At 52.1% G+C, this 113,612-nt stretch carries 120 protein-coding genes and 3 pseudogenes (2 of these 123 cut by a window edge); 61 read left to right on the plus strand and 62 right to left on the minus strand.

All coding sequences use genetic code 11. The annotated features are described in order from the left end of the window. Positions 1–293, plus strand: partial view of a zinc ABC transporter permease subunit ZnuB gene (znuB, locus tag ACMHLI_RS11425; protein WP_413529581.1) — the 3' portion only. It extends 493 nt beyond the left edge of the window; only the last 293 of its 786 coding nucleotides appear in the window; its start codon lies beyond the left edge, outside the window; its stop codon occupies positions 291–293. A gap of 64 nt (positions 294–357) precedes the next feature. Here znuB and ACMHLI_RS11430 read toward each other — a convergent pair whose 3' ends face one another. After that, a complete protein-coding gene (locus ACMHLI_RS11430) occupies positions 358–1,713 on the minus strand; it encodes a cation:proton antiporter (protein WP_112168056.1) in 1,356 nt (451 codons plus the stop codon). A 138-nt stretch (positions 1,714–1,851) separates the two neighbouring features. Here ACMHLI_RS11430 and ACMHLI_RS11435 point away from each other — a divergent pair, with 138 nt between their 5' ends. Continuing rightward, entirely contained in the window at positions 1,852–2,157 is a 306-nt protein-coding gene (locus ACMHLI_RS11435; protein WP_413529582.1) for an EthD family reductase, read from the plus strand. A 115-nt stretch (positions 2,158–2,272) separates the two neighbouring features. Here the strand turns inward: ACMHLI_RS11435 and ACMHLI_RS11440 are convergent, their stop codons facing one another. Continuing rightward, positions 2,273–2,605, minus strand: coding sequence for a hypothetical protein (locus tag ACMHLI_RS11440; RefSeq protein WP_112168058.1), 333 nt, complete (start codon positions 2,603–2,605; stop codon positions 2,273–2,275). A 330-nt stretch (positions 2,606–2,935) separates the two neighbouring features. On the opposite strand from ACMHLI_RS11440, the gene ACMHLI_RS11445 reads away from it, so the two are divergent. The 7 genes and pseudogenes from ACMHLI_RS11445 to wrbA all read left to right on the plus strand — a co-directional run bounded on the left by ACMHLI_RS11445 (position 2,936) and on the right by wrbA (position 6,891). Then, a complete protein-coding gene (locus ACMHLI_RS11445) occupies positions 2,936–4,267 on the plus strand; it encodes a YadA-like family protein (RefSeq protein ID WP_413529583.1) in 1,332 nt (443 codons plus the stop codon). A 55-nt stretch (positions 4,268–4,322) separates the two neighbouring features. After that, a pseudogene (locus tag ACMHLI_RS11450) lies at positions 4,323–4,514 on the plus strand (hypothetical protein); the annotation flags it as partial. 45 nt (positions 4,515–4,559) lie between these two features. Further along, the gene (locus ACMHLI_RS11455; RefSeq protein ID WP_413529584.1) at positions 4,560–4,739 is read left to right on the plus strand and encodes a hypothetical protein; all 180 of its coding nucleotides are present in this window, start codon (positions 4,560–4,562) and stop codon (positions 4,737–4,739) included. Next, positions 4,736–4,981, plus strand: coding sequence for a hypothetical protein (locus tag ACMHLI_RS11460; RefSeq protein ID WP_413529585.1), 246 nt, complete (start codon positions 4,736–4,738; stop codon positions 4,979–4,981). Before ACMHLI_RS11455 ends, ACMHLI_RS11460 begins: the two co-directional genes overlap by 4 nt. Before the next feature lie 27 nt (positions 4,982–5,008). After that, positions 5,009–5,317: a hypothetical protein gene (locus tag ACMHLI_RS11465; RefSeq protein ID WP_413529586.1), complete on the plus strand. Its 309-nt coding sequence runs from the start codon at positions 5,009–5,011 to the stop codon at positions 5,315–5,317. Between the two features lie 215 nt (positions 5,318–5,532). Next, positions 5,533–6,081 (plus strand): hypothetical protein, encoded by a 549-nt coding sequence (locus ACMHLI_RS11470; protein ID WP_413529587.1) that lies wholly within the window; start codon positions 5,533–5,535, stop codon positions 6,079–6,081. 210 nt (positions 6,082–6,291) lie between these two features. Further along, positions 6,292–6,891 (plus strand): NAD(P)H:quinone oxidoreductase, encoded by a 600-nt coding sequence (gene wrbA, locus ACMHLI_RS11475; protein WP_413529588.1) that lies wholly within the window; start codon positions 6,292–6,294, stop codon positions 6,889–6,891. A gap of 207 nt (positions 6,892–7,098) precedes the next feature. On the opposite strand, the gene fusA is transcribed toward wrbA, so the two are convergent. Beyond that, positions 7,099–9,201, minus strand: coding sequence for an elongation factor G (fusA, locus tag ACMHLI_RS11480; RefSeq protein ID WP_413529589.1), 2,103 nt, complete (start codon positions 9,199–9,201; stop codon positions 7,099–7,101). A 250-nt stretch (positions 9,202–9,451) separates the two neighbouring features. On the opposite strand from fusA, the gene ACMHLI_RS11485 reads away from it, so the two are divergent. Then, positions 9,452–9,805: an ArsR/SmtB family transcription factor gene (locus ACMHLI_RS11485; RefSeq protein WP_413529590.1), complete on the plus strand. Its 354-nt coding sequence runs from the start codon at positions 9,452–9,454 to the stop codon at positions 9,803–9,805. Here ACMHLI_RS11485 and ACMHLI_RS11490 read toward each other — a convergent pair. Beyond that, positions 9,802–10,719, minus strand: a complete 918-nt coding sequence (locus ACMHLI_RS11490; RefSeq protein ID WP_413529591.1) for a LysR family transcriptional regulator — start codon at positions 10,717–10,719, stop codon at positions 9,802–9,804. The genes ACMHLI_RS11485 and ACMHLI_RS11490 overlap by 4 nt on opposite strands. Before the next feature lie 149 nt (positions 10,720–10,868). Here ACMHLI_RS11490 and ACMHLI_RS11495 point away from each other — a divergent pair, with 149 nt between their 5' ends. Next, positions 10,869–11,426 (plus strand): chromate transporter, encoded by a 558-nt coding sequence (locus tag ACMHLI_RS11495; protein WP_413529738.1) that lies wholly within the window; start codon positions 10,869–10,871, stop codon positions 11,424–11,426. Further along, entirely contained in the window at positions 11,426–11,944 is a 519-nt protein-coding gene (locus tag ACMHLI_RS11500) for a chromate transporter (protein WP_413529592.1), read from the plus strand. The genes ACMHLI_RS11495 and ACMHLI_RS11500 overlap by 1 nt, the downstream gene beginning before the upstream one ends. Positions 11,945–12,003: 59 nt before the next feature. Here the strand turns inward: ACMHLI_RS11500 and ACMHLI_RS11505 are convergent, their stop codons facing one another. Next, positions 12,004–12,291, minus strand: a complete 288-nt coding sequence (locus ACMHLI_RS11505; protein WP_112168066.1) for a Bor family protein — start codon at positions 12,289–12,291, stop codon at positions 12,004–12,006. 257 nt (positions 12,292–12,548) lie between these two features. Between ACMHLI_RS11505 and ACMHLI_RS11510 the strand changes: the two genes are divergently transcribed. From ACMHLI_RS11510 to ACMHLI_RS11520, 3 genes are all read left to right on the plus strand, one after another. Beyond that, complete coding sequence (locus ACMHLI_RS11510) at positions 12,549–14,507, plus strand: glycoside hydrolase family 3 protein (protein ID WP_413529593.1); 1,959 nt, start codon at positions 12,549–12,551, stop codon at positions 14,505–14,507. Between the two features lie 382 nt (positions 14,508–14,889). After that, a complete protein-coding gene (locus tag ACMHLI_RS11515) occupies positions 14,890–17,007 on the plus strand; it encodes a TonB-dependent siderophore receptor (RefSeq protein ID WP_413529594.1) in 2,118 nt (705 codons plus the stop codon). Between the two features lie 411 nt (positions 17,008–17,418). Then, positions 17,419–18,072 carry a hypothetical protein gene (locus ACMHLI_RS11520; RefSeq protein ID WP_413529595.1) on the plus strand — a complete coding sequence of 218 codons (654 nt, stop codon included), beginning with the start codon at positions 17,419–17,421 and terminating at the stop codon, positions 18,070–18,072. 57 nt (positions 18,073–18,129) lie between these two features. Here ACMHLI_RS11520 and ACMHLI_RS11525 read toward each other — a convergent pair whose 3' ends face one another. Beyond that, entirely contained in the window at positions 18,130–18,624 is a 495-nt protein-coding gene (locus ACMHLI_RS11525; RefSeq protein WP_413529596.1) for a DUF523 domain-containing protein, read from the minus strand. A gap of 176 nt (positions 18,625–18,800) precedes the next feature. Here ACMHLI_RS11525 and ACMHLI_RS11530 point away from each other — a divergent pair, with 176 nt between their 5' ends. Continuing rightward, complete coding sequence (locus tag ACMHLI_RS11530) at positions 18,801–19,253, plus strand: GNAT family N-acetyltransferase (RefSeq protein WP_413529597.1); 453 nt, start codon at positions 18,801–18,803, stop codon at positions 19,251–19,253. A gap of 241 nt (positions 19,254–19,494) precedes the next feature. Here ACMHLI_RS11530 and ACMHLI_RS11535 read toward each other — a convergent pair whose 3' ends face one another. Next, the gene (locus tag ACMHLI_RS11535) at positions 19,495–20,031 is read right to left on the minus strand and encodes a GNAT family N-acetyltransferase (protein WP_413529598.1); all 537 of its coding nucleotides are present in this window, start codon (positions 20,029–20,031) and stop codon (positions 19,495–19,497) included. Between the two features lie 198 nt (positions 20,032–20,229). Beyond that, positions 20,230–20,718, minus strand: a complete 489-nt coding sequence (locus ACMHLI_RS11540; protein ID WP_413529599.1) for an OsmC family protein — start codon at positions 20,716–20,718, stop codon at positions 20,230–20,232. A 217-nt stretch (positions 20,719–20,935) separates the two neighbouring features. On the opposite strand from ACMHLI_RS11540, the gene ACMHLI_RS11545 reads away from it, so the two are divergent. Beyond that, on the plus strand, positions 20,936–21,577 hold the full coding sequence (locus tag ACMHLI_RS11545; protein ID WP_413529600.1) for a GntR family transcriptional regulator: 642 nt from the start codon (positions 20,936–20,938) through the stop codon (positions 21,575–21,577). 450 nt (positions 21,578–22,027) lie between these two features. Here ACMHLI_RS11545 and ACMHLI_RS11550 read toward each other — a convergent pair whose 3' ends face one another. Next, a complete protein-coding gene (locus ACMHLI_RS11550) occupies positions 22,028–22,504 on the minus strand; it encodes a DUF1348 family protein (protein ID WP_413529601.1) in 477 nt (158 codons plus the stop codon). A 55-nt stretch (positions 22,505–22,559) separates the two neighbouring features. Then, entirely contained in the window at positions 22,560–23,129 is a 570-nt protein-coding gene (locus tag ACMHLI_RS11555; RefSeq protein WP_413529602.1) for a TetR/AcrR family transcriptional regulator, read from the minus strand. A 162-nt stretch (positions 23,130–23,291) separates the two neighbouring features. Here ACMHLI_RS11555 and ACMHLI_RS11560 point away from each other — a divergent pair. From ACMHLI_RS11560 to ACMHLI_RS11570, 3 genes and pseudogenes are all read left to right on the plus strand, one after another. Continuing rightward, positions 23,292–23,441, plus strand: a pseudogene (locus ACMHLI_RS11560) (IS6 family transposase); the annotation flags it as partial. 259 nt (positions 23,442–23,700) lie between these two features. Further along, a complete protein-coding gene (locus ACMHLI_RS11565) occupies positions 23,701–24,807 on the plus strand; it encodes an ABC transporter substrate-binding protein (RefSeq protein ID WP_413529603.1) in 1,107 nt (368 codons plus the stop codon). A gap of 361 nt (positions 24,808–25,168) precedes the next feature. Then, positions 25,169–26,089 (plus strand): L,D-transpeptidase family protein, encoded by a 921-nt coding sequence (locus tag ACMHLI_RS11570; protein WP_413529739.1) that lies wholly within the window; start codon positions 25,169–25,171, stop codon positions 26,087–26,089. Between the two features lie 724 nt (positions 26,090–26,813). On the opposite strand, the gene tcyN is transcribed toward ACMHLI_RS11570, so the two are convergent. The 7 genes from tcyN to ACMHLI_RS11605 form a co-directional block, all read right to left on the minus strand. After that, positions 26,814–27,566 (minus strand): L-cystine ABC transporter ATP-binding protein TcyN, encoded by a 753-nt coding sequence (tcyN, locus tag ACMHLI_RS11575; RefSeq protein WP_413529604.1) that lies wholly within the window; start codon positions 27,564–27,566, stop codon positions 26,814–26,816. Continuing rightward, complete coding sequence (gene tcyL, locus ACMHLI_RS11580; RefSeq protein ID WP_112168074.1) at positions 27,563–28,231, minus strand: cystine ABC transporter permease; 669 nt, start codon at positions 28,229–28,231, stop codon at positions 27,563–27,565. Before tcyL ends, tcyN begins: the two co-directional genes overlap by 4 nt. A 71-nt stretch (positions 28,232–28,302) precedes the next feature. Beyond that, positions 28,303–29,103, minus strand: coding sequence for a cystine ABC transporter substrate-binding protein (gene tcyJ / locus ACMHLI_RS11585; RefSeq protein WP_413529605.1), 801 nt, complete (start codon positions 29,101–29,103; stop codon positions 28,303–28,305). Between the two features lie 176 nt (positions 29,104–29,279). Next, positions 29,280–30,290 (minus strand): D-cysteine desulfhydrase, encoded by a 1,011-nt coding sequence (locus ACMHLI_RS11590; protein WP_413529606.1) that lies wholly within the window; start codon positions 30,288–30,290, stop codon positions 29,280–29,282. A gap of 177 nt (positions 30,291–30,467) precedes the next feature. After that, complete coding sequence (gene fliZ / locus ACMHLI_RS11595) at positions 30,468–30,974, minus strand: flagella biosynthesis regulatory protein FliZ (RefSeq protein WP_112168077.1); 507 nt, start codon at positions 30,972–30,974, stop codon at positions 30,468–30,470. 54 nt (positions 30,975–31,028) lie between these two features. After that, positions 31,029–31,751: an RNA polymerase sigma factor FliA gene (locus ACMHLI_RS11600; RefSeq protein WP_056769937.1), complete on the minus strand. Its 723-nt coding sequence runs from the start codon at positions 31,749–31,751 to the stop codon at positions 31,029–31,031. Positions 31,752–32,039: 288 nt separating this feature from the next. Next, positions 32,040–33,437 carry a flagellin gene (locus tag ACMHLI_RS11605; protein WP_413529607.1) on the minus strand — a complete coding sequence of 466 codons (1,398 nt, stop codon included), beginning with the start codon at positions 33,435–33,437 and terminating at the stop codon, positions 32,040–32,042. 252 nt (positions 33,438–33,689) lie between these two features. Here ACMHLI_RS11605 and fliD point away from each other — a divergent pair, with 252 nt between their 5' ends. From fliD to ACMHLI_RS11630, 5 genes are all read left to right on the plus strand, one after another. Continuing rightward, positions 33,690–35,111 carry a flagellar filament capping protein FliD gene (gene fliD, locus ACMHLI_RS11610; protein ID WP_413529608.1) on the plus strand — a complete coding sequence of 474 codons (1,422 nt, stop codon included), beginning with the start codon at positions 33,690–33,692 and terminating at the stop codon, positions 35,109–35,111. A gap of 10 nt (positions 35,112–35,121) precedes the next feature. Then, positions 35,122–35,559 (plus strand): flagellar export chaperone FliS, encoded by a 438-nt coding sequence (fliS, locus tag ACMHLI_RS11615; RefSeq protein WP_112168080.1) that lies wholly within the window; start codon positions 35,122–35,124, stop codon positions 35,557–35,559. Then, positions 35,534–35,896, plus strand: coding sequence for a flagella biosynthesis regulatory protein FliT (fliT, locus tag ACMHLI_RS11620; RefSeq protein ID WP_413529609.1), 363 nt, complete (start codon positions 35,534–35,536; stop codon positions 35,894–35,896). Before fliS ends, fliT begins: the two co-directional genes overlap by 26 nt. A 227-nt stretch (positions 35,897–36,123) precedes the next feature. Next, positions 36,124–36,978, plus strand: coding sequence for a helix-turn-helix transcriptional regulator (locus ACMHLI_RS11625; RefSeq protein ID WP_413529610.1), 855 nt, complete (start codon positions 36,124–36,126; stop codon positions 36,976–36,978). A 117-nt stretch (positions 36,979–37,095) separates the two neighbouring features. Next, complete coding sequence (locus tag ACMHLI_RS11630) at positions 37,096–37,272, plus strand: GhoT/OrtT family toxin (protein WP_013575783.1); 177 nt, start codon at positions 37,096–37,098, stop codon at positions 37,270–37,272. Between the two features lie 84 nt (positions 37,273–37,356). On the opposite strand, the gene ACMHLI_RS11635 is transcribed toward ACMHLI_RS11630, so the two are convergent. Both ACMHLI_RS11635 and ACMHLI_RS11640 read right to left on the minus strand, forming a co-directional pair. Next, a complete protein-coding gene (locus tag ACMHLI_RS11635; protein ID WP_112168083.1) occupies positions 37,357–37,515 on the minus strand; it encodes a YqaE/Pmp3 family membrane protein in 159 nt (52 codons plus the stop codon). A gap of 71 nt (positions 37,516–37,586) precedes the next feature. After that, positions 37,587–37,841 carry a hypothetical protein gene (locus ACMHLI_RS11640; RefSeq protein WP_413529611.1) on the minus strand — a complete coding sequence of 85 codons (255 nt, stop codon included), beginning with the start codon at positions 37,839–37,841 and terminating at the stop codon, positions 37,587–37,589. 392 nt (positions 37,842–38,233) lie between these two features. Between ACMHLI_RS11640 and ACMHLI_RS11645 the strand changes: the two genes are divergently transcribed. After that, positions 38,234–38,509, plus strand: a complete 276-nt coding sequence (locus tag ACMHLI_RS11645; RefSeq protein WP_413529612.1) for a hypothetical protein — start codon at positions 38,234–38,236, stop codon at positions 38,507–38,509. 91 nt (positions 38,510–38,600) lie between these two features. Here ACMHLI_RS11645 and ACMHLI_RS11650 read toward each other — a convergent pair whose 3' ends face one another. Continuing rightward, complete coding sequence (locus ACMHLI_RS11650) at positions 38,601–38,870, minus strand: hypothetical protein (RefSeq protein ID WP_413529613.1); 270 nt, start codon at positions 38,868–38,870, stop codon at positions 38,601–38,603. Between the two features lie 161 nt (positions 38,871–39,031). Here ACMHLI_RS11650 and ACMHLI_RS11655 point away from each other — a divergent pair, with 161 nt between their 5' ends. Next, positions 39,032–39,232, plus strand: coding sequence for a hypothetical protein (locus tag ACMHLI_RS11655; RefSeq protein WP_413529614.1), 201 nt, complete (start codon positions 39,032–39,034; stop codon positions 39,230–39,232). Positions 39,233–39,298: 66 nt separating this feature from the next. On the opposite strand, the gene ACMHLI_RS11660 is transcribed toward ACMHLI_RS11655, so the two are convergent. Further along, complete coding sequence (locus ACMHLI_RS11660; RefSeq protein WP_413529615.1) at positions 39,299–39,472, minus strand: hypothetical protein; 174 nt, start codon at positions 39,470–39,472, stop codon at positions 39,299–39,301. A 328-nt stretch (positions 39,473–39,800) separates the two neighbouring features. Here ACMHLI_RS11660 and ACMHLI_RS11665 point away from each other — a divergent pair, with 328 nt between their 5' ends. Further along, positions 39,801–40,265, plus strand: coding sequence for a GNAT family N-acetyltransferase (locus ACMHLI_RS11665; protein ID WP_413529616.1), 465 nt, complete (start codon positions 39,801–39,803; stop codon positions 40,263–40,265). A 48-nt stretch (positions 40,266–40,313) separates the two neighbouring features. Here the strand turns inward: ACMHLI_RS11665 and ACMHLI_RS11670 are convergent, their stop codons facing one another. The 3 genes from ACMHLI_RS11670 to fliE all read right to left on the minus strand — a co-directional run bounded on the left by ACMHLI_RS11670 (position 40,314) and on the right by fliE (position 42,465). Then, the gene (locus ACMHLI_RS11670) at positions 40,314–40,553 is read right to left on the minus strand and encodes a hypothetical protein (protein ID WP_112168089.1); all 240 of its coding nucleotides are present in this window, start codon (positions 40,551–40,553) and stop codon (positions 40,314–40,316) included. A gap of 115 nt (positions 40,554–40,668) precedes the next feature. Beyond that, a complete protein-coding gene (locus ACMHLI_RS11675) occupies positions 40,669–41,574 on the minus strand; it encodes a bestrophin family protein (RefSeq protein ID WP_112168090.1) in 906 nt (301 codons plus the stop codon). Between the two features lie 576 nt (positions 41,575–42,150). Continuing rightward, positions 42,151–42,465: a flagellar hook-basal body complex protein FliE gene (fliE, locus tag ACMHLI_RS11680; RefSeq protein WP_112168091.1), complete on the minus strand. Its 315-nt coding sequence runs from the start codon at positions 42,463–42,465 to the stop codon at positions 42,151–42,153. A 282-nt stretch (positions 42,466–42,747) separates the two neighbouring features. Here fliE and fliF point away from each other — a divergent pair, with 282 nt between their 5' ends. From fliF to fliR, 13 genes are all read left to right on the plus strand, one after another. Next, entirely contained in the window at positions 42,748–44,463 is a 1,716-nt protein-coding gene (gene fliF / locus ACMHLI_RS11685) for a flagellar basal-body MS-ring/collar protein FliF (protein WP_413529617.1), read from the plus strand. Continuing rightward, positions 44,460–45,452 carry a flagellar motor switch protein FliG gene (fliG, locus tag ACMHLI_RS11690; protein WP_413529618.1) on the plus strand — a complete coding sequence of 331 codons (993 nt, stop codon included), beginning with the start codon at positions 44,460–44,462 and terminating at the stop codon, positions 45,450–45,452. Before fliF ends, fliG begins: the two co-directional genes overlap by 4 nt. Then, complete coding sequence (fliH, locus tag ACMHLI_RS11695) at positions 45,445–46,200, plus strand: flagellar assembly protein FliH (RefSeq protein WP_413529619.1); 756 nt, start codon at positions 45,445–45,447, stop codon at positions 46,198–46,200. Before fliG ends, fliH begins: the two co-directional genes overlap by 8 nt. After that, entirely contained in the window at positions 46,200–47,564 is a 1,365-nt protein-coding gene (fliI, locus tag ACMHLI_RS11700) for a flagellar protein export ATPase FliI (RefSeq protein WP_112168095.1), read from the plus strand. Before fliH ends, fliI begins: the two co-directional genes overlap by 1 nt. A 19-nt stretch (positions 47,565–47,583) precedes the next feature. Beyond that, positions 47,584–48,030, plus strand: coding sequence for a flagellar export protein FliJ (gene fliJ / locus ACMHLI_RS11705; protein ID WP_413529620.1), 447 nt, complete (start codon positions 47,584–47,586; stop codon positions 48,028–48,030). Then, a complete protein-coding gene (locus tag ACMHLI_RS11710; protein WP_413529621.1) occupies positions 48,027–49,388 on the plus strand; it encodes a flagellar hook-length control protein FliK in 1,362 nt (453 codons plus the stop codon). Before fliJ ends, ACMHLI_RS11710 begins: the two co-directional genes overlap by 4 nt. Before the next feature lie 196 nt (positions 49,389–49,584). Further along, complete coding sequence (fliL, locus tag ACMHLI_RS11715) at positions 49,585–50,085, plus strand: flagellar basal body-associated protein FliL (protein ID WP_413529622.1); 501 nt, start codon at positions 49,585–49,587, stop codon at positions 50,083–50,085. A 7-nt stretch (positions 50,086–50,092) separates the two neighbouring features. Continuing rightward, positions 50,093–51,109, plus strand: coding sequence for a flagellar motor switch protein FliM (gene fliM / locus ACMHLI_RS11720; RefSeq protein WP_413529623.1), 1,017 nt, complete (start codon positions 50,093–50,095; stop codon positions 51,107–51,109). Then, positions 51,102–51,518, plus strand: a complete 417-nt coding sequence (fliN, locus tag ACMHLI_RS11725) for a flagellar motor switch protein FliN (protein WP_112168100.1) — start codon at positions 51,102–51,104, stop codon at positions 51,516–51,518. The genes fliM and fliN overlap by 8 nt, the downstream gene beginning before the upstream one ends. After that, complete coding sequence (fliO, locus tag ACMHLI_RS11730) at positions 51,518–51,949, plus strand: flagellar biosynthetic protein FliO (RefSeq protein WP_413529624.1); 432 nt, start codon at positions 51,518–51,520, stop codon at positions 51,947–51,949. Before fliN ends, fliO begins: the two co-directional genes overlap by 1 nt. Next, on the plus strand, positions 51,946–52,698 hold the full coding sequence (gene fliP / locus ACMHLI_RS11735) for a flagellar type III secretion system pore protein FliP (RefSeq protein WP_413529625.1): 753 nt from the start codon (positions 51,946–51,948) through the stop codon (positions 52,696–52,698). The genes fliO and fliP overlap by 4 nt, the downstream gene beginning before the upstream one ends. 166 nt (positions 52,699–52,864) lie before the next feature. Continuing rightward, positions 52,865–53,134 carry a flagellar biosynthesis protein FliQ gene (gene fliQ / locus ACMHLI_RS11740; RefSeq protein WP_056769862.1) on the plus strand — a complete coding sequence of 90 codons (270 nt, stop codon included), beginning with the start codon at positions 52,865–52,867 and terminating at the stop codon, positions 53,132–53,134. A 3-nt stretch (positions 53,135–53,137) separates the two neighbouring features. Then, on the plus strand, positions 53,138–53,926 hold the full coding sequence (gene fliR, locus ACMHLI_RS11745) for a flagellar biosynthetic protein FliR (RefSeq protein WP_413529626.1): 789 nt from the start codon (positions 53,138–53,140) through the stop codon (positions 53,924–53,926). Positions 53,927–53,934: 8 nt separating this feature from the next. On the opposite strand, the gene ACMHLI_RS11750 is transcribed toward fliR, so the two are convergent. The 12 genes from ACMHLI_RS11750 to ACMHLI_RS11805 all read right to left on the minus strand — a co-directional run bounded on the left by ACMHLI_RS11750 (position 53,935) and on the right by ACMHLI_RS11805 (position 65,300). Then, on the minus strand, positions 53,935–54,744 hold the full coding sequence (locus ACMHLI_RS11750; protein WP_413529627.1) for a histidine phosphatase family protein: 810 nt from the start codon (positions 54,742–54,744) through the stop codon (positions 53,935–53,937). Positions 54,745–54,770: 26 nt separating this feature from the next. Next, positions 54,771–56,066 carry an OprD family outer membrane porin gene (locus ACMHLI_RS11755; protein WP_413529628.1) on the minus strand — a complete coding sequence of 432 codons (1,296 nt, stop codon included), beginning with the start codon at positions 56,064–56,066 and terminating at the stop codon, positions 54,771–54,773. Between the two features lie 347 nt (positions 56,067–56,413). Further along, on the minus strand, positions 56,414–57,556 hold the full coding sequence (gene rlmC / locus ACMHLI_RS11760) for a 23S rRNA (uracil(747)-C(5))-methyltransferase RlmC (RefSeq protein WP_413529629.1): 1,143 nt from the start codon (positions 57,554–57,556) through the stop codon (positions 56,414–56,416). 85 nt (positions 57,557–57,641) lie between these two features. Then, a complete protein-coding gene (locus ACMHLI_RS11765; RefSeq protein ID WP_413529630.1) occupies positions 57,642–58,088 on the minus strand; it encodes a YbjO family protein in 447 nt (148 codons plus the stop codon). A gap of 52 nt (positions 58,089–58,140) precedes the next feature. Next, positions 58,141–58,986 carry a putrescine ABC transporter permease PotI gene (gene potI, locus ACMHLI_RS11770; protein ID WP_413529631.1) on the minus strand — a complete coding sequence of 282 codons (846 nt, stop codon included), beginning with the start codon at positions 58,984–58,986 and terminating at the stop codon, positions 58,141–58,143. Continuing rightward, positions 58,983–59,936 (minus strand): putrescine ABC transporter permease PotH, encoded by a 954-nt coding sequence (gene potH / locus ACMHLI_RS11775; protein WP_413529632.1) that lies wholly within the window; start codon positions 59,934–59,936, stop codon positions 58,983–58,985. Before potH ends, potI begins: the two co-directional genes overlap by 4 nt. Positions 59,937–59,948: 12 nt before the next feature. Then, entirely contained in the window at positions 59,949–61,082 is a 1,134-nt protein-coding gene (gene potG / locus ACMHLI_RS11780) for a putrescine ABC transporter ATP-binding subunit PotG (RefSeq protein ID WP_413529633.1), read from the minus strand. A 168-nt stretch (positions 61,083–61,250) separates the two neighbouring features. Next, entirely contained in the window at positions 61,251–62,360 is a 1,110-nt protein-coding gene (potF, locus tag ACMHLI_RS11785) for a spermidine/putrescine ABC transporter substrate-binding protein PotF (protein ID WP_413529634.1), read from the minus strand. A gap of 427 nt (positions 62,361–62,787) precedes the next feature. Then, positions 62,788–63,273 (minus strand): YbjN domain-containing protein, encoded by a 486-nt coding sequence (locus ACMHLI_RS11790; RefSeq protein ID WP_413529635.1) that lies wholly within the window; start codon positions 63,271–63,273, stop codon positions 62,788–62,790. A 143-nt stretch (positions 63,274–63,416) separates the two neighbouring features. After that, on the minus strand, positions 63,417–64,319 hold the full coding sequence (rimK, locus tag ACMHLI_RS11795) for a 30S ribosomal protein S6--L-glutamate ligase (protein WP_413529636.1): 903 nt from the start codon (positions 64,317–64,319) through the stop codon (positions 63,417–63,419). 18 nt (positions 64,320–64,337) lie between these two features. Next, a complete protein-coding gene (gene nfsA / locus ACMHLI_RS11800; RefSeq protein WP_413529637.1) occupies positions 64,338–65,060 on the minus strand; it encodes an oxygen-insensitive NADPH nitroreductase in 723 nt (240 codons plus the stop codon). Positions 65,061–65,090: 30 nt separating this feature from the next. Further along, positions 65,091–65,300, minus strand: coding sequence for a hypothetical protein (locus ACMHLI_RS11805; protein WP_413529638.1), 210 nt, complete (start codon positions 65,298–65,300; stop codon positions 65,091–65,093). A gap of 41 nt (positions 65,301–65,341) precedes the next feature. Here ACMHLI_RS11805 and ACMHLI_RS11810 point away from each other — a divergent pair, with 41 nt between their 5' ends. Further along, positions 65,342–65,608: a GrxA family glutaredoxin gene (locus ACMHLI_RS11810; RefSeq protein ID WP_056769821.1), complete on the plus strand. Its 267-nt coding sequence runs from the start codon at positions 65,342–65,344 to the stop codon at positions 65,606–65,608. 120 nt (positions 65,609–65,728) lie between these two features. On the opposite strand, the gene ybjM is transcribed toward ACMHLI_RS11810, so the two are convergent. Next, positions 65,729–66,103, minus strand: a complete 375-nt coding sequence (gene ybjM, locus ACMHLI_RS11815) for an inner membrane protein YbjM (RefSeq protein ID WP_413529639.1) — start codon at positions 66,101–66,103, stop codon at positions 65,729–65,731. Between the two features lie 326 nt (positions 66,104–66,429). Between ybjM and ACMHLI_RS11820 the strand changes: the two genes are divergently transcribed. After that, complete coding sequence (locus tag ACMHLI_RS11820; protein ID WP_112168114.1) at positions 66,430–68,112, plus strand: aspartate:alanine antiporter; 1,683 nt, start codon at positions 66,430–66,432, stop codon at positions 68,110–68,112. A 222-nt stretch (positions 68,113–68,334) separates the two neighbouring features. Here ACMHLI_RS11820 and ACMHLI_RS11825 read toward each other — a convergent pair whose 3' ends face one another. The 4 genes from ACMHLI_RS11825 to ACMHLI_RS11840 all read right to left on the minus strand — a co-directional run bounded on the left by ACMHLI_RS11825 (position 68,335) and on the right by ACMHLI_RS11840 (position 71,368). Continuing rightward, positions 68,335–68,694 (minus strand): bleomycin resistance protein, encoded by a 360-nt coding sequence (locus ACMHLI_RS11825; RefSeq protein ID WP_413529640.1) that lies wholly within the window; start codon positions 68,692–68,694, stop codon positions 68,335–68,337. Between the two features lie 171 nt (positions 68,695–68,865). Further along, positions 68,866–69,975: a porin OmpC gene (ompC, locus tag ACMHLI_RS11830; protein ID WP_413529740.1), complete on the minus strand. Its 1,110-nt coding sequence runs from the start codon at positions 69,973–69,975 to the stop codon at positions 68,866–68,868. Between the two features lie 597 nt (positions 69,976–70,572). Beyond that, positions 70,573–70,860, minus strand: coding sequence for a hypothetical protein (locus ACMHLI_RS11835; protein WP_112168125.1), 288 nt, complete (start codon positions 70,858–70,860; stop codon positions 70,573–70,575). Next, positions 70,853–71,368, minus strand: a complete 516-nt coding sequence (locus tag ACMHLI_RS11840; protein WP_413529641.1) for a GNAT family N-acetyltransferase — start codon at positions 71,366–71,368, stop codon at positions 70,853–70,855. The genes ACMHLI_RS11835 and ACMHLI_RS11840 overlap by 8 nt, the downstream gene beginning before the upstream one ends. An 87-nt stretch (positions 71,369–71,455) precedes the next feature. Between ACMHLI_RS11840 and ACMHLI_RS11845 the strand changes: the two genes are divergently transcribed. Continuing rightward, positions 71,456–72,190 (plus strand): class I SAM-dependent methyltransferase, encoded by a 735-nt coding sequence (locus tag ACMHLI_RS11845; RefSeq protein ID WP_413529642.1) that lies wholly within the window; start codon positions 71,456–71,458, stop codon positions 72,188–72,190. A gap of 296 nt (positions 72,191–72,486) precedes the next feature. Continuing rightward, positions 72,487–73,092, plus strand: coding sequence for an undecaprenyl-diphosphate phosphatase (ybjG, locus tag ACMHLI_RS11850; RefSeq protein ID WP_413529643.1), 606 nt, complete (start codon positions 72,487–72,489; stop codon positions 73,090–73,092). A 73-nt stretch (positions 73,093–73,165) separates the two neighbouring features. On the opposite strand, the gene ACMHLI_RS11855 is transcribed toward ybjG, so the two are convergent. Further along, on the minus strand, positions 73,166–74,377 hold the full coding sequence (locus tag ACMHLI_RS11855) for a serine hydrolase (RefSeq protein WP_413529644.1): 1,212 nt from the start codon (positions 74,375–74,377) through the stop codon (positions 73,166–73,168). Between the two features lie 305 nt (positions 74,378–74,682). After that, positions 74,683–75,606 carry a LysR family transcriptional regulator gene (locus tag ACMHLI_RS11860; RefSeq protein WP_413529645.1) on the minus strand — a complete coding sequence of 308 codons (924 nt, stop codon included), beginning with the start codon at positions 75,604–75,606 and terminating at the stop codon, positions 74,683–74,685. 156 nt (positions 75,607–75,762) lie between these two features. Between ACMHLI_RS11860 and ACMHLI_RS11865 the strand changes: the two genes are divergently transcribed. The 3 genes from ACMHLI_RS11865 to ACMHLI_RS11875 all read left to right on the plus strand — a co-directional run bounded on the left by ACMHLI_RS11865 (position 75,763) and on the right by ACMHLI_RS11875 (position 79,245). Further along, positions 75,763–77,196, plus strand: a complete 1,434-nt coding sequence (locus ACMHLI_RS11865) for a M20 family metallopeptidase (protein WP_413529646.1) — start codon at positions 75,763–75,765, stop codon at positions 77,194–77,196. Next, positions 77,193–78,476 carry an MFS transporter gene (locus tag ACMHLI_RS11870; RefSeq protein ID WP_413529647.1) on the plus strand — a complete coding sequence of 428 codons (1,284 nt, stop codon included), beginning with the start codon at positions 77,193–77,195 and terminating at the stop codon, positions 78,474–78,476. Before ACMHLI_RS11865 ends, ACMHLI_RS11870 begins: the two co-directional genes overlap by 4 nt. A gap of 148 nt (positions 78,477–78,624) precedes the next feature. Then, a complete protein-coding gene (locus tag ACMHLI_RS11875; RefSeq protein WP_413529648.1) occupies positions 78,625–79,245 on the plus strand; it encodes a glutathione S-transferase family protein in 621 nt (206 codons plus the stop codon). A gap of 123 nt (positions 79,246–79,368) precedes the next feature. Here ACMHLI_RS11875 and ACMHLI_RS11880 read toward each other — a convergent pair whose 3' ends face one another. Beyond that, positions 79,369–80,745, minus strand: coding sequence for an LTA synthase family protein (locus ACMHLI_RS11880; RefSeq protein WP_413529649.1), 1,377 nt, complete (start codon positions 80,743–80,745; stop codon positions 79,369–79,371). Continuing rightward, positions 80,690–81,175 carry a hypothetical protein gene (locus ACMHLI_RS11885; RefSeq protein WP_413529650.1) on the minus strand — a complete coding sequence of 162 codons (486 nt, stop codon included), beginning with the start codon at positions 81,173–81,175 and terminating at the stop codon, positions 80,690–80,692. Before ACMHLI_RS11885 ends, ACMHLI_RS11880 begins: the two co-directional genes overlap by 56 nt. A gap of 542 nt (positions 81,176–81,717) precedes the next feature. Between ACMHLI_RS11885 and ACMHLI_RS11890 the strand changes: the two genes are divergently transcribed. From ACMHLI_RS11890 to ACMHLI_RS11905, 4 genes are all read left to right on the plus strand, one after another. Continuing rightward, positions 81,718–82,791: a sugar ABC transporter substrate-binding protein gene (locus ACMHLI_RS11890; RefSeq protein WP_413529651.1), complete on the plus strand. Its 1,074-nt coding sequence runs from the start codon at positions 81,718–81,720 to the stop codon at positions 82,789–82,791. A gap of 181 nt (positions 82,792–82,972) precedes the next feature. Next, positions 82,973–84,340: a glycoside-pentoside-hexuronide family transporter gene (locus ACMHLI_RS11895; RefSeq protein ID WP_413529652.1), complete on the plus strand. Its 1,368-nt coding sequence runs from the start codon at positions 82,973–82,975 to the stop codon at positions 84,338–84,340. 37 nt (positions 84,341–84,377) lie between these two features. Next, positions 84,378–86,702 carry an alpha-xylosidase gene (gene yicI, locus ACMHLI_RS11900; RefSeq protein ID WP_413529653.1) on the plus strand — a complete coding sequence of 775 codons (2,325 nt, stop codon included), beginning with the start codon at positions 84,378–84,380 and terminating at the stop codon, positions 86,700–86,702. A 359-nt stretch (positions 86,703–87,061) separates the two neighbouring features. After that, positions 87,062–88,486 carry a DUF1996 domain-containing protein gene (locus ACMHLI_RS11905; RefSeq protein ID WP_413529654.1) on the plus strand — a complete coding sequence of 475 codons (1,425 nt, stop codon included), beginning with the start codon at positions 87,062–87,064 and terminating at the stop codon, positions 88,484–88,486. 52 nt (positions 88,487–88,538) lie between these two features. On the opposite strand, the gene xylR is transcribed toward ACMHLI_RS11905, so the two are convergent. The 4 genes and pseudogenes from xylR to xylF all read right to left on the minus strand — a co-directional run bounded on the left by xylR (position 88,539) and on the right by xylF (position 93,700). Beyond that, entirely contained in the window at positions 88,539–89,726 is a 1,188-nt protein-coding gene (gene xylR / locus ACMHLI_RS11910; protein ID WP_413529655.1) for a D-xylose utilization transcriptional activator XylR, read from the minus strand. Between the two features lie 182 nt (positions 89,727–89,908). Next, entirely contained in the window at positions 89,909–91,108 is a 1,200-nt protein-coding gene (gene xylH / locus ACMHLI_RS11915; RefSeq protein WP_413529656.1) for a xylose ABC transporter permease XylH, read from the minus strand. Continuing rightward, positions 91,101–92,642 (minus strand): annotated as a pseudogene (locus ACMHLI_RS11920) (xylose ABC transporter ATP-binding protein). The gene xylH and the pseudogene ACMHLI_RS11920 overlap by 8 nt, the downstream one beginning before the upstream one ends. A 65-nt stretch (positions 92,643–92,707) precedes the next feature. Continuing rightward, positions 92,708–93,700, minus strand: a complete 993-nt coding sequence (gene xylF / locus ACMHLI_RS11925) for a D-xylose ABC transporter substrate-binding protein (RefSeq protein WP_413529657.1) — start codon at positions 93,698–93,700, stop codon at positions 92,708–92,710. Positions 93,701–94,080: 380 nt separating this feature from the next. Between xylF and xylA the strand changes: the two genes are divergently transcribed. The 4 genes from xylA to ACMHLI_RS11945 all read left to right on the plus strand — a co-directional run bounded on the left by xylA (position 94,081) and on the right by ACMHLI_RS11945 (position 98,429). Beyond that, positions 94,081–95,400 carry a xylose isomerase gene (gene xylA / locus ACMHLI_RS11930; RefSeq protein WP_413529658.1) on the plus strand — a complete coding sequence of 440 codons (1,320 nt, stop codon included), beginning with the start codon at positions 94,081–94,083 and terminating at the stop codon, positions 95,398–95,400. A gap of 103 nt (positions 95,401–95,503) precedes the next feature. Continuing rightward, the gene (gene xylB, locus ACMHLI_RS11935; protein ID WP_413529659.1) at positions 95,504–96,955 is read left to right on the plus strand and encodes a xylulokinase; all 1,452 of its coding nucleotides are present in this window, start codon (positions 95,504–95,506) and stop codon (positions 96,953–96,955) included. 381 nt (positions 96,956–97,336) lie between these two features. Then, positions 97,337–97,741 (plus strand): CidA/LrgA family protein, encoded by a 405-nt coding sequence (locus ACMHLI_RS11940; RefSeq protein WP_413529660.1) that lies wholly within the window; start codon positions 97,337–97,339, stop codon positions 97,739–97,741. Beyond that, the gene (locus ACMHLI_RS11945; RefSeq protein ID WP_413529661.1) at positions 97,734–98,429 is read left to right on the plus strand and encodes a CidB/LrgB family autolysis modulator; all 696 of its coding nucleotides are present in this window, start codon (positions 97,734–97,736) and stop codon (positions 98,427–98,429) included. The genes ACMHLI_RS11940 and ACMHLI_RS11945 overlap by 8 nt, the downstream gene beginning before the upstream one ends. A 300-nt stretch (positions 98,430–98,729) precedes the next feature. On the opposite strand, the gene flgL is transcribed toward ACMHLI_RS11945, so the two are convergent. From flgL to flgB, 11 genes are all read right to left on the minus strand, one after another. Continuing rightward, entirely contained in the window at positions 98,730–99,692 is a 963-nt protein-coding gene (flgL, locus tag ACMHLI_RS11950) for a flagellar hook-associated protein FlgL (protein ID WP_413529662.1), read from the minus strand. A gap of 63 nt (positions 99,693–99,755) precedes the next feature. Continuing rightward, on the minus strand, positions 99,756–101,408 hold the full coding sequence (gene flgK / locus ACMHLI_RS11955; RefSeq protein ID WP_413529663.1) for a flagellar hook-associated protein FlgK: 1,653 nt from the start codon (positions 101,406–101,408) through the stop codon (positions 99,756–99,758). A 186-nt stretch (positions 101,409–101,594) separates the two neighbouring features. Next, entirely contained in the window at positions 101,595–102,545 is a 951-nt protein-coding gene (flgJ, locus tag ACMHLI_RS11960; RefSeq protein ID WP_413529664.1) for a flagellar assembly peptidoglycan hydrolase FlgJ, read from the minus strand. Further along, complete coding sequence (locus ACMHLI_RS11965; protein WP_056769751.1) at positions 102,545–103,651, minus strand: flagellar basal body P-ring protein FlgI; 1,107 nt, start codon at positions 103,649–103,651, stop codon at positions 102,545–102,547. The genes flgJ and ACMHLI_RS11965 overlap by 1 nt, the downstream gene beginning before the upstream one ends. Positions 103,652–103,661: 10 nt before the next feature. Then, positions 103,662–104,378 (minus strand): flagellar basal body L-ring protein FlgH, encoded by a 717-nt coding sequence (locus ACMHLI_RS11970; RefSeq protein WP_112168163.1) that lies wholly within the window; start codon positions 104,376–104,378, stop codon positions 103,662–103,664. Positions 104,379–104,476: 98 nt separating this feature from the next. Continuing rightward, positions 104,477–105,259, minus strand: coding sequence for a flagellar basal-body rod protein FlgG (gene flgG / locus ACMHLI_RS11975; protein WP_056769747.1), 783 nt, complete (start codon positions 105,257–105,259; stop codon positions 104,477–104,479). A gap of 21 nt (positions 105,260–105,280) precedes the next feature. After that, complete coding sequence (locus ACMHLI_RS11980) at positions 105,281–106,036, minus strand: flagellar basal body rod protein FlgF (protein ID WP_413529665.1); 756 nt, start codon at positions 106,034–106,036, stop codon at positions 105,281–105,283. A gap of 29 nt (positions 106,037–106,065) precedes the next feature. After that, a complete protein-coding gene (flgE, locus tag ACMHLI_RS11985) occupies positions 106,066–107,313 on the minus strand; it encodes a flagellar hook protein FlgE (RefSeq protein ID WP_413529666.1) in 1,248 nt (415 codons plus the stop codon). A gap of 178 nt (positions 107,314–107,491) precedes the next feature. Beyond that, complete coding sequence (flgD, locus tag ACMHLI_RS11990) at positions 107,492–108,184, minus strand: flagellar hook assembly protein FlgD (RefSeq protein ID WP_413529667.1); 693 nt, start codon at positions 108,182–108,184, stop codon at positions 107,492–107,494. 11 nt (positions 108,185–108,195) lie between these two features. Then, entirely contained in the window at positions 108,196–108,600 is a 405-nt protein-coding gene (gene flgC / locus ACMHLI_RS11995; RefSeq protein WP_413529668.1) for a flagellar basal body rod protein FlgC, read from the minus strand. A gap of 6 nt (positions 108,601–108,606) precedes the next feature. After that, a complete protein-coding gene (gene flgB, locus ACMHLI_RS12000) occupies positions 108,607–109,017 on the minus strand; it encodes a flagellar basal body rod protein FlgB (protein WP_112168155.1) in 411 nt (136 codons plus the stop codon). A 176-nt stretch (positions 109,018–109,193) separates the two neighbouring features. Here flgB and flgA point away from each other — a divergent pair, with 176 nt between their 5' ends. The 3 genes from flgA to ACMHLI_RS12015 all read left to right on the plus strand — a co-directional run bounded on the left by flgA (position 109,194) and on the right by ACMHLI_RS12015 (position 110,875). Continuing rightward, entirely contained in the window at positions 109,194–109,919 is a 726-nt protein-coding gene (gene flgA / locus ACMHLI_RS12005; protein WP_413529669.1) for a flagellar basal body P-ring formation chaperone FlgA, read from the plus strand. Between the two features lie 194 nt (positions 109,920–110,113). After that, positions 110,114–110,416 (plus strand): flagellar biosynthesis anti-sigma factor FlgM, encoded by a 303-nt coding sequence (gene flgM / locus ACMHLI_RS12010; RefSeq protein ID WP_413529670.1) that lies wholly within the window; start codon positions 110,114–110,116, stop codon positions 110,414–110,416. A gap of 21 nt (positions 110,417–110,437) precedes the next feature. Next, positions 110,438–110,875 (plus strand): flagella synthesis protein FlgN, encoded by a 438-nt coding sequence (locus ACMHLI_RS12015; protein ID WP_413529671.1) that lies wholly within the window; start codon positions 110,438–110,440, stop codon positions 110,873–110,875. Positions 110,876–111,070: 195 nt separating this feature from the next. On the opposite strand, the gene ACMHLI_RS12020 is transcribed toward ACMHLI_RS12015, so the two are convergent. Beyond that, positions 111,071–111,373: a helix-turn-helix domain-containing protein gene (locus ACMHLI_RS12020; RefSeq protein ID WP_413529672.1), complete on the minus strand. Its 303-nt coding sequence runs from the start codon at positions 111,371–111,373 to the stop codon at positions 111,071–111,073. After that, positions 111,366–111,725, minus strand: coding sequence for a type II toxin-antitoxin system RelE/ParE family toxin (locus ACMHLI_RS12025; protein WP_413529673.1), 360 nt, complete (start codon positions 111,723–111,725; stop codon positions 111,366–111,368). The genes ACMHLI_RS12020 and ACMHLI_RS12025 overlap by 8 nt, the downstream gene beginning before the upstream one ends. Positions 111,726–111,959: 234 nt before the next feature. Between ACMHLI_RS12025 and dapF the strand changes: the two genes are divergently transcribed. Next, positions 111,960–112,799: a diaminopimelate epimerase gene (dapF, locus tag ACMHLI_RS12030; RefSeq protein ID WP_413529674.1), complete on the plus strand. Its 840-nt coding sequence runs from the start codon at positions 111,960–111,962 to the stop codon at positions 112,797–112,799. A gap of 326 nt (positions 112,800–113,125) precedes the next feature. Beyond that, positions 113,126–113,612, plus strand: partial view of an MFS transporter gene (locus tag ACMHLI_RS12035; RefSeq protein WP_413529675.1) — the start only. 893 nt of this gene lie beyond the right edge of the window; the window shows 487 of its 1,380 coding nt (coding positions 1–487); the start codon lies at positions 113,126–113,128; its stop codon lies off the right edge, out of view.

The raw sequence follows: 113,612 nt of genomic DNA on the forward strand, positions 1-113,612 counted from the left end.
TGCAACGTTCGCGGGTGATTCTGATGATGGTCACGGCGCTGACCATCGGGCTGGCGATGAAATTTGTCGGGGCGCTGATCATCACCTCCCTGCTGATTATTCCTGCGGCCACCGCCCGACGCTTTGCCAAAACGCCCGAACAGATGGCGTCGGTCGCAGTGGTTATTGGGGTTGTGGCCGTCACGGCGGGACTGACGTTTTCGGCGTTTTACGATACGCCAGCAGGCCCTTCTGTGGTGCTCTCGGCGGCGGTGCTTTTTATGTTGAGCCTCGGCAAAAAACAGATCGCCTGACACAAACGTCAGAAACAAAAACGGACGCCACTGAGCGTCCGTTTTTGTGGGTACTGTCAGGGTTCTACGTTTCCTGATCCTGTTCCTGCATAGCCTCACGCCTCGCCTGCCGCCAGTGCATTACCGGCGACACGGTCAGCCCGTGAACAACCACGCTGGCGACAATCACCGTAAACGCAATATTAGTCATGTAACCGGCTTCGGCGCCCTGCAATCCGTGGGTGTACGCGTAGGCGATGTAGTTCATGCTGCCGATCCCGCGGATCCCAAACCAACCAATCATCAGCCTTCGTCCGCGTGGTACGCGCATTCCAAAGGTGGTGATGTAGACAGAGAGTGGACGGATCACGATAAACAGTAACGCGGCAAAAACTAATCCCATCGGTTCCCAGTGCTCGGCCAGTGTGATACCCAGCACCATCACAATCCCGGCGGCGAACAGCCGTTCAATGGTGTCACCAAAGGAGAGCGCATCCCCGACCATCAGCCCGATAGAGTTGGTCGGTCTTTCCGCCGACATCGAATGACGCGTATGCGGATTCACCATCCCTTCCGCCGGCGGCGGTCGGGTGCCTTCAGTGAGATCGTCCGGCGGATTCAGTGTCACCACCCGCACCTCGGCACTGCGCAACCCGACGCCGGCAGCAAACGCCGCCAGGAAGCCGGAGGCGTCCAGACTTTGCGCAGCAGCGTAACTCAACGCGATGAGCGCCAGCGCCAGAAAGTCACTGGGGGCAACTGAACGCTGACGGCTGTGAAAACGCGTGGCACTCAGCCCGACCAGCCGCCCCATGGCATAACCGATCGCCAGACCGCCCAGCAAGGCCCAGACAACATCCCGCCAGGCCCAGTCCCAAATGGCCGCCGAGGACAGACCGTCGTGCGCGGTAAATAACATCAGCGCCAGCATCAAAATCGGCAGCGCCGAGCCGTCGTTCATCCCTGCTTCGCTGGACAACGCCACACGCAACCCGTCGTCATCATTCGCGTCATTCACCGCAATCATGCTGGCCAGTACAGGATCCGTAGGTGCAATGATCGCCCCCAACGCCAGTGCTAACGGCCAGGAGATACCCGCCAGATAATGCGCCAGCGCGGTAACGCTCAGCACCGTCAGCAACATCGCCGGGAACGCAAGTAAGGCACCCACACGCCAGCTCTGCGAGCGGAAAGGCAATCTGAGTTTAAGGCCGGTTATGAAGAGCGAGGCGGCCATCGCGATTTCTGTGAACCGCGCGGTCAGCGTCGAATACTCCACCAGATCTACATGCAGCAGATTCAGCACCCACGGCCCGCAGACAATCCCTGCAGCCAGATACAGTCCAAAGGTGGTCACCGGCGCACGCGAAATCCAGCCTGATGCCAATGACATAATTAACAGCAGTCCGCCGACTGCCGCCGTCCATCCTAAAAATCCCATGTAAGCTCCCTGAAAAATAACATCTTTTAAGCGTAGTACATCGGAGCCAACCGGCATGGCCGGGCACAAAAGGCGCGGCACAAGCAGTTAGCCTGCGCTAAGATTGATGCCTGACTTATGCAAAAAGGTTCTTCAAAAATGATTAAATACAGCGTGTTATACCCAAATATCGAAAACGGAACTTTTGATCACGATTACTATCGCAATGTGCATTTGCCGCTTATCAAAGAGAAGATGGGAGAATATTGCCACTCCTACGCCATCGATAAAATTCAGGACAATGCCCCGGCGGACACGCCTTTTATCGCGGCGTGCCACATCTACTGCAACTCAATGGAAGACTTCGAGAAAGGCATGAAAGACCACGCAGCAGAGTTTGTGGCTGACGTAGCAAACTTCACTAACATCGAACCTGTTAAGATGATTTTCGATGTAGTTGTGTGATTTTTCGTTAGTTCTGTGAAATAAAAAAAGCCATTCCCGTATTCAGATACGGATAATGGCCTTTTTCACTGAGACGCAGAGGATGTGTTGTGTCGTTTTATTTGCACTAAAAATATCAGTTTGATTTTGTTAATAATTTTTTGATCGACGTACTTGGCTCCCGCTTAATCGTGTGTAAAAACTCCTGAGCTTTATCATTAGCCGCATATTCCGCACTGACACCGAAATCCTGCACCATCGCCCACTTTTCGAACATTGCCTCATCACATTCACGCATGAACCACAGCATTCTTACCGCCGTCACCGCCACCTGTGGAATTTGCGTCACCGTTCCGTTAATCCACTTATTTAAGGTGCTCCGTGGCAGTCCCAGCAGAATGCATAACGCGGGCTGATCGATGCCGAGCCTTTGAACGTAGTCCAGGAACTCATTTGCGTTATCTGCCATTGCCTTACCTCCTGTTTTATAAAACCACACTCATTCTACAGGAATCTCATAGAGATTTCATCCTGTCGCTATTCGCTACTAAAATTATTGAATAGGATTCATTCAGACACGGAATTTAGTGCCCATCAGCTACAAATAAGCGCGCTAAGTGAAACAATTTCATGTAGCGGTATAAGCTTACGTTTCTTGACATAAGTCAAACATGCGGTGAATGCGTGAAGCAAGTCACATTCACAATATGTATGATTTAAGCAGAGAGACAATTAAAGCGTTCTGGAAGCGCATTAATTTGTCGCTAACAGAGACTTATTTCATTGTGGGAAAAAACTCATGAAAGCACAGCTTACAGAACGCAACACTCAAATCATTGCGGCTTACACTGCGGGAAACACAAACAAACAGGAATTAGCGCGTTACTTCAGGGTGTCGGCTTCGACTATTCGGCGTGTGCTGGCGGGTGCTGCAATGGCTGTGTCTTTGGTTCCACTGGCTCAGGCGAGTTTGCTTGATGATATTAACAATAACGTTAGCTATCAGGAATTCACGGAAAAATGGGAAAGCCTGACATTAAGCCAGCAGAAAACGGAGCGCGAAATTCTGCGTGCTGCGGGTGAAGAGAATCGTTTACAAGATCTTAGGGACAATGTGGCCATACATGCACCCGATGCCATTCCGCAAGCTACCCCACAGGTAACGCCGACCGCAACCCACGCTGATGCACCACGCGACGGGGTTGATGGTCGCGATGGTAAAGACGGTATTAATGGTGTGGATGGCAAAGACGGTACTAATGGCCTGGACGGCAAAGACGGCGCAAATGGTGCGAACGGTAAAGACGGTGAGAAAGGTGAGAAAGGTGAGAAAGGTGAGAAAGGTGAGAAAGGTGATACGGGGTCAGCCGGTCAGAATGGCAAAGATCTGACTGAGAATCATTACTCCCGGATGAATTCCGTCGCAAGCGCTGCCGCAATTCACGTTCAACAAGACGAGATCGACCAAAACAAAGCCAATCTGGACGCTGTAAAAGATACTGCAGTTCAGGCCGCTGACGAGTCAAAAGCTGCGAAAAATGAAGCACAGAATAGTGCCATACAACTTCAAATGGTTCAGAGCGATAAGTATCAGCGCATGGTGCAGGCCAAAACACAGTCGGAAATTGATGCTTCCACTCAGATGACTGAAAACAAAGTGACTCAAGCCCGCCAGGCATCAGAGAAAAAAGCGGTAGAAGTTGCAAACCAGCAGAGGATTGAAAGCGCCCATTACAGTGTGCAGATCCAGTCTCTCACACAGGTCCAGCAAGAACAGCAAGGTGAAATCTTGTCTGAATCCCACAGCCGCGCAGTGGGCGATGCGCAGACGCTCAGCCAGGCCAATGACTACACGAATAAGAGATTCTCTGACCTGAAATCTCAGGTTGATGACAACAAAGATCAGGCGAATGCAGGTACCGCCTCCGCGCTGGCGGCTACCGGTATTCCGCAGGTAGAAACAGGGTCTGATTTCATGGTCGGCGCAGGCGCCGGAACTTATGGTAACCAGTCCGCCATCGCCGTTGGTGTATCGGGACACCTGACGGCAAAGACGGTCACAAAACTGGCTGTTTCCGGCGATACGAACAACGGTTTTGGAGCATCTGCCGGCATTGGCTGGAACTTCTAATTGTTCATGCGGCGGGCTCGGTTCGGGCTGGCCGCCTTTTATGTGAGAAATAAATATGACTAAATTTTTGGTACTGACTGCCGTAGTTCTGCTCGCCGGTTGTTCATCCCAGGCCTCAAGAATGGCCGATTGTCAGGCTCAGGGGGTGTCTCGCGATGCCTGTTATATCGCTGAACAAAATCGCCAGGCCACTATCACCGCCGCTGCCGAAAAACAGGCGATGGAAAATGCCGCTAAACAGTATGCGTAGGCGACGTCAAAGGTCGTTAAAGTCCGCATCGCCGGTGTCGCGTTGAAAATCTATCCTGCCGATAAGCAGTGCTATGTCGATGGCGTAGCTGCAGCGATGATCGAAGATAACGATGATGCGACCACCTATCAGCAGGGTTTATACGATGTTATCCATTACAAACGCGCCCACAAAATTGTGTTGCTCAATAAAGGGCAGATTGTCGGGCGGGCCAAAGGATGAAGAGACACCATTCTGACCAGTTCCGTCACCTTCCCCCTGACCAGCAATACGCTTGCCTGCTGATGCTAAAACGCCTCGAAGAAACTGAGCTGCCTGCCGGTGTAAATTGCCTGGCGTTTTCGGTCGTCATGCAAAACGGTCATATGGCCACCCTAAGCAAATTTGATGCAAAACCGGATGAAGTCTCCGTGGTCGTGAGTTGGGATAAGGACCGTCAACTCACACAACCCCTTCCGCTCTGAACAGAAAATAAAAAACGCAATTAATGCATGACGAAGGATGAACCATCACTGATGGATGTTTTAGATTTAACACGGCACGCCCGAAGTTCTACCGGCGTACTGTTTTTGCACCAGTTAAAAGATAAAGGTTTCGTGTATCGCATCGACAGAGAAGATCTCGAGGAATTAACGATGCGTCTGATCCGCCTCACTCATCTGCGTTATTTCTCAGCGCTGACCGGGCTGCATACGTCAAAGGTTTTTACCGACAAGTCTGAAGCCGCCGAAGCCATGTTCAATTTCATCGAGCAGGCCACGGGGGTGAGGTGTAGGGCTGAAATCATGGAGAACGAATAAAACAACAGAGCATCATCAGGGCAATGACTTTGTAGCTTCACCGGCAGCATTGACGTTCAGAGCAAGACGGTCATACTACACGACAATTGCCCTGATGGACGGCGCTCAGATACATCCATAGTCTCTGTGATGCTTTATTACGTTCATCTTCAAACACGGTGGAAAGCTTTATGTTTTCACTTAAGAAACCTTTTCCTTATCTCAAGTGATAACTGATGAAAACCACAAAGACTTTAACTCAAGGTCAGCTGAAGAAAGTGCGCAGGCGTGGACGTCTGGCGGCGATGACACCTGCTGAACGCAAAGCCAATGACAAGCACAGAGCGGAGATCAAAGCGCAGGCAAAAGCGCAAAAGACCTCGCCTGTCGCCAACTCCCACTTCAATGCCCAGCAGAATGTGAATGAAGCAGGTCGGGAATCAAATCCGGTCGTTATCCCCGCAGACACTTCAGACAATTATCAGGGAAAACCGGCTGTTCATCTTACGGGCGAGGCCGACCGTCGGACTCTGGCTTATCGCCCCCTCAACGCGGTACAAAAAGTGCAGGGATCCTTCGCTCAGGATGAGGAAAAAATACCCGAACCCTATCACTATAAACCTCGCAAAGTACGTGCGGGTACAGAGGGGAATTTTGACCGTTATTGGAACGAAGCGGTAAAGCAGAAACTTAATCCTTACGTGTACGTTGAAGAAATCACTGCAAAGCGTAAGGCAGAGAAATTGAATGAACATCCCGCTAAACCAGCCACTCACCTTTCTTAAATCCATTGCCCTAATTAATTGAAGAGTCTGTTCAAAAATTTGCGTTTGTATCTATGCTGACATGCGGGGAGGATGGAATCTCTTGCTCAACAAGTCGCTGACCATCGCGCAGGAGTCAGTTTGGGATTTCTCAACGAATTTTTCACGCGCATTTTCGGGACGACGTCCGCTGAAAATACGCAACGAACGACACCTCATGAGGAGTTAAAAATGGCAAAAGTACTGGTTCTTTATCATTCCATGTATGGGCACATTGAAACGATGGCGCAGAGTGTCGCAGAAGGTGCACGCAGCGTCCCCGGGGTTGAAGTGACGGTAAAACGCGTACCGGAAACCATGCCTGAAGAAGCGTTTAAAGCCGCAGGCGGCAAGACCGGCCAGACCGCGGACATCGCCTCGCCGGGGGAACTTGCCGATTACGACGCTATTATTCTCGGCACGCCAACCCGCTTTGGTAACATGACCGGCCAGATGCGTAATTTTCTCGATCAGACCGGCGGACTGTGGGCGAAAGGCGCACTGGCGGGTAAAGTCGCCAGCGTGTTCACCTCGACCGGCACCGGTGGCGGACAGGAAATGACCATTACCTCCACCTGGACTACCCTCGCCCATCACGGCATGATCATCGCCCCTATCGGTTACACCACCCCTGAACTGTTTGATATCTCGCAGGTTCGCGGCGGCACGCCTTACGGTGCATCAACGATTGCCGGTGGCGACGGTTCGCGTCAGCCAAGCGCCGAAGAATTGCGCATTGCGGTGCATCAGGGTAAACATGTGGCAGCCATCACCAGCAAACTGGTGAGTTAATATTTCAGCACCCATAAGGCGCAGGTTCTGCGCCTTAAAATCCCGTTACCCGTAAATCAATCGCTGATGGAGATGACGAATCGGCTTTACATTATCGATGTGGGTCAGCGGGATCACAACACGTTCATTTAGCCTTTCCTTAATCTAAAAAAAACGGCCCATGCGGACCGTTTTGTCACTGACGGAAGATGACTTCCGTTTGAATCATTAACCACGCGATGCAATGATGTTTTCCGCGACGTTGCGAGGTGCCTCGGCGTAGTGGTTAAACTCCATGCTGTAGGTTGCACGCCCCTGCGACATGGAGCGCAAAACGGTGGAATAACCGAACATCTCAGAGAGTGGCACTTCGGCTTTGATGATTTTACCGCCGCCGCCCGCAATCTCGTCCATGCCCTGAACCGTGCCGCGACGGGAAGATAAATCGCCCATCACGCCACCGGCGTACTCTTCCGGAGTTTCCACCTCCACTTTCATCATCGGCTCGAGGATAACCGGATCCGCCTGCCTGGCCGCTTCTTTGAATCCAAAGATGGCCGCCATTTTGAATGCCATCTCCGAAGAATCGACCTCATGGTATGAGCCGAACGTCAGCGTGACTTTCACATCCACCACCGGATACCCGGCCAGAATGCCGTTGTTCAGCGCTTCCGTGACGCCTTTCTCGACGGCCGGAATAAACTCACGCGGCACCACGCCGCCCTTGGTGGCATCGGCAAACTGGAAACCCGTCCCTGCCGGTAACGGTTCAAGCGTAAAGACCACGTGGCCGTATTGCCCTTTACCGCCGGACTGACGCACAAACTTACCGTCCACATCTTTGACCGTTTTACGCACCGTCTCGCGATACGTCACCTGCGGTTTACCGATGTTGGCTTCAACGCCAAACTCACGTTTCATGCGGTCAACAATAATTTCCAGATGCAACTCACCCATCCCGGAAATGATCGTCTGACCGGACTCTTCGTCAGTCCGGATTCGGAACGACGGATCCTCTGACGCCAGCCGCGAGAGCGCAATGCCCATCCGTTCCTGATCGGCTTTGGTCTTCGGTTCGATGGCCTGCGAAATCACCGGTTCTGGAAATTCCATGCGCATCAAAGTAATGATGTCGGTCGGATCGCATAACGTTTCACCGGTGGTGACATCCTTCAGCCCGACACACGCCGCAATATCACCGGCGCGGATCTCGTCGATCTCAATCCTGTCGTTGGCATGCATCTGCACAATACGGCCGATGCGTTCTTTTTTGCCGCGAACCGGGTTATAAACACTGTCGCCTTTTTTCAGCACGCCGGAATACACGCGTACGAACGTCAGCTGACCGACGTACGGATCCGTCATCAGTTTGAACGCCAGCGCCGAGAACTTCTCGCTGTCGTCAGAATGGCGGAAAATTTCGTTACCGTCTTCGTCAGTGCCCGCAATCGGTGGAATATCCAGCGGCGAAGGCATCAGTTCGACCACGGCGTCGAGCATGCGCTGTACGCCTTTGTTCTTGAAGGCACTGCCGCACAGCATCGGCTGGATTTCACCGGCGAGGGTGCGAATACGCAGACCCTCGGTGATCTCGTCCTCGGTCAGCGCGCCCTCTTCAAGATATTTATCCATCAGCGCATCTGTGGCTTCGGCAGCGGCTGAGACCATTTTCTCGCGCCACTCTTCTGCCAGCGTCTGCAACTCAACGGGGATCGGCGCGTAGCTGAACGTCATACCCTGGGTTTCGTCATCCCACAAAATGGCGCGCATTTTGCGCAGGTCGACCACGCCGGTGAAGTGCTCTTCGCTGCCGATCGGGATAACAATCGGAACAGGATTGGCTTTCAGGCGATCGATCATCATCTGGCGTACACGAAAGAAATCTGCGCCCTGACGATCCATTTTGTTGACGAAGGCCAGACGCGGCACTTTGTATTTATTCGCCTGACGCCAGACGGTTTCAGACTGGGGCTGCACGCCGCCGACCGCGTCATACACCATCACCGCGCCGTCGAGTACCCGCATGGAACGCTCCACTTCAATGGTGAAATCCACATGCCCCGGCGTATCAATAATGTTGATACGATGTTCATCAAACGAATGATCCATTCCGCGCCAGAAACAGGTCACAGCCGCCGACGTTATGGTGATGCCGCGTTCCTGCTCCTGAGCCATCCAGTCCGTGGTCGCACCGCCGTCATGCACTTCGCCCAGCTTATGGTTCATGCCGGTATAAAAAAGAATACGCTCGGTGGTGGTGGTTTTACCTGCGTCGATGTGTGCTGAGATACCGATATTCCGGTAGCGCTCGATTGGCGTTTTGCGAGCCATATAACGTCCTTACTGGTTGATGGCTAAGTTGGCGGGAAGTGGTTTCACGGCCCGTCACAAAGTTCTGGGTTGTCGATCATAAGTAATAAAATTCTTAACACGGAGAGTATACTACAATTGTACGAGTATATTCGTACAATTAGTTTTTTCTATCGATGAAATTGGCCTGGAGCCTTCGCGTTGTACAGCGGCGAAGGGATAGGCTATATTGCGCGGCCGCCGATAAATGCACCTTAATGAGGATAAGCCAATGATAGCCAACCACCCTGAGCGCGAGCAGATCCGGCTCGAAAATGTGCTGACGGCGCTGGGAAATCCGCTGCGCCTGGCAGTTGTTCGCACGCTGGCCAAAGGCGGTGAACACCCCTGCGGCACCCTGTTGCAGGGTTTATCGAAATCGACGCTCACTCACCACTGGCGCGTGCTGCGTGAGAGCGGCGTGATCTGGCAACGTCCGGACGGACGCGCGAACTTACTCTCTTTGCGCCGCGAAGACCTCGACGCCCGCTTTCCCGGCCTGCTCGATTCCCTGCTAAACGCCATCGAATCCGACGGCATCACGCTGGAATCCACCCAGAAGCATATCTCCGGGCAGCACCTTTAAGTGCCGCTAAGCTGTGATTTCAACAGCTGACAGAACGTATTAATTATAGACGATGCGTGACTGTCCTCCCTGCGGGCGAGATACAGCGGCGCGCTGAGCTGTGTGCTCGCTGCCAGCGGCAGAAAAACTACGCCGTCGCCGCCCAGCCGGGTCATAAATTCCGGCACAATCGAAATCCCCAGCCCTGCCCCCACCAGACTGAGGCACGACGTCAGCCGTGGCGCTTCCTGCACAATGTGCGGGCTGAATCCGGCGCGGACATACGCGGCAAGGATCGCATCATACAGCCCTTGCCCCGCCCGCCGCCGGTATAAAACGAAAGGCTCGTTGCTAAGATCCTCCAGCTTAAGCGGCTGCTCAGCAGGTTGTGCCGCCAGCCGGTGTCCGGCAGGCACCGCCACCCACATCGGCTCTTCCAGCACTTTTTCCATCACCAGCTCCGGCATGTCTTTCACCCGCATACGCACGAAGGCGACATCCAGCTGCCCGGCGACCACCGCCGACAGCAGTTCCCCGCTGCCGTTCTCTTCCAGCTGCGTGCTGACCGAAGGATAAATCTCGCGATAGCGCCGCAAGAGCGCGGGGACAAAGGTATGCAGCGCGGCGGAGCTGGTGAAACCGATGCGGATCCGCCCCTGCTCGCCGAGCACAGCTCGCTGCATGGCCGCACTCAGTTGCTCGGCGCGTGCCAGCACTGCGCGGGCTTCGTGCAGCAACACTTCTCCGGCTTCGGTCGGGATCACCCCGCGTGGCAGGCGCTGCAACAGCGGCACGCCGAAATCCTGCTCAAGCGCCTGCAACAGGCGGGTCAGCGGCGGTTGCTGGATAAACAACAGTTCGGCGGCGCGGGTGATACTTCCGGCTTCCACCACGGTGACAAAGGCGTTCAGACGTTTCAGTTCAATCATTGCCATACTCTCCGGGTATCTTTCACCACTATTATAGGCATTAGACATCATGGCATGTCCGCGCGCATCATCCTTATGAAATTTATGCCTTTGGCGTGTTTGGATACTATTGTTGGGAGAGTGGGAAAATGGCCGATTTATCGCAGGAAAAAATAATGCTCGATGCCGGTAATGACACTGCGCCGCAGCCTGACTGCGGACAACTGTTTATGGGATTTTTTGTGCTCGGGCTGACCGGGTTTGGCGGCGTGCTGCCGATGGCGCGCCACATGCTGGTGGATAAACGCCGCTGGCTGACGGCGGATCAGTTCACTGAATTACTCGGGCTGTGCCAGTTTTTGCCGGGCGGCAACATCATCAATTTGTCAGTCGCCTTAGGAATGGAGTTTCGCGGGCTGCGCGGCGCGCTTTCCGCCATTCTCGGGCTGATCCTCGCCCCGACGATTTGCGTGGTGTTACTCGGCCTGGTGTATGCGCGCTATCAGAATGAGCCGATGGTGGAGCATTTGTTCGCCGGTATGGCGGCAGCGGCGGCCGGTTTACTGCTTTCGACCGGCATCAAAATGCTCAGCCCACTGCGTGGGAAATGGCTCCAACTGGCGCTGGTTGCCGCGGGCATCGTCGCCATCGCCCTGTTTCGTATTCCGATGTTGCCGGTCATGCTGGTGCTGGCGCCGGTCAGTATTTTCATCTGCGCAAAAGGGAAATTCTGATGACAGTTCTCTTCTCTCTTGCCCTGTTATTTACCGAGCTTTCCCTGCTGGCCTTCGGCGGCGGCAACACGATTTTGCCCGAGATGCAGCGTGCCGTAGTGGACGTGCATCACTGGATGAGCGCGCAGGAGTTCAGCGCCCTGTTTGCGCTGGCACAGGCGGCACCCGGCCCGAATATGATGATCGTACCGCTGATTGGCTGGCAGGTGGCCGGATGGTCAGGGTTGCTGGTGTCATCGCTGGCCAAGTTCGGTCCGTCTTCCATTGTGACGCTGATCGTCATGGGTGGCTGGAAACGCTACAAAGACCGCCCGTGGCGGCAGGTTATCCAGCGCGGGCTGGTGCCGGTCACCGTCGGACTGGTGGTATCGAGCGGGTTGCTGATCGCCGAAGCGTCGGCCACCACCGCGCTCATGGGCGGCATCATCATTGTGTGTACCCTGCTGGCGATGAACAAACGGATCCATCCGCTGTGGGTGCTGGCAGTGGGCGCGTTGCTGGGGCTGCTGTTGGGGTAGATGTTGGGGAAAAAGAAAAGGCTGCCGTTTGGCAGCCTGAATCATTCGAACAGGATAACTTAAGAACAGAACACGCGTGCTTCACGTGGGGTATAGATACCGAACGTTACCAGACCCAGAAGACCGTTAACAAAAGTCTGTTGAGTTTCAACGCGAACGACTTTATCTGCACCACCGCAGACTTTCGCAGCATCGATGGATTTCTTCTGACCAATACCGCTGACGAAGAAGTGATGCGTGGTCACTTGCTTAGGCGCAGTGGCAATACCCTGACCCATGTTGAAAGTTTGCTGCGCACAGCCGGATAACAGTACGGCAACGGCCGCAGCAAAAATAACTTTTTTCATGACAATCCCTTATAGAAGACCCAAATGGCCATTAAGAACCCGTTTCAGCCTGCCGGTACGCTCTTTTTATAAAAACTACACAACCGGCAGGCTAATTTTGGTTATCGGAGAGTTTACGGAAATATTTAGGCAGAAGAAGGAAAATCATCGCAAATAATGTGGATTTTTAATTGCGAACTTGATCGCAACATCTCTCCGGCAAATAGAGTATTAATCCGATATTGAGTATCTATATATATCAATCATTAAGGATGATAATGAAAATTAAACCTCTTAGCCTCGCCGTTACTGCCCTTCTGCTTTCAACTACTGCCTCTGCCGATAATACTCAGCCCGAACTCAGCCAGCGTGAAGTGACGCTGCTGACCGTCGATGGCCTGCAGTTTAAAGATCTGAATCATTCCGGAAAACTAGAACCCTACGAGGACTGGCGGCTTACGCCACAAGAACGCGCAGCAGATCTGGTCAAACGCATGACGCTGGAAGAAAAAGCGGGCGTGATGATGCACGGTTCGGCACCGACGGCCAACAGCCCGATCGGCGCAGGCACACATTATGATATGGCCGCCGCGAGAAAGATGATCGAAGGCGCCAAAGTGAACAGCCTGATCACCCGGCTGTCAGCAGACGACCCGGCGGTGATGGCGGAAGAAAACAACAAACTCCAGCAAATCGCCGAAACCACGCGGCTGGGCATTCCGGTCACCATCAGCAGCGATCCGCGTAACTCGTTCGAATATCTGATTGGTGCCAGCACCTCTTCCGGCAAGTTCACCCAATGGCCGGAAACGCTGGGGCTGGCCGCGATTGGCAATGAGAAAGTCACCCGCCGCTACGCCGATATCATCCGTCAGGAATATCTGGCGGTCGGCATCCGCGAAGCTCTTTCGCCGCAGGCGGATCTGGCCACCGAACCGCGCTGGGCACGCATCAGCGGCACTTTCGGAGAAGACCCGACCCGCGTTCATAATATGGTGCGCGGCTATGTCGAAGGGATGCAAAACGGCGCAGACGGCCTAAATCCGGGCAGCGTCATTTCGGTCGTCAAACACTGGGTCGGCTATGGCGCGGCTGAAAACGGTTTCGACAGTCACAATGTTTACGGCAAGAACGCCGTGTTCCCCGGCAACAATCTCAAAGAACATATTTATCCGTTTACCGGCGCGTTTGAAGCCAACGTTGCCAGCGTCATGCCGACCTACTCAATCCTGAAAAATGTCTCCATCGAAGGCAAACCGCTGGAGCAGGTGGGCGCAGGCTTTAGCCATCAGCTCCTGACTGATATTTTGCGCGGACAATATGGCTTCAAAGGCGTGATCCTCAGCGACTGGCTGATCACCAGCACCTGCGATGACGTCTGCATCAACGGCGCGCCGGAAGGCACGGAGCCGGTACCGGGCGGAATGTCGTGGGGAGTCGAAGATCTGACGCCGCAGCAGCGATTCGTCAAAGCGGTGAAGGCCGGTGTCGATCAGTTTGGCGGCGTCACCGACTCCCAGCTGCTGGTCAGCGCGGTGAAAGAAAAACAGCTAACGCAAGCACGCCTGAACGAATCGGTGATGCGCATTGTTGAGCAGAAATTCCAGACCGGTTTGTTTGAAAATCCTTACGTCGATGTGCAAAAAGCGGTGCAAACCGTCGGACGAGCTGACTGGCAGAAAGAAGCCGACGCCGCACAGGGGCATTCGCTGGTGCTGCTGCAAAATTCCGGTGATGTATTACCGCTGAAAAAAGGCCAAAAAATCTGGCTATACGGCATCGCACCGAAAGCCGCCGAAGCTGCCGGTTTTACCGTAGTTGATTCGCCGGAGAAAGCCGATGTGGCCCTTATCCGCGCGCAGACCCCGTATGAAAAACTGCATCATGCGTGGTTCTTCGGTAAACGTCATCACGAAGGATCGCTGGAGTTTACCGGCGATAATGCAGATTATCAGGCCATCGTGAACGCCAGCAAACATGTGCCAACAGTTGTGACGGTGTATCTCGATCGCCCGGCAATTCTGAGCAACGTGAAGGATAAAGCCAAAGCCATCGTGGGGAATTTTGGCGTCAGCGATGCAGTGCTGTTTACCCGCCTCACCAGCGGCGAAGCCTTTACCGGCAAACTGCCGTTCGAGCTGCCGTCCTCTATGGACGCGGTGCTAAAACAGCAATCAGATATGCCGCACGACAGCGAATCTCCGCTGTTTGATATCGGGTTTGGGCTGGCGCGCTAGTTCCTTCAATAATCTGCGCCGTCACGGCTTTTGTCGTGGCGGCGTATCTCCTGACAATTATCTGCACTGCCATTCATCCCCCTTTACGCTAGTCACATCCCCGAACATCCCCTCCGTTTCGCTCAAACAAAACCACAAAACCCATGATTTTCATGCGGATAAAATGTAGTCACTTCACACTTTTTGAATAAAGTTCACTTGAATTTGTAAAATAATAATGATAACAATTATCATTAAGTTTAACATTCGTCTCGTTTTCGTAAATACCCAGCCTTTTTATGGCCGGGCTTTCGTGCGGAACGTGGTTGGCTTCTGGGTTTATTTACACACGCATCAATTAATTACCCGATTATTGATCGGGTTATTTATAGGGATTATTACTATGTTGTTGGCTTTTCCCCTCAAACGCTCGGTGCTTTTGTGCGCCATGGCCGTGGCCGTTCCGGCTTCCTCTTTGGCCGCAGAAGATACAGTGGTTATCAAGGCATCACAGGCTGATACCGCTGATGCTCCGACGCAGGGTTACAGTGCAAAAACGTCGAAAAGCGCGACCAAAACCGACCAGCCGTTAATCACTACCGGCCAGGCTGTTTCCGTCGTGACCCGTCAGCAGATGACCGATCAGAACGCTACAACGGTCAACGCCGCGCTGAACTATACGCCGGGCGTTTTCACCAACTTTGCCGGTGGCGCAACGCGTTATGACACCATCTCCCTGCGTGGCTTCCACGGCGGCGACGTCAACAACACCTTCCTTGATGGCCTGCGTATCCTGAGCGATGGTGCGAGCTATAACTCCATTCAGGTCGATCCGTGGTTCCTTGAACGTATTGATGTGGTGAAAGGCCCGTCCTCTGCCCTTTATGGCCAGAGCATTCCCGGCGGTGTGGTGGTTGAAACCACTAAGCGTCCGCAGTTCGCCGAAGAGGGCCATTTCCAGCTTTCCGGCGGCACGCAAAATACCAAGGGCGGCGCATTCGATTACACCAATGCGATCAACGACCAGTGGGCATTCCGCCTGACCGGTATGACCCGCAGCAGCGACACCCAGTACGATCACCAGCGCGAAGAGCGTTATGCGATTTCCCCGCAGCTGATGTGGCAGCCTGATGAAAACACCTCGCTGTTATTGCGCGCCTACCTGCAAAAAGACCCGTCCGGCGGTTATCACGCTGCCGTGCCCGCTGACGGCAGCCTGTATGGCCAGAAACTGAGCCGTGGTTTCTTCGACGGCGAAACGGATCGCAACCAGTTCAAGCGCTGGGAGCAGATCTACAGCTACGAATTCCAGCACGCGTTTAACGACGTCTGGTCATTCCGCCAGAACGCTAACTACACCCATTCCAATACCGAACTGGATCAGGTGTATCAGGCAGGCTGGAACGCGGATCGTACGCTGATGAACCGCTACTATTCCGGTGAAAAATCTTCTCTTGATACCTTCGCGATTGATAACCAGCTTGAAGCCGATTTCGCCACCGGCGAACTGGCACACAAAGTGGTGCTGGGCTTTGACTATTCCCACTTCGTGAATGACCTGAAATCTGATGGCGCAACCGCCGGCACGCTGAACCCGTACACCGGAGTCGGTATCGACACGCTGGATTACTACAGCCACTCGCGCGGCAAAAACCGTTACGAGCAGATGGGCACCTATCTGCAGGACGAAATGAGCTGGAACAAATGGTTCCTGACCCTGTCAGGCCGTTACGACACGCTGAAAACCGACAGCCGCAGCTACGAAAGCATCTACGGCACCGACAGCCACAGCGAGCGTAAAGACAGCCACTTCAACAGTCGCGCGTCACTGCTGTACGCCTTCGATAACGGGATTTCTCCTTACGTCAGCTACAGTCAGGCGATGTCACCTTCTACTTTACCAGGTGCTGGTGGTACATTATTGAAACCAATGGAAAGTGAGCAATACGAAGCCGGGATCAAATACCAGCCAGTCGGCACTTCTGACATATACACCGCTGCCTTGTATGATTTAACTCAAAAAGATGCAGTTAATCGTATTGTTGTTGGAAGTATCTATGAGCCAGCAGGTAAAATCCGTTCGCAGGGTCTGGAGCTGGAAGCTAAGAAACAGGTGACCGAGCGCTTCAACGTGATGGCCGGTTATACCTACAACAAAGTGCGTATTCGTGACGCGGCACAAAATAATGGCAACACGCCATATATCACGCCGAAACAAATGGCATCTATCTGGGGTCAGTATAAGACGCCAGTGGGTGTGGATCTGGGTGCAGGTGTGCGTTACATCGGTACACAGTGGGCGGATAATGAGAACACGCAGCACATGCCTTCCGCTACGCTGGTGGATGCTTCACTGCGTATGAATCTGGTGCAGTTTAACCCGCAGCTGAAAGGCGCCTACGTGCAGCTGAACGCCAATAACCTGTTCGATAAGAAATACGTCGCAGCCTGTTATGGCACCAGCTATTGCTACTGGGGTCAGGAACGTACCGTGGTTGCAACCGTGGGTTACGATTTCTGATAGCTGAAGTGATTGATGGTTTTTCTCCTCCCCCTGCACAGGGGGAGTTGGAGCAAATCGCCTGGAGACGCTTTCAGACCGTCGGCAAATATAACAGACGTAAACATCGCAAAAATTAATACAGATTTACCTCCCCTTCCCCAAGCCGCCCCCCTGGCTGACCGGCGTTATCCAGACACTGCGAATAAGTGAAAATGAAGCGCCAAATAATGGAAGCTATAATATTATTCTTAGTGGTAAAGGAGAACCCGAAGGCAGGAGCGTGTTTTGAACGTGGAGGGTATTATTAAGAATCAATGGAGTGTGTTCGAATAATTTGAGGGAATTAATCCAACCTGAACAATGTTGTCGCAAAGGATCAATACGGTCAGTATGGCGGCTGCCTGACACAATAATAAATAAGGGATTTTAATGTTACGAAAATCGACTCTGATGACTTTACCTTTGCTGACAACGGCGGTATTCCTGCTGACAGGATGTCCCCCACCACCGGATATCACACAGTGGCAGCGTCCTGATACAGACATCGACGGCGTGCGCGTTGCGATGGGTAAATGCGGTGTGCAACTCCCTGGCCCCGATATTCCTAAAACAGATAATGAGTCAGTTCTGTATTATCAATGCATGGAGAATATGGGGTTTACACGTAAAGACGGATTCAAAATTTGTAGCATTCCTATTTACCATGATACACCAGCCTGTATCCAGCAAGAGCAGGGTCATCCCTTAAGTCAGCGCCAGCTGGAGGCGCTGCCTTTTGTCGCAGACAGAGGGTTCCATCCTATCAAGCCAGATTCTGGCATAAGCCCGTTTTCCCTGATTACCTGGCGTAAAAAGGGAGCTTCGCAGCATTTTTCTCATGAAGTTGAAAACGACAAACAAGCGCTGGCGGTGATGTATCAATGTGGTTATCCGCAACCATTGGGCTCAGTGCCTTACGTGCCGACGTTACGCAAAGCTGCGGATGTTCAGCAATGCATGCTGGATAAAGATTTCGAGCCCAAATACAAACTCAATCTGGTATGCCGCAATTATCCGCAAGTTACAGGCTGCCCAAAAACATAACTATTTCCTCTGAGATTAGAGGCTATTTTCTCTTCGTATCTCAATGAAAATATAGGTTCAGCGTTCTTTCTCATCAATCCAGGCAATGAGATCGGCCAGCCTGTTCTCAGAAAACACGGCTATGCCATGTTCAGTAAGCAGGGATGCTGCGACCCCCATACCTGACTTACGCTTGCCGCTAAATGAACCGTCATAGATAAATTGGCTACCGCATGTCGGACTGCCATCGGTTAACAGCGCAGCCGTACAGCCTGACTCCTGAGCGGTACGCAGCGCCAGCCAGGCACCAAGCTGATATTGCTCAGTGACATCTTGCCCGGTAATTTCAAGTATTCTGACCTGCTGCGGCATGACGTCTTTACCTTCAGCAAAAACAATCTCAGCCGGTGGACGTGGCGTTGGCAGCCCGGCGGCCAGTTCAGGACAGTGGATCACAAGACGTTGCTCTTTCTGCCAGCGGTGCAACTGATCGACCATTTGTGCTTTCTCGCTTCCGTCATAGCGTACTTTGAACCCCATAAGGCAAGCACTTACCAGGATTTTATTCATCATCGTTATCGTATATCAGGGCAATTTGAGGCCAGGATTATAACACCTTCGGCTTTATGCACAGACTTAGCTGTGGCAGTGTCAACAGGAAGTTGAGACCAAAGAACAGATGTCCCGTTTGCAGCAAATAAGATTTAAGAGTGTCTGGATTATCCATAGTGAATACAAAGGGACTACTCATGAATATTATCATCACGAACATTACCCCGGATAACCCAGGATTTGGAGAGTTAAAAGCTGAGAGCATGGCTGCTGGATTTAACATGCTACGCAGACTGGAAGAAAACTGGCTGAGCGGGCAAAATCGTTTTGATAAACCGGGTGAGAAACTGTCAGGTTTCTATGCCGATGGATTACTCATCGGCGTGTGTGGATTAAATCAAGATCCTTATATGCCTTCGGCTGGCGCCGGGCGACTCCGTCATCTCTATGTAGGAATTGAATGGAGAAGAATGCAGGTGGGTATCACTCTGCTCAGGGCGATGCTGGCAGGTTCAGGCCGCTGGTTTAATTTTATCAACACAAACGCGCCTCAGTCCGCATTCAGCTTCTATGAACGTGCTGGTTTTATTGCTTTAACTGGCATAGAAAAAGTCACGCACCATCTATGCCTCAGAGACCCAGCGCGATAATACAGTCACGTCCTAGACAGACCGCATATTCTGTCCAGTGAACCAATTTTCAGGAGCGCCTGCCCAGATACAGCCCTGACGCAACCAAACCACTTTCAGGCAAATCAGAGCCATTACAGTTAAATCCGCGCCGCCTTGGCACACTGGGTTTTCTAACCAAGCATGCAGAACGGCGACTGAAACATCTTCAGGAAATCAAAGGAACTGACTGGCAGCTTTGAGCGAAAAGCGGACCTGAGTCCTAAAAGATAACCCACATTGCAACACGTCGCGCCGGAATGAAACCCTTAGAAATCTCTTCAGCAATTAGGCTTACCAGATACGGAGGTTGTGCGTGGCCTTCCACAATATTAAATCCTAATGTACCGTAAAATCTGGCATTAAAAGCGACCATCTTGTCTGTTGTCAGCGTGGCACCAGCCAGACCGCGTTGTTGCCCAGTAAGGAGAATTCTCTCCATAAGCAGTCTGCCGATTCCATTTCGCTGCCATTGCGGATGTACATCAATTTCAGCAATGTGCAGCCATGTGCCTTCAACTTTACCTGCTACAAATCCTACAGGAACTGAATCAGACGTATAGGCCGTTAGTAACAGACCGTTACGACTGAAATTGCTCAGCTCCTCGAGGCTACTTGCCCCCGCCTCGCCTGTTACCGCACCTGCATTACGCAATGTTTCAAAAGCAGCCAGTTCAATAGCGCGAAGCTTGTCAAAGTGCTCAGGATGAGTGGGACCGATAGTGAAATCCATGACTTGGTTCTCAATGAATGATGTCATAATTTTTAGAGCCTTTTGTTCACTATGAGCTGGAAGCAGGAGTGAACCCTTCTCACTGAATGAATCATAACATGATGCATGCTACGTCCGCTTCTGGCACAAAGCAGACATGCACGCGTTGAGCGAAAAGCGGAGGTTTGGCTGATACAGTAAATGTTAGCTATCGTCCGGCTGACCAGCCTTATTCGGCATTGAGTTTTACACCGTTGCAGAATGCGCTTCGTCAGAGATAATAAACTCGGAGTCATAGCTCACAGGGAAGTTTACTGATCTGGCAATAAAGCACACTTTATGGATCTCATGGTGAATAGCCATTGCGGCATCAATATCAGTACCGGCTACGACAGTAATTTTTGGCCTGAGTACGGCGGACAGGAAGCGGCCAGCGCCATTTTTTAACACCTCACCTGTTGCTACCGGTGAATCTTCATAATCCATTACAGTGATGCCCGCATCTGATGCCAGATGTAAATACCACAGCATGTGACATGCAGAAAGAGAAGATATAAGCAGGTCTTCCGGATTCATTTTACCAGGGTCGCCACCCAGTATCGGGTCATTAGAACAATGTATTATTTCCTTTCCAGCGACAGAAATATCCCATGTCCGGTCATATGAACGATACCCTGTTGTCCCTTTGCCCAGATTGCCTGTCCAACATATATGTGACGAATAACTGTGTTCCATAAATTTCCCGCTCCAGTTCTTAATGTCTGCTAGTTAGCAATACACTCTCAGTCGGCCAATGAAATTAATATTTATCTGCTTTTGAGATTCTCACCACTCACTCTTCTCTACTTTTAGTCACTCCCAGATGAAGCACGATTTACCGCAAATCATTGTCAAAGTGCTTAAACGGATGGCATAATGGTATACCATTTAATCATCAAGTAAAGTAGGTTCTATGAGTTCGGTTATTCTTTCGACCGCGGACATGCTTGCTTTTGAGCTAAAAAATTTAATCAACAACGGCTCGCTGCGAGACGGTGATCGTCTAGTGGAAAGAGACCTCGCCAGCCAGTTTTCTGTCAGCCGTATCCCGCTGAGAGAAGCAATCCAGAAACTTGAGAGGGAAGGCTTAGTTGACGTTTACAGAAACCGCGGAGCTGTCGTCAGGACGCTTACCGTTCACGATGTTGACGAAATTTATCAACTCCGGGCTTTACTGGAAGGTGATGCTATTTTTCAGAGCATTCAATACATGGATTCAGAAACGCTTACGCGGGCAGAGCTTGTTCACAAACTTCTTGGTAGCGCCAGCGAATCAACACAACAGGGGCAATACAACCGGGAATTTCATGAGCTGTTATACCGCAAGTGTAAAAATCAGCGCCTGCTGAAAATGATAAATGAATTACGAGCGCAGATAGAAAGATATGAGCTTTTGCAGCATCGGTTACTGTCTGAAACGCTCAAGTTTCAGGATGAACATGAGCATATTTTAAACGCCTGCCTGCGGGGCGATTCCGCTGCTGCTCGCGACTTTACCGTTGATCATATTCTTTCTGCCGGGATGATTCTAAAAAGCTATATGACCAACCGGTAATCCAGGGAGCTGCTGCTCGCGATAAAAATCCAAACGGCAGAGCGTTTGTTGGATCCGCTTCTGGAACAAAGCAGACATGCGCGCGTTAATGGCCAGCTGTGAGCGAAAAGCGGACTTTACCCAGTAGTTGATTTACGGTTTCTGAGACGTTGCGCTCGCCGCAGTTATGCCAGTTCAGCCCGAAGTGAGTTGTTTCCTTGGCCTCTTAACTAGTATTTTAACCGGAGCGCAATATTATGTGACGTGCCCTGGTTTTTTATTGGTACAGGGTTAATTTATCCGTTTTATTTCAATTCACGGATGCCTTCATCCCAGCTTTTTACCGGTGCGTACCCTAATTCTCGTCTTGCCTTAGCCGTATTGAGAGTCAGTGACTTCCCTATCAACTGTAGCATTTGTCGCGTTAGAGGCGAGAGTAGCCCTGGGCTTCTGGCGAGATAATCGTCAAATTCACAGACCCAACTCCGACAGACCCGGATGGTCATCCGGGCGACGCCCCAGGGGCCAGTGAAACTTGCGGTCACCTTCTTTGATAGGCATGTCATTGATACAGGCGAAGCGACGGTGCATCAGGCCATCTGCTTCAAATTCCCAGTTTTCATTCCCGTAAGAACGGAACCAATTACCTGAATCGTCACGCCATTCATAAGCGTATCGAACAGCAATGCGGCTGCTACCAAACGCCCACAACTCTTTAATGAGACGATACTCAAGTTCTTTGTTCCACTTACGTGTGAGGAATTCTTTGGCTTCTTCACGATTATTTGCAAACTCTGTTCGATTACGCCATTTGGTCTCCAGTGAGTACGCCAGCGATACTTTTTCGGCATCGCGGCTGTTCCAGCCATCTTCAGCGAGCCGAACTTTCTCAGTCGCCGATTCGTGAGTGAAAGGTGGAAGTGGCTGGCGAGTGTGTGTATCGGACATGGTAAAGCCTCCCACAAAATTGGATATAAATAGAAAAAGTTTTGTTACTCAGGCCTTAAGGAGAGACCTGTTCCAGCAAACGTTCCGCAACTTCCCTTGCACTGTCGGCGGCGCTGCTATCGCCCATCACATAGGAAAGGGTGATTGCGCCCTCTATCAGAATCAGCAACTGTTTGGCCAGAACGACAGATTGCTCAATGTTTAATTGCTCCGTGAGATCGAGCGTGTAATCCAGCAATTTTTGTTTATGCAGCTTTGCTATCTGACGAATGGGGTCGTTATGATCACCAACTTCTCCGGCTGTATTTATAAAAGCACAACCACGAAAGCCTTCTGAATCAAACCATCCTCTGAGCACACTGAACATATTCAAAATGCGCTTCTGAGGAGTATCACCTTTATCAGATTCAGTTCTGAACCAGTGCATCCAGCGTTCATCACGTTCTTTCAACGCGGCGGCCACCACGTCATCCTTGTTAGCGAAATAGCGATAAATACTTTTCCTTGCTACGCCTGATGTCTTGACCAGAAGGTCCATGCCCGTGGCATGAATTCCATTCCTATAAATCAATTGCTCAGCGGTAGTCAGGATTTTTTCGCGGGTATCTGTTGGCTTATTGTTCATGAGATGAAGGTAGAACGATCGTTCTTCATGGTCAACAGTTTTTTTGAAAACAAGTATAAAAATGAAAAATACAGTCTTTGAGGGTTAACGAACGGGCACTCATTTATAAATAGAGCGTGATTTGAAAATGTCCCCTTTTGGCACACAGCAGACAAACACGTAACACCGGGGTTTAAATCTATGAAGATGGCTTACGCCACACTTGAAGGTATTGAGGTGATGCATGCAGTAAGCAAAGATCAGGCTTCCCTTTTTTATTATGGTGATCTGCCGGGCGAGAAGCGCCTGATGAGAAAAACACTTGAATTTTAAGGACTTTCAATAACAAAAAGGCTACCTCATCGCGAATTTGCGACAGTGCCATTTATTTTACCCACGTTGTCATCGGCATCACCCGATTCTGACTGTACTAATGCAACCAACCAATCGTATAATTGAACACCGCGATAGTAACAGAGCGGGATTTGTATTTTTTGCGGCAACTTAAGTGAAATTAAAATATAATCAATCTGTTTTTATAAAAATAAATTCCGGCCTCAAATAATAATCACACAATACCTAAGGGAATTAAATGAAGTTACTTCAAGGTTTGCTTTTTATACTGTCCGTTGCGATAACCGGTCAGGCCAATGCCGCCACCACCACGCTGACTGATGTACTGGGAAATAAAATAACCTTAGATACGCCAGTGAAAAGAGCAGTATTGGGATTCTATTTTGAAGATTATATGGCGGTGGGGGGTGAACAGGCGTTTGATCATATTGTCGGCATTTCGCGTGAAGCCTGGCATGGCAAAGTGCCCGCGAACTGGGATATGTATATTAAACACCGTCCTTCCATTGCCGACATTCCGGATATTGGTGAAATCGACCTGCACAACGTGTCGCTGGAAAAGTTAATCAGCCTCAAGCCGGATGTGGTCATTTTAGCCAGCTGGCAGTACGCTGCCTTGAAGTATGAAGTCACGCAGCTTCAGAGTTTGCATATTCCGGTTGTCGTGCTCGATTACAATGATCAGACGGTAGAAAACCATGTAAAATCTACGGAAATAATCGGGGTATTAACCGGCCAGACTGACCGCGCCAATGAGTTGGCCCAGCTTTATAAAAATAACATCACGCTGATTGAAGACAGGATCAAACAGGCAAATCTGCCTAAGCCAAAAGTCTACATTGAGTTTGGTAATAAAGGTCCGGCGGAGTATTCCTTCACCTATGGCGAAAATATGTGGGGCGTGATGCTGCGTCTTGCAGGCGGCGAGAATATAGCAGCGCCTTTTGTTAAACAGTGGGGCGAAATTAATCCTGAGCAGTTACTGGTCGCCAAACCGGATGTTATTTTTATTTCCGGCAGGGAGAACAATAAAGTTGACACAGCACTAGAAATGGGTATCGGCGTCAATGAAGCCGCAGCAAGAGCTAAACTCAACGGGTTCACTCACCGTGACGGCTGGAGTTCATTACCGGCGATTCAGAATGGCAAACTCTACGGCGTTTATCAGGGCGCATCTCGTACGCTGGTTGATTTCACAATGGTACAGTTTATCGCTAAATCTCTTTATCCTGATTTATTTAAGGATATTGATCCGGTAAAAAACTATCACGATTATTACCAAAAATACCTGCCAGTTATGCCGGTGGGCACCTTTGCGTTATCGGCCAGCGGCGTTCAACACTGATTGTTGAATCCTCGGCATGAGATGTCTGAGGGTGGCATAGCGATAAGGCGCAGAGAGTGTTTTTCGACGCGCGGTCATGGTGCCATTTTGTCGTATAAAAGCGGTTAAATGTGAAGGAATTGTGCAGGACTCCGCAAAAAATGCGGTCGGTGAAGGGAACTTTTCGAACAGCATGAGAAAGCTTTGGCCTGTTGGCAATAAATCCTTATAATTAGCGACCCTGAAATGTGATTCGTTACACATACTGAGTCTCATTAAAGTGCTCTGTGAAAGTACCGTGTCTCTCCGGTGGAAAGCATACCGGTGGGAAATCAACATTCTGACAACAACTGCCAGTGTGGCATTAACGACCAACGAAAATATGAAAATGAGCATTCGCGCGATAGTTACCCTGGTTTTGGCAGTTGCTGCGTACAGCCAGGCATCTTTTGCTGTGGTATATCCTCTTCCGGCGAACAATGGTCGTCTGGTCGGTGAAAATATTACGGTCACTGTTCCACAGGGCAGCAGCCTGCCGCTGGAGCATTTTGCAGCGCAATACCAGATGGGTTTGAGCAACATGCTTGAAGCCAACCCTGGCGTTGACCCGTTCCTGCCAACCCCTGGCACCGTTCTGACGATTCCTCAGCAGTTAATCCTGCCGGATACGCCGCACGAAGGTGTTGTCATCAACAGCGCAGAAATGCGTTTGTACTACTACCCGAAAGGCAGCAATACCGTTGTCGTTCTCCCAATCGGTATCGGTGAGTTGGGCAAAGACACTCCGTTGAACTGGGTGACCACTATCCAGCGTAAGAAAGCAGGTCCGACCTGGACCCCGACGGCAAAAATGCATGAAGAATATGCAGCCCGCGGCGAGTTTTTGCCCGCCGTCTTCCCTGCAGGCCCGGATAACCCGATGGGTCTTTACGCGCTGTATGTAGGCCGCCTGTATGCCGTTCACGGCACCAATGCGAACTTTGGTATCGGTCTGCGCGTGAGCCACGGTTGTGTGCGTCTGCGTGATGCTGACATCAAATGGCTGTACGACAACGTGCCGCAAGGCACCCGCGTTCAGTTCATCAACGAGCCGGTGAAGGCCACCGTTGAGCCAGACGGCAAGCGTTATGTTGAGATCCATAACCCGTTGTCTTCTAACCAGGAGGAATTCGACTCCCAACAGCCGATTCCAATCAGCCTGACTGGCAGCTCGAACGCCGTAGCGACGGATCCAAGTGTGAATCAGACTGTAGTTCAGCGCGCGATTGAGATGCGTGCAGGCATGCCGGTTCAAATCAACTAAGCATTAAGGCTTGGATGGTGTGAGACTTTGGAAAGCCCCGAAACTTTTTCGGGGCTTTTTTTTGGAATTTTTTGGACTGCTGTCCAATGGCGGCTTGAAAAAATAACCGAGGAAGTTTCGGTTTCTCAATAGCAGTGATCACTTAACTCGCTGCGCCGAAACCGCCCAAAGAGGGCCAGGACGGGCCCTCTTTGGAATCTCCACGTCTTTTTAAAACATGCGCTACCGCTGGAACGATGGACCTGTTCTGTTGCTGACGCGTGTGGCGCAAAACCCTGCCGCTGCGCGGTGCCCTCTCTCGGTCCTGAAGCCATAGGTCTTCAGGCCGCTCCGTTCGGCAGGATTTTTTGATCGCGCCATCTCACCATTTTTAAAAAAAATAAATGTAGATTAAGCAGAGGGTTTGGGTTTTTGAAATGACCCGAGCAGGTGAAGTTGTGACCTAAAAAGCCACTGGCCGCGTTCAAAAATCACGCCGCAGGAAGAGGTGGAAAACCGCGAGTTTTTGCGCGGGTTGTAACCCGACCGGAGGGAACCGCGCAGCGGCGGGATTTTGCGGCAATAGGAGGATTTTCTGAAACAGAGCCGGGATGCATGGCACGTGTTTCAAAGAGCCGGGGATTCTCAAGGGTGGTGGCGATAGACCACCCTTGAGGCCAGTTTGGGTGGCAGCCCAAGGTCTTGACCTTAAGGCCAGTTTGAATGGCAACCCACGCTCTTGAATTTAGTGGGCGAGGAACTTCTCCAAAAACTGCTTAGTCCTCGCATGCTGCGGATTCGAGAACAACTCCTTCGCTGGCCCCTGCTCCACGATCTTCCCCTGATCCATAAAGATCGCCCGGTCTGCCACATCACGCGCAAAACTCATTTCATGCGTCACGATCACCATTGTGCGGTGCTCGAGCGCCAGCGCGCGGATAGTGTTGAGAACTTCCCCGACCAGCTCCGGGTCGAGGGCAGACGTCGGTTCATCGAACAAAATGACTTCAGGATTCATTGCCAGTGCGCGGGCGATCGCCACGCGCTGCTGCTGACCACCGGACAAACGGCGAGGATAGGCGTCTTCTTTACCGCTCAGGCCGACTTTTTCCAGCAGTTTGCGCGCGGCGGCAATCGCTTTCTCTTTCGATTCACCTTTTACGATGACCGGGCCTTCAATGATGTTTTCCAGCACGGAACGGTGTGGGAACAGATTAAAGTTCTGGAATACAAAACCTACCTGCTGACGCAGTTCACGGACTTTATTTTTCTGCTTTCCGATCGGCTTGTTACCGTCAATTTCGATTTTACCGACCTTAATAGTGCCACCGTCTGGTTCTTCCAGCAGATTGATGCTGCGCAGCAGCGTGGTTTTACCGGAACCGCTCGGGCCGATAATTGCCACTACTTCTCCGGCATTCACCTGTAAATCGATACCGTGTAACACCGTTTGGCCGTTGAATTTCTTAGTCAGTTGCTTAACGTCAATGGTACTCATGAAGGCTCCTGATCCTGACGGTTAACGCGGTCTTCCAGACGGTTTTGCAGGAAGGATAAAACGGTCGCCAGCACCCAGTAAATGATCGAGGCGGCAAGATACATGGTGAACACTTCCAGCGTGCGCGAGGTCACCAGCTGCGCCTGACGAAACAGCTCAGGTACCTGAATGGTCGCGGCCAGCGAAGTGTCTTTCACCAGACCAATAAAGCTGTTGCCAAGCGGTGGCAGCGCAGTACGGGCGGCCTGCGGTAAAATAACGCGGCGCAGCGTCTGCCAGTGGTTCATGCCAATGCTGGAGGCGGCTTCCCACTGCCCTTTTTCAATCGACGAAATCGCCGCACGCAAGGTTTCAGAGGTGTAAGCCGCTGTATTAAGCGACAGGCCGATCATCGCAGCCGGAATAGGATCCAGCTCAATGCCAAACTGCGGCAGGCCGTAATAAATCATAAACAGCTGTGCGATAAGCGGCGTACCGCGAAATACCGACACGTAAAAACGTGACAACCATGACAGCGGCCAGAAACGCGAAAGGCGCATCAGCGCCAGCATAAAGCCCAGTAATAACCCGAAAATCATCCCGCCAATACTTAGCTGGAGCGTAAACAGGGTTCCCTTCAATAAAAATGGTGCTGAATCCAGCACCAGTTGAATACTTTCTTGCATCCGATAATAACCTTTTGGATGTTTGCTCTGAAAACACCGGAAGCTTTATCAGCTCCCGGCAGGACGAGCATTTATTTGGTGACGTCGGCCCCGAACCACTTTTCTGAAATCTTGGCCAGTGAGCCGTCTTTTTGCATTTCGGCAATCGCCGTGTTGATCGCGGCCAGCAGTTCCGGGTTGTCCTTACGGATCGCCACGCCAGATTCCTGGCGGGAGAACGCCGGGCCAGCAACCGCTAAGGTATCGCCGGTTTTCTTCACCAGATCCAATGCTGCCAGACGGTCAACCAGAATCGCGTTGATACGGCCTACGCGCAGATCCTGATATTTAGTCGGGTCATCATCATACGTACGAACATCAACGCCCGGCACGTTTGCAAGCAGCCATTGTTCATAGTTAGTACCTAAACCCACACCGACTTTCTTACCTTTAAGATCTTCCGGCTTTGAATACTCAGCTTCGGAACCTTTTTTCACCAGTGCCTGAATACCGGAAACAGTGTACGGCGTGGAGAAATCATATTTTTTCTGGCGTTCAGGTGAAATGGTGACCTGATTGATCACCACATCAATACGTTTAGATTCCAGCGAGGCCAGCATGCCGTCCCACTTGGTCGGTTGCAGCTTGGCTTTTACGCCCATGTGCTGCGCCAGCGCATCTGCAAACTCCACTTCAAAACCGGTCAGCTTACCGTCTTCACCCTGGAAACTGAACGGAGGATAGGTTCCTTCCAGCCCGACTATCAGCGTACCGCGCTCTTTAACTTTCTTCAGTAAACCTTCATCAGCAAAGCTGTTGCTGACCATGCCGGCAGTTAACGTCACCGCCACAGCACCCAGGAGTAAACGACGACGCAGTGTAGAAAAACCCATATTCACCTCATTTATAGTTAATTATAAAACGTTATATACCCTATGGATTTGCGCACAGTAGCACCCGTCGCATCACTTATCAGGAATATAATTCTATAATCTTAGCTCAAAATGGAATAAGCACACCTTAAGCCATCAAAACGGTCATTTCCACCCATCAAAGCGATATGTGATGCCTATACAAACGGGTGATAAGCAAACAGCGCAGGTGCCCCGCCGGTGTGAATAAACAGGATCGGGCCATCCTCCGGGAAGAGACCGCGTTCGATGCCATCGAGTAAACCCGCCATCGCTTTACCGGTGTAGACCGGATCCAGCAACATCGCTTCCTGTTCAGCCAGCAGTTTAACCGCCGCCATACCCGCTTCGTTCGGCTCACCGTAACGCGGCGCGAAGTATTCATCCCACAAAACTATCGACGGAATGATTTCATCCAGTTGGAGATGAGTGGCGACCTCGCGGGCAATTGCCTCCACTTTGGGACGCTGCTCATGCGCTTTACGTGACACCGTCACGCCGATCAGAGCGGTATCGGGCATCAGATGGCGTAAAGCCACGGCGAGCCCGGCGTGCGTCCCGGCGCTGCCGGAAGCGACTACCACGGCGCTGAAATCCACAAAGCCGGCGGAAGATTGCTCAGCGATTTCCAGCGCACACTGCACATATCCCAGCGCGCCTAAGGCATTCGAGCCGCCGACCGGCACCACGTACGGACGAAAGCCCTGTGCCTCCAGACGCTCAGCCTGCTCTGCCAGCTGCGCCATCGGATCGTGCAGGGCATCGCACATCACCACTTCAACATTGAACAGATCCAGCAGCAGACGGTTACCGTTGGTCAGATAATTCGCCTCGCCGGTGCCAATCGGGTTTTCCAGCAGCGCGACGCATTTGAGTCCCAGCTTGGCGGCCACGGCAGCAGTCTGGCGCACGTGGTTTGACTGGATAGCCCCGGCGGTCACCAGCGTATCTGCACCCTCTGCCAGCGCATCGGCGACCAGATACTCCAGCTTTCTCAGCTTGTTGCCGCCCATCGCCAGCGGAGTGACGTCGTCACGTTTGATGTAAATGTCGCGGCCAACGTGTTCTGAAAGACGGTGTAATTTTTCCAGCGGCGTGCTGTTACCCAGTAAATCGAGACGATCAAAGGCATCCAGCCGGTTTTTAAGCAATGAAATCTGAGCAGGCACAGTGTTCCCCTGACGCGCAGCCGCACGGCTGAGCGAAACCGTAAAAATGAATTATTCGGATATGAAATGATATTGATGATTAAGTATATAAAGAATGTATACAAATTGGAGACAAAAAAACAGGCTCCCGGAGGAACCTGTTTAGGGTGTTTCATTGTCATTCTGTGCGAAACGGACTCAGGCGGATTTCTGCCAGGCCAGATACTGATCGTATTTGCGCAGGGCAATACGGTAGTTATCGTGCGCCGCCACCGGAACATCACTGATGATCCGCTGGTGGATGCTGTCCCCTTTCAGTTTATCGAGAGGATAGTTGCTGGCAGATAAAATCTCATCCAGACGGCGGAGGCGGACAACGTACTCGCGCACCGTGCTGTGATTCATTTCAGTCTGTTCAAACAGATATTGCTTAAACGCCATAATATCGAAATACGACGAATGGCTGTTACAGCTAATCTCACTGCAAAAACGACACAGTGCGGTCAGTTCTTGCGACAGGTTGTGCCACACGTCGTCATCAATAGGCTGGTCCATCTTAGCGATGGCCTCTTTATTGATGATTTGCCCGCGAAACACCAGTGCCATCCTGTCGAGTTCTTTTGCACACTGTGAGCAATGAGTCTGACTATGTTTAAAATCTTTAAGATAACGGCTTAAAGGCCTTGTTTTGATTCCCGCTGGCATAAATTTATTCCTGATAAGGGACATAAAATGTATAACCGGCCAGGAAAAAGCGGATCAGTGATCGTTGGCCAGGCGCGTTCGCAATCGCTTAATCGCCTGACTGTGCAGCTGGCTTACCCGGGATTCCCCGACTTCCAGCACTGCCCCGATCTCTTTTAAATTCAACTCTTCCTGGTAGTAAAGCGTAAGAACTAACTTTTCCCGTTCTGGTAACGCATCGATGGCTTCCATCACCCGGTGGCGTAAATTGCCCTCCAACAGATGATGTAACGGGTTGGCCTCTTCGTGCCCTTCCATCAATGCCTCGGCTGAATCGCCGTGCTCTTCACGCCACTCGTCATAAGAAAACAACTGGCTGCTGTTCGTGTCCATGAGTATTTGCCGGTATTCCTCGATGGGAATATCCAGCGCCTGCGCCACCTCTCCTTCGCTCGGTGGACGCCCTAATCGTTGTTCTGCATGATGCATTGCCTGGGACACTTCACGCGCATTGCGTCGCACGCTGCGCGGCACCCAGTCGCGGCTGCGCAATTCATCAAGCATCGCGCCGCGAATACGCTGAACGGCGTAGGTGGTAAACGCCGTGCCCTGCATCGCATCAAATCGCTCAACCGCATTCAACAGGCCAATTCCCCCCGCCTGCAGTAGATCATCAAGCTCTACGCTGGCGGGAAGCCGTACCTGCAAACGCAGGGCTTCGTGGCGCACCAGGGGAACGTAGCGCTGCCACAAAGAATTTTTGTCTATCACGCCGTCGGCGGTATACAGATCGCTCACTGTCGTAACCTGTAAAATTAAGGGTCTGTAGCATTGTGACAGTGGAAAGCCTGTTCAATCGGCAGAATAAGGACAAAAAAGCGCGGCTATTTTGATTATGTCTCGAACATCGCCTGTCGCCATCCCCCTGCCTGCCGGTCGTGATTGCTTAAATTTAAATCTAAAAATAAAGATTATCCTAAATTATACCAGCCTGCCCGCCAAAGGGATTGTACAAATTCGTAAGTTTTGGTTAAAAAAAACCCCGCCGGAGCGGGGTTGACTGCATTTTTCGGGTTAACCGAAAAATTAGCCTTGCAGCAGGGACAGTACTGACTGTGGAACCTGGTTAGCTTTGGACAACACTGAAGTACCAGCCTGTTGCAGGATCTGCGCTTTAGACATTGCAGAAACTTCAGTGGCGTAGTCAGCATCCTGAATACGGCTCTGTGCAGAAGCCAGGTTAGTGGTGGTGTTGTTCAGGTTGGTGATAGCAGAATCGAAACGGTTCTGAACCGCACCCAGTGAAGAACGGAATTTATCAACTTGCGCGATAGCTTTGTCCAGCAGAGCCAGCGGATCATTAGTTGCTGCGCCTGCGAAGGTTTTAGTTGCAGTAACGGCAGTAGCAGCGTTACCCGGTGTAGTTTCACCATCACTCAGAGCTAAAGCAGTTGCGGCTGTCGTTGGATTCGCCGTGCCGCTGTTTGCTAACACGTCAGTACCATTGGTACCAGCTGTATAGTTTTTACCTTGAACTGTTACAAAGCCTGCTGCTGCACCCGTTGCATCAGTACCAACCTTAACCAATTGGCCAGCTTGAGTGGCGGTACTAACGCCATTTGCCGCATCAGAGTATGTAACGCTGGTGGTGTTCAAAGTTACTGTGCCGTCGGTACCTAAAGAAGCAGCATAATTGTCGCTGCCTACTTGTACAACATAGTTACCGCTTGCTGAATCATCTTTGTTCAATACGTTACGCAATGACATCTGTGATGCGTCTGAGACACCAAGTTGTTTTGCCATTGCAGCAGTAGCTTCATCTTGAGTCACACCCACAACAGCTGGTGGGCCTGCTTGGGCTGCAACTGCTTTACCAAATTTAATTGCAACAGGAGCAGCATTAGCGCCAGTGCCTGGGATCTGGGTGATCGCGTCGCTGGTTTTCAAACCGCTACCAGAAACAGAGAAACCATTCAGGCCCAGTGAAGATGAGTCGATTTTCTGCAGGTCAATAGAGATAGTCTGACCATCGTTAGCGCCAACCTGAATTTTCATGGTCTGGTTTGAAGCCAGTACTTTCACGCCGTTGAACTGAGTCTGACCCGATACGCGGTCGATTTCAGACAGACGGGAAGTGATTTCGTCCTGGATTGAGGTCAGGTCGGAATCGGAGTTAGTACCGGTAGATGCCTGAACTGACAGCTCACGGATACGCTGTAAGTTGTTGTTGATTTCGCTCAGTGAGCCTTCAGTGGTCTGCGCAACGGAGATACCGTCGTTGGCGTTACGTGAAGCCTGAGTCAGGCCAGTGATGTTAGATGTGAAGCGGTTAGAAATCGCCTGGCCAGCAGCATCGTCTTTGGCGCTGTTGATACGCAGACCGGAAGACAGACGCTCGATAGCAGTGCCCAGAGCAGATTGTGATTTGTTCAGGTTGTTCTGAGTCATCAGTGACAAACTGTTAGTATTGATTACTTGTGCCATGAGGATATTCCTTCAAATCTGGTTAAGGGTTCGGGCTTATTTGCCCACGGCGTTCATCACCGTCCAAACTTGTATCGGCCCTGCTTCAACAACCTTTAGAATTATTTGTAAAAAAGTGGAAGTTTCTTACGCCGCGAAATACCCCCCCTTATACCGGCTATTCACGCCATTAGTTTTTATGACATTCCATTAAACTTTTTCTCCGTCGTGCCGATAGGGCTTAAAGACACCTACACACTGTAAAGGATTCATATGGCCACTATCACATCATTAGGGATTGGTTCCGGGTTAGACCTCAACAATTTGTTGACTAACCTGACCACGGCGGAAAAACAGCGTCTTACCCCTATTACCGCATCTCAGTCCAGCTACAGCGCCAAACTGACGGCCTACGGCACGCTGAAAAGCGCATTACAGACTTTCAGCGACGCCAGCACAGCGCTCGGCAATGCCGACGTGTATAAAAGCAGCACCGCAACCTCCAGTAATGCGAATACGTTTTCCGTTAGTACCGGTGCAGGCGCCGCAGCTGGCCGTTACAGCATTGGCGTTAGCCAACTGGCACAGGCACAGTCACTGGTTTCCGGCCAGCAGACCGATATCAACGCCAAGATTGGTACAGCCGGTAGCGACCACACAATCACCATTCAACAAGGTGGCGGTGCCAAGCCGTTGGTCATTAAACTGACGGATGACCAGACCTCCATGGCCGGTATGCGTGATGCCATCAACAACGCCAACGGCGGTGTGACGGCCAGTATCCTGAAAGTCGGAGATTCGAAATTCCAGCTGGTTATCAATGCCAACAACACCGGCACGAATAATGCGATGTCCATCAGCGTTGGCGGCGACAGCGCACTGAACAGCTTTATTGGTTACACCGAGGGCGCAACCGGCAATGGCATGACGCAAACCGTTAATGCGCAGAACGCCAAACTGTCGGTTAACAACATCGCCATTGAGAGTGACAGCAATACCATTGTTGACGCACCGCAAGGCATCACGCTGAACCTGACCGGCACCACCGTCGCAGGCAGTGATGCAACGCTGACCGTGACCAAAGACATCACCAAAGCTGCGACGGCGATGAAGACCTTTATTGATGCGTACAACGCACTGCAAACCACCATCGGCACATTGACCGCTTATTCCCCGGTTGACAGCAATTCAGATGCACAGGCAGACAGCAACGGTGCGCTGATCGGTGACAGCACCCTGCGTGATATTCAGACCCAGTTGAAAAATGCTCTGGGCGGCGCGCGTGCTTCAGGTGCTTATACCTCTCTGGCCAGCGTTGGCGTGACTTCCGACCCTAAAACCGGTCAGCTGACTCTCGACAGCGACAAACTGAACAAAGCCCTGACGGCTGACAGTAACTCCATTTCTAAACTGATGGTCGGCGATAAAACCACGCCGGGTATCGCTGTTGCTATTAACAATCTGAATGCCGGATATCTGTCGACTACGGGTTCTATTGAAACCGCTAAGACCGGGGTTAATAACACCCTCAAGCAGCTGACCAAGCAATACAACACGGTCAACGACAGCATTAACGACACCATCGCTCGTTATAAAACCAGTTTCACTGCGCTCGATGTTGCCATGTCGAAACTTAAAAATACCGGCGACTATCTGACTCAACAGTTCGAAGCAATGAATTCGTCAAGTTCATAAGGATTGAGAAATGTATAACGCTAAAGGAACCCAGGCCTACGCACAGGTAGGCTTAGAAAGTGGCGTAATGAGTGCCAGTCCGCATCAGTTAGTGGTGATGTTATTTGACGGGGCGCGTAGCGCCCTTATCCGTGCTGGCATTTTTATGCAGCAGGGAAATATTGCCGATAAAGGCAAAGCGCTCTCTAAGGCCATTAATATTATCGACAGCGGACTGAAAGCCGGAATGAGCCGCGAGAAAGGTGATCCCGATTTAGTGGATAACCTTGAAGCGCTCTATTCCTATATGGTTCGTCGTTTATTGCATGCCAATTTACACAACGATCAGGAAGCCATCACGGAAGTGCTGGGCTTACTGGAAAATATTGCCGATGCCTGGCGGCAAATCGGCCCAAACTATCACCCGTCGCAGGACCAATATAATGGATCAACATCAGTATCTGGTTAATGAATATCAACTGATCCTGACTTTAAGCGAGCAGATGTTGCGGCTGGCGAAAGAAGAGAAATGGGATGAGCTGGTCGAGCTCGAAGTCAGTTATCTGAAAGCCGTGGAAGCGACCACCACGTTGCCAGTAGCAGAAAGCACGTCAATGGCTATTCAGTATGAAGTACGCAAATATTTGCGTCAGATTCTGGATAACGAAAATATGATCAAGACATTATTACAAGCCCGGATGAATCAACTCACCGAGCTGATTGGACAGTCGTCAAGACAACAACAAGTGAATATGACGTACGGAAAAATCGATCTCCGTTCAATCGCGTTTGGCGATCGCCAATAATTATTACTTTCGTTTTATTTTATATTGTTCTATTTTATCAAATATTTCTTGTACATACTAAGGTTTCAGAGGCAGAGAGCGCACAGCTGCCAGGGCTAATTCTCTCTGTCTCCATCCCTGACTTCGCCTCAACAGGTGACCAGTTTGTATTAGTAACAAAGTCGCGCAGCTTTGATTTATATTCAGGCAACTGGACGCCGTCGTCGTCATATTCGGGCATCATCACCATGGTACGTAAAATAAAAGTCACCCCAGGGATAGGATCGACCTCGCTACTTATTCAGCACAGTGAACTTTTTATTCAAGATTTATATATCGACAAACCTCAGTTACTCCTGATCCAAAATGGCAGCATGACCGTTCATTATCAGCATCAGGAAGTGTCCCTGCAAACGGGTGAAATGCTGGTGCTCAATAGCGGACAAACGCTGGGGCTTACCCACAAGCTTTCAGAAAACGGGCCATTTAGCTGCGCGATTATGGCGTGGGATAATGCCCTGCTGACCGATGCAGGGTTGCATATATCGGCGTTTAAACCCCCGCTGATTACTGTCGATCACCTGCAAGTCATTCCCCACGTTCCCGGCGCCTTCAAACAAAGTTTTACTGACACCCATAATGCTCTTCTCTGGCATCACGGACTGCCTGCGCCAATAACCCGCCACCGGATGCTTGAGCAGTTGCTGTGGCTGTCGCAGCTCGGCGTGCGTTATTCCCTGCAACACAGCGAAAGCATGACCCAGCGGGTGCGCGAATTGCTGGTCAACAATCTGCATAAAGCCTTTACGGCAGCGGAAGTGGCCGAGCAACTGATGATGAATGAAGTGATGCTGCGACGCCGTCTGGCGGCGGAAAACAGCGTACTGCGTAACCTGATGATTGATGTTCGCATGACCCACGCCCTGCGCCTGTTGCAATGCACGGATCTGGCCATTTCCCACATCGCTCATCAGGTCGGGTATGAAAGCGGTTCGCGTTTTGCTGAGCGGTTTCGCAAACGTTTCGGTTTCGCGCCCACGGCCATTCGGGGGCATTTACGCGCGCAATCGGTTCACTCACCGATCACAAGTGATGTTCAATAACAATCAGCGCCAAATACTTACATTACAAAATTATGAGTAACATCACACAATAATTGATTACCAGATGTTAACGGAATATCATACCCGCCGGTTTTTATGAATGGTCAGGGGTTGGTTGTGCACGTTTGGTGGGAAGTGATAAAAACGATTTACTGGGGCGGGCTGGGTATCGCCGTGCTGTTCACCCTGCTGGTGAGCCGCGATACGATTAAGATCAGGCTATTAACGTCCGGCATTATTGGATTTACCTGGCCGATGAGCCTTCCTGTGGTTCTCCTCTTCTCTCTGTTCTGACCCTCCAAAAAGAAAACCCGGCTTTCAGACCGGGTTTTCAGATGACGTGTTATGTCAGTCTTCGTGCCGTGCTTACAAGAGGCATTACTTACGCGTCTGTACCCAAAAACCGTGGATCAGACCCGGGAAATAGCCCAGTAAAGTCAGCAAAATATTCAGCAGAAATGCTCCGCCTAAACCATTACCTATCAGTACGCCCAACGGTGGTACCAGAATGGTGATCAGTACTCTCCAAAATCCCATTTTATATCTCCCTTTGGTTATCATTGTGTTAATGATAGTTCACCCCTGAAGAGACAGACATCAGAAGAAACCTAATTGATCAGTTCCAGCATAATTTCCATATCCCGCCGGGTTTTCTCCAGGATTTCCACATCGCCCTGCCGGTGTTCAGCATCAGTCACCTGATGGATCTGGCGCATCTGCCATCTCACCTGATTTTTTTGCTCTTCGGTCATACTCCGGCACATCACGATAATAAAATTGCGCAGCATCAGATGTTGCATGGCAGTTTCTTCGACGTGTTTATTGACTGACATGACCAAATCTATAACCTGTTTTTCTGCCATTGCATTTCCTGCGCGATTAAAAGAGTCAACGTAGCCAAAGTAGCACGCCCCGCCTGACTTCTAAGCCCGCAGCACAAGGGATTAACCCCCCTATTTCAACCGCTGACCTCTGTGGCGGCTCCACAAAAATCCTTCATTCACAATGGCCTGACGGAATGTCTGCGCACAATCACAATCATGGGAAAATATAAAGTGACACACGTCACATTTCACCCATATTTCTTCCCCCATCTTGTGATCTGCTCTATAGTTTACGTAATAAAAAATGTGTTCCTCGGGTGGTTTTCTACGCCCGTTATTGTCTCTCTTGTTTTGTTTTCGGGTTGAAATTCCAGGTAGTTTCCTTGTAGTCAGGACAATTACCCCATCATATTTGGGGTTCAGGAGGCAGTATGTCTGAATATCATTATTTACTGGTTGGCGGAAGCCGCGACGGACAACGGCATGTCGATGCATGTCATCAGTTTTCGTTGTGTTTCTGGGAAGATGCATCAAAGAATGTGGATCGTGAGTTTTATGGCAAGCGTAACGAGCGTTACAAAGTGAATCCGGAGAAAGGCGCCGACGGAAGATGGTATCTGGTGGGATATTGCGGCAGTTGTTCGAAAATTCCCGCAGACGAACTGACCACTCAGGCGAATACCAAACACGTGAAGCCAATGATGTAACTGACGCAATGTCAGCGTGAAGTGAAAAAGAAGTGAAAGTGTGAAGTCGTTTAAGACCCCGCCATTAAAGCGGGGTTTTGTTTTTTATCCGTCAGGAGGCCATACCCTGAATATTTCTCGCGTAGAAAGCCACCTGCCCGCCCAGCATAAAATGAGCTTCCTCATGATCGTGTCGTCCCAGGGTTGCGATACGGACAATCTCCCCCTCAAACTCACCGTCATGGATGGCGGTAATCGCCACATCCAGCTGATAGCTGGCAGGATGAATACCCACGGGAAAAGTGAGTAACTTCACCCTGTCTCCCGCCTGAAAACGGGTTAACAGCGGTAAGGGCGCCTGTTCGAACAAGTCCTGATCCATCGGTGACTCCTTGTTTTTCAGTAGGATTAATTAGAGGATAGGACATGTTGCGTCGTTTTGCAGAAACACGACGTGAGGCACTTCTCCCTTTTCAACATCTTTTCAGAAACTTTTAACAATTTTAAAAATTCTGGTTTTAAAAATCGCTTAAGGAACTCAACGTGACGAAACTAACACCCGAGCAATGCATCATCCTCACCGGTTTTACCGGCATTCTGCACGGAGAGTTTGAGGGATTTCACGAGGATTTAGAAAAACGATTGGGACGTGATGTACAGACATCCGAACTGGGCTACCCGGAGTTTATCCAGGAATGCCGCGAACTGTACGAAGAGGATTTTAACGCGCTGATGCCTGAATGACCGCGGAAACAAAATAAGGCCGGGCAGGCTGGCACACGAACGCTGCCAGCCTGCCCGGTCACGTTGTTAAGGTTTTATAATTCCGCGAATAAAGTTCTCATTCACTCTGATCACATTCCCCGTCTCAACATTCATCACCTGATACTGCACCGGTGATACCTCATTCAAAATCGTGATTACTTCAAACAAACCTGGTGTAAAAGTAAGCGTGACAAAAACGCCAACAGGATAGACAGCCATAATTTTATCCTTTATTCAAACACTTATAATGTGCTTCGTTCATCTCACCGCGACTGGAGGCGGTAAATTAATCACGGTGAGTTATTGCATTGTATACATTTCTTACAGTGGAAGAATATGAGGTAAAAAAATCAGGGATGACAGACAAAGTGATCACATTTTGATCAATTCAGATAACTCTGACAGACGTGGCGAAGAGTTCTTCAATTATTACGATTTACTTACACCTTCGCGTGTCCGCTTCCCTTCTTCCCTCAGGCAGTCGCTTGTTTTCGGGGCGATTTCAGTTAAGAATATAAATCCAAAATGTTGCATTGAGAGCCACGCCGTGAGTGCCCAGATTTTCGAAACCGATGTAGCCCACCCGCATTTAGCCCGTCTTATTGCCGAACTGGACGCTTATCAGTACCCGCTCTATCCCCCCGAATCGTTTTACGGTGTCAATATCACAGAGCTGGATGAAGGTGATATCACCTGTTTTATGGCGCGAGTCGATGACGACTGGGCCGGATGCGCCTGTCTGTACATCTCAAAACATCGCATCGCCGAGATGAAGCGGGTGTACGTTAACCCCTTGTTTCGCGGAAAAGGGATCGCTTCGCTGCTTATCGCCGCGATGGAAAAGAAACTGAAAGAGTTGGGGCACACAGACCTGTATCTGGAAACAGGTGTTTTTCAGGAAAAAGCCATCACGCTGTACGAGAAACTCGGGTATGCGCGTACAGAGGCCTTTGGTGATTACGTGCAATCACCGGATCCGCTGAGCGTTTATATGATGAAAACCGTGTCCTAGAGGAATTCTCCATAACACTGTCGGGATGGCAGTGTTATGGAGACTGTATCACATCAGGACGTTGCTTTTGGTGGCGGGCAGGTCATTAGAAGGAATGACCCATTTTTTGAGTGTGATAACAAAGAAATTCTTACCCTTGGTGATTTTCGCACCGCGATCGCCACATTCCAGCGCGAGTTTGAAAAACTCATCGCTGTTAATACTAAAAGCCAGTTCGACTTTTTTCACCATACCGGAATTCAGCAGGTCTTCGGCTTCGTGCAGAGATTTGGCCTGAATGACTGACATAAATACCTCGAGAATGCTCAGGGACGTTATACAGCGGACCCGTCCACGCTATTTCATTTTTGTTGCGTATTTATGACAGTCTTATGAATCTTACCCAAATCGTGACACTCGCCACCTAGGTCAGACGATAATGCGCATCCGGCATCGGCGTATCCGGTAGCTGCGACTGGTTGTTCATCTCCAGCAAATTGATTTCGATATTGGTACACATCGCATCCATTGGCAGGTGGTTATTGGCATAACCAAACGGCATCTCCAGCTCTTCGGCCAGGGTATCGAGCGACAGAAAGGTATAAGAGATAAAACCGGACACCAGCAGCGTCATGTAATGCAAATCCACCACCAGGGCGAACGGCAGCAGGCTACAGAAGAGATACACCGTGCGGTGCAACAGCAGCCCGTAAGCGAAAGGGATCGGCATACTGACGATGCGCTCACAACCGCCGACTACCTGAGAAAGCTGGGACAGCGTGGTGTCCATGTGCGCGTAAACCACATCCGACATTTCGCCGGTCCGCCGGCGCTCCGCCAGCCACTGCGATAAACGCAGCTGTACCATGTTAGTCGGTGCGCGCCGCGAAAGAATATCCTCCGCATCATCCCCTAATAACCGTTCGAGATCGGGCCGTGAATCGCTGTGACGCAGCTGATGCTTGAGGCTGTAGCAAAACGCCAGCAGCAACGCGGTCACCCGATGCGCTTCGCCCGGACAAACTGCCATCACCTGACTTTGCAGCGTACGGCAGGCAATCAGTAACCCGCCCCACAGCTGGCGCGCTTCGATATAGCGCGAATACGCTACACTGTTTCTAAAGCCAAGAAAGATCGCAATCGACACGCCGAGCAGGCTGAAAGGCGCGAGCGTCAGTTTAACGCCAAGCGTTTCGTACCAGGGCAGGCAAAGGATGGCGGCCAGTGACATCAGAAGATTAAGACTCAGCCGGAACATAATGCTGGGCAGCACAGAGCCGTGCCAGACGAACAAACGTAAGAACCAGTGACGGGGTGGGCGGATTATCATTTTGTGCAGGTGCTTTTGGCAGGTGGAAACATTTTTTCGCGATTTTGACAAATAAACCTGCACAAGCAAAGGACAATTTTGTGACATGGCTAACATTTATTTTTTAGAGAATTCAGTTCCGTTCACAAGCTGACATTCACAATGAACAATAAGTTGAAACAATTCTTCCTTGCCTATCAAGTTGTAGTTGTTTGCGGTCGATAATAATATCGGAACGTAACTATTCAAAAACTAAGTCAGGATCTTATGGCTGTAACAAAACGGTCTTAAGCTCGGAAAAATGACGGACGTCCTGTGAGAACCTTCGCAAAGTGAAATGAAGGAATTGGGCTATGGTGATTTTGTTTATTGTTTTGGCATTGCTGGGTCTGGCTGTGTGGTGGGTGATCCGTTCGGCGATGCAGGATATTGATAACGATTATTAACGGTTAACGTTCGATTTTTTTTTTGCGAAGTAGATCTTTGCTGCCCCTGTTATTTCCTTCCCCTCTCTAAAAGTCAAATAAATTGCCCCCGCTATGCCCCACAGGGCAACAGGTAGCAATTCTTTTATCATTATTTCATTAAGTTAATACATTACACCGACATGTTCATCACATCCTGATACGCCGCCACCAGTTTGTTTCTTACCTGCACGCCCAGTTGTAATGAGATCGAGGATTTTTGCAGATCGACCATCACATCGTTGAGGCTGACGCCCGGCACACCCATTTCGAGTTTTTCAGCCTGCAACTTTGCGTTGTTTTGCGTTTCACTAATTTTGCCTAATGCAGCTTTCAGCTCACTGGCGAAACCGGCTTCTGAGGTGGCATCGGGTTGCTTGATGGCTCCCGCCTGCACGGCCGTGGCCTGCATTTGCTGTAAAACGCTCTCAATGCCTTGAATTGACATGCTTTCTCCGCTTATCGCTGTATCTGTGACCAATGGGGTTCTTTCATGGAATGACACCCTATCACATCAGTTTTTTCCTAAACGCCGCAATTGACCGCAAAAACCATGGCTTATCGGGCCATTAACTTTGCCTTGCGCGACAAATAATGGCTCACCTAGAAAATAGGCCTGCCTGTATGGAGGTTTGAAAAATATCACGCTTCAACGATTGCGCACTTGGGAGTCTGTTTTGTTACGAGACAACATGAACACCACCATCCAACAGCTAAATAGGGATCTTGTATGAGTTCCGCAATAGCCGGCGCAGAAAACCCTCGAAGCGGTTTTACTGCGTTGCTTACTCGCCTGCGCGCCAACCCAAAAATTCCTATCGCCATTGCTGCTGCCGCTGCCGTGGCTGTTATTGTTGTTATGACGCTGTGGGCCAAGCAGCCAACGTACAAGGTGCTGTTCAGTAACCTCAACGATAAGGATGGCGGCGCCGTCGTCACCCAGCTCACGCAGATGAACATCCCCTATCAGTTTTCTGATAATGGCGGTGCGGTTCTGATCCCTGCGGATAAAGTGTATGAAACCCGCCTGAAACTGGCTGCGGCCGGTTTGCCGAAAGGCGGCGCTGTCGGTTTTGAACTGATGGATCAGGAGAAATTTGGTATCAGCCAGTTCAGTGAGCAGATTAACTATCAGCGCGCACTGGAAGGCGAACTCTCCCGCACCATCGAAACGCTCGGCCCGGTCTCCAGCGCCCGTGTTCACTTAGCCATTCCAAAGCCTTCTTTATTTGTCCGTGAACAGAAAAACCCTTCGGCTTCCGTCACCCTGAATTTGCAACCGGGCCGCGCCCTGGATGATGGCCAGATCAACGCCATCGTTTATATGGTGTCGAGCAGCGTCTCTGGCCTGCCACCCGCCAGCGTCACGGTGGTCGATCAAAGCGGTCACCTTCTTACCCAGTCCGACAGCAACGGGCGTGATCTGAATGCCTCGCAGCTGAAATATGCCAACGAAGTGGAAGGCCGCCTGCAACGTCGCATCGAAGCGATTCTGCAACCGGTGGTCGGCAACGGTAACGTTCACGCGCAAATCACCGCGCAGATTGATTACGCCACCCGCGAACAGACTGACGAAAATTACCAGCCGAACGGCGCAGCGGATAAAGCCGCGGTGCGTTCCCGCCAGCTCAGCACCAGCGATCAGATTGGCGGTTCATCGGTCGGCGGTGTGCCGGGCGCACTGAGCAACCAGCCTGCTCCGGCGGCTACCACGCCAGTGACCACGCCTCCGGCGGCCAATGCGGCGAACGGTGCGCAGAATCAGGCCGCCAACGGTCAGAACGCTGCACAAAACAGCACGGCGAACCGTTCAGCGGTACCGTCGAACAGCCGTCGTGACGAAACCACAAACTACGAAGTCGATCGCACCATCACTCACACCCAGCACAGCGCCGGTGCGGTACAGCGCCTGTCTGCGGCGGTGGTCGTCAACTATCAGACCGGTGCGGATGGCAAAGCCAAACCGCTGACCGACGAGCAGCTGAAGAAAATTGACGATCTGGTGCGCGAAGCGATGGGCTTCTCCACCGAGCGCGGCGATACCCTGAACGTGGTGAATACGCCGTTCAATGAAGCGAGCGACGACTCCGCTGAATTGCCGTTCTGGAAACAACAGGCGTTCTTCGATCAGCTGATCGATGCCGGCCGCTGGTTGCTGGTGCTGATTGTGGCCTGGCTGCTGTGGCGCAAGATGGTTCGTCCGATGCTGCGCAAACAGCAGGCCGAGAAAGATGCCGTTGCCGCCGCCGTTCTGGCCGCGTCCCAGCCTCAGCCTGAAGGCAGCAAACCGGTGAAACTCAGCAATGACGAGCTGGAGAAACGTAAGCGTTCACAGCAGCGCGTCAGCGTCGAAGTGCAAACTCAACGCGTTCAGGAGCTGGCCGATAAAGATCCTCGTATCGTCGCCCTGGTTATCCGCCAATGGATGAGTACCGAACAACCATGACTATGACCGGAACTGAAAAAAGCGCCATTTTGATGATAACGCTGGGCGAAGACCGCGCGGTGGAGGTATTCAAGCACCTCTCCCCGCGCGAAGTTCAGCAGATCAGTGGCGCGATGGCGAATATCCATCAGATCTCCAACAAGCAGCTGGCCGAAGTCCTGAATGAGTTCGAGGACGAATCCGAGCAGTACGCCGCGCTGAGTGTCAACACCAGCGAATACCTGCGTGCGGTGCTGACCAAAGCGCTGGGCGAAGAACGCGCGTCCAGCCTGCTGGAAGATATTCTGGAATCCCGCGAAACCACCAGCGGCATGGAAACGCTCAACTTTATGGAGCCGGTGATTGCAGCCGATCTGATCCGCGACGAGCATCCGCAGATCATCGCCACTATCCTTGTGCACCTCAAACGTGGTCAGGCAGCCGATATTCTTGCGCTGTTTGACGAACGTCTGCGCAACGACGTCATGCTGCGTATCGCCACCTTCGGCGGTGTCCAGCCAGCGGCGCTGGCAGAACTGACCGAAGTGCTCAACAACCTGCTCGACGGCCAGAACCTCAAGCGGTCGAAGATGGGCGGTGTTCGTACTGCGGCGGAAATCATCAACCTGATGAAAACCCAGCAGGAAGAAGCGGTTATCGAAGCGGTACGCGGTTACGACGGCGAACTGGCCCAGAAAATTATCGACGAGATGTTCCTGTTCGAAAATCTGGTGGACGTGGACGATCGCAGTATCCAGCGCCTGTTGCAGGAAATCGAAGGCGAATCGTTACTGGTTGCACTGAAAGGTGCCGAACAGCCACTGCGCGAGAAATTCCTGCGCAACATGTCGCAGCGTGCGGCCGATATCCTGCGCGACGATCTGGCCAACCGTGGCCCGATGCGTATGTCTCTGGTCGAGAACGAACAGAAAGCGATCCTGCAAACGGTTCGCCGTCTGGCAGAGTCTGGCGAAATGATGGTTGGCGGCGGCGAGGATTCTTATGTCTGATAATCCAACACCGGAGAAGAAAACCGCTGAAGAGCGCCAGACCGAGCGTCTTAACGCCCTCCCGTGGCAGCCGTGGCGGCCGGGCGATCTGGCGATGCCTTCCTTTACTTCACCCCTCGAACCTCTGTTGCAGGAAGGTGAGGAAGCGCAGGACGACGGCCAGCCGAAAGTGCAGGTCGATCAGAATGAACTGCAAAACTTGCAACGCCGCGCTGAACAGCAAGGGTTCCAGCAGGGTCTGGAGGCCGGTCAGAAACAGGGCTACGCCGCCGGTTTTCAGTCTGGTCAGGAAGCCGGGCAGCAGCAGGGTTTACTGGAAGGCCAGCAACAGCAGGCGGTGCTCACTGAACACTGGCAGGTGCTGGTGGCTGATTTCCAGCAAACGCTGGATGCGCTCGACAGCGTTATCGCCTCGCGTCTGATGCAAATGGCGCTGACGGCGGCCAAACAGATTTTGGGGCAGGCACCGATTTGTGACGGTTCCGCCCTGCTCAACCAGATCCAACAGCTCATCCAGCAGGAGCCGATGTTTAAAGGTAAACCGCAGCTGCGCGTCAATCCGGCCGATTTTGAACGTGTTGAAACGCAGATGGGTGCGAGCCTGAGCATGCACGGCTGGCGTTTGCTGGCCGATAACCAGATCCACAGCGGCGGCTGTAAAGTCAGCGCGGAAGACGGTGATATGGATGCGTCCATCGCCACGCGCTGGCATGAACTGTGCCGTCTCGCGGCACCGGGAGATCTCTGATGACCGCCCGCCTGAGCCGCCTGCTGAAAACGCTCGACGATGCCGAAAAGCGCATGGGCCGCACGCCTTCGGTGCGCCGCTATGGTCGCCTGACCCGCGCCACGGGGCTTATTCTCGAAGCTACCGGTTTGCAGATGCCGCTTGGCGCGACCTGTCTTATTGAACGTCATGACGGCCCGACCGTGCAGGAAGTGGAAAGCGAAGTGGTTGGTTTCAACGGCCAGAGCCTGTTTCTGATGCCGCTCGAAGAAGTCGAAGGTATTTTGCCAGGCGCTCGCGTGTATGCGCGGATCTCGCCCGACGGCCATACCGCGGGCAAACAACTTCCCCTTGGCCCGCAATTGCTGGGCCGCGTGCTCGACGGCAGTGCCAAACCGCTCGACGGCCTGCCGCCGCCGGATACCGGTTATCGCGCTGCGCTGATCACCCCGCCGTTCAACCCGCTGCAACGTACGCCGATCACCGATGTGCTCGACGTTGGCGTGCGCGCCATTAACTCCCTGCTCACCGTCGGTCGCGGCCAGCGTATGGGGCTGTTCGCCGGTTCCGGCGTCGGTAAATCCGTTCTGCTCGGCATGATGGCGCGCTATACCAAGGCCGATGTGATCGTAGTCGGCCTAATCGGTGAACGTGGTCGCGAAGTAAAAGATTTTATCGAGAACATTTTAGGTGACGAAGGCCGCGCACGTTCGGTAGTTATCGCCGCACCGGCGGACGTTTCGCCCCTGCTGCGTTTGCAGGGTGCCGCCTACGCCACGCGTATCGCCGAAGATTTTCGCGATCGTGGTCAGCACGTATTGCTGATCATGGATTCCCTCACCCGTTACGCCATGGCCCAACGTGAAATCGCTCTCGCCATTGGTGAGCCACCGGCGACCAAAGGCTATCCGCCTTCCGTCTTTGCCAAGCTGCCTGCACTGGTTGAACGCGCAGGAAACGGCATCAGCGGCGGCGGTTCTATCACCGCCTTCTATACCGTGCTGACCGAAGGTGATGATCAGCAGGATCCGATCGCCGACTCCGCCCGCGCCATTCTCGATGGTCACGTGGTGTTGTCGCGTCGTCTGGCGGAATCCGGCCACTATCCGGCCATTGATATCGAAGCGTCGATCAGCCGTGCAATGACGTCCCTGATCGACGATGCGCAGTACGCCCGCGTGCGTAATTTTAAGCAACTGTTGTCCAGCTACCAGCGTAACCGTGATTTGGTCAGCGTCGGCGCGTATGCGGCAGGCAGCGATCCGATGCTCGATCGCGCCATCCGGTTGTACCCGCAAATGGAGAACTTCCTCCAGCAGGACATCATGGAACGCAGTACCTATGAAGATGCCTGTCTGGAACTGAACATGCTGTTCCCGGGCTAATTAACTGAAGGAATATCGAATGGAAAGTTCATCACCATTGATCACCCTTTGTTCTCTGGCGCAAAAAGCGCTGGATCAGGCGACCAGTCATCTTGGGCAAATCAGGCAGTCACATTCTCAGGCTGAAGAACAGCTCACTATGCTGCTCAATTATCAGCGCGAGTATCGCGACAAACTCAATAACACCATGACCGGCGGGATTGCGGCAAACACCTGGCAGAACTACCAGCAGTTTATCGGCACGTTGGAAGTGGCCATCGATCAACACCGCAAACAGTTACAGCAGTGGGGTCAGCGGCTGAATGTTGCGGTAAACCAGTGGCAGGATAAGCAACAGCGACTGAACGCCTATCAGACTCTGCAAACCCGTGCCAGTGAACAGCAGCGTTCGCATGAGAATAAGATGGATCAAAAGCAGAACGATGAATTTGCCCAGCGCAGCGCTTACAGGAAAAAAATGCTATGAATCTGAATATATTGCCTGCGGCCGTCACTACGGCAAAATCCACCGTGTCCGCTGCGTCCGGCAGTGCGAGCTCTTCTTCTGCCACGGCCTCTGATGCCGCGTCCGCCGGGGAGAGCTCCACGACGGGTGTGACACCTGATTTCGCCACACAACTGCAGGCGCAGCTCGGCGAAAAACTCGACCCCAAACTGGCCAGCCAGCTTTCACAGCTCGGCCAGAAGATCAGCGCCAAAGGCCAGACGGTGGATAAAACCACACTGACTCAGGCGGTGACCACCGGTGAAGAAGATGGCAGTCTGACCTTAGATGACAGTGATCTGAGTAAAATGATTGCGGCGATCCAGCTGTTACCCAACGGCAGCCTGAAAGGCACGGATCCCTCGTCTTTGAAAACCGCTGCGCTGACGGACAAAGATAAAGACAGCAAAGCGGATGATGCGACCACCCTGCCGGTACAGGCACTGTTCGCCCAGCTGGCGGCGCAACAGCAACCGGCTCAGCAGGTGCAGACCGCGACCGCTGCGCTCACGCAAACGACAACGTCCGGTGATGCCACTGATGCCGATAAAAAGAGCGCATTGCTTGCCGGTCTGACGACGTCAGCCTCTTCGCTGCTGGGCGATGACGGCAAAACTGCCGTGACTGACAGCGCCGCAACGCCCCCTGCAGCAACGCACGGTGCCAGCAAGAATTCTCCGGCTGCGACCCCTGATTTCAGCAGTGCGCTGGCATCCATGACCGCCGCCACGGGCAATGCCGCCGTGACGCCTCAGGCTGACAGCCGGATTTCCGACAGCGCCCTGAATCTGGTGAATAACGCCGCCGTCGCCGTGTCCTCTGCACCGGTTTCCACCACACCGACCACCACCAGCGTGGTCACCAGCCCGAGCACGCCATTGCTCAACGCTCAGCTGGGCACGCCGGAATGGCAGCAGCAGCTCGGTCAGCAGGTGATGATGTTCAACCGTCAGGGATTACAGAGCGCCGAACTGCGCCTGCATCCGCAGGATTTAGGCTCCATACAAATCAGCATGAAAATCGAAAACAATCAGGCGCAGCTGCACTTTGTTTCCGGTCACAGCGCGGTGCGTTCAGCGATTGAAGCCGCAATGCCCGATCTGAAAACCGCGCTGGCGGATAACGGCATCAGCCTTGGACAGAGCAGCGTCGGCAGCGACAGCTCGCAGTGGCAACAGGCGCAGCAGCAAAGTTCACAATCCGGTTCGCAGCAGGGGAACGCTTCAAGCTGGGCGGCCTTTAATGCCGGCGGCGTGAATTCAGCGGCGGATGCCCTGCCGGTTCCTGCGTCCCTTGCGCAACGTATCAGCGGCAATAACAGCGTCGATATCTTTGCGTAATTGTTCGCAAATTTGTTTCAGATAATGACTGACGGTCAGTGTTCACTTAATTCAAACGGCAGAGCTGACCTTATTTTTCCCGCCTATTCTGACTATTGAACAACAGGATAAGCGGGATAATCATTTTCAGAATTGACTCAGCAGGTTGAGCCTTCCTCAGCTGACCTGCTCATACTTACAGGAAATCGCCTCATCCATGTCTGACTCTGCTGTCTCGGCCTCGCGCAAAAAAAAGCGACCGCTTTTGATGATTCTGCTTTTACTGGTGGCCATTGGTGCTTGTGGTGCGGCGGGTTACGCCTGGTGGATGTTGCACAAACAGCAGTCGGCTCCGGGTACACAGACCGCTGAAGTGAAGAAAAACGAACCGCCGGTGCCACCTATTTTCCTGGCGCTGGATACCTTCACCGTCAACCTGCAAACGCCGGATAACGATCCTGACCGTGTGCTTTACATCGGCCTGACCCTGCGTCTGCCGGATGAAAAGAACCGCGCGGTTCTAAATGAGTACCTGCCCGAAGTGCGCAGCCGCTTGCTGTTGCTACTTTCTCGTCAGAAAACGTCGGATTTAGTCAGTGAAACCGGCAAGCAGCAACTGGTGCAGGAAATCAAACAAGTTCTGGACGTGCCCCTGGTCAAAGGTCAGCCCCCACAGGTGATCAACGACGTGCTTTTCACTGCTTTCATACTGCGATAATCAAATTATGGGCGACAGCATTCTTTCACAGGCCGAGATCGACGCACTGCTCAACGGTGACAGCGGCGACAGCGCGCCTGAAGCCACCAACGCTAAAAATCAGGCGGCCGATGACGGCGTAAAACCTTTTGACCCCACAACGCAACGCCGTGTTGTGCGTGAGCGTCTGCAAGCTCTGGAAATCATTAACGAGCGTTTTGCCCGTCATTTCCGTATGGGGTTATTCAACCTGTTGCGCCGCAGCCCGGATATCACCGTCGGGCCGATCAAAATTCAGCCTTATCACGATTTTGCCCGCAACCTGCCGGTGCCGACCAATCTCAATCTGATCCACCTTAAGCCTTTGCGGGGCACGGCGCTGTTTGTGTTCGCGCCAAGCCTGGTCTTTATCGCGGTAGATAACCTGTTCGGCGGCGATGGTCGTTTTCCGACCAAAGTGGAAGGGCGTGAATTCACCCACACCGAGCAGCGCGTGATCAAACGCATGCTGACGCTGGCGCTGGACGCCTATGAAGATGCCTGGAGCGGCGTCTACAAACTGAGCGTCGAATACGTGCGTGCGGAATTACAGATCAAATTCACTAATATCACCTCTTCGCCAAACGATATCGTCATCACCACGCCGTTCCACGTGGAAATCGGTGCGCTGAGCGGGGATTTCAACATCTGTATTCCGTTTAGCATGATTGAACCGATTCGCGAGTTGCTGACCAATCCACCGGTTGAAAACTCCCGTCATGAAGAAAGCCAGTGGCGCGAAAATCTGGTCACACAGGTTCAGCAATCCGAGCTTGAACTGGTGGCGAACTTCGTCGAAATCCCGCTGCGTTTGTCTCAGATCCTGAAACTGCAACCGGGCGATGTGCTGCCGATTGAAAAGCCGGATCGCCTGATTGCCCACGTCGACGGCGTGCCGGTGCTGACCAGTAAATACGGCACCTTAAACGAACAATACGCTCTGCGCGTTGAACATTTGATCAACCCAATTTTAAATTCTCTAGATGAGGAACAGCCCCATGAGTGACACCAATAAACCGTCTGACGCGGGATCGGAAAACGTTGACGATTTATGGGCTGATGCGTTTAACGAACAACAATCTGCGGGCAGCGCCAAAGCGTCAACCGAGGGTGTTTTCGCCGCGCTGGGCGCCCAGGAAGGAGCCGGTGGTTTGCAGGATATCGACATGATCCTCGACATTCCGGTGAAACTGACCGTGGAATTAGGCCGTACCAAAATGACCATCAAAGAGCTGCTGCGCCTGTCGCAGGGTTCCGTGGTTTCTCTTGACGGTCTGGCCGGTGAGCCGCTGGATATTCTGATCAACGGTTACCTGATTGCTCAGGGTGAAGTCGTGGTCGTGGCCGATAAATACGGCGTGCGCATCACCGATATCATCACGCCGTCAGAACGTATGCGTCGTCTGAGCCGCTGATGAACCAGAACGCCGCGACGGATTCTCCGTACATTTCCGGCCCGGCAAACCACGCCACAACGCAGGCCCCGGCGCCGGTGGTGCCTGCCAGTTCCGTACTGACCCAGGTCAGTTCGGTGCTTGGCGGTATTTTGTTGCTGATCCTGTTTATCGGTTGGGTGGCCAAACGCACCGGTCTGGCGCCGCAGGCAAAAAATAACAAGCTGCTGAAAATCACCTCCAGCTGTCAGGTCGGGCGCAGTGAAAAAGTGGTGATTGTGGAAGTGGACAATACCTGGCTGGTTCTGGGTGTGACCGCCCATAGCATCACGCCGCTGCACACCCTGAGTGCGCCGCCGGTGGATACCACGCCGGGTGCCGCCACTGAACAGCCCGCTGATTTTCGTCAGCTGATGCAAAAAATGTTAAAACGTCCGGGAAAGCAGGCATGACCTTTTTGAAATCCCCTTTGATCACCCGCCTGTGTCTGCCGCTGTTGTTGCTCATCAGCCCCTCAGCGTTCGCGCAATTACCGGGCATCATCAGCCAGCAAATGGCCAACGGTGCGCAGAACTGGTCTTTACCGATCCAGACGCTGGTGTTTATCACCACGCTGACCCTGCTGCCCGCGATGCTGCTGATGTGTACCAGCTTTACCCGCATCATTATCGTGCTGGGTTTACTGCGAAATGCGCTGGGTACACCGTCTGCGCCACCAAACCAGGTACTGCTCGGCCTTGGCCTGTTCCTGACCTTCTTCGTCATGGCGCCGGTCTTCGACAAAATCTATTCCGACGCCTATCAGCCGTTTACCGAAAACAAAATCAGTATGCAGGATGCGATGGACAAAGGGGCTCAGCCGCTGCGTGAATTCATGCTGCGCCAGACCCGCGAAACCGACCTCGCGCTCTACGCCCGTCTCGCCAACCTGCCGCCGCTGGCCGGACCCGAAGCGGTGCCGATGCGCATCCTGTTACCCGCTTACGTCACCAGCGAACTGAAAACCGCTTTCCAGATCGGCTTCACCGTATTTATTCCGTTCATGATTATCGACTTAGTGGTCGCCAGCGTCCTGATGGCGCTGGGGATGATGATGGTGCCACCCGCGACCATTTCACTGCCCTTCAAGCTGATGCTGTTCGTACTGGTCGATGGCTGGCAACTGCTGCTCGGATCGCTGGCGCAGAGTTTTTACAGTTAATAAATACAGTTGCCTGACTTTATGGGCGTCAGCGTCGCCGCCAGTTTGTTCACCGCCAGCGCGGAGCACCCGCAGCGTACATAAGTACGTGAGGAGTGCGAGCACTGCCGGAGGACAAAATGGCAAGTAAGCTAGCCCACGCGGGTTCACATTTAAAGAGAATGCTATGACTCCTGAATCAGTTATGGCGATAGGCAACGAAGCGATGAAAGTCGCGCTGGCCGTCGCTGCCCCGCTGCTGCTGGCGGCGCTGGTGACCGGTCTTATCGTCAGCCTGTTGCAGGCCGCGACGCAAATAAACGAACAAACCCTGTCTTTTATCCCGAAGATCCTGGCGGTGGTTGCGACTATCGTTATCGCCGGTCCGTGGATGCTGAACCTGCTGCTTGATTACATGCGCACGCTGTTTTCCAGCCTGCCATACATCATCGGTTAACCCATGGTTTCCTTTGACAGCACCCAGTTAGCCGGATGGCTGAGCATGTATTTTTGGCCAATGCTGCGCATTCTGGCGCTGGTGAGCACTGCGCCCATCACCAGTGAAAAACAGGTGCCGAAAAAGGTGAAAATTGGCCTCGCGGCAATGATCACCTTTCTGATTGCACCCGCCCTGCCGGTGGTCGATACGCCTATTTTCTCCACACCCGCGCTGTGGCTGACCATGCAACAAATCATGATAGGCACTGCGCTCGGCCTGACCATGCAGCTGGCGTTCGCCGCAATCCGCATGGCCGGTGAAATTATGGGGCTGCAAATGGGTATCTCCTTTGCGACCTTTTACGATCCCAGCAACCGTCTCAACTCTCCGCTGCTCGCCCAGTTTCTCAATCTGCTGGCAGTGCTGCTGTTTTTAAGTTTCAACGGCCATCTGTGGCTGATTTCCCTGCTTGCCGACAGTTTCCATACCCTGCCGGTTAGCCCGAACCCGATGAATGCCGAAGGTTTTATGGCCGTCGCTCAGGCGGGCAGCATCGTGTTCAGCGGCGGTCTGATGCTAGCGCTGCCGATTGTCACTCTGCTGCTGACGCTCAACATGGCGCTCGGCATCCTCAACCGCGTCGCGCCGCAGCTTTCTGTTTTCGTGATAGGCTTCCCGCTGACGCTCAGTATTGGCATCCTTTCAATCGGCATGATGATGCCCCTGCTCGCCCCGTTCAGCGAACATCTGTTTAGCGAAGTCTTCGATAAACTGGTGCTGGTGATGAATCAGCTGGCAACGGGGCGTTAATCAATGCGTCACAGCCCTTTCCCCTTCTCGACAAACTGCATATCACCGACTTTACCCACGGTGAATTTACCGTCCTTATAGGTGATGACCGTAACGCTGGCGTTTTGTAACGGCGCACGCAGGTTTTCTTCCGGGGTCATGCCTTCGAGCATCGCCATAATCGCCATACCGTGGGAGACGATCAGCACGTTGCCGCCTCCCTGTGCGCTGACTTTCTGCGCGATATCTTTCAGTGCGGCCTGCATACGCTGATGCACCTGCGCGGCGTTTTCAGTGGTGTGCGACGGGTCGACATCGGCCAGCGTATTCATCATGGTTTTCAGCGAAATCTGTCCTTTGGAGAGTGCCTGCGTCAGCGCGGAGAAATCCTTGTAGCCAAGTTTTTTAGCCACCGGCTCCCACATCAGCAGTTCATGTTCACCTTCCATCGGACCGAAGAAAGTTTCGCGCAGGCGCTGATCTTCGGTCACCGGCAGCGGTTGCCCGGCGGAAGCTAAAGCGATTTTTGCCGTCTGTCTGGCGCGGCCAGCATCACTGGAATACGCTTGAGAGAAAGGAATATCTTTCAGCCCGCGACCTAACTGCTCTGCCACTTCGACACCGGCGGCGGTGAGCGGCGTGTCTGACCAGCCCTGCGCACGGTGCGCGGTGTTGAACAAGGTCTTGCCGTGACGGGTGACGTAAAACGTGACTTCACCTTTATCACTGGTCGCCTGCACTGCGGGCGTGGTGACCGTTGCCAGACTGACACTGCTGAACAGGACCGGCAGGCTGAATGCGAAAAGTGAAAGCAGGGTTTTGGTAAACGTATTTTTCATAACAGCATCCTTATTGTTGACGTTGATTAAAAGATTTTAAAGGTGTAATTCAGACGGAATTCCGCCGCGAAACTGTTGGCATTTTTAATATTGCCGTGGGAATCGACAACCGGTGCGGTGCCTTTGTGTTCATACGTCCGGCCTGGTCCGATCATGAAGAATAACGACAGGTCTTTAAGTTTTTTCGACTGAGGCTTCCAGACCGAATAAACGTTGAACTCCTCCTCCTGCACAGACTGCCCTTCGTAGTCGAAGAAGCCGTAATGGGTGTTGATGCCCAGCACCACCTCCGGCGTGATGTGGTAACCAACGTCCAGCGACAGCACTTTTTCCTCGTCGCGCATATAATCCAGCCCGGCGGTGGTCATAGCATTAAAGGTACCGCGCGAGTTTTTACTCATATGCCGCGGATACATGCCGATGCCACCGTCTTTGTTGGCATCGGTATACGCCAGACCACCTTTAGTGACCCAGCGGTGGTATTTCCAGGTAACATCGCCAGCGTAATGATTGGCGCGGGTATCGAAATCCTTTTTGCTGTTAGCCATGCTGTTCCATTTTTCCAGCCCTTCGGTCATGTATATCTGCACGCCGTAGGTGATCGCTTTATTTTGTTTGATGTTCATTTCCAGACCGTTTCTGCGCAGATAATCCTCAGTCTCGCCGTAAAAATAGAGCGCGGTCAGACTGTCGGTTTTTATCTGAAAATCCCCGGTATAAATGGAATTGATCGATCTGGAATCGCTGGTCATGAAATCGACTTTGTCCGGCGAATCACGATTGGATGACTTTGTGAGATAAGCCAGACGCAGGCGGTAGGCGTCGTAGGAGATATCACCACTCCAGCCCGCGTAGGTATTGGGTGCGGCACGCATCGATGTGGTCACCGCGCCGAGTTTGATCAACTTCCAGCCGCCGTAAAGATTGGCATCGACGCCGCCTTCAGAGAATTTGGCCTTGCCATAAAACTGGCCGAGTTTATTGAATCCTTTTGCCTTACCATCGTCATTATATAAAATCCCTCTCGAGGCAAAATTATCGGCAGCAGCGAGTTTAATCACACCGTAATAAGAGGCATCGACGCCAATAACGTCGGATAAATAACCTGATTTATAATCCAGCGCCAGCCCCTGCCCCCAGGCCGAGTGAACGTTGCGTTTATCCGTTTCGCCTTCGTCCAGATATTTCCATATATTATGCGTACCGAATTCCAGAGAGCTTTTTTTTACGAAATCCGTTTCTGCGATATCGTCGATCCCTGCCAGTGCCAGTGTGGGTGTACAAAGAAGACCGAAAGCCAATGCCAGAGCGTGCTTTTCCATAGCCTGTTTTTCCATTGTGTCATAACCCGAGATAAGTGAGATTTTCAGGGCGCATTTTCATCAGGCAAAAAAAAACCTGAACTGAAATCCCCCGAGGCGCGCGAGATTTCAATTCAGGTTTTGCCTGCTGATGCAGTAACAATCCGGAAGCAAACATAGCGGGTTTACGAAAATAAGAACATCATTAAAAACGAATTTCAGAGACTAAAAAATAGATTTGTGACTTCTGTCATGATTATTCATGGCGAGTAAGTGAATGACTTATATATCGATAACACCAAAGTAACCGATATATTTACTTATTCACTTAGTTTATGGGAATAATAATAAAAGGCGATTTAACGCTCTTATTTATCGGCTGACTGGCGAATTAATAATGCCATCACTTCGTAATGCGCGGTATGCGGGAACATATCGAACAACTGAACGCGTTCGATGCGATAATCCGGCAGCAAGGCCAGATCGGCAGCCATGGTTTTTGCATTACAGCTGGAATACAGCACCGTCGCAGGTGCCATATGGCTCAGGTAGTCGCACAGAGTTTTTCCAATGCCGCGACGTGGCGGATTGACCAGCACCAGATCGGGCACCTCTCCCTTTCCGGTGGCAAAACCGGTGGAGTCCAGCGCCTGAAATTCAACGTTTTGCAGCCCCAGCCGCGCGGCGGATTCTTTCGCACACGAGATGGCTTCGGCGCTGATTTCGATCCCGGTCAGCTTCATGTCGGGTGTCGCGCAATGCAGGCCAAAACCGCCGACGCCGCAGAAAAGATCCCACATGCTGTTGACGTTGCCGCACTCACGCACCCAGTCGCGCGCCGTGGCGTACAATTTTTCGGCCACCTGCGGGTTGGTCTGGAAAAAGCTTTGCGGACGAATAAACAGCGGGACATGATTGAATTCTTCTTCCAGACGCTGAACGTCAGTCAAAGGAATTTCCGTGTCACCTTCGAGGATCGCCATATGCACCGGCTGAAGATTGGCTGAAATCACCTTCAGCTGTGGCAGTTGCTGTTGCAGCCACGGCAGTGCCGCCCGCAGTTGGGTCAGTTTACTGTCCGAGCGCAAAACAAAACGCAGCATCATACCGCCGTCTTTCTGGCTTTCCGTCAGCAACAGAAATTTCAGCTCGCCGCGTTTACGGGCGACGTTATAAGGCGTCAGACCGGCGCGGGCAATGAAGGTTTTGAGCACGGCAAAGACCGCAGGGAAAGTGGCCGGATACAACGGGCAGTCGCACAAATCCACCGGCGTGCCGTCGCGATGTAACATGCCGAGCATCGGACGCTCCACGCTGCCGCTGACCACCATTTTGGCTTTGTTGCGAAATGCGCGCTCATCGCCCGTGACCGGTTCACACCACTCCTCCACCGGCATTCCGCTCAGCAAATCGTGCAGATCTTGCTGTTTGTCGGCCAGCTGGCGTGAGTAAGGTTTGTCGAGCCACTGGCAGGAACGACAGGTTCCGGCTGTATAGAGAGCGCAATGCATGAAAAGGTTCCGGTGTTCAAAAGCAGGAAAAAACTGGCGCGCAGTGTATCACCACGCGGCCGGAAAGGCTCATCAGCAGTACAGGCTATTTATAGCGCGCAAAGAACCGCTGACTGCTGGCGGGCACAAACAACAACAGCAGAACCACAATATCGGGGATTTTTTGCATCAGCAGCGCATACAGGAACTCGCCCTGCGTTTCGACGTTAAAGCGAAAGATGCGCGGTCCGAACCAGTCGAATGACGCGAGCAGCATGTAGCTGACCACTATCGCCTGACAGCCGATAAACGCCCAGCGTCCCCAGCGTCGCGCGCGCATCATCGCGAATGCCGCCCGGCACTCCACCAGAATGATTAACATACTGGCGAGCATGATAATGCAGTTCAGCCAGGATTCTGCGCTGACCTCGATAAAACTCATCAGGCCGGAAAAACCCATCGCATCAAACAGTAAGATAAATTCCAGCAGGCGCGTCGCCACAATTGCCGACGCGCCAATCATTACAGGAACGGGGATAAATGCTAATTTCATACTTCCTTGTTATCTCCTTGTTCCTGGTTTTAATGTTAAGTCAATGAGGACACTATCCTCGCGCAGCGCGCTGTATCTCTTTGATCCGTTGTTTCTCAGCCCGTGACATAAACCACCACGCAATCATTCCGATAATGCCCACTACCAGCAGGATCAGCGTCGCCAGTGCGTTGATTTCCGGATTGACGCCCATGCGCACACTGGCAAAGACCAGCATCGGCAAGGTGGTCGCGCCAGGTCCGGCAACGAAGCTGGCTATTACCAGATCGTCAAGCGACAACGTAAACGCCAGAAGCCAGCCGGAAATCAGAGCTGGCAGGATCATCGGCAGCGTGATGATGAAAAACACCTTCAGCGGCGCTGCCCCTAAATCCATTGCGGCCTCTTCGATAGAGCGATCCAGCTCGCGTAACCGTGCCGACACCACCACTGCGACGTAGGCGCTACAAAACGTCACGTGCGCCAGCCAGATGGTAAACATGCCGCGCTCAGCAGGCCAGCCAAAGGCGTGCCCCATCGCCACAAACAGCAGCAACAGCGCCAGCCCGGTTATGACATCAGGCATCACCAGCGGCGCGGTGAGCATAAAAGCAAACCCGGTCGAGCCGCGAAAACGCCTGAAACGGACCATCACGACGGCGGCCAGCGTGCCGACAATCACCGCCATCGTCGCCGCAGCGGTGGCAATCGTCAGGCTCATGCCGACGGCGCTTATCATCGCTGAGTCATGGAAAAGCTGAGTATACCAGCGGGTAGACCAGCCCGCCCAGACCGTAACCAGCTTGGAGCTGTTGAACGAGTAAATAACCAGCATCAGCATCGGCGCATACAAAAACGTAAAGCCGACGATCAGAATAAGAATTCGCCACGGCGAACGGACAACCGGTAACTTATTCATTCTTTATCTCCCAGCTCTTTGTTTTGGTATTTGTGGAACCACAGGATTGGCATGATGAGCAGTAACAGCATGATCACCGCCACCGCAGAGGCCACCGGCCAGTCGCGGTTATTAAAGAATTCCTGCCACAAAATACGGCCAATCATAATGCTGTCCGGCCCGCCCAGCAGTTCCGGGATGACGTATTCGCCCACCGCCGGAATAAACACCAGCATCGAACCGGCGATGATGCCACCTTTGGTCAGCGGCATAATTACCCTGAAGAAGGTTTTCAACGGCCGCGCACCGAGATCCAGCGACGCTTCCACCAGCGAGTAATCCATGCGAGTCAGCGCGGTATAAATCGGCAACACCATAAACGGCAGATACGAATACACAATGCCGATATACACCGCCAGATTGGTGTGCAGGATAACCAGCGGCTGGTCGATAACGTGCAGCCACAGCAGCACGTTGTTCAGCACACCGTTGTCTTTCAGAATGCCCATCCACGCATAGACGCGGATCAGAAACGACGTCCACGACGGCAGGATCACCAGTAACAGAAGAATGTTGCGGGTCGACACTTTACTGTGCGCCACCGCCCAGGCCAGCGGATAACCGATCACCAGGCACAGCGCCGTCGAGACTGCCGCAACCTGAATCGATTGCAGATAGGCTTCGATGTATAGCGGATCGTCGGTCAGCGAAATGTAGTTACCGATGTTCAGTGCGATATCCAGCATCCCGTCTGAGAAAGTCACCAGATCGGTATACGGCGGAATGGCACGCGCCATTTCGGCAAAGCTGATTTTAAAGACAATCAGGAACGGCAGTAAAAACAGCAGCAGGAACCACACCAGCGGCAGCAGGATCACCAGCTTACGGCCGTGACGCTGTTGCAGACGGCCCATGAAAGCGTTGAATCCGCCCGGAGGTTTACTGACCGGTTGTTCAGAAATGACAGACATATTCAGCGCCCCTTAAACAGTCAGCACGACGCAGCTGTCGGCTTCCCAGCACAGGCGCACTTCGTCGCCCCAGGTTGGCATGCCTTTGCGGAAACGATGGCCGTTTTGTAACTGCGCAGTGATCATCTGCCCGCTGTGCAATCTGACGTGATAGATAGACAGGTCGCCCAGATACGCGATATTAACCACTTCGCCGACCGCAAAGTTGCTGCCGTCTTCCGGCACGTCTTCGCACAGCATGATTTTTTCCGGGCGCAGCGCCACGAATACCGGCACGCCGTCCACCACCGAGGAATCCGCATCGACTTTAAGCGGATGGACTAAACCCGGCGAAGTCAGAATCAGCGCGTCGTCCAGGCGCTCTTTCAATACGCCTTCGAATATGTTCACCGAGCCGATAAATTCCGCGCTGAAGCGGCTGGTCGGATGCTCATAAATTTCTTCCGGTTCGCCGATTTGCACGAACTTACCGCGATTCATGATGGCGATGCGCCCCGCCATGGTCATGGCTTCTTCCTGATCGTGCGTCACCATCACGCAGGTCGCGCCGACGCGCTCAAGAATATCCACCACTTCCAGCTGCATGCGGTCGCGCAGTTTTTTATCCAGCGCGCCCATCGGCTCGTCGAGCAGCAACAACTTTGGTCGCTTCGCCAGACTGCGGGCTAACGCCACGCGCTGACGCTGACCGCCGGAGAGCTGATGCGGCTTACGTTTAGCGAATTCCTGCATGTGCACCAGCGTCAGCATTTCCGCCACGCGGCTTTTGATCTCCGCTGACGGCAGCTTGTCCTGCTTAAGCCCGAACGCAATATTCTGTTCCACCGTCATGTGCGGGAACAGCGCGTAGGACTGGAACATCATGTTAATCGGTCGCTGATACGGCGGCACCTGCGAGAGGTCAACGCCATCAAGGACGATCTGCCCCTGCGTCGGCTGCTCGAAACCGGCCAGCATGCGCAGCAGCGTCGATTTACCACAGCCGGACGCGCCCAGCAGGGCGAAAATCTCACCTTTGTAGATGGTCAGGCTGACGTCATCCACGGCGGCCTGGCCGTCAAAAGACTTGGTTAAATTACGGATCTCCAGCAAAGGCGTGAAACCCTTCTGGGACTTAGGCTGCGGGCGGGGAATAGCGTCGTTCACTCAGAGAAATCTCCGGTATCAAAATAAAGCAGGTTCAAATAAGCATAACAGTCAGGGGGAAAAGTGCCTGATCCGTATGCCCAAACGTCATCCCGGACAAAACGTCAGCGGCCCCGCCATGATTCTGCGGAGCCGCTGAGAAGTCTTCCTGACCTTTTTTAAACGGTACTATTTACCTGTCTTAACTTTGGTCCATGATCTTGTGATCACACGATCAATCTTCGGATCCTGAACTTTCAGGCTGAACAGTTTGGCCTGCACATCTGCTGGCGGATAAATGCCAGGATTGTTACGCACATCCTCATTCACCAGCGGCGTGGCGGCTTTGTTGCCGCTCGCGTAGTAAACGGTATTACTGACCTGCGCGATGACTTTCGGCTCCATCAGGTAGTTAAGGAACTGATAGGCTTCGTCGAGATTTTTGGCATCTTTCGGGATAGCAAACACGTCGAAGAACGCCAGCGCGCCTTCTTTCGGAATGCTGTAAGCCACGTTCACGCCGTTTTTCGCTTCTTTCGCGCGGTTAGACGCCTGCATGACATCGCCAGCCCAGCCGATCGCCACACAAATGTCGCCGTTAGCCAGATCGTTGATGTACTGGGAAGAGTGGAAATAACGGATGTTTGGACGCAGTTTCAACAGCAAATCGTTTGCCGCACCGGTGTAATCAGAGGCTTTGGTGCTGTTCGGATCCAGATGCAGATAATTGAGCACGGTAGCGTAAATTTCTGCCGGTGCGTCTAAGAACGACACGCCGCAGCTTTTCAGCTTCTCTAAGTTTTCAGGCTTGAGAACCAGATCCCAGCTGTCGACCGGCGCATCTTTACCGAGCACCGCTTTCACTTTATCGACGTTGTAACCAATACCGGTGGTCGCCCACAGGTAAGGGATGGCGTATTTGTTGCCCGGATCGTGCTGTGCGACCATTTTCAGCAGGTCTGGATCGAGGTTTTTGTAGTTAGGCAGTTTGCTTTTATCCAGCGGCTGGAACACGCCCGCCGAGAGCTGGCGCTCAAGGAAACTGGCTGAAGGCACCACGAGATCAAAGCCGGTGCTGCCAGCCATGAGTTTGCCTTCCAGCACTTCATTGGAATCAAACACGTCGTAAACCACTTTGATGCCGGTTTCCTTCTGGAAATCAGGCACGGTGTTTGGTGCGATATAATCAGACCAGTTATAGATATGCAGCGTTTTCTCTTCCGCAGACGCTGTGACGGACGCGGCCATAACCAGACCGGCGACAACACCCGATAACCACTTTTTACGCAGGGTGAACATCCGTTACTACCTCCAAGACAGGGGAATATATCAATGAATTTGTATCACTGGGATGGATACAAAACCCTTCACTACCAGGCCAACTGAGCTCTACGAAATATGCATAGGCATTCAATGTTGACGAATACGCTGCCTGCGAATTAACCGTTTGGTTTTACGACGTAATTACGCGTGATGCAGAGTCAGAAGCATAGCGCCTGCAACCCCCGCGTACCAGCCTCCTGAGGCAAAACCGGCGTTTATCGATTATTTATGCAAATTTGCTGTAGTCCGTCTGGCATTTTGCCCATTAACAAAGTGAAATATAGTGCAACATGGGGTAAACGGCAGCATAACTTATCGTGAAAGAGAATAAAGACAGCGGAGCCGTGGTTGATACGGCTCGCAGGGAAGGATCTTCAGAGGAGAGAGTAAAGAGTAAAACGAATCAGTGAAGAAAAGGCAGATTGACCGATGCCGCAGGTGCGCCATCTTCTTCCTCATCACCGATAAACAGCAAGTCATTGGCATGGGCTTCGAGAATAATCATCGACATCTGTTCTTCTGCCTGTTGCAGGAAGAAAGAGAACTGCTCATGCGTAACGCCCACCGCGATCGTCAGCGACTGGCAAACAATCAGCTTCGGCAGGTTGTCATCCTGAATATCCACAAAGGCTTTGATGGTCAGGGAGCTGGCGTTGATCGAGCTTAAATCGGCAACCAGCGGGATAAGCGCCGTCGGTTTCACTTCGGCCAGCGCCGAGAATAAAATCACGTTGTCCACAATGTCGAGCTTGGCATCAAAAATGCCATCGAAATTCTGCATATGCGGCAGATGGAGAGCCTGACAGGAATCACACTCGAAAAAAGAAATGCCCAGCTGATCAAGCCAGCGCCGCAGCAGCGCCAAATCAGGGACGATGAGCGAATCCATAGAATGCCTCACGAGTTCAACAACGAAAATAACCCTATTCGCCACGCACGAGGCGTCGCGAAGGGGCGATAGCTTACGGAATTATACCGGCCAGCGCTACGATCAATACCGGGTTGATCAACATTAGGCCGATCAATTGAGATTTAGCCGCCGGATTTTAAGCGAAAACCCGGTTTCGCACGTTGCTCGATGTAGTCGATCATCATCCCGGCGATGTCCAGCCCGGTGGTGGTTTCGATACCTTCCAGCCCCGGTGAGGCGTTGACCTCCATCACCAGCGGCCCGCGATGGGCCCGCAGAATATCAACGCCGGCGATATCGAGCCCCAGCGTCTGCGCGGCTTTCACAGCAATCTCTTTTTCCTGCGAGGTGATTTTTACTTTCGTCGCCGTTCCGCCGCGATGAAGATTGGAGCGAAAATCCCCCGGCTTAGCCTGCCGCTCAATAGCCGCAACCACCCGCTTGCCGACCACCAGACAGCGGATGTCCCTCCCCTGAGCTTCACGGATATATTCCTGCACCAGAATATGCGCATTCAGCCCGCGAAAGGCGTCGATAACGCTTTCCGCCGCCTGACGGGTTTCCGCCAGCACGACGCCGATGCCCTGCGTGCCTTCTACCAGTTTCACCACCAGCGGCGCGCCGCCGACCAGCGCGATGAGATCTGACGTATCATCCGGCGCATTGGCAAATCCGGTGATCGGTAAATCTATCCCTTCCCGCGCCAGAATCTGCATCGAACGCAATTTGTCGCGCGCCCGGGTGATCGCCACCGATTCGTTGAGCGGAAAGCTGCCCAGCATTTCAAACTGACGCAACACGGCGGTGCCGTAAAAGGTGATAGCCGACCCGATGCGCGGGATCACCGCCTGATAGATATCCAGCTTTCGCCCGCGATAATGCACACTCGGCGCTGCGGGATTAATGTTCATGTAGCAGGAAAGCGGATCGATAATATCTATCTCATGCCCCCGACTTTCCGCCGCTTCCTTCAGGCGCTTACACGAATACAAAGACCCGTCACGGGAAAGAATTGCAATCTTCATCCGACACTCCGTCGCCGATTAGCGCGTTGCCCAGCCTTGTTTATGCAATGCGTCCAGCATAAACGGACGCTGTTCCTTTTTAAGCGTGCGAACGATCAAATCACTCCAGGTATCGCGACGGGCGTTGCTGTCGCGCTGAAGATAATATTCGCTTAGTTCTTCGTCATACTGCGCCAGTACAGCTTTATCCACCGGCTGATAACTATTTTCATGCACCAGCAAAGACTGCGGCATGCGTGGCTTCACCTGGTGATCCTGCGCAGGCGTCCCGATGCAAAAACCAAACAGCGGCATGACAAATTTTGGCAATTTCAGCAGGGTCACAACGTCTTCGACCTGATTGCGGATGCCGCCAATAAACACGCCGCCGAGCCCGAGAGATTCTGCCGCCGTCATGGCATTCTGCGCCATCAGTGCGGTATCAACGCAGCCCAGCAACAGTTGTTCTGCAAGACCCAGTTCCGCTTCGGGATTGATCTGCTGATTACGATTGAAATCGGCACAGAAAACCCAAAACTCAGCGGCACTGGCGACATACTTCTGGCCACCGGTGTATTCCACCAGTTTTTCGCGCAGTGCCGGATCGGTAATGCGGATAATCGAAGAGCACTGCAAAAAACTTGACGTCGATGCGCCCTGAGCCGCCGCAATGATCGCCTCGCGCTGTTCGTCTGACACAGGCTTATCGGTAAAAGCACGAATGGAGCGGTGTGAACGCAGGAGATCGATAGTCGGTGTCATGAAGAGTCCTTGGACTTAAAAGTGTAAACATCAGCGCTCAATGATTGATGCAGTGAGCACAGTTTGCAAGGTTTCGGGATCCAAATGCTGTAACAATGTGCAGTCCCTAAAAATACCAGCAGGTTCATTTGGATAGGTCAAAGGTATCGGACTGACAGGTAATTCCTGCTTTTTTTTATGGTTTGCAACAGGCATAGTAGCGACATCAAAAAAGGTGATGCAGTTAACAAAACCAATCATTTCCTTTTCATTCATTTTTTAAAACAAACAAAGGAGTCTCCATGTTTGCAGTAATCTTCGGGCGTCCTGGCTGTCCTTATTGTGTTCGTGCAAAAGAGTTGGCTGAAAAACTGACTGAAGAACGTGATGATTTCAACTTCCGCTATATCGATATCCATGCTGAAGGTATCACTAAAGCCGATCTGGAAAAAACCGTTGGTAAACCGGTTGAAACCGTTCCGCAGATTTTCCTCGATCAGCAACACATTGGCGGCTTCACTGATTTCGAAGCATACGCGAAAGAACATCTGGCATTGTTCAGCAACTAATTGTTCTGTAACGCCTGCCAGTCACTGAACCAGCGATTCACCGGTTCAGTCATAAAAAAAAGATACACACAGCAAAAAGGCGCTCACTGAGCGCCTTTTCTTTTGGCCGGAATCCGGCATTTATCTGGGTTGCCTGAACTGCCGGTACACCGTAATCAGCAACTGGACCAGCATCGCGCCGAGCACACACCAGAATATCGCACTGGTGGCGTAGGCGATTTCCTGCACCGGCGGGTGGACGCGGGGGAAAAATGCCCAGCGTAATAAAAAGCAAACAGGTATCGATGTCAGTCCGCCGATGAAAGAGGAAAATATCGGCGACTCCCTGGCAATCAATCCCGTCACAATGCCAGGCAACAGGAAGAGCAGCAGACCGTATTCCGGTCCGGGTGCGTTGGTTCTGACTACGATCCAACTATTTTTTAATGAGATAAAAATCACGATAAAAAATATACAACAAAGTACAGGGGCTCTGACCGTGCGCCAAAGTGCCATTTTACTTCCTCCTTAAAGTTGGCGAGTTTTCACAGGCTGTATTCAATGTCTCTGATGCGTTCCGTTACCTGAATGAGCCCTCTGGCTCCCTTCCCTGACGCGCCACGCAATCCCGCGTAACACAAATTAAGTGTTTACATCATTTTATCCGGGCTTTTCTCTGGCTGTAGAGACATTCTGTGACTAAAATGACGCCCGAAACCTGCTTTCCCCGTTGTCTGTACTACTCAACCACGGTAATAGCCGGCTAGGAATTTTCTCTTTCTGAATCTATCCTTTACATTCTCCCATATCAAGAATTTGTTGGTAAACAATAAGTTATCCTTGTGAATATAAACGTCGCTAGTTTGTTAAACGGGAATTACATCCTGTTATTATTTGTAGTTTTGGCGCTCGGTCTGTGCCTTGGAAAAGTGCGTCTGGGCTCTGTCCAGCTCGGAAATTCTATCGGCGTATTAGTAGTTTCCCTGCTTTTAGGCCAGCAGCATTTCAGCATTAACACCGAAGCGTTGAATCTCGGCTTTATGCTGTTTATTTTCTGCGTCGGCGTTGAAGCCGGACCCAACTTTTTTTCGATTTTCTTCCGCGACGGCAAAAACTACTTCATGCTGGCGCTGGTGATGGTCGGCACCGCCATGTTGCTGGCACTCGGACTTGGGCGGTTCTTCGGCTGGGACATCGGCCTCACCGCCGGCATGCTCGCCGGTTCCATGACCTCCACACCGGTGCTGGTGGGCGCAGGAGATACGTTGCGCAATACCATGGGCGGCAACAAACTCCTCGGCCCTGAGCTGGATAACCTGAGCCTCGGCTACGCCCTCACCTATCTCATCGGGCTGGTCAGCCTGATCTTCGGTGCGCGTTACCTGCCAAAACTGCAACATCAGGATTTACCAACCAGCGCCCAGCAAATCGCCCGCGAACGCGGTCTGGATACCGACAGCAAGCGCAAAGTCTATCTGCCGGTTATTCGCGCGTACCGCGTTGGCCAGGAACTGGTAGCCTGGGCTGACGGCAAAAACCTTCGCGAACTGGGGATCTACCGCCAGACCGGATGCTATATCGAACGTATCCGCCGTAACGGGATTTTAGCAACGCCCGACGGTGACGCTGTGTTACAGGTCGGCGATGAGATTTCGCTGGTCGGCTATCCGGATGCACATTCACGTCTGGATCCGAGTTTCCGCAACGGCAAAGAAGTCTTCGACCGCGACCTGCTCGATATGCGTATCGTGACTGAAGAAGTCGTGGTGAAAAACAATCATGCAGTCGGTAAACGTCTGAGCCAGCTAAATCTGACCGATCAGGGTTGCTTCCTTAACCGCGTCATCCGCAGTCAGATAGAAATGCCGATCGACGACAGCATTGTGCTCAATAAAGGTGATGTGTTGCAGGTCAGCGGTGATGCGCGTCGTGTAAAAAGTGTGGCAGACCGCATCGGGTTTATCTCTGTACACAGTCAGGTTACCGATTTACTGGCCTTCTGCGCCTTCTTTATCGTCGGCCTGATGATTGGCCTCATCACCTTCCAGTTTAAAAACTTCAGCTTCGGCATTGGTAATGCCGCCGGTCTGCTGTTCGCCGGTATCATGCTCGGCTTCCTGCGTGCCAACCACCCTACTTTCGGCTACATCCCGCAAGGTGCGTTGAACATGGTGAAAGAGTTCGGCCTGATGGTATTTATGGCGGGTGTCGGCCTGAGCGCAGGCGCGGGGATTAACAACGGGCTGGGTGCTATTGGCGGACAGATGCTGATTTCCGGGCTTATCGTCAGCCTGGTGCCGGTTATCATCTGCTTCATCTTTGGTGCTTATGTTCTGCGCATGAACCGGGCCTTGCTGTTTGGCGCGATCATGGGAGCACGAACCTGTGCGCCCGCGATGGAAATCATCAGTGATACCGCGCGAAGCAACATTCCGGCGCTCGGCTACGCCGGAACCTACGCTATCGCTAACGTATTACTGACGCTGGCCGGGACATTGATCGTCATCATCTGGCCGGGAGCATGACGTAACTCATTGAAGTGTAATATGGGAAAATAAAATCAATAATTTTTTTATATTTTTGCCACATGAAACGAACTTTTACAGAGGGCAGCAGTCTTAATTAGTGCCACTGCTTTTCTTTGAAGTCCCCAAATTTGGAGAGCCCGTGAATCCCGCCCTATTAGGTTCAAGATTCCCGGGTTTTTTATTATCTGAATTTTGTCACCACACTCTCTGCAACACCCCTCAGTTCTCAATCACCCGCACCAGCGTTCCATCAATATCAATCATTACGCCCATTTTCATGCCCCATGACTGCGTTTCGGGCAGATGGACACAGGGACGCGTATGCGGATCTTCACCGATTCCGGCGGCCTTGAAATCCGCAAACATCGCATCGGCGTCATCGACGCGCAGGCAACAGCTGAACCAGCTGGTCGCCGGATCGAGGTCGGGATGCAGGAAAAATTCCAGGGTGATGCCGCCGCGAACCATGATCAGCCAGCTATCGTCGACGTAAGTTTTAGTGAAACCAAAGCTGCCATAAAAGCGCTGGGTTTCTTCAAAATTGCGGGAAGGAAGATTGGGTGTGGCGTGATCGGTCATGACGGGCCTCGGCGAATTTCAGGTTTATCAAAGGATAAGCCATGATGCATGAGGTCGCAGGAAAATTAAACGTATAGCAGTAAAACAAAAAACCCTTCCCGGCCGGGAAGGGAAGGGAATTAGACACAGCAGACTAACAGGCCCGAATAAATGTGGGCAATAAACGGTTTATCAGAACTGATAAACCAAACCTACCGCCACAATATCGTCAGTAGCAATACCGGCATCACGGGTCAGACGGGTGTCATCCATCAGGTTAATTTTGTAATCCACGTAGGTCAGCATGTTTTTGTTGAAGAAGTAAGACGCACCGACATCAACATACTTGGTCAGGTTTTGTTTACCATAACCTTCAACGTTTCTTGCGTGTGACTGAACGTAGGCAACGGATGGACGCAGTCCGAAGTCAAACTGGTACTGTGCAACGGCTTCGAAGTTCTGCGCTTTATCTGCATAACCGTAAGCCTTGCTGCCCGCTGAACCGAATCGGTTGGCGTTGTAGCTCTGGGTGTACATCGCTGCCAGATAAATATTATTGGCATCGTATTTCAGGCCGCCGCTGTAAGCAGTGGCTTTGTCGCCGTTGCCCAGAATCGCTGAATTATTGCGACCGTTCTGTTCGTTGGTGCGGTCAGATGCCATCATCGCAGCCGCTGCACTGAAGCCTTCGCCGAGGTCATAAGACAGGGACATGCCGTAGCCGTCGCCGTTTTGTGCCAGCACGTCGCGGCCGTTATTCGTTTCAGTGGCGCTGCCATTTTTACCCTGATATTGCAGCGCGACGTCCAGACCATCGACCATGCCGAAGAAGTTCTGGTTACGGTAAGTCAGAACGCCGTTCGCACGCTGGAACATGAAGTTGTCTGCGCCGTAGGTGTCACCGCCGAACTCAGGCAGCACGTCGGTCCATGCGGCGACGTCGTACATCACGCCGTAGTTACGGCCGTAATCCAGTGAACCGAACTCAGCAAATTTCAGACCTGCGAAGCCCACACGGGTATAGTTATTCGCGTCATCGCTTTCAGCTTTGTTCAGCGCTGCCTGATATTCCCACTGGCCGTAACCAGTCAGTTCATTGCTGATTTGAGTTTCGCCACGCAGACCGAAACGCATATATGACTGGTCACCGTCGGAACCGTTATCATTGGAAAAATAGTGCAAGCCGTCAATTTTACCGTAGAGGTCAAGTTTGTTGCCGTCTTTATTATAAATCTCAGCAGCGCCAGCGGTGCCTGCCATCATCAGTGCCGGGATCACCAGAGAAAGTACGCGTAATTTCATCATCAATATCCTTGATTAATTTATAAACTCTTTTTTTGTCATCCGACAAATTATAACTTCGTCACCGTGAGGATTTATATCTTCATCAGGTCAGGAGCCGATGGACGTCAAATTAAACGAGGATAAGTTCCGTTGCAACCAGAAAATATTTGAAATAGTTTTCGTTTAAGAATGATTTAGAAAAATAACGTTCGGCAATAATCCCATTAACATCTCCTGGCCGTATCGCCAATATTTCGCATAAGAAAATTCCAAAATTTAAATATAATATTAATTATTTTCAATGCGTTACCTGGATAGTTCGCACTGGTTTTTATAATTTCATTCTGTGTACATCTTATTAAAAAATGACTATTTTAACGCACCACACCTCCCTTAACTCAGTATGTTCACCGTCAGGCAACCCCCAGGATTGTAAGGTTTTGTATAGTTTCAATTGTCTCTTAACGTTATTATTGCGTTTCAAATAGTAATATTTTACCAATATGAATAAATTGATCCGGGGAAATAGTGCTTATTAATGCCATCAAATATTTTTCTGACAATAAAAAACCACCATGGCGGTGGTTTTTTATACTTTCTCGAACGCCGGTAATATCACAAAATGCGTTCGAGCCGCTGATCTTTACCGCCTAAACGTCCGTCAGTCTGATTCCATTCCTTTTCGTACGCCTTATAAGCAAACACAAAGGCCTGATGGCCGTCTTCAAAATTCTGATCAGGGCGTTTGTGCCAGCCAGAATAAGCGTCATAACGCAAAATTTCATATACGCCATCTGCCGGACGAATAAGGTAGGTGTAATGCTCACAATACTCCGGCGCATAAGGAATATCCTCGCCCTCTTCCAGAGTGATGAACAGACCGCCGAGGCGTAATTTAATCATTGATATCCTTTTTCATGATCCACAGCTTGGTGGTTTGCGTTTCGGTCACGTAGGCACTTTCAATCACCTGATGCATTCCCTGACGCAGATAGAACCCGATGGCGGGCAGATTACTTTGCAACACGTCCAGCCACAAGGCTGGCTGCTGACGCTCTCTGGCTGCGGCTTCGACGGCGGCAAACACTTGTGATCCTGCACCGCGCGAGCGACTTTGCGGCGTGAAATAGAGTTTGCACAGTTTAGCACCCTGGCCTTCTGCAAGTCCCAAAGGTTGATCAAAATGAAGTTTAGCAAACCCGATGGCATTGCCGTTTTCCAGCGCGATAATCCAGCGGTAACGGCTATCCTGCAAACTGATCTGCATTTCTTCATCGCCAAAATCATGTGCCAGAAAGGCTTCCAGTTCATGGCTATTGTGCCATAAATTGCCAAAATAGTGACGGTAGGTCTCCCTGCCCAGTTGTTGTAACGTGATCAAATCGTCAATAAATGCCTGCCGAATATCCACCCTGTTGCTCTCCCTTTCTGATTTTAATTACACTGTTCCGGCCAAAATGAATTGGCAATTAAGATTATTTTTATAGGAGTCATTCTTATGACGCAAAACATTTACGACGATCAGGCTTTTTTTGAGGGTTATGCCCAGCTGGGCCGCTCGCAGTTCGGGCTTGACGGTGCGGCCGAATGGCCTTCACTGAAAGCGATGCTCAATAATGTAGAAGGTGGCCGGGTGGTCGATCTCGGGTGCGGTTACGGCTGGTTCTGCCGCGCTGCGCGCGAAATGGGTGCAGCTAAGGTGCTGGGGCTGGACGTGTCGGAGAAAATGCTGGCGAAGGCGCGATCAATGACATCAGACGCCGGTATTGACTATGAGCGGCAAGATCTCGAAACGCTGACACTGCCGGAAAATGCGTTTGAACTGGCGTACAGCTCGCTGACGCTGCACTATATCGAAGCATTGCCTGCCCTGCTGGCACAGGTATACCGTGCGTTAACGCCCGGCGGATCTTTTGTTTTCTCGGCTGAACACCCGATCTATACCGCTGCGTCAAATCCCGGTTGGCATATTGATGAGCAAGGCCATAAAAGCTGGCCGGTCGATGGCTATCAGCGCGAAGGGAAACGCGTGACAAACTGGTTTGCCGAAGGCGTCATCAAACAGCATCGTACGCTGGGCACCTATATCAGTTTGCTGATCAATGCAGGGTTTGTTATCCGCGAGCTATCCGAATGGGGGCCTTCCGCTGAACAGATCGCCGCCGTTCCTGCGCTGTCCGAAGAAGCCGAACGCCCGATGCTGTTCCTGATGTCCGTTCAAAAACCTCGCTAAACCCTCTTCAATGACCTCGTTCTACACGTTTTATTTCACTTTTATGTCAGGCATTTTTGCCGGGAGGCTCGTCCTCCCGCCTGCTTAAGGTTTTGTTAAGTTCCCCCGTATAAAATCAGTCACATCGGGAAACTATACAGTTCGTCAATGACTCTTCGTTTTCAGACGATCGCCCCTATACCTTAACGGCAGCATAAACTAACGTGGAACTCACTTTTAGATGTGTTGTCAGTCTGTTACTGGAACATTTTTAAGGCTCTTTTAGCCTTTTGTTTTTTGTTGATGAGGGTACGTGTATGGAGCAGTTGAACCATCTGCTTTTTTTATGGATTAACGCAACGCCGGCTTCGCCAGAAGCACTGATTAAGCTGGCAATATTTTTGGCAGATGACCTGATAATGATTGTCCCCGTGTTGATTATCGGACTGTGGCTGTGGGGCCATCGTGAGCACATAGGTCAGCAACGCGAGCTGGTCAGCAAAACCGCCATAGCACTGTTGTTCGCGATGGCCACCGCCAAGGCCCTGTCGGAACTATTCCCACATGCACGCCCGTTTGTCGAAGGCATCGGCTACAACTTCCTGCATCATTCCCCTGACGATTCTTTCCCGAGCGATCACGGCACGGCGATCTTCACCTTCGCCCTGTCCTTCCTGTTCTGGCATCGTCTGTGGTCCGGCGCATTGCTGATGGTCACCGCGCTCGGCATTGCCTGGTCGCGGGTCTATCTCGGTGTGCACTGGCCGCTGGATATGCTCGGAGGATTACTGGTCGGGATGCTCGGTTGCCTCTTCTCACAGCTGGTGTGGAACCTGTTCGGCGAGCAGATTAACGCGCTGATGTGTAAGGTTTACCGCTTCGGATTTGCCTTTCCTATCCGCAAAGGTTGGGTACGCGGCTAGTGAAGAACTACAAATTCTGGATATAAAAAAGCGAGGCTATCTGAGCCTCGCTTTTTATTTGCTACAACGTCAGTTATTTGCCGAATACGCTGCCAAACAGTCCGCTGATTTTCATCATCACAAAGTCCCAGATGCGGCTGAAGAAGCCCCCTTCTTTCACTTCCTGCAACGCCACCAGCGGACGTTGTTCAATAACTTTGCCGTCCAGACTGAAATCAACCGTACCGACTACCTGATTTTTCGCCAGCGGTGCTTCGAGCTGCGGCGTGGTCAGGTTAAAGCTGGCTTTCAGGTTTTTCAGCTGGCCTTTAGGCATGGTGATTGACGCATTTTCCGCGACACCCAGCGGCACCATTTTCTCATCGCCGAACCAGACGCGCTGGCTGGTAAATGCATCACCGGCTTTGATTGGCGTCAGCGTCTCATAAAAACGGAAGCCCCAGGTCAGCAGGCTCTCACTTTCGTTAAAGCGGATACGGTCACTAGGCGCGCCCATTACTACCGCAATCAGACGCATACCGGTGGAATCACTGGCAGAAGACACTAAATTGTAGCCAGCGCCAGATGTGTAGCCGGTCTTAATGCCGTCAACGTTGAGGTTGCTGCTCCACAGCAGACGGTTACGGTTAATCTGCTTGATGTGGTTGAAAGTAAACTCTTTCTCTTTGTGCAGCGCATATTCTTCTGGCGTATCGCGGATCAGCGCCTGCGACAACAGGGCCATGTCGGTGGCCGAGGTGTACTGACCGTCAGCATCCAGCCCGTGTACCGTTTTGAAATGGGTGTTTTGCAGCTTCAGCTGCTCCGCGTAACGGTTCATCAGATTGACGAACGAATCCTGGCTTCCCGCCACGAAGTCCGCCAGCGCGATGCTTGCATCGTTACCTGACTGGATAACAATGCCTTTATTGAGTTCTGAAACCGGCACGCGGTCGCCAGGTTTGAGGAACATCAGGGAAGAGCCGCGCAGCACCGGATTGCCGGTCGCCCAGGCATCGTTGCCTACGGAAACCAGATCGTCGGATTTTATTTTGCCGGATTTGATAGCCTGACCTACCACGTAGCTGACCATGATTTTACTCAGGCTGGCCGGATCGAGACGCGTATCTGGGTTAGATTCAGCGATGATTTTTCCGCTGTTGTAATCCATCAGCACCCAGGATTTTGCATTCACCTGAGGTGCCACCGGGGCGTTGTCGGCCTGAGCGGCAGGAAGGGACAGCAACATTACTCCGCCGCCCAGCGCGTATATAAAAGTCCGTTTGAATTGGGAAGAAATAGTCATAGGTATCAGCGCTTTTGTCCGGGTTACTGAAATTTATCTTATCTTTCAATCAGATTGTGTAAGTCTGCAGGTGTAAAAACTACTGCTTTCCGGGCCGGGAATAAACCTTAATAGTGTAAAGATCTTAAGAATAGGTGAATTTTCTGATGCTTGCGCGAAACGTGCTGATGAAAAAAACCGCGCTGACGCCTTCATCAATCATATTGATGACCTCCCATATCACCCCAGAATGCATACAAAATCTCTATAACAATAAGCACCTTACTTCCAACCGGACATCAACGTTTTGCGCGAAACGTCACACATCAGACCGCAAAATCACGAATAAAGGCCTCACTCTCGCGACTGACCTCATCGCGGATAAAATCGATAAATTCACTCAGCGCCACCGAACGCCTTTTACCCGCCGGCGTCTGCAACTGCAACGTTCGCTGGCTGAGCTGTTCGATGTTGACCGATTTCACCCGCAGGTTGTCGCGCCGGGCTTTGTACAGGATTGAGAAATGGCTGCACGCCACAATCGCCCCCGGCGTTTGCACCATAAAATCATACAGCGTCGAGAACCGGTTACAGCTGACGGCGGGCTCCAGGAAAATGCCGCTCATCCGGCAGGATAAATCGAACAGCTGGCGGATGGTGCTACCCTGCTCATTCATTGCCAGCGGATAAGGATGCAGATCGGTGAGCTGCAAATCCCCGTCGGCCAGCGGATGATCCTGTCGCATCACCATGCGCACAGGCGCGGGAAAGGACGCCATGACGTCCACACCGCGTTCGGCGACCAGACTGAACTGCAACGCCAGTTCCACTTCGCCGCTGTGGATCATCTCAGACACTTCCACCGCCGTGCCGACGTTGAGGTAAAACATCACGCCGGGATTGATCAGCCGGAAACGCGAGAACAACTGCGGCAGCAGATCAAATGCCAGTCCGTCGGTGCAGGCCATACGGATCACCGTGCGCCGCACGGCATTCAGCCCCTGAATCTCGGCAATGGCATGTTCCATTTCCATCATGCTTTTTCGCACGTGGTTTTCCAGAATCTGCCCGGCATCGTTGAGCACCATGCCGCGCGCATGGCGTTCAAACAACGGCGCGCCTATACGTTCTTCCAGCCGCTGGATCTGACGACTGATGGCTGAAACCGCGACAAAAAGTTGCTTACTGGCCGTACTCAGCGAACCTGAATTCGCCACCGCAAGGAAATAACGTATTTCGGTACTTTGCATGGGGGACATGCCTCATAAGTGTGCATAAGAGCATTACAATAAAAGCAACGATAAGTTGCAATTATTATTATTGTGGCAACGCTTACGCAGCGCTTAGAGTGAAACTGCTAAAAAAACCAACAATAAGATTACAAACACAACATAAGCAGGTTCCTCATGACAGCGGATAATATCGTTGAACAGGCATTGGCCTGGTTCGATCAGGGTGAATATCAGCGAATTCTGGCGCGCCGGGTCGCTATTGCGACCGAAAGCCAGAGTAATTCACGCGACGCCGAACTGGCGCGTTACCTCGATGAAGAGATTAAACCAGCGTTATCGGCGATGGGCTTTAGTCTGCTCAGCGTCGACAATCCTCACGCGGCGAACCGTCCCTTCCTGATTGCGACACGCATGGAAGACAGCGCGCTGCCGACGGTGCTCAGTTACGGCCACGGTGACGTGGTGTTCGGTGACGATGAAAACTGGCGCAGCGATCTCTCACCCTGGACGCTGAAAGAAGAAGGCGACCGCTGGTACGGACGCGGCAGCGCGGACAACAAAGGCCAGCACAGCATCAACCTCGCGGCGCTGGCGCAAATCTTTAAAGCCCGCAACGGGCGTCTTGGCTTTAACTGCAAACTGCTGTTCGAAATGGGCGAAGAGATAAGCTCTCCCGGTCTGGCCGATTTGTGCCGCACTTATAAAGAAGAACTGAGCGCGGATATTTTCCTCGCCTCCGACGGCCCGCGTCTGAGTGCCGCCCGCCCGACGCTGTTCCTCGGCTCACGCGGCGCGGTGAATTTTCGCCTGACCGTCAACGCACGTGACAACGCCTATCACTCAGGAAACTGGGGTGGCCTGCTCACCAATCCCGGCACCCAGCTGGCAAATGCGCTGGCCTGTCTGGTGAATCAGCACGGTCAGTTGCAGGTCGCGGCGCTTAAACCGCCGGCGGTCAGCGAGGCGATTCGTGAAATCCTCAGCGACGTCGAGGTCGGCGGTGGCGAAAACGATCCCCAGATCGACGAAAACTGGGGCGAAGCCGGTCTGACGCCGACCGAGCGTCTCTACGCGTGGAATCAGCTGGAAGTCCTGTCATTCCTGACCGGCAATCCGCAGCGCCCGATGAATGCCATTCCTGGCCATGCTACGGCGGTGTGTCAGTTGCGTTTTGTGGTGGGCACCGACTGGCAAAATCTGGCGGAACATGTGCGCGCGCATCTTGATGCCCGTGGCTTCCCGCAGGTAGACGTAGAATTTATGCGCGGTTCTGCGGCAACCCGATTTGATCCGACCGATCCGCTGGTCGACTGGGCGCTGGGCATCATGCAGGAAACCACCGGCAAAAAACCGGCGCTGCTGCCGAACCTCGGTGGCTCACTGCCAAACGACGTGTTCGCCGACATTCTCGGCCTGCCGACGCTGTGGGTGCCGCATTCTTATCCGGCCTGCGGCCAGCACGGCGTCAATGAACATATGCTGATTTCGGTAGCCCGCGAAGGGCTGGCTGTCATGACCCATCTGTTATGGGATCTCGGCGAGCAGGGTTCTGACCTGCTCGGTCAACATCACGCACATCAAAGCGCGCAAGCCGGAGTGGTTCAATGAGCCAGATAACTGCATCTTCAACACCGGTCAACAGCATGGCTGAAAAGCCTAACCTGATGAAAACGCTGTTCGCCACCTGTATCGGCAACGCGCTGGAGTGGTTCGATATCGCAATCTACGGCTTCTTCGCCAGCTATATCGCCCACGCCTATTTCCCGACGTCTGATCCGACCGTTTCGCTGTTACTCACCTTCGGCAGCTTCGGCGTTTCCTTCCTGATCCGTCCGCTGGGTGCCATTGTCCTGGGAGCCTATGCCGATAAACACGGGCGTAAAGCCTCGCTGCTGATGTCCATCAGCCTGATGATGCTCGGCGGCCTGATCATCGTGGTCACGCCGTCTTATGGCACCATCGGTATGGCCGCACCGCTGCTGATCCTCGCTGCGCGTCTGATTCAGGGCTTCTCCGCAGGCGGCGAATTCGGCAGCTCCACGGCATTTCTGGTGGAACATTTCCCGGAGCGCAAAGCCTTTATCGCCAGCTGGCAGTTCGCCACGCAGGGCGCGAGCACGTTGCTGGCTTCGGCGTTTGGTCTTGGGTTATCGGCTCTGCTGACGGAAACACAACTTCAGGACTGGGGATGGCGCATTCCGTTTATCTTTGGCCTGCTGATTGGCCCGGTGGGGTTATATATCCGCCGCCATATTAAAGAGTCTGAAAGCTTCCGCACCGCTGAAAAAACCGCGTCGCCGCTGAAAGAAATCGTGCGCGCGCAGAAAGGCCTGTTCTTTATCGCCATCGGCCTGATGGTCGTGTCGACCGCCATCAACTACATGCTGAACTATGTGCCGACGTATGCCACTAAAACGCTGCATCTTCCGGCTTCGGCAGGCTTTACCGCCACGCTTTCCGCCGGGATTATCCTGACGGTGGTCACGCCGCTGATGGGATTATGGGCGGAAAAAGTGGGTCGTCTGCCGCTGATGTGGGGCTCGCTGGTGCTGATGCTGGTCACCATTTATCCGGCATTCTGGCTGATGCTTGAATACACCTCGGCGGTATCATTGCTGCTGCTTATCAGCTGGCTGGCATTGCTGAAATCAGTTTATTTCTCCGCCGTGCCGTCGATGATGGCGGATCTGTTCCCGATAACCACCCGCGCCAGCGGCATGGCCATCAGCTATAACGTGGCGGTCACGGTATTCGGGGGGTTCGCACCGTTCATCTGTACGCTGCTGATTTCCGCTACCGGCAGCAGCCTGGCACCAGGCTATTACCTGATGGTCGTCGCGCTGCTCAGCGTCTGGTCATTGTTTAAAGCGCAGAAACTTCAGCGTTAATCCGCACGACACCACGCTCAGCGACGGCAATGCCGTCGTCGCTGAGCGTTTCTTTTTTCGCTTCGCTTAATTGTGCTCCGTGGCTTATAGTCTTAAGCAGTCATCATCACAACAATCAGTCTTTCTCTATTGAAACAAGGGGTTCTGAATGATCACCGTGTGGGGCCGTGAAAACTCGACTAACGTCAAAAAAGTGCTGTGGATGCTCGATGAACTGAGTCTGGTGTATGAAGTCATCAACGCGGGCGGCGCGTATGGAAAAAACAAAGACCCGATTTATCTTTCCCTGAATCCGAACGGCCTGGTGCCCTGCCTGCAGGAAGATGATTTCGTCCTGTGGGAATCGAACGCTATTTTGCGTTATCTCGCCGAACGTTCGGGCGAGGAGCAGTTCTGGCCAGCCAGCGCGCAGCAGCGTGCCAGTGCCGATAAATGGCTGGACTGGGCAAGTAATTCGCTGGTCACGCCGTATCGTCAGGTCTATCAGACGCTGGTGCGCATTCCCGAACCCGAGCGCGATATGGCCCTGGTGGCCAGCGGAATGGAAACGTTCGAGAAGTATTGGGCAATTGTTGATGCCGTGCTGGCGAAGCAGAAATGGCTTTCCGGAGAAGAGTTCGGGCTCGGCGATATTCCACTGGGAATTTATGCCTATTCCTGGTTTTCACTGGACATCAAACGCCAGTCGCACCCGAATATTGAGCGCTGGTATCAGCAACTGACGCAGCGTCCGGCGTTCCAGAAACGGGTGATGATCCCGCTGAGTTAAGGCGTGTTATAAAATTGGCTACAATTTTATAACTTTATTGAACTACCTAGGCTAATTAGTCCTAAACAAATCGTTAATACGTGCTGATAATTATGAGCCTGGTATTAAACAGGCTCACTCTCATTATTCGAAAATGGAAAGAGAATAAAGCCAACCAGGCACTTTATCTGTCATCTCTGAATAACTAAGATTAAGGTTCTTGTCACAACTGTTTCTAAAAACATAACTAAATGTAACTAAACCCGAATGGATTAAGTTTTTATCTATTATGCCTGTCAAACAGAAAAATGGTTGCCCAGAAGCTTCATTGATTACATTATCAACAGCTTCTTTGTTTGGTGATTTTATTAAAACTGGAACATCACCATACTGAACAGGGCTGACATTACGAACAAATGAAAAATCTTCATCTTTCTTTCCTGTCTTATCAAATATAACAACGGGCAGAATGCCATTCTCGAAAAAAAATCTATTAAGACCTGGTTTATGATCGCCATATATCACGAAAACTGTATCAGGGGATATTTTTTCAACTTTCTTGACAAATTCACTAATTCTTTGCATAGCTTGAGTTAACTCGTAATGATAACGCCCCTCACCGAAGTCATTGTCGTAACCATAGGGACCATGGGTCGACATTGAAACTAAATGCATGAAGACGTTCTTGTTAGCGTTATTTTGTAATTCCTTTAGAGCCGTATCATATAGAAGAATATCATCTGGTTGCCATTGCCATGGTTTTTTATTTTTCAAAATATCATCTGGTGCAGTACCCATACTATCAATGCCTAAAAATTTATCAAAACCAAATTTCTTGTTAATGACATTTCTACGCCAAAATGTTTTATCATTATTGTGGGCAGCAAATGTTTCGTATCCTTTAGACCTTAACGCACTGGCTAATGTATGCGAATGAGGATTTATTAATTCTGAGTACTCCATATAAATAATACCTGAAAGAGTTTTACCTGCACTAGGTAAACCAGTGAGCATCTCAAATTCAGAGTTTGCTGTTCCCCCACCATAAACAGGAGAAATGGCTCTCAACTCTCTAAACCCTTGTGTAAGTAAAGGTGAAGCTGAATCTTTAAAATGATTACTATCATACCAACACGACTCACATAAAATATAAATTATATTTTGATGCGGAATCTGAGTATTCAAAACTGAATTTTTATTTGTAATTTCTTCTTTATGATAAAAATCCCCCTCATCGCTCGTTGCTTTATTAACAGTTTTTCTTACGCTTGTTTGTATCAAGTGAATAGGTAACCCATGTTCTCTAAAATTTTGAGGAAGATCCCATGAGTTATAAACAATCCCTACATTTCTTGCAGCTTGATTAATTTCTTTTAAAAAATAGTTATTATTCTCAATTGATAGTATATAGGGCGTCAGTGCAAAGACACTGGAGATAAAAAAACCACAGACTACTATTGAATAATTAAGAAACCTTGTTTTTATCTGACTGCTTATTTTGAATGTAATAAAAGAAACCAATATAATAACAAAAAAATAAAAAAAACAGGAGTGACTTATTAGCATATTTTATTGCCAGCAAAATATTATCAGTAGCTGTTAAATCTGTCCAAGACAAAGGCTCTCCTGTAATAGCCATTTTGGTGTTGTTAACAGAGCTCAATGAAATAAATAACATTGCAGTTAAAATAAGCGCAGGCAAAAACGGAATGCGGAGAATCCTGAGAAATAAATAAATTGAAAACACAGGTGTCATTGTCCATAAAAACAAACCTAATCGTTTTTCATTATCACCAAAAAGATAAATCTCCTGAGGCACTTGTAACGTTTTTATGTATATAAAAATGAGAATCAACAATGAAACAAAATCAATTATTAATGAGTAGTAACTCAATTGTTCAAATACTTTCCCATTTTTTTTATTACAAAACAATTCGGCTATTTTGGCCATTCCTTTACACTCTCTGAGGATGATTAAAAGTAAATATTATTGCACTAACACTTTCCGAAAGTCGACATGATCGCAGAAGATGTATTTTTTTTCAATTCACTTTAGTTAACTAACTAAACCTGACCCTTTGCAAACATCACGCCTAATAGACACCAAAATCCGAAAATCCAAACATCTCATACATAATGATTGCTTAGTGTCATTAGCTTTTGGTGGACTACCATCAATTCATTCCAATAAAAGCGTTAAAGGTAAGTTAAACCACTATCCCTATAAGGAAATAGGAATTCTGGCATTGTGCTCGTCATGAACTCAAAAGCTAAGCCCATCTATAACTAACAGGAATAACGCCGGGCAGAAATATAATATCTACAAGGCATTCCCTCCTTCTTAACATACCGGTAGACTGCTTCGACAGAATAGCCGTCTGGACAGACAGACTTCTGTACATCCTCACTCTGGAATGCCTTATTGCATACCGAAATGACACCAGATGTTTTCCCTGCATCAAGCAAACATCGCACCGACGGAGTTGTTAAATAATGAAAAAAATATCCGCATCCCTGCTGGCACTCAGCCTGTTCTCCGCCCTTCCGGCGTTTGCCGCTGATACCACGCCAGCGCCTGTTCCGGCAGCGATTGCTCAACATAACGGTCCGGTGCGCATCGCCATTGTGCGTAACCTTGGCTCGGACGATAACACGACCCAGTTTCTCGCTGGTGCGATCAAACAGGGTCGCGCGCTTGGCTTTAAGGTCGATACGTTTCTGAGTAATGGCGACGATGCGAAATTCCAGGATTTCGTCAATCAGGCCATCAGCCAGAAATACGACGGCATCATTCTGTCGCAGGGTCGCGGCCCGTACTCTGAAGCGCTGGTTAAACGCATCGCCGCAGCGGGTATCGCGGTTTCCGCATTTGATACTGAAGTGCCGGAAAATATTCCGGGCGTGACGGTGACACGTCAGGACGACGCATCGCTGGCGAAAGCCTCGGTCGGGCAGTTAGTCAAAGATTTCAACGGTAAAGCCAATATCGTCAAGCTGTGGGTAGCCGGTTTCCCACCGATGGAGCGCCGTCAGAAAACGTACGAAGCCATCCTCAAAGAGAATCCGGGCATTCATCAGCTGGAATCTATCGGCGCGGTATCTTCTGACGTGCAGGGCGATACGGCCAACAAAGTGGGGGCTATCTTAGCGAAATACCCAAAGGGTCAGATCGACGCGATCTGGGGCGCATGGGATGCCTTCAGTCAGGGAGCGTATAAAGCGCTCAAAGAGAATGGCCGTACTGAAATCAAACTCTACAGCATCGACGTATCGAATCAGGATCTGCAACTGATGCGTGAAAAAGGCAGCCCGTGGCAGATGACTGCGGCAGTGGATACCCAGTTGATCGGTGCAGTCAACCTGCGCCTCGTGGCGCTGAAAATTGCCGGTGAGAAAACGCCTGCCACCTACGAGTTCCCGGCGCAGACCATTTCACAGTCTCTGTTACTCAGCCAGCCTGACAGCGTCAACGTGACCGGATTGAGCAAAATTATTCCAGGCTGGGGCAAATCTGAAGATTTTACCGCCCCTTGGTTTGCCACACTGGAAGCGAAGTACAAAAAATAATTTCCTGAGCCTCCCGGAGACGGGAGGTTTTTTCACCACTTTCCCCGCTCAACTTTCCGCCTTTTGCCCCCTGCGATCACAGAAATAAAGAAACATAAATTCAGAAGGAAAAATCTCAATAGCCCTTGTCCCCGCCAACCGTTAAAAAAGTACTCTCCCTTTTCATATGGACAATGAAGCAATGAGTACAGAAATCCTTTCAGTCAAGGAAAAGATTGGTTACGGATTAGGCGACGCCGCCAGTCATATCATTTTTGATAATGTCATGTTGTACATGATGTTTTTCTACACCGATATTTTCGGCATCCCGGCCGGCTACGTTGGCACTATGTTCCTGCTGGCGCGCGCGCTGGACGCTATCTCTGACCCGTGCATGGGATTACTCGCTGACCGGACCCGGACCCGCTGGGGTAAATTCCGTCCTTACGTGTTGTTTGGCGCCATTCCATTCGGCATTGTCTGCGTATTCACCTACACCACGCCCGAACTGAGCATGACCGGCAAAATGATTTACGCCGCCATCACCTATACGCTGCTGACCCTGATGTATACCGTGGTTAACATCCCGTACTGCGCCCTCGGCGGGGTGATCACTAACAACCCGGAACAGCGGATCTCCCTGCAATCCTACCGCTTCGTGCTGGCCACTGCGGGCGGCATGCTGAGTACTGTGCTGATGATGCCGCTGGTCAACTTGATTGGTAAAGGTAATCAGGCGCTTGGCTATCAGGGCGGGATCGCCGTGTTGGCGATTGTCGCGGCGGTGATGTCGGCGATTTGCTTTGCCACCACCAAAGAACGTATCGATCCATGCAAACCGACCGGTACGATGCGCGAAGACTTGCGTGATATCTGGCATAACGACCAGTGGCGCATCGTCGGCCTGCTGACCATTCTCAATATCATGGCTGTCGCCGTTCGCGGCGGCGCAATGATGTATTACGTCACCTATATTCTGGGCAATCCGGTGCTGTTCGCCTGGTTCCTTGGTGTTTACTCCGTCGGCAACTTGCTCGGCAGCGCGCTGGCAAAACCGCTGACCGACTGGAAATGCAAAGTCAGCGTCTTCTGGTGGACCAATGCCATTCTGGCCGCCCTCAGCCTGTGCATGTTCTTCCTGCCGGTGAATGGCAGCGTGCTGATGTTCATCTTTATCTTTGTTATCGGGGTCCTGCATCAGCTCGTCACCCCTATTCAATGGGTGATGATGTCCGACACCGTCGATTACGGCGAATGGAATGATGGTAAACGCCTGACCGGCATCAGCTTCGCGGGCACCCTGTTCGTGCTGAAACTGGGTCTGGCTCTGGCTGGCGCAATGATCGGCTGGATGCTGGCCGGTTCCGGCTATCAGTCCGGTGCGGCCACACAAAACGCTGCCACCATGACCAGCATTGTCGCGCTGTTCACGCTGGTTCCGGCGGTCTGCTACCTGCTGAGCGCCATCATCTGTAAACGCTATTACATTCTGCGCACCCCGCTGCTGCGCCGCATTATTGACGAAGTCGCGCAGGGCATCCGCCGCAATCAACAAGATTTTATGAAATAAATTTCATCAGGATGACGTTTAAAAGGAGGGTTACACCTTGAAAATTAGTGATGGTAACTGGTTGATCCAGGAAGGTCTGACACTCACTCACCCGTTACAGGTGTTTGAAGTGCAGAGATCTGGGAACGAGATGGTGATTTATGCCGCGCCGAAAGATGCCTCGGAACGCGCCAGTCAGCTGGATTCCCCGCTGTTTACACTGCGTTTCTTCTCGCCGCAGACCGGCGTAATCGGCGTGCGCATTACGCACTTTGACGGTGAAATGGACAAAGGTCCGCACTATCCGTTGATCCAGTCTGATACGCATGAACTGCACTTTGAAGACAACGATGACTTTGCAACATTACACAGCGGCGATTTGTCGGTGCGCGTCACCAAAGGCAACAACTGGACGCTGGATTTCCTGCGCAATGGCCGCCGTATTACTGGCAGCGTAGCGAAATCTAACGGTTACGTGCAGGACGGCAACAGCCAGAAAACCTACATGATGGAGCGGCTGGATCTGGGCGTCGGCGAAACCGTATATGGCCTCGGCGAACGTTTCACTGCGCTGGTCAAAAATGGCCAGACCGTCGAAACCTGGAACCGCGATGGCGGCACCAGCACCGAACAATCTTACAAAAATATTCCGTTCTACCTGACTAACCGTGGCTACGGCGTGCTGGTGAATCATCCGGAATGTGTGTCTTTTGAGGTCGGCTCTGAAAAAGTCTCTAAAGTTCAGTTCAGCGTCGAAGGCGAATACCTCGAGTATTTCGTCATTGATGGCCCGACGCCGAAAAAAGTCCTCGACCGTTATACCCGCCTGACCGGCCGTCCTGCGCTACCGCCCGCCTGGTCATTCGGTCTGTGGCTCACCACCTCGTTCACCACTAACTACGACGAAGCGACGGTTAACAGCTTCATTGACGGCATGGCCGAGCGTCAGTTGCCGCTGCACGTTTTCCACTTCGACTGCTTCTGGATGAAAGCCTTCCAGTGGTGTGATTTCGAATGGGATCCGGCCACCTTCCCGGATCCAAAAGGCATGTTGCAACGTCTGAAAGCGCGTGGCCTGAAAATCTGCGTATGGATTAACCCTTACATTGGCCAGAAATCACCGCTGTTCCACGAAGGCAAAGAGAAAGGCTATCTGCTGAAACGTCCTGATGGCCGCGTCTGGCAGTGGGACAAATGGCAGGCAGGTATGGGCATTGTCGATTTCACCAACCCTGAGGCCAGCGCGTGGTATGCCGGGCATCTGAAACGTCTGGTAGATATGGGGGTCGATTGCTTTAAAACCGACTTCGGCGAGCGTATTCCGACTGACGTAGTCTGGCACGACGGCTGTGATCCGCAGAAAATGCACAACCATTATGCGTTTGTGTATAACAAACTGGTGTATGAAACGTTGCAGGATAAACTCGGCGCATCCGAAGCCGTTCTGTTTGCACGTTCCGCCTCAGTAGGCGCTCAGCAATTCCCGGTACACTGGGGCGGCGACTGCTACGCCACCTACGAATCCATGGCGGAAAGCCTGCGCGGTGGTTTGTCTATCGGCCTGTCTGGCTTTGGCTTCTGGAGCCACGACATCGGAGGTTTCGAAAACACCGCACCAGCGCACATTTACAAACGCTGGTGCGCTTTCGGGCTGCTCTCAAGCCACAGCCGCCTGCACGGCAGCAAATCCTATCGTGTGCCATGGGTCTACGACGACGAAGCCTGCGACGTGGTACGTCAGTTCACACAGCTTAAATGCCGCCTGATGCCGTACCTTTATCCTGCATCCGCGCAGGCCGCCAGCCAGGGCACACCGGTAATGCGCGCCATGATGCTGGAGTTCCCTGAAGATCCGGCATGTGATTATCTGGACCGCCAGTACATGCTCGGTGACGATGTACTGGTTGCGCCGGTATTCAGTGAAGAAGGAGATGTTGATTTCTATCTGCCGCAGGGCCGCTGGACGCATCTGCTGAACAATGATGTCGCAGAAGGTTCGCGCTGGCACCGTCAGCAGCATGGCTTCGACAGCCTGCCACTGTATGTTCGCCCGAATACGCTGCTGGCGCTGGGCAGTAACGATCAGAAGCCGGATTACGACTACAGTGAGCGTCCGCAATTCCATCTGTTCGAGCTGGAAGACGGTGCGATTGCCGAAAGTCAGATTACCGATCTGCAAGGCAATGTGGTCTTTACCCTGAACGTTCATCGCAGCGGTAACATGCTGACGCTGACCAGCGAAGGTAAAGCAACTGACTGGACGCTGTGCCTGCGTAACATTCACAATGTGGCGCATTGCGATATGGCTACTGCATCGGCAAGTGAGCAAGGGATGGTGATCACACCGGAATATGGTCATAAACCGTTCATCATCACGTTATAAAATGTAGTTTTTTATCAATAGTCGTACCCCGCCCCGGTGTTTATTAAGCATCGGGGCTTTTTTTTGCCTGCGCTTCAGTACGGCTTTCCCGCCTGTTATCACCATAAAATAACTCACAATCATTAATTGAGATGAATTTGAGTATCTCTCAGGATGTTTATCAAATAATAATTATTGCCCATGAGAAATATTAAATGACCTCACCCAACCTGAAATCCATTTTGACGCCCTGCCCTCTACCACAGGACGATGAAATGTTTCATTGTTGGGACAGAAAATTAATATTGAGTGGTGATTGGCGTTTACTTCACACATACATTCGCGACGTTTCCTATAAGATTATCGGAAGGATATTCAGCATGAAATATACCTTGTGTTCGTTAGCCCTGTTAACTGGCTCCCTCGCGCTGTCGCCTCATGCAGCACTGGCTGCCGATGCGCAAATTAACGTTGACTGTAGTTTCAGCCACATGAAACCAGACGATGCCATTTTAATGCCGGGAATGCCTGGCATGGCAATGTCCCATGATTTTGTCGGCAACCGTTCAACAGATGCGTACTCCACAGCGGAAAGTCTGCTGCTCAATTCAGGAACGACCTGTAATAACGCAGCAGACAGTACAGGCTATTGGGTACCCACCATGAAATTGCCCGATGGCACCATCGTGCACCCGTCATACATCAAGAACTACTATCAGGCCAACAACGTCTTGCAGTATCCGATCACCGCGTATCCGCACGGTTTGCAACTCCTGGCGGGAGATCACAAAGGTACCAAGCCTAACCCACATGTCAGTTTCCTGTGTGCTAACGGCAATGGATATACCAATACTGCCGATCAAATTTGCGGCCTGCGCTCTGCGGGTGACGCCGTGCAATTAAATATCGGCGTGATGTTCCCTGACTGCTGGGATGGCGTAAATCTGAAGGCCAAAGGCACCAATAACGCGGTCTATAGCGATAGCAACGGTCAGTGTCCGGCAGATCATCCGGTCAAACTGGCAAAACTGAATATGAACATCGCCTACGTGCTGCCACAAATCACGTCTCTGGATGTCAGTAAAATTAAGCTTTCGCTTGATCCTAAAATGATCGACGGCAATCTGACCACGCTGTGGGGAAGTATTTATACCGCACACGGTGATTTCATGAATGCATGGACTGACGATGCCACGAAATTCATGGCTGACCGCTGCATGAATTACTCAATGGACTGTGGCACAAATATCCCATACAGCTATTCAGATGCCGAAGCCGACACCTATGTCAGCAACCAGACTGACAGTGATAAAAACTTTGGTGGCGTGCCGACATTACTGGTTCAGGATAACTGGAATTCTCCGGGGCGTGATCAAAATAAACAAATGCTGGCCTTAATGAAATTTAAGATCCCAGCATTGCCAACAAATATTGACGATTATCCTGGCGTAAGCTTTAAATATAAAATTCGTGTCTACGATGGTAATACTACAGACAACGCGGCGGTTTCTATTTTCTTCTATCCAACCGATCCAAATTCATGGGATGAAAATACCGTCACCTGGAATAATAAACCGGCATTTAACTACACCGCTGATGGCAGTATATATATGGATAATGTCCAGCAGTTCCGTTATGTCGATGTAGATAAAGCCGTTCGTGCCGCGTTAGCCGCAGGGAAGACCGAAGTCGCCTATTATATCGGCGGGGAACGAAACGGTCGCACCATTACCGTGAATTCGAAAGAAAGCGGGAAAACACCAACGCTGATGCTGATTGGTTATCAGCAAGTCGTAGAACCTTAACCGGTTGCCCTGCTCAACGTTGAGCAGGGCATTTTCTTCGTTACAGTAGCCCTTAACTGTCCTGATACACTCCTTCGCCATGAAGGCTGCGATATTCCTTCGGCGTCATTTCGTAACCTTTTCTGAATACCGAATAAAAATATTGCAGTGAAGGATAGCCGCACATCTGCGAGATTTCGTTGATCGAAATTGACGTCGCCGCCAGCAGATTACGTGCACGATCGAGTTTTTCTTCGTGGATCACACCGTGAATGGTTTGCCCGGTTTCATCCTTAAAACGCTTCTCGAGATTAGAGCGCGACATGCCAATGGCATCCAGCACCTGTTCCACCTTGATACCTTTACAAGCGTGGTAGCGGATATAATGCATCGCCTGAATGACCGCCGGATCCCGCAATGAGCGGAAATCGGTAGAACGGCGCTCCACCACTTTCACCGGCGGCACTAAAATACGCTGCAATGGCAAATCGCGCTGATCGAGCAACTGATGCAGTAGTTTCGCTGCCCGGCAGCCCATCTGACGCGTCCCCTGCACCACAGAAGATAACGCCACGCGTGAGAGGTAACGCGTCAGTTCTTCGTTATCAATGCCGATCACGCTGAGCTTTTCCGGCACCGGAATATTGAGATGCTCGCAGACCTGCAATAAGTGACGGGCGCGGGCGTCGGTCACCGCAATAATCCCGGTTTGCTGCGGCAGAGTTTGCACCCAGTCGGCCAGCCGGTTTTGCGCGTGCTGCCAGTTTTCCGGCGCCGTTTCCATCCCCTGATACACCACGCCCTGATACTGCTCAGAAGCCACCAGCGTTCTGAACGCGTGTTCACGCTCCTGCGCCCAGCGCTTGCCGCCGGTATCGGGTAAACCATAAAAGGCGAAACGATTAATGCCCTTTTCTTTCAAGTGCATAAACGCCGCTTCTACCAGCGCAACGTTATCAGTGGCGATGTAATGCACGGGCGGATAGTCTTCTTCACGATGATATGACCCGCCCACGCCGACAATCGGCACCTTGAGGTCTTCGAGCAGCCTTTCAATTTCGCGATCGTCAAAATCGGCAATAACGCCGTCGCCCAGCCAGTCTTTGATGTTATCAATGCGACAACGAAAATCCTCTTCAATGAAGATATCCCAGTCGCTTTGTGAGGCCTGCAAATATTCGCCCACACCTTCCACCACCTGCCGGTCGTAGACTTTATTGGCGTTAAAGAGCAGCGTAATCCTGTAGCGTTTTTCAAACATACCTGTTTCTCACCGATGATCACATTGACAAAAGCCTTGCCCCACCGCACGGGGGGAACAAGGCTAAGTGTGATGCTCAATAACATGACAGCGGAGATTCTTAAGGTCTGGCGTTGTGATTATGTGAGGTGCCACAAGTTTTCCAGATCCCACGCTTGAAAATTCCGCTGTTCCTGCTGCTTTTATGCCCGGCGCTTGGTGGCAGAATCCATCCACACCGCCAGTAGCAGAATTGCGCCTTTCACGATGTACTGCCAAAAAGTCGGTACATCCAGCATACTCATGCCGTTGTCGAGCGAGGCCATGATAAATGCCCCCATCACCGCACCAGCCACACTGCCGACACCGCCTGCCAGACTGGTGCCACCAATGACACATGCGGCAATCGCATCCAGCTCGGCAATGTTACCGGCTGAAGGAGAACCGGCCCCCAGACGTGAACTGAGAATAAGACCGGCAATCGCCACCATCAGTCCGTTAATGGCAAACACCGCCAGCTTACTGCGTTCGACGTTTACACCCGACAGGCGCGCCGCTTCAATGTTGCCGCCAATCGCGTAAATACGACGACCAAACGACGTGCGGGACGCCATAAACATCCCGCCCAACATCAGCGCAACCAGAATCAACACCGGCGTCGGGACGCCCCGGTAATCGTTGAGCAGATAAATCGCGCCCAGCGCCACAATAGCGGTCAGCGCCTGACGGGTTACGTCCGTTTTCGCGGCGGCAACTGGCAGCCCGAGCGCGCTGCGCTGTTTGCGTCTGCGCCATTGCCAGCCGATAAATGCCGCCAGCGCCACCGCACCAATACCAAATCCGAAAGAATCAGGCAGATAGCTCTGGCCAATTAACGACATCGCAGGAGATGTCGGTGACACCGTAGTGCCGCTGGTGATGCCGATGAGGATCCCGCGAAAAGCCAGCATCCCTGCCAGCGTCACGATAAATGACGGTACTTTGCGATACGCTACCCACCAGCCGTTCCACGCGCCGAGCAATAATCCCAGTATCAGCGTTACCGCGATAGTCAGCGGCAGCGGCCAGCCAAGCCAGACATCAAAAATTGCCGCTACGCCGCCCAGTAACCCCATCATGGAGCCCACGGACAAATCGATTTCCGCTGAAATGATCACGAACACCATGCCGACGGCCAGAATGCCGGTGATCGCCGTCTGGCGCAGCAGGTTAGAAATATTACGTGCGCTGATGTACGCACCCTCGGTCGTCAGGCTGAAGAAAACGATAATTACCGCAATCGCCGCCAGCATAACGAAGACCTGAAGGTTAATGTTTTTTAGCTTTTGCAGAGAAAATGCGGCAACCGGTTTGCCTGCATTGGCGGAGTTAGGGGTGGTTTCTGGTTGGGTAAATTTAGACATATGATTCACTCCTTAATGCGGCTTCCATGACCTGTTCCTGGCTCAAATTGTTGTTCTCAAGACAAGCTTTAACCTGCCCGAGATGCATTACTACCACACGGTCGCTGAGCCCCAACACCTCGGGTAGCTCAGAGGAAATGACGATGATAGCCATTCCCTGAGCAGCCAACTGGCCAATCAGTTTGTAGATTTCATGCTTCGCCCCGACGTCAATTCCGCGCGTGGGCTCATCGAGGATCAGGATTTTTGGCTTAAGCAACAGACAACGCGCCAGAATAGCCTTCTGCTGATTACCGCCGCTCAGACGACCAATCGCCAGTTCAGAGGAAGATGTTTTAATTTTCAGCTGTTTCACTGATTCGCTGATGGTGAATTGCTCCTGCGCCTCACGCAGAATCCCGCCGTGGCTAAACTGACTGAGTGCGGCCAGCGTAATGTTGCTGCCTACCGCCATGACCGGCACGATGCCGTCACGCTTGCGATCTTCAGGCACCATCGCCAGCCCACGACGCATCGCATCACGACAGTCGGTTATCTGCACTTTGTGGCCTTCCAGCCAGACGTCCCCTGACCAGCGTCCGGGATAGACACCGAACAGGCATTCCATCATTTCCGTTCGTCCCGCCCCTACCAGCCCAGCCACGCCCAGCACCTCACCCTGCCGCAGTGTAAAACCGGCGTTATCTACCCGTTTGATGTGTCGGTTCACCGGATGCCAAGCGGTCAGGTTCTCGACGCGTAAAATCTAAGCGCCAATCTGCCGGTCGCGGGGCGGAAACAGTTCCGTTAATTCGCGCCCGACCATCATCGAAATGATCTCCTTCTCTGACGTGCCAGCCGCGTTGCAGGTGGCAATGTGCCTTCCATCGCGGATGACGCAAAGTTTGTCAGAAATGGCTTTTACTTCAGTCAGTTTGTGGGAGATATAAATACAGGCAATGTCGTGATGACGCAGATCGCGGATAATATCCAGCAGAACGGCGGTTTCGCTTTCGGTCAGTGAGGCGGTGGGTTCATCGAGTACAAGAAGTCGCACCTGCTTATTGAGCGCTTTGGCAATCTCCACCAACTGACGCTGCCCCAGGCCTAAATCGCCGACCAGCGTATGCGGGTCAATATCCAGTTTTACCTGCGCCAGCATGCGCTGGCAGCGCAGATACATTTTGTCGGTATCGAGCAGGCCGTAACTGCCCCATTCGTTGCCGAGAAACATGTTTTCCAGCACGCTCAGTTGTTTCACCAGCGCCAGTTCCTGATGAATTATAGCGATGCCTTTTTGTTCGGTATCACGGATCCCTTTAGCACTCAGTCTTTCACCGGAAAAATAAATCTCGCCTTCGAAGTTGCCCTGCGGATAAATACCGCACAACACTTTCATAAGCGTCGATTTACCTGACCCATTTTCACCACACAGCGATAAAACTTCTCCGGCATTGAGCGTAATACTAATATTGTCGACCGCTTTCACCGCGCCGAATTTTTTAGTGATATTACGCATTTCCAGCAGCGCTGATTTTTCAAATTGCTCTGGCATATTCTGCACCCTGATAAAAACAACACTCTACTGGAGAGTGTTGTTTTCATAGAAATATTGAAAAATTAAAGATCTGTTTTTTTATGGAAGCCGTCGGCCACTACCGTGCTTTCAATATTATTTTTATCCACTGGGATAGGTGTTAATAAAAATGAAGGCACTTCTTTTTTACCGTTATTTAGAGTGGCATTAGATTTAGGCGTTTCGCCCTTACCGAGCTGCACAGCAATTTCAGCCGCATCATTGGCCAGTTTAGTGATCGGCTTATACACCGTCATAGTTTGCGTACCCGCTTCGATACGTTTGATGGCCGCCAGATCAGCGTCCTGACCGGAAATCGCTACTTTGCCCGCCAGACCCTGTGCGGATAACGCCTGAACTGCGCCTCCTGCCGTCGCATCATTAGAGGCCACCACGGCGTCGATCTTGTTGTTGTTAGCGGTCAGCGCATTCTCCATGATCTTCAGCGCATTTTCCGGCAGCCAGCCATCGGCCCACTGATCGCCAACAACTTTGATTTTCCCTTCTTTGATAAGCGGATTTAAGACCTTCATCTGCCCGGCGCGGAACAGCTTGGCGTTGTTATCAACCGGAGATCCCCCCATCAGGAAGTAATTGCCCTGCGGCACGCGCTCCACCAGGCTTTGCGCCTGCAGTTCACCCACTTTCTCATTGTCAAAGGAGATGTAGAAATCGATATCGGCGTTGTTGATCATACGATCATAAGCCAGCACTTTGATGCCTTCACGCTTGGCTTCTGCGATAACGTTGCTCAGCACTTCGCCGTTGTAGGGAATAATCACCAACACATCGACGCCGCGGTTGATCATATTTTCGATCTGCGCCATCTGGGTTTCTTCATTGCCGTTGGCTGATTGCACGAAAACATCCGCGCCCAACGTTTTCGCTTTAGCCACAAAGATATCGCGGTCTTTTTGCCACCGTTCTAAACGTAAGTCATCAATCGCCATACCTATTTTGATTTCTTTCGCCACACCTGCCTGGCTGAACAATATCAACGCAGCGCAGGCAGAAAGAATCATTTTATTCATTTTCATTTTTCAGACCTTTTATAAGAATAAGAAGAGGCAGATACAGAGAACCGTACAGAAATGACACAGGGATTGTTGTCGCTGGATAATTAATCGGCAATTGCAGATTTTAATCACCTCGTTATGATTTTTTGTTTATTTCCGGAAATTTGATGGGGATCATGGTTTGATTGTAATTCAACAAGGGTTAGTAATTTTATTATCGAGACATCACGAAAAATGAAGAGAAAAGCAAGATGAACTGGGTTAATTTTGCGATCTACTGCACATTTAATAATTCTATTAAATTGAGTGTGAAATAACGTAATTGTTAGAACAACAGACAACTCCGAAGATAGGGCCTCAGCCTCCCAGTCCCGCTGGGCCCGTTTTCAAGGAGTTTTTCAATGCACGCATATTTCGACAAGCTGGATGCAGTTCGCTACGAAGGTGCTAACAGCACAAACCCGCTGGCATTTCGTCACTACAATCCTGAAGAAGTGATCCTCGGCAAAACCATGGCTGAGCATCTGCGTTTCGCCGCCTGTTACTGGCACACTTTCTGCTGGAACGGCAACGACATGTTTGGCCCTGGTGCGTTTGTCCGCCCATGGCAGCAGCCGGGTAACGAACTGGAGCTGGCAAAAGCCAAAGCCGACGTGGCTTTCGAATTCTTCAAAAAACTGAACGTGCCTTACTACTGCTTCCATGACGTTGATGTATCGCCGGAAGGCGCGTCACTGAAAGAATACGTCAACAATCTGGCCGTGATGACTGATGTACTGGCGCAAAAGCAGGAAGCGACCGGCGTTAAACTCTTGTGGGGCACGGCGAACTGCTTCTCAAATCCACGCTTTGGTGCTGGCGCAGCAACCAACCCAAATCCTGAAATCTACAGCTGGGCAGCAACGCAAGTGGTGAATGCGATGAACGCCACCAAAAAACTGGGCGGCGAGAACTACGTCCTGTGGGGCGGTCGCGAAGGCTACGAGACTCTGCTGAACACCGATCTGCGTCAGGAACGCGAGCAGCTGGGTCGCTTCATGCAAATGGTGGTCGAGCATAAACACAAAATCGGTTTCCAGGGCACCCTGCTTATCGAACCAAAACCGCAGGAACCGACTAAGCATCAGTACGATTATGACGTGGCGACCGTATACGGATTCCTCAAACAATTCGGGCTGGAAAAAGAGATCAAAGTGAACATCGAGGCGAACCATGCCACGCTTGCCGGCCACTCATTCCATCATGAAATCGCCAACGCCATTGCTCTGGGCATCTTCGGCTCTGTCGATGCCAACCGTGGCGACCCGCAGTGCGGCTGGGATACCGATCAGTTCCCGAACAGCGTGGAAGAAAATGCGCTGGTAATGTATGAAATCATCAAAGCGGGTGGTTTCACCACCGGCGGTCTGAACTTTGACTCTAAAGTACGTCGTCAGAGCACTGACAAATATGACCTGTTCTACGGCCATATCGGCGGGATGGATACCATGGCGTTGGCGCTAAAAGTGGCTGCACGTATGATCGAAAGCCGTGAACTGGACAAGCATGTTGCGCAGCGTTACGCGGGCTGGAATACCGAGCTGGGCCAGCAGATCCTGCAGGGTAAAATGTCTCTGGAATCTCTGAGCGCGATGGCGCAGCAAAATGAGATCAACCCTCAGCATCAGAGCGGCCAGCAGGAACGTTTAGAAAATCTGGTCAATCGCTATCTGTTTGGTTAAAACATCGTTGTGATTTGCGCCCTGTCCGCCTCTGGTTTGCAGGGCGTTGTTTCTGTAAGACTTCAGGAATGGGTTTTCACCTTACTCAAAAAAGGAACCTGGTATGTATCTTGGTATAGATCTCGGCACCTCTGGCGTTAAAGCCATTTTACTCAGCGAAGAGGGTCAGGTGGTGGCCAGCCACAGTGAGGCGTTAACCCTTTCCCGTCCGCACCCTTTGTGGTCAGAACAAAATCCCGCTGACTGGTGGAGCGCCACTGAGAAAGCTGTTATGGCCCTGACGCAGCATCACGCATTAAAGCAGGTAAAAGCGGTGGGTATCACTGGTCAGATGCATGGCGCAACCGTGCTGGATTCGCAACAAAACGTATTACGTCCCGCGATCCTCTGGAACGATGGCCGCAGTTTTAGCCAGTGCCAGCAGTTGGAAGCCGCGGTGCCGGACTCACGTGACATCACCGGTAACCTGATGATGCCCGGTTTTACCGCCCCGAAATTACAGTGGCTACGAGAGAACGAGCCGGAGCTTTTCGCCAAAATCGACAAGGTATTATTGCCAAAAGATTACCTGCGCTGGCTGATGACGGGCGTTTTCGCCAGCGATATGTCCGATGCTGCTGGCACAATGTGGCTGGACGTCGCCAAACGTGACTGGAGCGACAGTCTGCTCGCCGCCACTGGCCTGACACGTCAGCACATGCCCGCGTTGTTCGAAGGCAATCAAATCACCGGTCAGCTGTTACCGGAACTGGCCGCCCGCTGGGGGATGGATTGTGTCCCGGTTATCGCGGGCGGTGGTGATAACGCTGCCGGTGCTGTGGGCGTCGGCCTGTACAAGACCGGCCAGGCAATGCTGTCGCTCGGTACATCGGGGGTTTACTTCGCGGTCAGTGACGGTTTCCTGAGTAATCCGCAGCAGGCAGTACACAGTTTCTGCCATGCGTTGCCTGACACCTGGCATCTGATGTCGGTGATGCTCAGCGCCGCCTCCTGTCTTGACTGGGCTGCGAATCTCACCGGTACAGCATCCGTTGGCGAGTTAATCGGTCTGGCTGAGAATACCCCACCGGCGGATTCACCGGTCTGGTTCCTGCCGTATCTGTCCGGCGAACGCACGCCGCACAATAACCCTAATGCCAAGGGTACCCTTTTCGGCCTGACCCACCAGCACGGCCCGGCCGACATCGCCCGCGCAGTACTTGAAGGGGTCGGTTTCGCCCTCGCCGACGGTATGGACGTGTTACATGCCACCGGCCTGAAACCACACAGTATTACGCTCATCGGCGGCGGTGCCCGCAGCCCTTACTGGCGCCAAATGCTGGCGGACATCAGTGGCCTGACGCTGGAGTACCGCACCGGTGGTGACGTCGGACCCGCGCTAGGTGCCGCGAGGTTAGCGCAAATTGCGGTGAATCCGGGGAGCCCGCTGGAGCAATTCCTGCCGGAGCTGGCGCTTGAACAAGTGCATCAGCCTGATGCGGAGAGACATACGGTCTATGTGGAGCGGCGGAAGGTATTTCGGGAATTGTATCAACGCCTTGAGGATTTGATGTAAGCCAAATCGGGCTTGATGTGATCTCGGTTGTACCGAGGGCTTGCGAAGGTCGACGCTGGGAGGGGTATCGCTGGCATTATATTTGTTAAAGCACACGTCAACTTTTTCATTTGTCCCTAATACCCCACTCCAGCCCTCCCCTTCGCAGGGGAGTGAGCCGAACGAGTCTTCAACAGGCCGTTTGTTTTTCTCATTCTAAGCCGGTGACCTTGAAGTTGAAGTTGAATTCCCCCCACCCCGATGCCCGGTTTAACATCATTTTCCCCGCGCCAAGCGCCCCCCTATGGAATACACTTCATTCCTAAATTTCATACTGAGTTATGTGGCACAGATCACATCTTAATTGTATGATGAATGCATCATTCAACTGGGTGAAACACCATGAGCAACGTAGTATCTCTGGCATTTCAATATATTCGGGCGTTTATTCTGATATATCTGTGTTTATCTGCAGGTAACGCGATTTCGTCGCTTTTGCCCCTTACTATTCCCGGCAGCATCATCGGGATGCTGATTCTGTTTTGCCTGCTCTCAACGCAAATTCTGCCGTTTAAATGGGTGAAACCCGGTTGCAACGTGCTTATCCGCTACATGGCATTATTGTTTGTTCCAATAGGCGTCGGTGTCATGAATTACTACGAACAACTGCGCACGCAGTTTGGCCCGCTGGTGGTGTCTTGCCTGGTCAGTACTTTGATTGTGCTGCTGGTAGTCGCCTATTGCTCTCACTATATTCACGGGGATCGCGGCACTGTTAAGGGGAAAGCGGAGGATAAAAATGATTGATATTCTGTGGTCACTGCCGCTCACGCTATTGGTCTTTTTCGCCACCCGCAAGCTGGCAATCAGGCTGAAAATGCCACTGCTGAACCCGTTACTGATGTCGATGGTGGTGATCATTCCTCTGCTGCTGGTGACCCATATCCCCTACGCACGCTACTTTGCGGGCAGCAAAATTCTCAATGACCTTCTGCAACCCGCCGTTGTGGCGCTGGCGTTCCCGCTGTACGAGCAACTTCATCAAATCCGCGCACGCTGGAAATCGATCATCAGCATCTGTTTTATCGGCAGCGTAGTGGCGATGGTCACCGGAACGGCGATTGCATTATGGATGGGGGCAACGCCGCAGATCGCCGCATCAGTCTTACCGAAATCCGTCACCACGCCGATTGCGATGGCGACAGCACAATCCATTAACGGTATTCCGGCGATCAGTGCAGTGTGCGTAATATTCGTGGGTATTCTCGGCGCGGTATTCGGCCACAGTATTCTCAACGTGCTAAAAATCACTACCAAAGCCTCTCGCGGCCTGGCGATGGGTACCGCCTCGCACGCACTCGGTACCGCACGTTGCGCCGAAATGGATTATCAGGAAGGCGCATTCAGTTCACTGGCGCTGGTGATTTGCGGGATCATCACTTCCCTTCTCGCCCCGTTCCTGTTCCCCGTCCTTCTCGCCATGTTTGGTCATTAAAAAACGTACTCATCTTCCCCTAAATAGTTCGTGCGGGATCAAGGCGGCAACTGAGCGAATCCCCGGGAGCATACATAAAGTATGTGACCGGGGTTCGCGAAGGAAGCCAACGCTGAGCCAGTACGAAATATGACGGGGAAAGGAAAAAGTGTATGTCGTCCAACCTTAGAAAGACGACATACAAAACTGAAAGTACCCGGTTTAAGTACAGTCAGAAAAAGGCCTGCATACACGCTTTGAAAGCCGGTATGCAGTCGATAACGAAGAAGAGAAGTCTTGCGCAAAGGCGCGCAGGAGGGATTACGAATTCATCTGGAACAGTGACATGCCCTGCATGGCGCTGTAAGTCTTGTAAGAAGCCTGAAGCGCAACCTGTTGCAGCGTGTAGGTCGAAATCGCTGACGTCCAGTCAGTGTCCACTAAATCACTCAGCTTACTGGCGTTAGTCACTTCACGGTTATCACCGAGCGTGTCCAGCGTGTCCAGCTCACTCATCTGCGTACCCAGTTCAGAGCGCACAGACAAGACGTTGTTCAGCGAGTTACTCAGGCCACGGTTGGCTTTACCAATCGCGTCAGTGTATTCGGTGTCGGTCGCGTAATCGGCAGACGGCGTTTTCAGTGCTTTCAGCGCGCCGTCGATGGTCTTGAAAAGATCGGCTTCGCTGGCGGTGCCATCGGGCTCGGCTTTCGCATCACCGGTCAACGTCTGGAAGACTGCATTGCCGGTATGGTTGATGGTCATGGTACGGCTGGCATCAACCTGCTGGGTGATCGCCGTCGTACCGCCACTGTAGGTCACTGCGCCCGTCGTCGCGTCTTGCGTAAAGGGCGGCGTATCGCTTTTATAACCGGCAAAAATGTAGCGGCCGTTACCGTCGGTGCTGTTCGCCATATTCAGGATCTGGGACTTCAGACTTTCCAGTTTAGTCGCCAGTGAAGAGCGGTCATCATCACTCAGTGAACCGTCACCGGCCTGAACGATCAGCGTCTGCGCGTCCTGAATGGATGACGTCACGCTGGACAGGATGGATTCTTCCTGACTCATGCTCTGATTGGCGAAGGTCCGCGCTACAGAATACTGGCTGTTCTGAGCAGATGCCTGACGAACCAGCACGGCCTGAGAAGCCGCCAGCGGATCGTCTGAAGGCTTACTGACTTTGGAACCGGTCGAAAGCTGTAAACCTGTTGCCTGAAAACGGTTCTGACCATCCAGCACCGCATCCATATTTTGTGTGTAAATCATATTGGTACTAAGGCGCATGGCATCAGTTCCTTATCAGTTCGAATAGTTCTTTCTCAATACCTAATACGTCATTCTCAGGTATTAACGAAGGTTGATGATCGCGTCGAAAATCGTCGAAGCCGTCTGCACGACCTGCGCGTTCGCCAGATAATATTGCTGGTAACGTTGCAGATCGCCGTATTCCTCATCGAGGTTAACCCCGGAGATAGACTGCTGCTGTGAGGTCAGCTGCGTCACGATGTTGGCCTGCGCGGTGCTGGTGGTAGTCAGCGTGCTGACCTGATTACCCACGTTGCTCACCAGGCTGGCGTAGGCGCCGGTCAGGGTGGATTTTCCATCTACCAGTTTGGCGGTTTGCAGGTTCAGCAATTTCTGGGCATTGGTGTTATCGCTGACGCCGCTGTCTGCCGCGCCTGCTGCGGCGATCAAAGATGAATCGCTGATAGCAACATTCAGGCTGCCCGCCACATTACTGACGGTTTTGAGCGTAAAGCTGTCTTTAGTCGAAGGCGTTCCAGTGACGGAAACGGCCAGACCATCGAAGTTGAGGGTCGCATTACCGCTGGCATCTGTGCCTGCGGTCGGGCTGATTTTTGCCCCGTCAGATACACGGGTCACATCCCAGCCGGTGCCGTTATACGCCATGGTGTAATCACTGGCTTTCACCGCGGTGGTGTCGGTATAAGCCACGCTGACATTGGCGGTACCGGTGTTCTTCACGTTGCCAACGGTGGTTGCACCGGTGAAAGAGAAGAAGTCAGTCCCGGCGTCACCGTTGAGATCAAAACCGGCTTTGTTGGTGCTGTTAAAACTGTCGGCCATGCTCAGCGCCAGCTGGCCTAACTGATTGATGGCAGGCTCAAGGTTATCTTTACGAAATGCCAGCGTTCCGCCGAGTGACCCGGTAGTCAGGCGGCTTTCCTGAAGTTCTGTCACAGTGCCATCTGGCTGAGTCATGCCCACGGTCAGCTTGGTCGGATCTGCGCTGGAGGCCATTGCCACGACAGTTTTTGCATTGCCGCCGTTGACTAATGGCATGCCGTTGGCAAAGGAGACGTTGTAAGTATCGCCATCCTGCTGTGTCACGACCACGCCGCTGATGTCGTTGAGCTGGCTGACCAATTGATCGCGCTGATCGAGCAGCGCATTAGGCTCCTGACCGGTGCTGCCACGGGTGGCGGTGATCTGGTTGTTCAGTTTGGCAATCTGCGAGGCGTAGGTGTTGATCTGATCAACGTTCTGCGAAATCTGCTGGTTCACCGCAGTGTTCATGTCGTTGAGGTATTTCGCCGAACTATTGAACTGTGCAGTTAAGCCCTGCGCTTCCCCTAAAACAGCCTGGCGCGCGGCACTGTCGCTGGCGTTGCTGGTCAGGGTTTGCAGGCCTTTGAAGAAGGTTGCCATGGTCGCATCGATACCGGTGGAGCTGTCGCCCAGTAAGTCATCGATAGAGCTGGCCTGATCGAGCTGGGTGGATAACGCGCTGCTGGTTGCGCTGGAGCCCAGCAACTGTTTCACCACAAAAGAGTTGTATTCGCGATTCACGCCAGTGACCGTTACGCCGTTACCGATGTAACCCGCGCCCGTCGCCGTGCCATTGCTCTGATTGATGATCGTTGTCTGACGGTTGTACCCGGCGACGCTGACGTTAGCGATGTTGTTTCCGACGGTGCTGAGCGCGGCCTGCGCTGCGTTCAGTCCGCTCATTGCGGTATTGATTAAGCTACTGGACATGAGTGACCTTCTGGCTGCCGGTGTAAAAGTTTACCGCCGGATAAGTAAAGGGGTCGGGTCGGGGTGTAACCCTTTTCCCATATTGATCTGGTTATCGGCGTGTGGTGCGAAAACTTGAGAAAAAAATGGCAACCGCTTCAAACTTTTTTACTGCCTGAGAGGAGGTTGCCATTTTAAACGCGTGTATCAGAAAATATCTTTGAGATCATGGCTGTAGGCTTTCACCGCCTGCTCACCCGCGCCTTTGATTTTCTGGATCACGCTGACCAGTTTATCGGCGTAATTCGGGTCAGTGGCGTAGCCTGCTTTTTGCAACGCATGTGCTGCCTGTTCTGGCGTACTGGCCGAGGCTACCTGCGCATAACGCGGGTTGTTGGTCAGCAGTTTGATGTAGTCGCTGATGGCTTCCACATACGAGCCGTATACACGGAAACTGGCCTGGACTTTTTTCGCTACGCCGTTGGTGTATTCAGTGGTGGTGATGTTGGTGGTCGGGCCATCCCAGCTGCTGCCGGCTTTTATACCAAACAGGTTAAAGCTGCGTTTGCCATCGCTGGTCGGAATTTCGCGCTGCCCCCAGCCGGATTCCAGCGCGGCCTGCGCCATGATCAGCTGGTGCGGAATGCCGCTGTCTTTACTGGCGACCTGCGCCGGAATACTTAGGTTGGAGACGAACTGACCGCTGTCCTGAGATAACGGCGCGCCGCCGGTGGTGCGGTCCGGTGCCGTCGGGATGGCTTTACGCAAATACTGTTCCATTGCCTGAATCGGCAGGGTTTTCAGCACTTCGTTATCCAGCGCCATCGGCACGGTACCCGCCAGTTCCGATGGTTGTTTGGTGCCGCCGGTAAGCTGTTCGACCATCATGTCCGCCATGCCCAACCCTTTGTTGGACATGTCCTGTGCAATTTGCTGATCGTACATCGATGTATAAAGCTTGGTTTGTTCGTTGCTCAGCAGCCCGCCTTCCGGCAACGCCTGACGCATACTTTTGAGCATCATCTGCACGAACACCCCTTCAAACTGTTTCGCCACTTCTTTAATGTGCGCCTGCGGATCCAGCGACACATCCCGCTTCAGCTTGTTCAGGGACTGCGTGTCATACGCTGCCCCGGACATCGACATCAGATCGCTCATCAGATAATTTCCAAATCAGCACGCAGGCAACCGGCTGTTTTCATGGCCTGCAAAATAGACATCAGATCGATGGGCGTCGCCCCTAACGCGTTCAGCGTACGGACAACGTTGTTCAGGCTGGCGCTGGAGCGTACCTGCTGGATCGACCCGCCGGACTGACGCACGGAAATATTGGTGTTAGGTGTCACCACCGTCTGTCCCCCACCGAACGGCGTGTTCGGCTGGCTGACATCGTTCTGACGATCGACCACCACGGAGAGATTGCCCTGCGCGACCGCACAGCTGTCGAGCGTCACGTCGCGGTTCATGACAACAGAACCGGTACGGGAGTTAATGATGACTTTCGCATCCATCGGCCCGACGTTGACTTCGATGTTTTGGATCTGCGCCAAAATGCGCACCTGCGAAACATTACCGCGCGGCACCACAATCTGAATATTGCGCGAATCCAGCGCGGAGGCCACACCCATGCCCTGACGGTTAATCGCATCGCTGACCTGCTGGGCAAGGTTAAAGTCTTCGTCGTTAAGTTGCAGGCTGATCACGCCTTCGGTGCCGAAGGTGCTGGGCAGTTCGCGTTCAATGGTTGCGCCACCGGTGATACGTCCGCCGGAAACCTGGTTTACCGTCACACTGCTGCCGCCGGCAGAGGCTCCGGCACCGCCGACCAGCACGTTACCTTGTGCCAGCGCGTAGACCTGATTATCGACCCCTTTCATTGGGGTCATCAGCAAGGTGCCGCCGCGAATACTTTTGGCGTTACCCATGGAAGAGACCACCACATCGATGGCCTGCCCGGCGCGGGAGAACGGCGGCATTTTAGCGGTGACCATCACCGCCGCGACGTTTTTCAACTGCATGTTGGTGCCCGCCGGCACGGTGATGCCCAGCTGGGATAACATGTTGGTCAGCGTCTGTGTGGTGAACGGCGTCTGCGTGGTCTGGTCACCCGTCCCGTCGAGGCCGACGACCAAACCGTAACCGATCAGGGCGTTATCACGCACGCCCTGAACCGTGGTCAGATCACGAATACGATCGGCGGATGCGGGCAGTATCACCAGGGCGGACATCGCCAGACAGAAGATACCGGAAAGAATTTTTCGCATGATTGCCTCGTTATAACGGCGATAAGTTTAAGAAGAACCGCTGCAACCAGCCCATGTTCTGCGCTTCGTTGATGTAGCCATTCCCTACGTACTCGATACGCGCATCCGCCACCTGCGTGGAGACCACCGCATTCGCACCGCTGATGGTGCGCGGGTTGACCACACCGGAGAACCGGATGAATTCGGTTCCCTGATTAATTTCGATTTGTTTCTCACCGACAACCTTCAGGTTGCCGTTTGCCAGCACTTCGCTGACCGTGACGGTTAATGTTCCGGTAAAGCTGTTGTTGGCGGCAGCGCCACCTTTGCCAGCGAAGGTGTTATCGCCGGAGGTATCCACCGCGGCGCGGGCATTGCCAAACAGCCCTTCCAGATAGCGCGGCGTGGTATCAAAGCCAAACTTGGTTGACCCGTTGCGGCTGGCGTTCGCCGAGGAGCTTTTGCTCGCACTGACGTTTTCCTGCAACACGATGGTCAGGGTGTCGCCGATATTGCGCGGACGACGGTCTTCGAACAAAGGCTGATAACCATAGTTCATCGGCTGAACTGACTGGAAAATCGAACCGTTAGGAACCGGCGGTGCGGCGGGCGCAGGGGCCGCTGTGGTCGTGCCTGGCACCAGCGGGGTGTGCGGAAAATACGCGCAACCGTTCGCCAGTAACGTCACTAACAGCGGCAGCACCAGCTTGCCTGGTCGGTTTACAAGAGAAGTCTTTACCGACGTTATTTTTTTGGTCACCACAGTTATCGCCTTAAAAAAATCGACCTGACAGGAATCAGAAACCGTACAGGACAGGAGCATGTAAGCCCCCGTCCTCTCATACATTACAGCTGCGAAAGTTTCTGCAGCATTTCGTCCGAGGTGGACACTGCTTTACTGTTGATTTCATACGCACGTTGCGTCTGGATCATGTTGACCAGCTCTTCCGCCACGTTGACGTTAGAGGTTTCAACATAGCCCTGATACAACAGGCCAGCGCCGTTCAGGCCCGGCGTACTTTCTGTCGGTGCGCCGGAGCTTTGCGTTTCCTGGTACAGGTTTTCACCCATCGATTCCAGGCCGCTGTTATTGATAAAGGTGCTCAGGGTTAACTGACCGACCTGCTGCGCCGCAGTCTGTCCCTGTTGAGTGACGCTGACGATCCCGTCGCGACCCACGGTCATGCTCAGGGCGTTGGTCGGGATGGTGATCGCAGGAATAACCTGATAGCCGCTGGAGGTCACCAGCTGACCGTTCTGATCAACCTGGAAAGAACCGTCGCGGGTGTAGGCGGTGGTGCCATCAGGCAGTTGTACCTGGAAGAACCCCTCACCTTTTACGGCGATGTCTTTACTGTTGCTGGTCTGCGACAGGTTACCCTGCGAGAACAGACGTTCAGTAGACACAGGGCGCACACCGGTCCCGATCTGCAAACCCGAAGGCAGGTTAGTCTGTTCGGACGACTGCGCACCCGGCTGGCGGATTGTCTGGTACAGCAAATCTTCGAATACCGCACGCTGGCGTTTAAAGCCGTTGGTGCTGACGTTCGCCAGGTTGTTGGCGATGACGTCCATGTTGGTCTGCTGGGCATCCAGACCGGTTTTCGCGATATAAAGCGATGGGATCATGTCGTTACTCCTCTGCCATCATCAGGTCAGTGACAGCAGATTATTGGCACGTTGTTCATTTTCATCGACGCTGTGGATGACTTTCATCTGCATCTCAAAGCGGCGGGCGTTAGCTATCATGTCAACCATGGTTTCGACCGGCTGCACGTTACTGCCTTCGAGCGTTCCGGGCATAACGTGAATGGTCGGATCGGCTTGAAGCGCATTACCACGGGCCTGTGCGGTTTCCGGCGTCAGGCGGAACATGCCGTCATCGCCTCGCGTGACTTCACTGCCAGTGGCTTTAACCAGTTTCAGTTTACCGAGCTGACCCATGGTGTTCGGGTCAGCGCCGGCTTCCAGCACAGCAATCGTGCCGTCCGCAGAGATGGTCAGCTGCGAATTTGGCGGCACTTCGATTGGCCCGTTGTCACCCATCACCGGATGACCTTGTACGGTCAGCTGATTAGCGGGTGACACCTGCATGTCACCGTTACGGGTATACGCTTCAGAGCCATCAGGCATCTGCACCGCCAGGAAACCATCCTGCTGTAAGGCCACATCCAGCGGACGGCCCGTGTAGTTAAGCTTCCCCTGCGACATGTCTGCGCCCGGCGTAGACGCCGTGACCAGTGTGCGGGTGTCCAGACTTTGGCCATCCACCGGCACCGCGCGCATGGCTAAAAGCTGTGCACGAAATCCCGGTGTGGAGGCGTTAGCCAGGTTACTTGACGTGACCGACTGCTGAACCAGCGTCTGGCTGGCTGCGCCCATCGCGGTGTAGATAGCGTGATCCATAGTGCTGCCCTATCGAGTTTTATCGCGCGTTAGCGCAGGTTAACCAGCGTGTTCAGGATGGAGTCCTGAGTTTTGATGGTTTGCGCATTCGACTGATAGTTACGCTGAGCAACGATCATATTGACCAGTTCAGCACTCAGATCGACGTTGGATGATTCCAGCGCGCCACTGGTGATGCTGGCGAAGCCACCTTCGCTGGCGATGCCGTTAACGGCCTGACCAGAAGAAGATGTCGCGGTCCAGACGTTATCACCTTCAGATTTCAGACCTTCCGGGTTAGAGAAGGAGCTCAGCACGATCTGGCCGAGCAGCTGGGTTTTCTGGTTGGAGTACGTGCCAGTGATGGTGCCGTCGTTGTTGATGGTGTAACCGGTCATCTGACCCGCTGCGTAACCATCCTGTGTCAGGGAACCGATGCTGTTGCTGCCGGTGCTCTGCTGGATACTGCCGGTGAAATCCAGTGCAACCGTTTGTGGAGAAACAGCGCCGTTGGCGGTGTTGTTCATCGGCAACGTCAGGCTCAGGCCTGTCTGCACAGAACCGTCGGCTGCGTTAGTGCTGGTCAGCGCGCCGCTTGAGCTGAAGTTCAGCGTACCAATTTTACCGGCGGTAGAACCGGTAACGCTGCCATCCTGAGAGTAAACGTCCCAGCTATTGGCAACCGTCGAAGACTTCACGAAGTACACGTTGTTATCGTGCGCGTTACCCAGTGAGTCATACGTCGTGATGCTGTTGACGTAGTTGTAGCTGGTGTCATCACTGCTGTTGAATGTGGCCGTTTTGGGTGCGGTGTCCGTAGAATTCAGGTTCGCTACCATGGTGCCACCGACGGTGGATTTGGCGCTCATCATGGTCGTTGGCACGCTCAGTGCAACAGGCTGTGCGCCCGCAGCGATGGTCGGCGGTGTCCCTGTGGCCGGGAAACCGGTCACGCTCAGACCCTGCATGTTCACCAGATTACGGTTCGCATCAAGGGAAAGCTGACCGTTTCGGGAGTAATACACGGTGCCGCTGCTGTCGGCCAAACGGAAGAAACCGTTACCGCTCAGTGCAACGTCCAGACCACGGGATGTCGTGGTGGTGGTGCCGTCATTAAAGTTTTGTGTGACTGCGGCGACTTTAACGCCCATCCCCGTTTGTGAACCGGCGAACATATCGGCAAAAGACGCGGTCGCGGTTTTGAAACCGACGGTCGCGGAGTTAGCGATGTTGTTACCGATCACGTCCAGGTTGGACGATGCTGCGCTCAGGCCACTGACTGCTTGCGAAAAGCTCATGTTAGCTCCAGTTTACTGTGTAGTGTTTATGCATCTTTAGCTCCTCCCCTGCGAAGAGGCGTCTTTGGCTCCCTGCCCTGCGAAAGGGAGGGTTGGGGTGGGATATGAATGGCAATTATGGCGCCGCCAGTGATACCCCCTCCCCGCCTCCCCCTTCACAGAGGGAGGAGCAAAACGATTACAAAATCTGTCTGACCTGATCGACTGTCGTCGTTCCACGCACACCGAGATCCAGCGAGGTGCCGGTCGTGTTGTTGATCACGCCGTTTACCAGTGCATAGTTCAGCGGCGTTGCCACCATTTGCTGATTGTTATTCAACGCATTGATGCTGAAGGAATAGCTGCCGTTCGGGGCTTTGGTGCCGTCGTCCTGCGTGCCATCCCAGGTATAGCTGTGGACACCGGCAGTCTGGGAACCCAGGCTGATAGTCTTCACGGCTTTGCCGGTGGAATCGGTAATGGTAGCCGTGACGTTGTCCGCGGCGCTTTCCAGCTCCAGACCAAAAGGTGTGGTGCTGACCGTGCCGTCAGTATCACTACCGACCAAAATGGTGCTGCCGGAAACCATCACACCGTGGCCGATCAGGGAACTTGCCTGAATCGAGGAGCCGCTGGTGATTTGTCCGGAAATGCTGCCCAGTGTTGTGTTGAGTTTTTCAATACCGCTCACGGTACTGATTTGCGCCAACTGGGTGGTCAGCTGGCTGTTATCCATCGGATTGGTGGGATCCTGGTTTTTCAGCTGCGCCACCAGCAAGGTCAGGAAACTGCTGGATAAATCATCGGCCGAACTTCCGCTGGTCGTGGACGTCGCGCTGGCCGCCGCAATGGTGTTATCCGTGGTGTCGTTAATCGACGTGGTAATTGCCATGGTTCGCTCCGCTATTGACCCAGAGTGAGAGTTTTCATCATCAACGACTTGGTGGTGTTAAGCACCTCGACGTTGGCCTGATAACTGCGGGAAGCGGAGATGGTGTTCACCATTTCGCTGACCACATCTACGTTTGGCATCTGTACATAGCCTTTGGCATCCGCCATCGGATTACCCGGCTCATACACCATGCGCATCGGCGCCGGATCATCGACGACCTGCGCCACTTTCACCCCGCCGGTTTCCTGACCGGGTGCGGCATTGACCTGAAACACCACCTGTTTGGCCCGATAAGGCTGGCCATCGGGACCGGTGACGCTGTCGGCGTTGGCCATGTTACTGGCGCTGACGTTCAGACGCTGAGACTGCGCAGCGAGCGCAGAACCGGCGATATCAAAAATACCCAACATCGACATATGAAATTATCCTTGCAACACGGACATCATCGATTTGACCTGTCCGCCAAGGACGGTCAGATCAGTCTGATAGCGCACGCTGTTATCGGCAAAGTTGGTACGTTCACGGTCCATATCGACTGTGTTACCGTCCGCCGAAGGTTGGTCCGGGATCCGGTACATCAAATCCATATCGGCTGCCTGAGCGTTCGATGCCGGAATGTGGCGGTCAGAGGTCAGTGACAAAGACATACCGCTGCCACTGGCGCGGCCTTGCTCCATCACTTTCTGTAACTGACTGGCGAAATCAATATCGCGCGCCTGATACCCTGGGGTATCGGCGTTGGCGATATTGGCTGAAAGTATTTCTTGCCGCTGGGCGCGCAGGTTGAGCGCTTCCTGTTGGAACTGTAGTGCGGCGTTCAATTTGTCGAGCATGCGCCCTCCGCAAAATGAGATTTTGGAGCCGACAGCATAATTGCGGGTGTCAATAACCTATCGTCTGAATAAGCGCAAAATCGGGCGCTATTTGTTCCTTTAGGAATTGAAAAGTGCGGGTAGACTTGTCGCCAGTAGACTTATGGCCCGCCGACTGGCACAAGGATAAATCGCGAATGAGCAGACTGATGATGGGACGCTGCCGCTTCATACTGACCTGCATGCTTCTGGGTGCGACAGTCAGTGCGGGCAGTTATGCGCAAAATGCACCGGTGAAAACCGTGCCCGCTCAGATCAATAGCGATACACTGCTCGCCAGCCAGCTACAGCAGTTCTTCCGTCAGCAATACGCAGACAGCGGAATGCAGGTTTCTGTGCAGGTCACCACACCGGTGGCACGTCAGCCCCAGTGCCTCGCGCCGCAGTTTATGCTTTCGCCGAACGGCCGCACCTGGGGCAATGTGTCGGTGGCGGTAAACTGCAACGGAAAGAAAAGCTACGTGCAGACCAAAGTGCAGGTGAGCGGAACTTACTGGGTGGCGGCGAAAAATGTGCCTGCCGGTGCGCACCTTGCCCAAACAGATATGCAGCAGAAGACCGGACGGCTGGATCTTCTGCCGCAAAAAGCGATTTTAGACAGCAAGCAGGCGCTTAACGGCGTGACCCTGCGCAACATCAACATCGGTCAGCCGCTGACGCTCTCGATGCTGCGCCGTCCGTGGATGGTTCACGCCGGGCAGGAAGTGCAGGTGCAGGCGACGGGCAGTGGCTTCAACGTGTCCAGCGCTGGCAAGGCCATGAACAATGCAGCAGCAAATGAATCCGTCCGGATCAGGATGCCTTCAGGCGTGATAGTCAATGGTACGGTGGGTTCCGACGGGGCTGTCACAGTGGAAATTTAGTGATGAATCGTCACTTTTTCGGCAATAAAGGCTAAAGTTATTCCTCCATATGTCGATAACACACGTATCAGAGTCGTCACACGACGGCATTTTTAGGGTGTTGACCCTAACTTATTGTCCTGAACAGTTCGTGCTTCGCGAAGCCATCGCACCTGCAACGTGAAGTATGACGGGCAATTACCGGAGAAAAAATTATGGCTATTGATCGTACTCAAGGCGTTTCGCCTCTCAGCCCGATCCAACAACGCGATCCTTCTGAAACATCTGTACAGAACGCGCGTAAAGAAGACACCGTTTCCAGCACCAAGACCAGCGGTACCGCAGTGACGTTAAGCGATGCACAAACCTCGCTCACCCAGTCAAGTGCGCAGGATATTAATACAGCCCGTGTAGACGAGCTGAAGCAGGCGATCCGTGATGGCAAACTGACTATGGACACGGGCAAAATTGCCGATGCCCTGTTGCAAGACACACAGGATTATCTCAAAGATTTTTAAGTTGAAAGGTAATTAGGCACGATGAAGAACTTTATCAAGACCATGACTACCCTGGTTGAAACGTTGCAAGCGCTGGATCAAGTGATTAATCACGAACAAACGATACTGTGCTCAGGCCGCGTTAACGGAGCGGCCCTGCAACATATCACCGAGCAGAAAAGCTCATTGCTGGCCACGGTAGACTATCTTGATAAACAACGCCGTCAGCACGACGAACGCCTGAAACAAACCGCCCCCTACTCGCGTCAGCCAGAAATCGCCGCGATGTGGAAGCAGGTGGTGCAGATGACCACCAAACTGAGTCAGATCAACCGGCACAACGGATTACTGCTGGGTAAACAGATCGACTACAACACTGAGGCTCTCGCGATCCTCAATGCCAGTCAGTCGCAGAAATTCTATGGTGCGAACGGGCTGGAGACGGTGACGGGACAAAGTGTCCGTAAGATCTCCGTCTGATTTCAGACTAAACGGGTCTGAGTGCCTTGTGCTCGGATCGAGAACGTTTTCTGCGACAAAATTTATGGCGTGCAATCCCCCCCCGGCCTCCCCTTCGCAGGGGAGGTGCAAAGCAAACCCTTACCGTTTTTTCTCCCCCAGGTCGGTGTGGCCGATGCCCACTGTTTTAACGTTATCAACGTCAAAACTGTTCTTTTAAACGGCAAATTCCATATGTTTACCATCAGGCAATTCGACATTGAGTCGTAGTTTACCGCCCATCGCTTCGATATAGCGTTTCATGGTGGAGAGCTTGATGTCGTTTCCGCGTTGTTCAATAGCGACAACGGAGGGTTGGCTGATACCCATCGCTTTCGCCACTTCGGCTTGTGACATAGCCAATTGCTCGCGAAGTGCCTGAAGGCGCACTTCAAGTAGCATCTCTTCCGCCATGCGGGTAATACGTTCCTGACTTTCCGGCGAACGCTCTGCCATTAACTGCTTAAGATTCTTAGCCATGATCTGATCCTTGTGGCTGTTGCAGATGCTCCAGATAAGCCTGATCGGCTACTCTTAACATCCGCTGATAAAAGAGTTTTTCATTTCCTTCTTTCTTCGCGGCGCAGAGAATAATTGCCTGACGAAAGGGGTCAAAGGCAAAAAACGCCCTGAAAGGATTTCCCTTATGCTGTACGCGCAATTCTTTCATGTGCATATAAGCGGATTCATACACTGTATCAACCAGTGGCCTTCCCACCTTCGGGCCACCGATACTTAACGCCAACATACCTGCCAGTAACTTCTCCTGCGTCTTAATATCTTGCTGTTCAAACCACATATCGAAAATTGCTGTCGTGAGTACTGGCCACATAACTCATCATCCTTGTATAGACTATAATCTATAAATCGTACTCTACAAAGTGATAAAAAAATAAGCGTAAAAGCGATTTACACAGACTTGCAGATGAAATTACGAGACAACTTCCATAATGTGCCCCTCAAGGAAGAGCTGGCCTGGTTCAACCAGTCAAAATTAAGCTGACAAATTGGCGGTTTACGATTAAAGCTATTCATAACAATGATAAATTGGCCGGGAGCCATCACTATGATTTTCCACCGCTATCACGGACTGGGTAACGATTACCTGGTCTGCCATCACAGCGTCGCAAGCGCGCTTTCCGGCAAACAAATCCAGCGCATCTGCGATCGCCATTACGGCATCGGTTCCGACGGTTTGCTGATCGATTTCGATGACGCCGAAATCCCTGTATTACGAATCATTAATCCCGACGATTCCGAGGCCGAGAAAAGTGGCAACGGGCTGCGCATTTATGCCCGTTATCTGTTTGATATTGGCCGCGTCGGCCATCAGCCATTTCTGGTCAATACGTCAGGCGGTCAGGTCAGATGCGAAGTGACCGAAGGCGCACATCAGGTGATCGTCGATATGGGGCAGGCAAAGTTTGCGCCGTCGGCGTTACCGGCAAGCGTCGAAGGTGATGAAGCGCTTGCGCTGCCGCTGGTAGTGGGCGGCCACACGCTCAGCGCCACGCTGGTGTCGATGGGAAATCCACATTGCGTCATTCTGGTAGAGAAACTGGATTTAACTCTTGTGAAGCAGCTCGGTGCGGAAATAGAAACGCTGGCGATTTTCCCTAAACGCACCAACGTACAATTCGTGGAAGTGCTGGATCGCAGCAATATCAGTATCGGTATCTGGGAGCGCGGGGCGGGATATACGCTGGCATCCGGCAGCAGCAGTTGTGCGGCAGCCAGCGCGATGCGCAAACTCGGGCTGGTGGATGAAAACGTCACGGTGCATATGCCGGGCGGCCAGCTGACGATCCGCTTCAGCGGTGATTTTCAGGTGAATATGCGCGGTCCGGTGCAGAAAATCGCTACCCTCACACTCGATGACGACTGCTTCTGGGATATGCCTGGCTGAGTGATTTGACGTTATTTACGCCCTCTGTGATTTCCCTTCTTTCAAAATCTTATCGCCGACGGCAGCCTGCCTGCCGTTCTTTCAGAAACGCTGACATAAACAAAACTCATACCTGCATAATGATTTTATGGCAGACAGCGCCGTTTGCAGCCCCTAAGTTGGTAATCTGGAAGTGCGGCAATGACAAGTCAAATCATTGTTTAATAAATAAAATAATTTTAATAAAACCCCACCACGGGTCTGCGACGTGCCCCGCCTGCCGGTGGAATTATTCTCAAAGTTTTAATCCGATCACATATTAATAAAAAAAACAGAGAGCGTACCCTATGAGCAACAACACCATCGTGGATGTCAAAACGTGGATAGACGAACGCCCGATATCGAAATATCAATGGGTGGTTCTGTCGCTGTGTTTCATCATCATTATGTTCGACGGCTATGACGCCGCGGTGATGGGTTTTATCGCCCCGGCGCTGATTGAAGACTGGGGCATCAGCCGCGCAGAGATGGGGCCGATCCTTGGCGCCGCCATGTTTGGAGTAGCGATTGGTGCGCTGATCGCCGGGCCGAACGCCGACCGCTTCGGGCGCAAACGCGTGCTGATGTGGTCGATTTTGTGTTTCGCACTCTTCAGCCTGCTGAGCACCTTCGCGCGTACGCCGATGGAAATGGCCGTGCTGCGTTTTCTCACCGGCCTGGGATTAGGCGCGGTGATGCCTAATACCGTGACGCTGGTTTCCGAATACATGCCGGAGCGCCGTCGCAGCCTGATGATCACCGTTATGTACAGCGGTTTTAATGTCGGCTCCGGCG

This window comes from Rahnella inusitata, from assembly GCF_965118895.1.
Classification (GTDB): Bacteria; Pseudomonadota; Gammaproteobacteria; order Enterobacterales; family Enterobacteriaceae; genus Rahnella; species Rahnella inusitata_A.

Coding starts and splice junctions, on each gene's coding strand:
- nfsA (WP_413529637.1), bottom strand. CDS start 65,060: ATGACACCGACTATCGATCTCCTGCGTTCACACCGCTCCATTCGTGCT.
- dapF (WP_413529674.1), top strand. CDS start 111,960: ATGATTTTCCACCGCTATCACGGACTGGGTAACGATTACCTGGTCTGC.
- fliG (WP_413529618.1), top strand. CDS start 44,460: ATGACTATGACCGGAACTGAAAAAAGCGCCATTTTGATGATAACGCTG.
- xylH (WP_413529656.1), bottom strand. CDS start 91,108: ATGTCTAAATTTACCCAACCAGAAACCACCCCTAACTCCGCCAATGCA.
- ACMHLI_RS11430 (WP_112168056.1), bottom strand. CDS start 1,713: ATGGGATTTTTAGGATGGACGGCGGCAGTCGGCGGACTGCTGTTAATT.
- xylB (WP_413529659.1), top strand. CDS start 95,504: ATGTATCTTGGTATAGATCTCGGCACCTCTGGCGTTAAAGCCATTTTA.
- fliT (WP_413529609.1), top strand. CDS start 35,534: ATGGATCAACATCAGTATCTGGTTAATGAATATCAACTGATCCTGACT.
- ACMHLI_RS11965 (WP_056769751.1), bottom strand. CDS start 103,651: ATGCGAAAAATTCTTTCCGGTATCTTCTGTCTGGCGATGTCCGCCCTG.
- flgE (WP_413529666.1), bottom strand. CDS start 107,313: ATGAGCTTTTCGCAAGCAGTCAGTGGCCTGAGCGCAGCATCGTCCAAC.
- ACMHLI_RS12015 (WP_413529671.1), top strand. CDS start 110,438: ATGAAGAACTTTATCAAGACCATGACTACCCTGGTTGAAACGTTGCAA.
- ACMHLI_RS11625 (WP_413529610.1), top strand. CDS start 36,124: ATGGTACGTAAAATAAAAGTCACCCCAGGGATAGGATCGACCTCGCTA.
- ACMHLI_RS11490 (WP_413529591.1), bottom strand. CDS start 10,719: ATGGCAATGATTGAACTGAAACGTCTGAACGCCTTTGTCACCGTGGTG.
- potF (WP_413529634.1), bottom strand. CDS start 62,360: ATGTTCACCCTGCGTAAAAAGTGGTTATCGGGTGTTGTCGCCGGTCTG.
- ACMHLI_RS11650 (WP_413529613.1), bottom strand. CDS start 38,870: ATGGATCAGGACTTGTTCGAACAGGCGCCCTTACCGCTGTTAACCCGT.
- ACMHLI_RS11520 (WP_413529595.1), top strand. CDS start 17,419: ATGTTACGAAAATCGACTCTGATGACTTTACCTTTGCTGACAACGGCG.
- ACMHLI_RS11875 (WP_413529648.1), top strand. CDS start 78,625: ATGATCACCGTGTGGGGCCGTGAAAACTCGACTAACGTCAAAAAAGTG.
- ACMHLI_RS11435 (WP_413529582.1), top strand. CDS start 1,852: ATGATTAAATACAGCGTGTTATACCCAAATATCGAAAACGGAACTTTT.
- ACMHLI_RS11540 (WP_413529599.1), bottom strand. CDS start 20,718: ATGGAACACAGTTATTCGTCACATATATGTTGGACAGGCAATCTGGGC.
- ACMHLI_RS11835 (WP_112168125.1), bottom strand. CDS start 70,860: ATGATTAAATTACGCCTCGGCGGTCTGTTCATCACTCTGGAAGAGGGC.
- fliD (WP_413529608.1), top strand. CDS start 33,690: ATGGCCACTATCACATCATTAGGGATTGGTTCCGGGTTAGACCTCAAC.
- ACMHLI_RS11445 (WP_413529583.1), top strand. CDS start 2,936: ATGAAAGCACAGCTTACAGAACGCAACACTCAAATCATTGCGGCTTAC.
- ompC (WP_413529740.1), bottom strand. CDS start 69,975: ATGAAATTACGCGTACTTTCTCTGGTGATCCCGGCACTGATGATGGCA.
- flgL (WP_413529662.1), bottom strand. CDS start 99,692: ATGCGCCTTAGTACCAATATGATTTACACACAAAATATGGATGCGGTG.
- wrbA (WP_413529588.1), top strand. CDS start 6,292: ATGGCAAAAGTACTGGTTCTTTATCATTCCATGTATGGGCACATTGAA.
- fliP (WP_413529625.1), top strand. CDS start 51,946: ATGACCTTTTTGAAATCCCCTTTGATCACCCGCCTGTGTCTGCCGCTG.
- flgJ (WP_413529664.1), bottom strand. CDS start 102,545: ATGAGCGATCTGATGTCGATGTCCGGGGCAGCGTATGACACGCAGTCC.
- flgG (WP_056769747.1), bottom strand. CDS start 105,259: ATGATCCCATCGCTTTATATCGCGAAAACCGGTCTGGATGCCCAGCAG.
- ybjM (WP_413529639.1), bottom strand. CDS start 66,103: ATGGCACTTTGGCGCACGGTCAGAGCCCCTGTACTTTGTTGTATATTT.
- ACMHLI_RS11755 (WP_413529628.1), bottom strand. CDS start 56,066: ATGGAAAAGCACGCTCTGGCATTGGCTTTCGGTCTTCTTTGTACACCC.
- ACMHLI_RS11535 (WP_413529598.1), bottom strand. CDS start 20,031: ATGACATCATTCATTGAGAACCAAGTCATGGATTTCACTATCGGTCCC.
- flgK (WP_413529663.1), bottom strand. CDS start 101,408: ATGTCCAGTAGCTTAATCAATACCGCAATGAGCGGACTGAACGCAGCG.
- fliF (WP_413529617.1), top strand. CDS start 42,748: ATGAGTTCCGCAATAGCCGGCGCAGAAAACCCTCGAAGCGGTTTTACT.
- xylA (WP_413529658.1), top strand. CDS start 94,081: ATGCACGCATATTTCGACAAGCTGGATGCAGTTCGCTACGAAGGTGCT.
- fliS (WP_112168080.1), top strand. CDS start 35,122: ATGTATAACGCTAAAGGAACCCAGGCCTACGCACAGGTAGGCTTAGAA.
- ACMHLI_RS11525 (WP_413529596.1), bottom strand. CDS start 18,624: ATGATGAATAAAATCCTGGTAAGTGCTTGCCTTATGGGGTTCAAAGTA.
- ACMHLI_RS11670 (WP_112168089.1), bottom strand. CDS start 40,553: ATGTCAGTCATTCAGGCCAAATCTCTGCACGAAGCCGAAGACCTGCTG.
- ACMHLI_RS11570 (WP_413529739.1), top strand. CDS start 25,169: ATGAAAATGAGCATTCGCGCGATAGTTACCCTGGTTTTGGCAGTTGCT.
- ACMHLI_RS11870 (WP_413529647.1), top strand. CDS start 77,193: ATGAGCCAGATAACTGCATCTTCAACACCGGTCAACAGCATGGCTGAA.
- rlmC (WP_413529629.1), bottom strand. CDS start 57,556: ATGCATTGCGCTCTCTATACAGCCGGAACCTGTCGTTCCTGCCAGTGG.
- ACMHLI_RS11895 (WP_413529652.1), top strand. CDS start 82,973: ATGAGTACAGAAATCCTTTCAGTCAAGGAAAAGATTGGTTACGGATTA.
- ACMHLI_RS11890 (WP_413529651.1), top strand. CDS start 81,718: ATGAAAAAAATATCCGCATCCCTGCTGGCACTCAGCCTGTTCTCCGCC.
- ACMHLI_RS11470 (WP_413529587.1), top strand. CDS start 5,533: ATGAAAACCACAAAGACTTTAACTCAAGGTCAGCTGAAGAAAGTGCGC.
- ACMHLI_RS11460 (WP_413529585.1), top strand. CDS start 4,736: ATGAAGAGACACCATTCTGACCAGTTCCGTCACCTTCCCCCTGACCAG.
- fliE (WP_112168091.1), bottom strand. CDS start 42,465: ATGTCAATTCAAGGCATTGAGAGCGTTTTACAGCAAATGCAGGCCACG.
- ACMHLI_RS11750 (WP_413529627.1), bottom strand. CDS start 54,744: ATGAAAAATACGTTTACCAAAACCCTGCTTTCACTTTTCGCATTCAGC.
- ACMHLI_RS11500 (WP_413529592.1), top strand. CDS start 11,426: ATGACAGTTCTCTTCTCTCTTGCCCTGTTATTTACCGAGCTTTCCCTG.
- fliL (WP_413529622.1), top strand. CDS start 49,585: ATGTCTGACTCTGCTGTCTCGGCCTCGCGCAAAAAAAAGCGACCGCTT.
- fliM (WP_413529623.1), top strand. CDS start 50,093: ATGGGCGACAGCATTCTTTCACAGGCCGAGATCGACGCACTGCTCAAC.
- ACMHLI_RS11945 (WP_413529661.1), top strand. CDS start 97,734: ATGATTGATATTCTGTGGTCACTGCCGCTCACGCTATTGGTCTTTTTC.
- ACMHLI_RS11885 (WP_413529650.1), bottom strand. CDS start 81,175: ATGGCCAAAATAGCCGAATTGTTTTGTAATAAAAAAAATGGGAAAGTA.
- ACMHLI_RS11495 (WP_413529738.1), top strand. CDS start 10,869: ATGCTCGATGCCGGTAATGACACTGCGCCGCAGCCTGACTGCGGACAA.
- ACMHLI_RS11810 (WP_056769821.1), top strand. CDS start 65,342: ATGTTTGCAGTAATCTTCGGGCGTCCTGGCTGTCCTTATTGTGTTCGT.
- ACMHLI_RS11530 (WP_413529597.1), top strand. CDS start 18,801: ATGAATATTATCATCACGAACATTACCCCGGATAACCCAGGATTTGGA.
- ACMHLI_RS11980 (WP_413529665.1), bottom strand. CDS start 106,036: ATGGATCACGCTATCTACACCGCGATGGGCGCAGCCAGCCAGACGCTG.
- ACMHLI_RS11825 (WP_413529640.1), bottom strand. CDS start 68,694: ATGACCGATCACGCCACACCCAATCTTCCTTCCCGCAATTTTGAAGAA.
- flgC (WP_413529668.1), bottom strand. CDS start 108,600: ATGTCGATGTTGGGTATTTTTGATATCGCCGGTTCTGCGCTCGCTGCG.
- ACMHLI_RS11845 (WP_413529642.1), top strand. CDS start 71,456: ATGACGCAAAACATTTACGACGATCAGGCTTTTTTTGAGGGTTATGCC.
- ACMHLI_RS11515 (WP_413529594.1), top strand. CDS start 14,890: ATGTTGTTGGCTTTTCCCCTCAAACGCTCGGTGCTTTTGTGCGCCATG.
- fliO (WP_413529624.1), top strand. CDS start 51,518: ATGAACCAGAACGCCGCGACGGATTCTCCGTACATTTCCGGCCCGGCA.
- fliZ (WP_112168077.1), bottom strand. CDS start 30,974: ATGCCAGCGGGAATCAAAACAAGGCCTTTAAGCCGTTATCTTAAAGAT.
- fliQ (WP_056769862.1), top strand. CDS start 52,865: ATGACTCCTGAATCAGTTATGGCGATAGGCAACGAAGCGATGAAAGTC.
- fusA (WP_413529589.1), bottom strand. CDS start 9,201: ATGGCTCGCAAAACGCCAATCGAGCGCTACCGGAATATCGGTATCTCA.
- fliN (WP_112168100.1), top strand. CDS start 51,102: ATGAGTGACACCAATAAACCGTCTGACGCGGGATCGGAAAACGTTGAC.
- flgM (WP_413529670.1), top strand. CDS start 110,114: ATGGCTATTGATCGTACTCAAGGCGTTTCGCCTCTCAGCCCGATCCAA.
- ybjG (WP_413529643.1), top strand. CDS start 72,487: ATGGAGCAGTTGAACCATCTGCTTTTTTTATGGATTAACGCAACGCCG.
- ACMHLI_RS11550 (WP_413529601.1), bottom strand. CDS start 22,504: ATGTCCGATACACACACTCGCCAGCCACTTCCACCTTTCACTCACGAA.
- xylR (WP_413529655.1), bottom strand. CDS start 89,726: ATGTTTGAAAAACGCTACAGGATTACGCTGCTCTTTAACGCCAATAAA.
- flgA (WP_413529669.1), top strand. CDS start 109,194: ATGAGCAGACTGATGATGGGACGCTGCCGCTTCATACTGACCTGCATG.
- ACMHLI_RS11565 (WP_413529603.1), top strand. CDS start 23,701: ATGAAGTTACTTCAAGGTTTGCTTTTTATACTGTCCGTTGCGATAACC.
- ACMHLI_RS11510 (WP_413529593.1), top strand. CDS start 12,549: ATGAAAATTAAACCTCTTAGCCTCGCCGTTACTGCCCTTCTGCTTTCA.
- ACMHLI_RS11465 (WP_413529586.1), top strand. CDS start 5,009: ATGACGAAGGATGAACCATCACTGATGGATGTTTTAGATTTAACACGG.
- tcyJ (WP_413529605.1), bottom strand. CDS start 29,103: ATGGGTTTTTCTACACTGCGTCGTCGTTTACTCCTGGGTGCTGTGGCG.
- ACMHLI_RS11485 (WP_413529590.1), top strand. CDS start 9,452: ATGATAGCCAACCACCCTGAGCGCGAGCAGATCCGGCTCGAAAATGTG.
- ACMHLI_RS11710 (WP_413529621.1), top strand. CDS start 48,027: ATGAATCTGAATATATTGCCTGCGGCCGTCACTACGGCAAAATCCACC.
- flgD (WP_413529667.1), bottom strand. CDS start 108,184: ATGGCAATTACCACGTCGATTAACGACACCACGGATAACACCATTGCG.
- tcyL (WP_112168074.1), bottom strand. CDS start 28,231: ATGCAAGAAAGTATTCAACTGGTGCTGGATTCAGCACCATTTTTATTG.
- xylF (WP_413529657.1), bottom strand. CDS start 93,700: ATGAAAATGAATAAAATGATTCTTTCTGCCTGCGCTGCGTTGATATTG.
- ACMHLI_RS11940 (WP_413529660.1), top strand. CDS start 97,337: ATGAGCAACGTAGTATCTCTGGCATTTCAATATATTCGGGCGTTTATT.
- ACMHLI_RS12025 (WP_413529673.1), bottom strand. CDS start 111,725: ATGTGGCCAGTACTCACGACAGCAATTTTCGATATGTGGTTTGAACAG.
- fliJ (WP_413529620.1), top strand. CDS start 47,584: ATGGAAAGTTCATCACCATTGATCACCCTTTGTTCTCTGGCGCAAAAA.
- fliR (WP_413529626.1), top strand. CDS start 53,138: ATGGTTTCCTTTGACAGCACCCAGTTAGCCGGATGGCTGAGCATGTAT.
- ACMHLI_RS11640 (WP_413529611.1), bottom strand. CDS start 37,841: ATGGCAGAAAAACAGGTTATAGATTTGGTCATGTCAGTCAATAAACAC.
- flgB (WP_112168155.1), bottom strand. CDS start 109,017: ATGCTCGACAAATTGAACGCCGCACTACAGTTCCAACAGGAAGCGCTC.
- ACMHLI_RS11765 (WP_413529630.1), bottom strand. CDS start 58,088: ATGAAATTAGCATTTATCCCCGTTCCTGTAATGATTGGCGCGTCGGCA.
- ACMHLI_RS11440 (WP_112168058.1), bottom strand. CDS start 2,605: ATGGCAGATAACGCAAATGAGTTCCTGGACTACGTTCAAAGGCTCGGC.
- ACMHLI_RS11505 (WP_112168066.1), bottom strand. CDS start 12,291: ATGAAAAAAGTTATTTTTGCTGCGGCCGTTGCCGTACTGTTATCCGGC.
- fliH (WP_413529619.1), top strand. CDS start 45,445: ATGTCTGATAATCCAACACCGGAGAAGAAAACCGCTGAAGAGCGCCAG.
- tcyN (WP_413529604.1), bottom strand. CDS start 27,566: ATGAGTACCATTGACGTTAAGCAACTGACTAAGAAATTCAACGGCCAA.
- ACMHLI_RS11660 (WP_413529615.1), bottom strand. CDS start 39,472: ATGGCTGTCTATCCTGTTGGCGTTTTTGTCACGCTTACTTTTACACCA.
- fliI (WP_112168095.1), top strand. CDS start 46,200: ATGACCGCCCGCCTGAGCCGCCTGCTGAAAACGCTCGACGATGCCGAA.
- ACMHLI_RS11860 (WP_413529645.1), bottom strand. CDS start 75,606: ATGCAAAGTACCGAAATACGTTATTTCCTTGCGGTGGCGAATTCAGGT.
- ACMHLI_RS11905 (WP_413529654.1), top strand. CDS start 87,062: ATGAAATATACCTTGTGTTCGTTAGCCCTGTTAACTGGCTCCCTCGCG.
- ACMHLI_RS11865 (WP_413529646.1), top strand. CDS start 75,763: ATGACAGCGGATAATATCGTTGAACAGGCATTGGCCTGGTTCGATCAG.
- potH (WP_413529632.1), bottom strand. CDS start 59,936: ATGTCTGTCATTTCTGAACAACCGGTCAGTAAACCTCCGGGCGGATTC.
- ACMHLI_RS11855 (WP_413529644.1), bottom strand. CDS start 74,377: ATGACTATTTCTTCCCAATTCAAACGGACTTTTATATACGCGCTGGGC.
- ACMHLI_RS12020 (WP_413529672.1), bottom strand. CDS start 111,373: ATGGCTAAGAATCTTAAGCAGTTAATGGCAGAGCGTTCGCCGGAAAGT.
- ACMHLI_RS11555 (WP_413529602.1), bottom strand. CDS start 23,129: ATGAACAATAAGCCAACAGATACCCGCGAAAAAATCCTGACTACCGCT.
- ACMHLI_RS11805 (WP_413529638.1), bottom strand. CDS start 65,300: ATGATTGGTTTTGTTAACTGCATCACCTTTTTTGATGTCGCTACTATG.
- potI (WP_413529631.1), bottom strand. CDS start 58,986: ATGAATAAGTTACCGGTTGTCCGTTCGCCGTGGCGAATTCTTATTCTG.
- ACMHLI_RS11675 (WP_112168090.1), bottom strand. CDS start 41,574: ATGATAATCCGCCCACCCCGTCACTGGTTCTTACGTTTGTTCGTCTGG.
- ACMHLI_RS11605 (WP_413529607.1), bottom strand. CDS start 33,437: ATGGCACAAGTAATCAATACTAACAGTTTGTCACTGATGACTCAGAAC.
- ACMHLI_RS11790 (WP_413529635.1), bottom strand. CDS start 63,273: ATGGATTCGCTCATCGTCCCTGATTTGGCGCTGCTGCGGCGCTGGCTT.
- rimK (WP_413529636.1), bottom strand. CDS start 64,319: ATGAAGATTGCAATTCTTTCCCGTGACGGGTCTTTGTATTCGTGTAAG.
- ACMHLI_RS11645 (WP_413529612.1), top strand. CDS start 38,234: ATGTCTGAATATCATTATTTACTGGTTGGCGGAAGCCGCGACGGACAA.
- ACMHLI_RS11635 (WP_112168083.1), bottom strand. CDS start 37,515: ATGGGATTTTGGAGAGTACTGATCACCATTCTGGTACCACCGTTGGGC.
- ACMHLI_RS11545 (WP_413529600.1), top strand. CDS start 20,936: ATGAGTTCGGTTATTCTTTCGACCGCGGACATGCTTGCTTTTGAGCTA.